This window comes from Geothrix terrae (assembly GCF_022808775.1).
GTDB lineage: Bacteria > Acidobacteriota > Holophagae > Holophagales > Holophagaceae > Geothrix > Geothrix terrae.
In genome coordinates, this window is sequence record NZ_JAKZLA010000007.1 from 39,751 (window position 1) to 150,401 (window position 110,651).

At 69.4% G+C, this 110,651-nt stretch carries 105 protein-coding genes (1 of these 105 running past the window's edge); 60 read left to right on the plus strand and 45 right to left on the minus strand.

Annotation, left to right across the window (positions count from 1 at the left end):
• The first annotated feature begins 227 nt into the window (after positions 1–227).
• From MLE42_RS13020 to MLE42_RS13035, 4 genes are all read left to right on the plus strand, one after another.
• Positions 228–929: a DUF2461 domain-containing protein gene (locus MLE42_RS13020; RefSeq protein ID WP_243288316.1), complete on the plus strand. Its 702-nt coding sequence runs from the start codon at positions 228–230 to the stop codon at positions 927–929.
• A gap of 127 nt (positions 930–1,056) precedes the next feature.
• Positions 1,057–2,007, plus strand: a complete 951-nt coding sequence (locus MLE42_RS13025; RefSeq protein WP_243288317.1) for a metallophosphoesterase family protein — start codon at positions 1,057–1,059, stop codon at positions 2,005–2,007.
• On the plus strand, positions 2,004–2,483 hold the full coding sequence (locus MLE42_RS13030; RefSeq protein ID WP_243288318.1) for a QcrA and Rieske domain-containing protein: 480 nt from the start codon (positions 2,004–2,006) through the stop codon (positions 2,481–2,483). Before MLE42_RS13025 ends, MLE42_RS13030 begins: the two co-directional genes overlap by 4 nt.
• Positions 2,484–2,545: 62 nt before the next feature.
• On the plus strand, positions 2,546–3,601 hold the full coding sequence (locus tag MLE42_RS13035; RefSeq protein ID WP_243288319.1) for an RNA polymerase sigma factor: 1,056 nt from the start codon (positions 2,546–2,548) through the stop codon (positions 3,599–3,601).
• On the opposite strand, the gene MLE42_RS13040 is transcribed toward MLE42_RS13035, so the two are convergent.
• The 13 genes from MLE42_RS13040 to MLE42_RS13100 all read right to left on the minus strand — a co-directional run bounded on the left by MLE42_RS13040 (position 3,583) and on the right by MLE42_RS13100 (position 13,109).
• Complete coding sequence (locus MLE42_RS13040) at positions 3,583–4,629, minus strand: prephenate dehydrogenase/arogenate dehydrogenase family protein (RefSeq protein ID WP_243288320.1); 1,047 nt, start codon at positions 4,627–4,629, stop codon at positions 3,583–3,585. The genes MLE42_RS13035 and MLE42_RS13040 overlap by 19 nt on opposite strands.
• A gap of 27 nt (positions 4,630–4,656) precedes the next feature.
• The gene (locus MLE42_RS13045) at positions 4,657–4,887 is read right to left on the minus strand and encodes a thioredoxin family protein (protein WP_275975919.1); all 231 of its coding nucleotides are present in this window, start codon (positions 4,885–4,887) and stop codon (positions 4,657–4,659) included.
• A gap of 144 nt (positions 4,888–5,031) precedes the next feature.
• Positions 5,032–6,105, minus strand: a complete 1,074-nt coding sequence (locus MLE42_RS13050; protein WP_243288321.1) for a permease — start codon at positions 6,103–6,105, stop codon at positions 5,032–5,034.
• 7 nt (positions 6,106–6,112) lie between these two features.
• Positions 6,113–6,976, minus strand: coding sequence for an arsenite methyltransferase (gene arsM, locus MLE42_RS13055; protein ID WP_243288322.1), 864 nt, complete (start codon positions 6,974–6,976; stop codon positions 6,113–6,115).
• Between the two features lie 67 nt (positions 6,977–7,043).
• A complete protein-coding gene (locus MLE42_RS13060) occupies positions 7,044–7,379 on the minus strand; it encodes an ArsR/SmtB family transcription factor (protein ID WP_243288323.1) in 336 nt (111 codons plus the stop codon).
• Positions 7,380–7,450: 71 nt separating this feature from the next.
• Complete coding sequence (locus MLE42_RS13065) at positions 7,451–7,870, minus strand: arsenate reductase ArsC (protein WP_243288324.1); 420 nt, start codon at positions 7,868–7,870, stop codon at positions 7,451–7,453.
• A 10-nt stretch (positions 7,871–7,880) separates the two neighbouring features.
• Entirely contained in the window at positions 7,881–8,363 is a 483-nt protein-coding gene (locus MLE42_RS13070) for an arsinothricin resistance N-acetyltransferase ArsN1 family B (protein WP_243288325.1), read from the minus strand.
• A complete protein-coding gene (locus MLE42_RS13075) occupies positions 8,360–8,773 on the minus strand; it encodes a rhodanese-like domain-containing protein (protein WP_243288326.1) in 414 nt (137 codons plus the stop codon). Before MLE42_RS13075 ends, MLE42_RS13070 begins: the two co-directional genes overlap by 4 nt.
• Before the next feature lie 3 nt (positions 8,774–8,776).
• On the minus strand, positions 8,777–9,883 hold the full coding sequence (arsB, locus tag MLE42_RS13080; protein WP_243288327.1) for an ACR3 family arsenite efflux transporter: 1,107 nt from the start codon (positions 9,881–9,883) through the stop codon (positions 8,777–8,779).
• Complete coding sequence (arsA, locus tag MLE42_RS13085; protein ID WP_243288328.1) at positions 9,880–11,628, minus strand: arsenical pump-driving ATPase; 1,749 nt, start codon at positions 11,626–11,628, stop codon at positions 9,880–9,882. Before arsA ends, arsB begins: the two co-directional genes overlap by 4 nt.
• 10 nt (positions 11,629–11,638) lie before the next feature.
• Positions 11,639–12,268, minus strand: a complete 630-nt coding sequence (gene arsD / locus MLE42_RS13090) for an arsenite efflux transporter metallochaperone ArsD (RefSeq protein ID WP_243288329.1) — start codon at positions 12,266–12,268, stop codon at positions 11,639–11,641.
• A 116-nt stretch (positions 12,269–12,384) separates the two neighbouring features.
• The gene (locus tag MLE42_RS13095) at positions 12,385–12,723 is read right to left on the minus strand and encodes a carboxymuconolactone decarboxylase family protein (RefSeq protein ID WP_243288330.1); all 339 of its coding nucleotides are present in this window, start codon (positions 12,721–12,723) and stop codon (positions 12,385–12,387) included.
• Positions 12,720–13,109 (minus strand): ArsR/SmtB family transcription factor, encoded by a 390-nt coding sequence (locus MLE42_RS13100; RefSeq protein WP_243288331.1) that lies wholly within the window; start codon positions 13,107–13,109, stop codon positions 12,720–12,722. The genes MLE42_RS13095 and MLE42_RS13100 overlap by 4 nt, the downstream gene beginning before the upstream one ends.
• Before the next feature lie 103 nt (positions 13,110–13,212).
• On the opposite strand from MLE42_RS13100, the gene MLE42_RS13105 reads away from it, so the two are divergent.
• Positions 13,213–14,703 (plus strand): M20/M25/M40 family metallo-hydrolase, encoded by a 1,491-nt coding sequence (locus MLE42_RS13105; protein ID WP_243288332.1) that lies wholly within the window; start codon positions 13,213–13,215, stop codon positions 14,701–14,703.
• Between the two features lie 27 nt (positions 14,704–14,730).
• Here the strand turns inward: MLE42_RS13105 and MLE42_RS13110 are convergent, their stop codons facing one another.
• Genes MLE42_RS13110 through MLE42_RS13120 form a run of 3 tightly spaced genes read right to left on the minus strand, consistent with a single transcriptional unit; the run spans position 14,731 to position 18,245 of the window.
• On the minus strand, positions 14,731–16,752 hold the full coding sequence (locus MLE42_RS13110; protein WP_243288333.1) for a cation:proton antiporter domain-containing protein: 2,022 nt from the start codon (positions 16,750–16,752) through the stop codon (positions 14,731–14,733).
• Positions 16,753–16,756: 4 nt separating this feature from the next.
• Positions 16,757–17,800: a potassium channel family protein gene (locus tag MLE42_RS13115; RefSeq protein ID WP_243288334.1), complete on the minus strand. Its 1,044-nt coding sequence runs from the start codon at positions 17,798–17,800 to the stop codon at positions 16,757–16,759.
• Between the two features lies 1 nt (position 17,801).
• Entirely contained in the window at positions 17,802–18,245 is a 444-nt protein-coding gene (locus MLE42_RS13120) for a PaaI family thioesterase (RefSeq protein ID WP_243288335.1), read from the minus strand.
• Between the two features lie 98 nt (positions 18,246–18,343).
• Between MLE42_RS13120 and MLE42_RS13125 the strand changes: the two genes are divergently transcribed.
• Together MLE42_RS13125 and MLE42_RS13130 are read left to right on the plus strand one after the other, a co-directional pair.
• The gene (locus MLE42_RS13125) at positions 18,344–19,342 is read left to right on the plus strand and encodes a PstS family phosphate ABC transporter substrate-binding protein (RefSeq protein WP_243288336.1); all 999 of its coding nucleotides are present in this window, start codon (positions 18,344–18,346) and stop codon (positions 19,340–19,342) included.
• Positions 19,343–19,349: 7 nt separating this feature from the next.
• Entirely contained in the window at positions 19,350–19,877 is a 528-nt protein-coding gene (locus MLE42_RS13130; RefSeq protein ID WP_243288337.1) for a TraB/TrbI/VirB10 family type IV secretion system protein, read from the plus strand.
• Between the two features lie 3 nt (positions 19,878–19,880).
• Here MLE42_RS13130 and MLE42_RS13135 read toward each other — a convergent pair whose 3' ends face one another.
• Together MLE42_RS13135 and ppk1 are read right to left on the minus strand one after the other, a co-directional pair.
• Positions 19,881–20,915 carry an Mrp/NBP35 family ATP-binding protein gene (locus MLE42_RS13135; RefSeq protein ID WP_243288338.1) on the minus strand — a complete coding sequence of 345 codons (1,035 nt, stop codon included), beginning with the start codon at positions 20,913–20,915 and terminating at the stop codon, positions 19,881–19,883.
• A gap of 300 nt (positions 20,916–21,215) precedes the next feature.
• Positions 21,216–23,348 carry a polyphosphate kinase 1 gene (gene ppk1 / locus MLE42_RS13140; protein WP_243288339.1) on the minus strand — a complete coding sequence of 711 codons (2,133 nt, stop codon included), beginning with the start codon at positions 23,346–23,348 and terminating at the stop codon, positions 21,216–21,218.
• Positions 23,349–23,529: 181 nt separating this feature from the next.
• On the opposite strand from ppk1, the gene MLE42_RS13145 reads away from it, so the two are divergent.
• The 6 genes from MLE42_RS13145 (at position 23,530) to rpsR (ending at position 26,967) form a co-directional block, all read left to right on the plus strand.
• Positions 23,530–24,177 (plus strand): 50S ribosomal protein L25, encoded by a 648-nt coding sequence (locus MLE42_RS13145; RefSeq protein WP_243288340.1) that lies wholly within the window; start codon positions 23,530–23,532, stop codon positions 24,175–24,177.
• A 91-nt stretch (positions 24,178–24,268) separates the two neighbouring features.
• Complete coding sequence (locus MLE42_RS13150) at positions 24,269–24,862, plus strand: TetR/AcrR family transcriptional regulator (protein ID WP_243288341.1); 594 nt, start codon at positions 24,269–24,271, stop codon at positions 24,860–24,862.
• Positions 24,863–24,886: 24 nt separating this feature from the next.
• Positions 24,887–25,525: a DUF6448 family protein gene (locus tag MLE42_RS13155; RefSeq protein WP_243288342.1), complete on the plus strand. Its 639-nt coding sequence runs from the start codon at positions 24,887–24,889 to the stop codon at positions 25,523–25,525.
• An 85-nt stretch (positions 25,526–25,610) separates the two neighbouring features.
• Positions 25,611–26,189, plus strand: coding sequence for an aminoacyl-tRNA hydrolase (gene pth, locus MLE42_RS13160; protein ID WP_243288343.1), 579 nt, complete (start codon positions 25,611–25,613; stop codon positions 26,187–26,189).
• 125 nt (positions 26,190–26,314) lie between these two features.
• On the plus strand, positions 26,315–26,704 hold the full coding sequence (gene rpsF, locus MLE42_RS13165; protein ID WP_243288344.1) for a 30S ribosomal protein S6: 390 nt from the start codon (positions 26,315–26,317) through the stop codon (positions 26,702–26,704).
• Positions 26,701–26,967, plus strand: coding sequence for a 30S ribosomal protein S18 (gene rpsR, locus MLE42_RS13170; RefSeq protein WP_243288345.1), 267 nt, complete (start codon positions 26,701–26,703; stop codon positions 26,965–26,967). The genes rpsF and rpsR overlap by 4 nt, the downstream gene beginning before the upstream one ends.
• 310 nt (positions 26,968–27,277) lie before the next feature.
• On the opposite strand, the gene MLE42_RS13175 is transcribed toward rpsR, so the two are convergent.
• From MLE42_RS13175 to dcuS, 5 genes are all read right to left on the minus strand, one after another.
• Positions 27,278–28,843, minus strand: a complete 1,566-nt coding sequence (locus MLE42_RS13175; protein WP_243288346.1) for an LTA synthase family protein — start codon at positions 28,841–28,843, stop codon at positions 27,278–27,280.
• A 613-nt stretch (positions 28,844–29,456) separates the two neighbouring features.
• Complete coding sequence (locus tag MLE42_RS13180; protein WP_243288347.1) at positions 29,457–30,572, minus strand: hypothetical protein; 1,116 nt, start codon at positions 30,570–30,572, stop codon at positions 29,457–29,459.
• A 248-nt stretch (positions 30,573–30,820) separates the two neighbouring features.
• On the minus strand, positions 30,821–32,131 hold the full coding sequence (dctA, locus tag MLE42_RS13185; RefSeq protein ID WP_243288348.1) for a C4-dicarboxylate transporter DctA: 1,311 nt from the start codon (positions 32,129–32,131) through the stop codon (positions 30,821–30,823).
• Between the two features lie 406 nt (positions 32,132–32,537).
• Positions 32,538–33,254 (minus strand): response regulator, encoded by a 717-nt coding sequence (locus MLE42_RS13190; protein WP_243288349.1) that lies wholly within the window; start codon positions 33,252–33,254, stop codon positions 32,538–32,540.
• Positions 33,251–34,852 (minus strand): DcuS/MalK family sensor histidine kinase, encoded by a 1,602-nt coding sequence (dcuS, locus tag MLE42_RS13195; RefSeq protein WP_243288350.1) that lies wholly within the window; start codon positions 34,850–34,852, stop codon positions 33,251–33,253. The genes MLE42_RS13190 and dcuS overlap by 4 nt, the downstream gene beginning before the upstream one ends.
• Positions 34,853–34,932: 80 nt before the next feature.
• Between dcuS and MLE42_RS13200 the strand changes: the two genes are divergently transcribed.
• Complete coding sequence (locus tag MLE42_RS13200) at positions 34,933–35,433, plus strand: DUF6677 family protein (protein WP_243288351.1); 501 nt, start codon at positions 34,933–34,935, stop codon at positions 35,431–35,433.
• A gap of 73 nt (positions 35,434–35,506) precedes the next feature.
• A complete protein-coding gene (locus MLE42_RS13205) occupies positions 35,507–35,683 on the plus strand; it encodes a hypothetical protein (protein ID WP_243288352.1) in 177 nt (58 codons plus the stop codon).
• Positions 35,684–35,714: 31 nt separating this feature from the next.
• On the opposite strand, the gene prfB is transcribed toward MLE42_RS13205, so the two are convergent.
• Entirely contained in the window at positions 35,715–36,821 is a 1,107-nt protein-coding gene (gene prfB, locus MLE42_RS13210; protein ID WP_243288353.1) for a peptide chain release factor 2, read from the minus strand.
• Positions 36,822–36,906: 85 nt separating this feature from the next.
• On the opposite strand from prfB, the gene MLE42_RS13215 reads away from it, so the two are divergent.
• The 11 genes from MLE42_RS13215 to MLE42_RS13265 all read left to right on the plus strand — a co-directional run bounded on the left by MLE42_RS13215 (position 36,907) and on the right by MLE42_RS13265 (position 45,301).
• Positions 36,907–37,908: an alpha/beta hydrolase gene (locus MLE42_RS13215; protein WP_243288354.1), complete on the plus strand. Its 1,002-nt coding sequence runs from the start codon at positions 36,907–36,909 to the stop codon at positions 37,906–37,908.
• Positions 37,905–38,837: an outer membrane protein assembly factor BamD gene (locus MLE42_RS13220; protein WP_243288355.1), complete on the plus strand. Its 933-nt coding sequence runs from the start codon at positions 37,905–37,907 to the stop codon at positions 38,835–38,837. Before MLE42_RS13215 ends, MLE42_RS13220 begins: the two co-directional genes overlap by 4 nt.
• Positions 38,838–38,962: 125 nt before the next feature.
• The gene (locus MLE42_RS13225) at positions 38,963–39,952 is read left to right on the plus strand and encodes an aldo/keto reductase (protein ID WP_243288356.1); all 990 of its coding nucleotides are present in this window, start codon (positions 38,963–38,965) and stop codon (positions 39,950–39,952) included.
• Positions 39,949–40,506 carry a thiamine phosphate synthase gene (locus MLE42_RS13230; protein ID WP_243288357.1) on the plus strand — a complete coding sequence of 186 codons (558 nt, stop codon included), beginning with the start codon at positions 39,949–39,951 and terminating at the stop codon, positions 40,504–40,506. Before MLE42_RS13225 ends, MLE42_RS13230 begins: the two co-directional genes overlap by 4 nt.
• Before the next feature lie 44 nt (positions 40,507–40,550).
• Positions 40,551–40,814 carry a hypothetical protein gene (locus MLE42_RS13235; RefSeq protein WP_243288358.1) on the plus strand — a complete coding sequence of 88 codons (264 nt, stop codon included), beginning with the start codon at positions 40,551–40,553 and terminating at the stop codon, positions 40,812–40,814.
• Positions 40,815–40,816: 2 nt separating this feature from the next.
• Entirely contained in the window at positions 40,817–41,932 is a 1,116-nt protein-coding gene (gene rlmN / locus MLE42_RS13240) for a dual-specificity RNA methyltransferase RlmN (protein WP_243288359.1), read from the plus strand.
• Positions 41,933–41,958: 26 nt separating this feature from the next.
• On the plus strand, positions 41,959–42,561 hold the full coding sequence (locus tag MLE42_RS13245; RefSeq protein WP_243288360.1) for an exopolysaccharide biosynthesis protein: 603 nt from the start codon (positions 41,959–41,961) through the stop codon (positions 42,559–42,561).
• The gene (gene trmD, locus MLE42_RS13250) at positions 42,561–43,346 is read left to right on the plus strand and encodes a tRNA (guanosine(37)-N1)-methyltransferase TrmD (protein ID WP_243288361.1); all 786 of its coding nucleotides are present in this window, start codon (positions 42,561–42,563) and stop codon (positions 43,344–43,346) included. Before MLE42_RS13245 ends, trmD begins: the two co-directional genes overlap by 1 nt.
• A gap of 145 nt (positions 43,347–43,491) precedes the next feature.
• Positions 43,492–44,046 (plus strand): outer membrane protein, encoded by a 555-nt coding sequence (locus tag MLE42_RS13255; RefSeq protein WP_243288362.1) that lies wholly within the window; start codon positions 43,492–43,494, stop codon positions 44,044–44,046.
• 153 nt (positions 44,047–44,199) lie between these two features.
• Complete coding sequence (gene rplS, locus MLE42_RS13260; RefSeq protein WP_243288363.1) at positions 44,200–44,559, plus strand: 50S ribosomal protein L19; 360 nt, start codon at positions 44,200–44,202, stop codon at positions 44,557–44,559.
• Between the two features lie 205 nt (positions 44,560–44,764).
• Complete coding sequence (locus tag MLE42_RS13265; RefSeq protein ID WP_243288364.1) at positions 44,765–45,301, plus strand: outer membrane protein; 537 nt, start codon at positions 44,765–44,767, stop codon at positions 45,299–45,301.
• Between the two features lie 120 nt (positions 45,302–45,421).
• Here MLE42_RS13265 and MLE42_RS13270 read toward each other — a convergent pair whose 3' ends face one another.
• Positions 45,422–46,891, minus strand: a complete 1,470-nt coding sequence (locus MLE42_RS13270) for a menaquinone biosynthesis decarboxylase (RefSeq protein WP_243288365.1) — start codon at positions 46,889–46,891, stop codon at positions 45,422–45,424.
• Positions 46,892–47,121: 230 nt separating this feature from the next.
• Here MLE42_RS13270 and rplU point away from each other — a divergent pair, with 230 nt between their 5' ends.
• The 8 genes from rplU to MLE42_RS13310 all read left to right on the plus strand — a co-directional run bounded on the left by rplU (position 47,122) and on the right by MLE42_RS13310 (position 54,286).
• On the plus strand, positions 47,122–47,433 hold the full coding sequence (gene rplU / locus MLE42_RS13275; RefSeq protein WP_243288366.1) for a 50S ribosomal protein L21: 312 nt from the start codon (positions 47,122–47,124) through the stop codon (positions 47,431–47,433).
• Positions 47,434–47,552: 119 nt separating this feature from the next.
• Positions 47,553–47,813: a 50S ribosomal protein L27 gene (rpmA, locus tag MLE42_RS13280; RefSeq protein WP_026852683.1), complete on the plus strand. Its 261-nt coding sequence runs from the start codon at positions 47,553–47,555 to the stop codon at positions 47,811–47,813.
• Between the two features lie 109 nt (positions 47,814–47,922).
• Positions 47,923–48,945 (plus strand): GTPase ObgE, encoded by a 1,023-nt coding sequence (gene obgE, locus MLE42_RS13285; RefSeq protein WP_243288367.1) that lies wholly within the window; start codon positions 47,923–47,925, stop codon positions 48,943–48,945.
• A complete protein-coding gene (gene nadD, locus MLE42_RS13290; RefSeq protein ID WP_243288368.1) occupies positions 48,942–49,559 on the plus strand; it encodes a nicotinate (nicotinamide) nucleotide adenylyltransferase in 618 nt (205 codons plus the stop codon). Before obgE ends, nadD begins: the two co-directional genes overlap by 4 nt.
• Before the next feature lie 18 nt (positions 49,560–49,577).
• Entirely contained in the window at positions 49,578–49,952 is a 375-nt protein-coding gene (gene rsfS, locus MLE42_RS13295; protein ID WP_243288369.1) for a ribosome silencing factor, read from the plus strand.
• Positions 49,953–49,964: 12 nt separating this feature from the next.
• Complete coding sequence (locus MLE42_RS13300) at positions 49,965–51,218, plus strand: Glu/Leu/Phe/Val family dehydrogenase (protein ID WP_243288370.1); 1,254 nt, start codon at positions 49,965–49,967, stop codon at positions 51,216–51,218.
• Positions 51,219–51,279: 61 nt separating this feature from the next.
• Positions 51,280–52,680, plus strand: a complete 1,401-nt coding sequence (locus MLE42_RS13305; RefSeq protein WP_243288371.1) for an OmpP1/FadL family transporter — start codon at positions 51,280–51,282, stop codon at positions 52,678–52,680.
• Between the two features lies 1 nt (position 52,681).
• Positions 52,682–54,286: a serine/threonine-protein kinase gene (locus MLE42_RS13310; protein WP_243288372.1), complete on the plus strand. Its 1,605-nt coding sequence runs from the start codon at positions 52,682–52,684 to the stop codon at positions 54,284–54,286.
• On the opposite strand, the gene MLE42_RS13315 is transcribed toward MLE42_RS13310, so the two are convergent.
• The 11 genes from MLE42_RS13315 to MLE42_RS13365 form a co-directional block, all read right to left on the minus strand.
• Positions 54,252–55,994, minus strand: coding sequence for an ArnT family glycosyltransferase (locus tag MLE42_RS13315; RefSeq protein ID WP_243288373.1), 1,743 nt, complete (start codon positions 55,992–55,994; stop codon positions 54,252–54,254). The two genes, MLE42_RS13310 and MLE42_RS13315, sit on opposite strands and share 35 nt — an antisense overlap.
• A 75-nt stretch (positions 55,995–56,069) precedes the next feature.
• Complete coding sequence (locus MLE42_RS13320) at positions 56,070–57,221, minus strand: DUF4382 domain-containing protein (protein ID WP_243288374.1); 1,152 nt, start codon at positions 57,219–57,221, stop codon at positions 56,070–56,072.
• Between the two features lie 141 nt (positions 57,222–57,362).
• Positions 57,363–58,190, minus strand: coding sequence for an NADH-quinone oxidoreductase subunit NuoB (gene nuoB / locus MLE42_RS13325; RefSeq protein ID WP_243288375.1), 828 nt, complete (start codon positions 58,188–58,190; stop codon positions 57,363–57,365).
• Positions 58,187–59,701 carry a hydrogenase large subunit gene (locus MLE42_RS13330; RefSeq protein ID WP_243288376.1) on the minus strand — a complete coding sequence of 505 codons (1,515 nt, stop codon included), beginning with the start codon at positions 59,699–59,701 and terminating at the stop codon, positions 58,187–58,189. Before MLE42_RS13330 ends, nuoB begins: the two co-directional genes overlap by 4 nt.
• Entirely contained in the window at positions 59,698–61,155 is a 1,458-nt protein-coding gene (locus MLE42_RS13335; RefSeq protein ID WP_243288377.1) for a proton-conducting transporter transmembrane domain-containing protein, read from the minus strand. Before MLE42_RS13335 ends, MLE42_RS13330 begins: the two co-directional genes overlap by 4 nt.
• Positions 61,156–61,158: 3 nt before the next feature.
• Positions 61,159–61,794: a hypothetical protein gene (locus MLE42_RS13340; RefSeq protein WP_243288378.1), complete on the minus strand. Its 636-nt coding sequence runs from the start codon at positions 61,792–61,794 to the stop codon at positions 61,159–61,161.
• Between the two features lie 2 nt (positions 61,795–61,796).
• The gene (locus MLE42_RS13345; RefSeq protein ID WP_420843099.1) at positions 61,797–62,699 is read right to left on the minus strand and encodes a respiratory chain complex I subunit 1 family protein; all 903 of its coding nucleotides are present in this window, start codon (positions 62,697–62,699) and stop codon (positions 61,797–61,799) included.
• Between the two features lie 49 nt (positions 62,700–62,748).
• Positions 62,749–64,722, minus strand: coding sequence for a proton-conducting transporter transmembrane domain-containing protein (locus MLE42_RS13350; protein WP_243288380.1), 1,974 nt, complete (start codon positions 64,720–64,722; stop codon positions 62,749–62,751).
• On the minus strand, positions 64,719–66,680 hold the full coding sequence (locus tag MLE42_RS13355) for a proton-conducting transporter transmembrane domain-containing protein (RefSeq protein ID WP_275975920.1): 1,962 nt from the start codon (positions 66,678–66,680) through the stop codon (positions 64,719–64,721). The genes MLE42_RS13350 and MLE42_RS13355 overlap by 4 nt, the downstream gene beginning before the upstream one ends.
• A gap of 223 nt (positions 66,681–66,903) precedes the next feature.
• Positions 66,904–68,073: a DUF4382 domain-containing protein gene (locus MLE42_RS13360; RefSeq protein WP_243288381.1), complete on the minus strand. Its 1,170-nt coding sequence runs from the start codon at positions 68,071–68,073 to the stop codon at positions 66,904–66,906.
• 134 nt (positions 68,074–68,207) lie between these two features.
• Positions 68,208–70,697: a hypothetical protein gene (locus tag MLE42_RS13365; protein ID WP_243288382.1), complete on the minus strand. Its 2,490-nt coding sequence runs from the start codon at positions 70,695–70,697 to the stop codon at positions 68,208–68,210.
• A 97-nt stretch (positions 70,698–70,794) separates the two neighbouring features.
• On the opposite strand from MLE42_RS13365, the gene MLE42_RS13370 reads away from it, so the two are divergent.
• Both MLE42_RS13370 and MLE42_RS13375 read left to right on the plus strand, forming a co-directional pair.
• The gene (locus MLE42_RS13370) at positions 70,795–71,982 is read left to right on the plus strand and encodes a type II secretion system F family protein (protein WP_243288383.1); all 1,188 of its coding nucleotides are present in this window, start codon (positions 70,795–70,797) and stop codon (positions 71,980–71,982) included.
• A 19-nt stretch (positions 71,983–72,001) separates the two neighbouring features.
• Entirely contained in the window at positions 72,002–73,657 is a 1,656-nt protein-coding gene (locus MLE42_RS13375) for a tetratricopeptide repeat protein (protein WP_243288384.1), read from the plus strand.
• 18 nt (positions 73,658–73,675) lie between these two features.
• Here MLE42_RS13375 and MLE42_RS13380 read toward each other — a convergent pair whose 3' ends face one another.
• The 3 genes from MLE42_RS13380 to MLE42_RS13390 are packed head-to-tail and all read right to left on the minus strand — an operon-like array spanning position 73,676 to position 76,028.
• Positions 73,676–74,818 (minus strand): murein hydrolase activator EnvC family protein, encoded by a 1,143-nt coding sequence (locus tag MLE42_RS13380; protein WP_243288385.1) that lies wholly within the window; start codon positions 74,816–74,818, stop codon positions 73,676–73,678.
• Positions 74,819–74,822: 4 nt separating this feature from the next.
• Entirely contained in the window at positions 74,823–75,563 is a 741-nt protein-coding gene (locus tag MLE42_RS13385) for a hypothetical protein (RefSeq protein WP_243288386.1), read from the minus strand.
• A gap of 45 nt (positions 75,564–75,608) precedes the next feature.
• A complete protein-coding gene (locus MLE42_RS13390) occupies positions 75,609–76,028 on the minus strand; it encodes an arginine repressor (RefSeq protein ID WP_243288387.1) in 420 nt (139 codons plus the stop codon).
• A 148-nt stretch (positions 76,029–76,176) separates the two neighbouring features.
• Here MLE42_RS13390 and MLE42_RS13395 point away from each other — a divergent pair, with 148 nt between their 5' ends.
• The 8 genes from MLE42_RS13395 to argC all read left to right on the plus strand — a co-directional run bounded on the left by MLE42_RS13395 (position 76,177) and on the right by argC (position 85,162).
• Positions 76,177–77,319: an aspartate aminotransferase family protein gene (locus MLE42_RS13395; protein ID WP_243288388.1), complete on the plus strand. Its 1,143-nt coding sequence runs from the start codon at positions 76,177–76,179 to the stop codon at positions 77,317–77,319.
• A gap of 14 nt (positions 77,320–77,333) precedes the next feature.
• Positions 77,334–78,323 (plus strand): N-acetylornithine carbamoyltransferase, encoded by a 990-nt coding sequence (locus MLE42_RS13400; protein ID WP_243288389.1) that lies wholly within the window; start codon positions 77,334–77,336, stop codon positions 78,321–78,323.
• Between the two features lie 114 nt (positions 78,324–78,437).
• Positions 78,438–79,373 (plus strand): acetylglutamate kinase, encoded by a 936-nt coding sequence (argB, locus tag MLE42_RS13405; protein WP_243288390.1) that lies wholly within the window; start codon positions 78,438–78,440, stop codon positions 79,371–79,373.
• Positions 79,370–80,437 (plus strand): M20/M25/M40 family metallo-hydrolase, encoded by a 1,068-nt coding sequence (locus tag MLE42_RS13410; RefSeq protein ID WP_243288391.1) that lies wholly within the window; start codon positions 79,370–79,372, stop codon positions 80,435–80,437. The genes argB and MLE42_RS13410 overlap by 4 nt, the downstream gene beginning before the upstream one ends.
• Positions 80,427–81,785, plus strand: a complete 1,359-nt coding sequence (argH, locus tag MLE42_RS13415; protein ID WP_243288392.1) for an argininosuccinate lyase — start codon at positions 80,427–80,429, stop codon at positions 81,783–81,785. The genes MLE42_RS13410 and argH overlap by 11 nt, the downstream gene beginning before the upstream one ends.
• A gap of 43 nt (positions 81,786–81,828) precedes the next feature.
• Positions 81,829–83,016 carry an argininosuccinate synthase gene (gene argG, locus MLE42_RS13420; RefSeq protein WP_243288393.1) on the plus strand — a complete coding sequence of 396 codons (1,188 nt, stop codon included), beginning with the start codon at positions 81,829–81,831 and terminating at the stop codon, positions 83,014–83,016.
• A gap of 98 nt (positions 83,017–83,114) precedes the next feature.
• Positions 83,115–84,167 (plus strand): hypothetical protein, encoded by a 1,053-nt coding sequence (locus MLE42_RS13425; RefSeq protein WP_243288394.1) that lies wholly within the window; start codon positions 83,115–83,117, stop codon positions 84,165–84,167.
• Positions 84,164–85,162 (plus strand): N-acetyl-gamma-glutamyl-phosphate reductase, encoded by a 999-nt coding sequence (gene argC, locus MLE42_RS13430; protein ID WP_243288395.1) that lies wholly within the window; start codon positions 84,164–84,166, stop codon positions 85,160–85,162. The genes MLE42_RS13425 and argC overlap by 4 nt, the downstream gene beginning before the upstream one ends.
• Positions 85,163–85,195: 33 nt before the next feature.
• Here argC and MLE42_RS13435 read toward each other — a convergent pair whose 3' ends face one another.
• Positions 85,196–86,065 (minus strand): LysR family transcriptional regulator, encoded by an 870-nt coding sequence (locus MLE42_RS13435; protein ID WP_243288396.1) that lies wholly within the window; start codon positions 86,063–86,065, stop codon positions 85,196–85,198.
• Between the two features lie 96 nt (positions 86,066–86,161).
• On the opposite strand from MLE42_RS13435, the gene MLE42_RS13440 reads away from it, so the two are divergent.
• From MLE42_RS13440 to MLE42_RS13450, 3 genes are all read left to right on the plus strand, one after another.
• Positions 86,162–87,187: a zinc-dependent alcohol dehydrogenase family protein gene (locus tag MLE42_RS13440; RefSeq protein ID WP_243288397.1), complete on the plus strand. Its 1,026-nt coding sequence runs from the start codon at positions 86,162–86,164 to the stop codon at positions 87,185–87,187.
• A gap of 107 nt (positions 87,188–87,294) precedes the next feature.
• Positions 87,295–88,671 (plus strand): M20/M25/M40 family metallo-hydrolase, encoded by a 1,377-nt coding sequence (locus tag MLE42_RS13445; protein WP_243288398.1) that lies wholly within the window; start codon positions 87,295–87,297, stop codon positions 88,669–88,671.
• A gap of 217 nt (positions 88,672–88,888) precedes the next feature.
• Entirely contained in the window at positions 88,889–90,235 is a 1,347-nt protein-coding gene (locus MLE42_RS13450; RefSeq protein WP_243288399.1) for a Fic family protein, read from the plus strand.
• Between the two features lie 42 nt (positions 90,236–90,277).
• Here the strand turns inward: MLE42_RS13450 and MLE42_RS13455 are convergent, their stop codons facing one another.
• Positions 90,278–91,066, minus strand: a complete 789-nt coding sequence (locus MLE42_RS13455; protein ID WP_243288400.1) for an SDR family oxidoreductase — start codon at positions 91,064–91,066, stop codon at positions 90,278–90,280.
• Between the two features lie 14 nt (positions 91,067–91,080).
• A complete protein-coding gene (locus tag MLE42_RS13460; RefSeq protein WP_243288401.1) occupies positions 91,081–91,680 on the minus strand; it encodes a hypothetical protein in 600 nt (199 codons plus the stop codon).
• Between the two features lie 72 nt (positions 91,681–91,752).
• Between MLE42_RS13460 and MLE42_RS13465 the strand changes: the two genes are divergently transcribed.
• The 6 genes from MLE42_RS13465 (at position 91,753) to MLE42_RS13490 (ending at position 98,227) form a co-directional block, all read left to right on the plus strand.
• A complete protein-coding gene (locus tag MLE42_RS13465) occupies positions 91,753–92,496 on the plus strand; it encodes an ABC transporter ATP-binding protein (protein ID WP_243288402.1) in 744 nt (247 codons plus the stop codon).
• Positions 92,493–94,088, plus strand: a complete 1,596-nt coding sequence (locus MLE42_RS13470) for a hypothetical protein (RefSeq protein ID WP_243288403.1) — start codon at positions 92,493–92,495, stop codon at positions 94,086–94,088. The genes MLE42_RS13465 and MLE42_RS13470 overlap by 4 nt, the downstream gene beginning before the upstream one ends.
• Positions 94,085–94,912, plus strand: a complete 828-nt coding sequence (locus MLE42_RS13475) for a hypothetical protein (protein WP_243288404.1) — start codon at positions 94,085–94,087, stop codon at positions 94,910–94,912. Before MLE42_RS13470 ends, MLE42_RS13475 begins: the two co-directional genes overlap by 4 nt.
• Positions 94,913–95,228: 316 nt before the next feature.
• A complete protein-coding gene (locus tag MLE42_RS13480; RefSeq protein WP_243288405.1) occupies positions 95,229–96,539 on the plus strand; it encodes a serine/threonine-protein kinase in 1,311 nt (436 codons plus the stop codon).
• Positions 96,540–96,869: 330 nt separating this feature from the next.
• Entirely contained in the window at positions 96,870–97,430 is a 561-nt protein-coding gene (locus tag MLE42_RS13485) for a Pycsar system effector family protein (RefSeq protein WP_243288406.1), read from the plus strand.
• Complete coding sequence (locus MLE42_RS13490) at positions 97,427–98,227, plus strand: hypothetical protein (protein ID WP_243288407.1); 801 nt, start codon at positions 97,427–97,429, stop codon at positions 98,225–98,227. The genes MLE42_RS13485 and MLE42_RS13490 overlap by 4 nt, the downstream gene beginning before the upstream one ends.
• 221 nt (positions 98,228–98,448) lie before the next feature.
• Here MLE42_RS13490 and lpdA read toward each other — a convergent pair whose 3' ends face one another.
• Both lpdA and MLE42_RS13500 read right to left on the minus strand, forming a co-directional pair.
• Positions 98,449–99,852, minus strand: coding sequence for a dihydrolipoyl dehydrogenase (gene lpdA / locus MLE42_RS13495; protein ID WP_243288408.1), 1,404 nt, complete (start codon positions 99,850–99,852; stop codon positions 98,449–98,451).
• Positions 99,853–99,921: 69 nt separating this feature from the next.
• Positions 99,922–101,085 carry a fatty acid desaturase gene (locus MLE42_RS13500; RefSeq protein WP_243288409.1) on the minus strand — a complete coding sequence of 388 codons (1,164 nt, stop codon included), beginning with the start codon at positions 101,083–101,085 and terminating at the stop codon, positions 99,922–99,924.
• An 89-nt stretch (positions 101,086–101,174) separates the two neighbouring features.
• Between MLE42_RS13500 and MLE42_RS13505 the strand changes: the two genes are divergently transcribed.
• The 7 genes from MLE42_RS13505 to MLE42_RS13535 all read left to right on the plus strand — a co-directional run bounded on the left by MLE42_RS13505 (position 101,175) and on the right by MLE42_RS13535 (position 109,633).
• Complete coding sequence (locus MLE42_RS13505; RefSeq protein WP_243288410.1) at positions 101,175–102,479, plus strand: dicarboxylate/amino acid:cation symporter; 1,305 nt, start codon at positions 101,175–101,177, stop codon at positions 102,477–102,479.
• 108 nt (positions 102,480–102,587) lie between these two features.
• Positions 102,588–104,183: a phosphoglycerate dehydrogenase gene (gene serA / locus MLE42_RS13510; protein ID WP_243288411.1), complete on the plus strand. Its 1,596-nt coding sequence runs from the start codon at positions 102,588–102,590 to the stop codon at positions 104,181–104,183.
• Positions 104,184–104,239: 56 nt separating this feature from the next.
• The gene (locus MLE42_RS13515) at positions 104,240–104,887 is read left to right on the plus strand and encodes an HAD family hydrolase (RefSeq protein ID WP_243288412.1); all 648 of its coding nucleotides are present in this window, start codon (positions 104,240–104,242) and stop codon (positions 104,885–104,887) included.
• 109 nt (positions 104,888–104,996) lie between these two features.
• Entirely contained in the window at positions 104,997–105,497 is a 501-nt protein-coding gene (gene moaC / locus MLE42_RS13520) for a cyclic pyranopterin monophosphate synthase MoaC (protein ID WP_243288413.1), read from the plus strand.
• Between the two features lie 160 nt (positions 105,498–105,657).
• Entirely contained in the window at positions 105,658–106,737 is a 1,080-nt protein-coding gene (locus tag MLE42_RS13525) for a LysM peptidoglycan-binding domain-containing M23 family metallopeptidase (protein ID WP_243288414.1), read from the plus strand.
• Positions 106,738–106,865: 128 nt separating this feature from the next.
• Positions 106,866–108,797, plus strand: coding sequence for a hypothetical protein (locus MLE42_RS13530; RefSeq protein WP_243288415.1), 1,932 nt, complete (start codon positions 106,866–106,868; stop codon positions 108,795–108,797).
• A 20-nt stretch (positions 108,798–108,817) separates the two neighbouring features.
• Positions 108,818–109,633, plus strand: a complete 816-nt coding sequence (locus MLE42_RS13535) for a purine-nucleoside phosphorylase (RefSeq protein ID WP_243288416.1) — start codon at positions 108,818–108,820, stop codon at positions 109,631–109,633.
• A 118-nt stretch (positions 109,634–109,751) separates the two neighbouring features.
• Here MLE42_RS13535 and acs read toward each other — a convergent pair whose 3' ends face one another.
• On the minus strand, positions 109,752–110,651 hold the final stretch of the coding sequence (acs, locus tag MLE42_RS13540; RefSeq protein WP_243288417.1) for an acetate--CoA ligase. The gene runs 1,047 nt beyond the window's last position; 900 of the gene's 1,947 nt are visible here — the last part of the coding sequence; its start codon lies off the right edge, out of view; the stop codon is at positions 109,752–109,754.

Sequence of the window (110,651 nt, forward strand, 5' to 3'; positions counted from 1 at the left end):
ACCGACCGCCGGGTGACTACGCAGGCTGCGGGGCAGCCTGCGTAGTCACCCGGCGAGGAGGTTATGCCACCGACGCAGAAGGCCGCCGAAAGGTGGCCTTCGTCATTCAAGCAAGCCCATGCGCGCGGGCGCCTCGGCGCCTCTCAATGCGTGCTCGCGGTTGGGCCCCCGGATCGGGGGTCCACCTGGTTTTGGGCGTAACCTGATGGCACTCCCCCGGAGGCGACGTGGCTGCGAAGACGACTTCCTCTGGACTGGAGAACCCGCTGGGTCCCGGCCTCTTCCGCTTCCTGAAAGAGCTGAAGGCCCACAACGAGCGCGCGTGGTTCCTAGAGCACAAGGCGCGGTACGAGACCGAGGCCCGCGAGCCCATGCTGCGGCTCATCGCCGCCTTCAGCGGCCCCCTGGCCTCCCTCAGCCGCCACTTCATCGCCGACCCGCGGCCCTCGGGTGGCTCCATGTTCCGGATCTACCGCGACACGCGGTTCGCCAAGGACAAGACCCCCTACAAGACCCACGTCGCGGCCCACTTCCCCCACCGGGCCATGCTGGCCGGCGGCGTTCACGGGCCTGGATTCTACCTCCACCTGGAGCCCGGCGGCAGCTTCGCGGGCGGCGGCCTCTGGCACCCGGATCCCGATTCGCTGATCAAGGTCCGCCAGGCCATCGCCGCCAAGCCCGCCGCCTGGAAGGCCCTCCGGAAGTCCGGGCTGGAGATCGAAGGCGATGCGCTCAAGCGGGTTCCCCAGGGCTTCGATCCCGCCCACCCCTGCGCAGAGGACCTCAAGCTCAAGGACTTCTACACCTCCGTCGGCTTCACGAACGCTGAGGTGCTAGCGTCCGATTTCGTCGACCAAGTGGCCGCCGCCTGCCGGCAGGCCTCGCCCCTCGTCGCCTTCCTGTGCAAGGCCCTGGACCTGCCCTGGTAGCTGGAAGGACGGTTCGGCCCAGCTTCAGTTCACCTCCCCCGACATCCAGATGCCGGAAGCCGGCGTATCCCTTTGTGTCCCCCCATCGGGCGGACGGATCACCGGGCCGGGCCCGGGAGGGGGGTGCATGGCTTCGCAGATGGATCGGCTCACGTTCCTGAAGGTCATGGGCATCGGGGGCGCCGTGTTCGCCACGGGACTGCCGGGCTTCGCGGAGGCGCTCGGCCCCGCGGGCGGCAAGGCCGGTGCAGCGGCTTCGGACTTCTACTGGGTGCAGCTCTCGGACACGCACTGGGGCTTCGAGGGGCCCAAGGTCAACCCGGATGCGACCGGCACCCTGGGCAAGGCCATCGACGCGGTGAATGCCCTCGACCCCCAGCCGGATTTCGTCATCTTCACGGGCGACCTCACCCACGACACCGACGACCCGCTGCTCCGCCGCAAGCGGATGGCGGAGTTCAAGCAGCAGGCCGGCCGGCTGCGGGTCCGGCAGATCCGCTACCTGCCGGGCGAGCATGACGCGGCGGAGGACCGCGGCGAAGCCTACCGGGAGGCCTTCGGCATCTCGCACTACGCCTTCACGCACCGGGGCGTGAACTTCCTCGCCCTGGACAACGTGTCCCAGGTGGGCTCCATCCTTGGCGCCGAGCAGCTGAAGTGGCTGGCGGGCGAGCTGAGCCATACGCCCAAGGACGAGCCCCTCGTGATCTTCGCGCACCGGCCCCTCTTCGACCTTTATCCCGACTGGGACTGGACCACCCTGGACGGCCAGAAGGCCCTGGACCTGCTGCAGGACCACCGCTTCGTGACGGTGTTCTACGGCCACATCCACCAGGAGCACCACCACCGCACGGGCCACATCCAGCACCACGCGGCCACTTCCCTCATCTTCCCCCTGCCGGCCCCCGGCTCCGCTCCCAAGCGGGCACCGGTGCCCTGGGATCCGGCCCACCCCTACCGGGGCCTCGGTTTCCGGCAGATCCACACCCAGCCTCAGCTGAAGACCGGCGAGGGACTCCAGGTGCTGGCCGAGAAGCCCCTGGCCGACTCGCTGAAGGGCGCGGGGGCGCCGGCATGAGGACGGAGCCCCTCGACGGCCCGCCCCAGGTCTCGGTCCACCCGCGACGCACCTTCTGCGCCACCCTCGGCCTCCTGCTGGCGGGCGCGGCCCTCCCGGGTGGAGCACAGCCCCCCGCTCCGCCGGAGCTGCCGCCCGATCCCCACCCGCTGAAGCTCACCGAGGCCACGCGGGCGGACCTGATGCCCGGCAAGGTGCTGGACTACCGGCGGCTCGGAGCCTTCTTCCTCATGGCGGACGAGCGCGGGATCTACGCCCTGTCCGGCATCTGCACGCACCTGGGCTGCATCGTCCATTCGGAAGGCGCTGCCGGCTTCGCCTGCCCCTGCCACGGCAGCGAGTACGACGGCCATGGCGAGGTCACGCATGGGCCGGCCAAGCGCCACCTGCGGCACCTGGACGTCAAGGAGACCGACCCCCAGGGGCTGCTGCTGGTGGACACCGCCAGCACCGTGCCCCCTGAGACCCGCCTTTGACCCGGATTCCGGGCCCACCGGGACTGGCCCGGGGGCCCGTGAGGGAAGAGGATGAAGCCACGATGACCGTCCCGGTCCCCCCTTCCCCCGCCAGCCCCCTCGGAGAGGAGGACGCGATCCTCGTCCAGCAGGTCCGGGAAGGGCGGGAGGAGGCCCTCCAGCAGCTGCACCGGCGCTATGCGCCCCTGGTGTTCCACCTGGCCTGCCGCTCGCTGGACCGCGCCGCGGCCGAGGAGGTCGTGCAGGACACCTTCCTGGCGGTGTGGCGGAAGGCCGGTGAGTTCGACCCGGCCAGAGGATCCTTCCGCACGTGGCTCCTGGGCATCAGCCGGCACCGGATGCTGGACGAGCTGCGCTCCCGGTCCCGGCGACCCCAGTCCTCCGGCGATCCCCTGCTCGAGCAGGTGGCCTTGTCGGCGGAGGATCCCCTGCCCGATGAGGCCCTGTGGCGGGAGTACCAGAAGGACGCCGTGGCGGAGGCCTTGTCGGCCCTGCCGGAGCCCCAACGGAAAGCCCTGCGCCTGGCCTACTTCGCCGACCTCACCCACGAGGAGGTGGCCCGGGCGCTCCAGGTCCCCCTGGGCACGGCGAAGACGCGGATCCGCAGCGGCCTGCGGCTCCTGGAGCGGCATCTGGGCGGCCTGGTGGCCATCCTGGTCGCAGGGATGGCCGCCACGGGGACCTGGCTCTACGACCGGCACACCAGGCGGGATGCCCTGGGGCAGGAGGCCATCCACCTGCTGGCGGACAGCCAGACGAAGGCCCTGCGCCTGGTGCCGCCCGGGGCGGCCGCCGGGGAGGCCGGCCTCCACGCCGCCTACCGCAGCGCCCCGGGCGCCCGTCTCGCCGTACTGACCCTGTCCCACTTCCCGCCGGCCCCCGACGGAGAGCGCCTTGTGCTGTGGGTGCGGACCGCCTCCGGCTGGCGGCACTTGGACCTCCAGGGCCCCGACCGCGAGGGGAAGGGTCTGCAGATCCTGGAGGCTCCTTGGCTGGCGGAGGCCTGGCCCCTGGAACTCCGCATCACCCGCGAAGCCCGGCCCGGAGACCGACCCGCGGGCACCCTGGTGGTGGCCTGGGAGGGCGCGACTGAGGGCGGTCAGCCCTTGGCACCCTGAGCGGAGCGCGAAGCCCGCAGCACCGCGCGGAAGACGTCCTCGACACCCTGGCTGTCCAGGCCTGCTTCCTGGGCCCAGGCGCGGCGGGCCTGGAGCTGCGAGGCTTCCCGGTCGGGGTCGTGCACGGGGAGGCCCAACTCAGCCTTGGCGCGGCCAGCGCGGAGCACCAGCTCCGTGCGGCGGGCCAGGAGGGCCACCAGCTCCTGGTCCAGGGCGTCGATGTGGTCGCGCGTTTCCTGCAGGATCGGGGACCGCTCCCCGAGGCTGGGGATGGCCAGCTGCTGCTCGTCCGCGCCTTCGGCCACGGCTTCCGCCAGGGTCTGGTGGATGGCGGAGAGGGCCTCCAGCAGGCCTTCCCGGGCCCCGGCGGCGAAGGGGTTCTGGTTCTGGAGGGCGGCGAAGAGGTGGCCGGCGTCCTCGCGCACGGACTCCAGCGTGCGGGCGATGGCGTGGAAGGAGGGCGGCGTGAAGGGCAGCTCGGCCCCGGCGCCCACGGCCAGCAGGCCCTTGGCGATGAAGAAGGTGAGGGCGTGGGTGGTGGCCATGACCCGGTCGTGGTCCTCGGGGCTCTGGCGCAGCACCTCGCAGCCCAGGCTCTCGAACAGGGCCTGCACCCGGTCGGCGGTGGCGGGATGGTGGGCCGAGGGGCAAAGCACCACGCGCAGGGGCCGCTCCGCCCGGGCCAGGCTCACGGGCCCGAAAAGGGGATGGGTTCCGGCGTGGGGGATGGCGTCCCCCAGCTGGGCGTCCATCAGGGCGCAGGGGCCCGACTTCACGCTGCCCACATCGAAGACCAGCTGGTCCGGCCGGAGGTGGGGCCGCAGGCTCGCCAGGGCCGCGGCCTGGGCGGCCACGGGCACCGCCAGCACCAGGCCCTCCGCGTCCACCAGGTCCTGGAGGCCGGCGGCCCGGCGCTCGGCGGGGACCTCCGCGGCGGGATCCCAGGCCCGGTAGCCATGGCCGGCCTCGCGGAGGAGCTCGCCCAGCGCGCGCCCGAAGCGGCCGTAACCCAGGATGCCGATGCGCATGAACGCCCCTCGCGGTGTGGGGAAATCCTACCGCAGCAGGTCGCGGATGGCCGCCACCGTGGGCACGTGGCCCTGGCTCTTCACCGCGCCATCCACCACCAGGCCCGGGGTGGACATCACCCCCCGGGCCACGATGTCCGGATACTCCGTGACCTTCACCAGTGTGAAGTCCACCCCCAGCTCCTTCGCGGCTTCCTCGGCCCGCTCCGCCAGCAGCTTGCACTTGGCGCAGCCGCTGCCCAGGATCTCGATCTTCATGGCATCACCTCATGATTAACAGGCATGAAAATCACACGCAGAGAACGCGGAGGGATAGGAGGTACGGAGAGAAGGGAAGGCCAGACCTTCTCCGCGCACCTCTGCTTTCTCCGCGTTCTCTGCGTGAGTGGTTTCCCTTGCAAGTCATAGCAGCGTATTGAACAGGAAGCCCACCAGCACGATGCCCGCGGTCACCACGCCCAGGAACACCGCCAGCAGCCGGGGCTTGAGCACCTTGCGGAGGATGACGGTCTCCGGCAGCGACAGGCCCGTCACCGCCATCATGAAGGCCAGGGCCGTGCCCAGGGCCGCGCCCTTGGCCAGCAGCACCTGCACGATGGGGATGATGCCTGCGGCGTTCGAGTACAGGGGCACGCCGATGAGGACCGCCAGGGGTACGCTCCACCAGGCGGACTTGCCCATGACGCGGGCCATCAGCTCGGCGGGCACATAGCCGTGGAGGAACGCGCCGACGGCGATGCCCATGAGGACATAGAGCCACACCTTCCCCACGATGTCCTTCGTCGCCTGGAGCGCCAGGTCCAGGCGCGCCGGGAAGCCCAGGGTGGCGTCGGAGGCCTTGGAGGCTTCAAAGGGGATCTCCAGGATCCAGGGTTCCAGGTGGCGCTCCATGCGGAGCTTCCCGAGGATCCAGCCCGCCACGAAGGCCACCGCCACGCCCGTCACGGTGTAGAGGAGGGCGATGCGCCAGCCGAAGAGGCCGAAGAGGAGGAACAGCGCCACCTCGTTCACCATGGGCGCCGACACCAGGAAGCTGAAGGTGGCGCCCAGGGGCACGCCCACCCGCACGAAGCCGATGAAGAGCGGCACCGCCGAGCAGGAACAGAAGGGCGTGGCGATGCCCAGCAGCGAGGCCAGCAGGTTGCTCCAGGCGCCGGTGCGCTTGGCCAGCAGGTCGCGGGTGCGCTCGGGGCTGATGAACGTCTGCACGAAGCTGACGCCCAGCACCACGGCCCCGAGGAGCATCAGCACCTTGGGCGCGTCATAGGCGAAGAAGGCCACGGCCTCGCCCAGGCGGCTGCCCGGGGCCAGGCCCAGGACCCGGAAGGCCAGCCAGTCGCCGGCCGGGTGCAGCACGACGTAGAGGCCGATCCAGGCCGGGAGGGCGGCCAGCAGCCACCCTCCCGATTTCCAGAAACCGCCGCCCGGAGCTGACGTCGGCGCGGCACAAGCACAGCTTTTCGAAGCATCCGTCATGACACCCTCACCCGCAGCAGCCAGGGGCGCAGCAGGCCCGATCCACCGCCTTAGCCGCCTTGGTGGCTTCCACCTGGACGCTGAGCACCGAGCTGGCCAGGTGCTCCAGTTCCTCCGGACTCATGCCCGGGTAGCGCTGCTTCGCCAGCGCCATCAGCTCCGGCGAGAGTTCCGCCAGGCCGAAGCGCCGCTCGGAAGCCACGGTCACGCCCCCGAAGCCCGCGGCGCGGATGGCGGCCAGGTAGTCGTCCTTGAGCATGGCGCCGGACACGCAGGCGGCGTAGATGTCCATGTCCTGGAGCAGGGCCTCGGGCAGGGGCCGGGCCAGCACCAGATCGGAGACGTGGAGGCGGCCACCGGCCTTCAGCACACGGTAGGCCTCGCGGAAGACTTTGGCCTTGTCCGGGGCGAGGTTCACCACGCAGTTGGAGAGGATCACGTCCACGCTGGCGTCGTCCACAGGCAGGGCCTCGATGTCGCCCTGGCGGAACTCGACATTCCCGTAGCCATGCTTCCGGGCCAGGGACGTGGCGCGCTCGATCATCTCCGGCGTCATGTCCACGCCGATGACGCGGCCTTCGGGGCCCACGCGCTGGGCGGCGAGGAAGGCGTCGAAGCCCGCGCCGGAGCCCAGGTCCAGCACGGTCTCGCCGGGCTTCAGCGCGGCCAGGGCCACGGGGTTGCCGCAGCCCAGGCCCAGGTTGGCGCCCTCGGGCACGGCGGCCAGGTCCTTCGGGTCGTAGCCCACATCCAGGCTGGCGTCACCGGGAGCGCAGCCGCAGGAGGCGGCAGGCCCACAGCAGCTCTGGTTCTTGCTGACGAAGCCGGCGTAGCGGTCGCGGACGGCGGATTTGAGGGTTTCGGGTTCCATGGTGGGGCCTTTCAGATGGAGGTTTCCCGGGACACCGGAGGCATCCACGTCCCAGGACGATGGAAGGTCAGTCCCTGTCGCAGCAGGGCGAGGTTGGCGGCGGTTCCGCCGCGCCACCGGCGCAGCAGTCCTGCCAGATGTAGTCGGTGAGGGCGTGCAGCACGCCGAAGTCGGCGCGGTAGCGGAGCGTGGTGCCTTCCCGGGCCACCTGCACCAGGCCGGCGTCGGCGAGGGTGGCCAGATGATGGCTGAGGGTGGAAGCCGGGATGTCCAGGCGCGACTGCAGCTCTCCGGCGGGCGTCCCCGCCTCGGGGCCCTGCACCACGCGGCGCAGGATGGCCAGGCGGACCGGATGCCCGAGGGCCTTCAGTCGCTCTGCCGCCTGTTCCACACGCCCGGTCATGGTCTCCTCCTGTCTTAATTCTATGTTTGTCGAAATAGCGTGCAAGGTCTAATTTCGATTTTTTTCGAAATTCAGGAAACCCAGCCCCGCTCCCGGCCGAGGGCCTCCAGGCGGCGGGCGATCTCGTCGCGGGCGGCGCGGAAGCGGGCGCGGAGGTCCTCGGGGGCGAGGGCCGGGTCATCGCTGGCCGGGTCGGGGATGGGCCAGTGCAGGCGTTCGGCCCGGCCCAGGAAGGCGGGGCAGACTTCCTCGGCGCAGAGGGTGATGACCAGGTCCACAGAGGCCGGGTCGATGTCCGACACGGGCTTCGAGGTGTGCGTCGAGGCATCGATGCCCCGCTCCGCCAGGGCCTCGAGGGCGTAGGGGTTCACGCGGCTGGGCCGGCTGCCGGCGCTCTGGATGCGGAAGCCCGGGAACATCCGGCGGGCCAGGCCCTCGCCCAGCTGGGACCGGGCGCTGTTGGCCACGCAGAGGAAGAGGATCGAGGTCATGGTCATCCCTTCAGAGCAGCAGTTCCCAGAAGCCCACATCCACCCAGGCGCCGAACTTCCAGCCGGCCTCGGTCATGTGGCCCACCTTCCGGAAGCTGAGTTTTTCGTGCAGCCGCACGCTGGCCTCATTGGGCAGGCTCAGGCAGCCCAGGGCGGAATGGAAGCCCCGCTTCCGGAGCTCGTCCAGCAGCGCCTGGTAGAGCGCGGCGCCCTGCCCCTTCCCGTGGTGGCCCTGGGCCAGGTAGATGGTGGTCTCCACCGCGAAGCGGTAGGCATGCCGGGTGCGCCAGGTGGAGCCGTAGGCGTAGCCCCGCACGACGCCGTCCTCCTCCCACACGAGCCAGGGATAGGTTGCCGTCACCTTGGCGATGCGGGCGCCCATCTCCGCCGCCGAGACGGGCTGCTCCTCGAACGTGATGATGGTGTCCCGGATGTAGGGGTTGTAGATCTCGGCCAGGGCCGGGGCGTCGGTGGGCAGGACGGGGCGGATCATCGGTGGCCTTTCCGGGGGCGCAGGACGCAGGGACAGGGCCCGTAGAGGAGGGCCGCGGCGTCCGTCGCCACGGGCAGGCCCTCCTGGTCCCAGAGGAGCATGCCGCCGTTGAGGCAGGCCACCTGGGTGAAGCCGTGGTCGAGCAGCAGGTGGGCGGCTTCCTTGGTGTAGACACCGGCGCTGTCGGCCAGGAGGAGGGGACGGTCCGTGGGCAGCTCGGCGAGCAAGCCAGAGAGCTCCTCGTGGGGGATGCGGATCGTCTCGGGCACCTGGAAGGCCTTCATCTCCGCCAGCTCATCGAGACGGAGGTCCACCAGGACCGCGCCCTCGTTCAGCACCGCCAGCGCGTCCTTCGGCGCCAGGAAGCGCAGCCCCTGGATCACCATGCCCCGGCCGTCGAAGATGGCCATGGTTCACCTCCTGTGGGAATCCGCCGAGGGTTCGGTGGCCGGGCCACCGGCGGCTGCGACCTCCTCCGCGCTGGCGGCGTACCACTTCCGCCGCAGCCAGAGGGCCACGTTGACCAGGCCGATGAGCACGGGAACCTCCACGAGCGGCCCGATGACGGCCGCGAAGGCCGCCCCGTGGGCGATGCCGAAGGTGCCGACAGCCACGGCGATGGCCAGCTCGAAGTCATTGGAGGCGGCCGTGAAGGAGAGGGTGGCCGTGTGGCCATAGGGGGCGCCCAGCCGGTGGCTGATCCAGAACGAGACGAAGAACATGATGAGGAAGTAGAGCAGCAGGGGCAGGGCCACCCGCGCGACGTCGAAGGGGACCCGGACGATGCTGTCGCCCTTCAGGCTGAACATCACCACGATGGTGAACAGCAGCGACACCAGGGTGATGGGGCTGATCGCCGGCACGAAGCGATGGTCGTACCATTCGTGGCCCTTCATCCGGACCAGGACCAGGCGGGTGAGGAGACCCGCGACGAAGGGAATGCCCAGGTAGATGAGGACCGTCTTGGCGATCTCGCCCATGGTGATGTGGATGGCCACCCCGTGCAGGCCCAGCCAACCCGGGGCCACCGTGAGGAAGAACCACGCATAGACCGAGTAGAGCAGCATCTGGAAGACGGCGTTGAAGGCCACGAGCCCCGCGCAGTACTCGCGGTTCCCGCAGGCCAGGTCGTTCCAGACGATGACCATGGCGATGCACCGCGCGAGGCCCACGAGGATGAGGCCCGCCATGTACTCGGGCTTGTCGCGGAGGAAGAGCACCGCCAGGAGGAACATGACCACCGGCCCCGCCACCCAGTTCTGGATGAGGGAGAAGGTCAGGACCTTCCGGTTCAGGAACACCTTCCCCATCTCCTCGAAGTGCACCTTCGCCAGCACGGGGTACATCATCAGGATGAGCCCCGCGGCGATGGGCAGGCTGGTGGTGCCCACGTTGAGGCTGTTGACCGCCCGGTTGAAGCCCGGGACGGCGTAGCCCAGGAGGATGCCCAGTCCCATGGCCAGGAAGATCCACAGGGTCAGGTAGCGGTCCAGGAAGGCGAGGCGCTTGGGCGCGGTCATGGGTGGACTCCAGGGGAAAGGGCGGGATCTGCCGCGAGGCAGGCGAGGGGCTCGAGCACGACGGAGGGCGTGTGGCGGAGGAGCTCGTCCAGGAAGCGGGCCTCCTGTCCCTGGCGCGCCTTCAGGATTGGATCCGTGACCGCCAGGGGCGTAAGGCTCTGGTTCACCACCCAGGCGAAGGGATGGATCCCCGCGCGGGCGAGGTCCCGCTCCAACTGCATGGCCTCGTGGATGGGCGTGGCCTCCGGAAGGGTGACGAGCAGGATGCGCGTGAAGGCCGCATCGCGAAGCCGCGGCAGGAGCTGCCTCACCGCTTCCGGCACATCGCTGGCCTGGCGGAGCACCTCCCGGTGGTAGGCCTCCGCCGCGTCCAGCAGGAGCAGGGTGTGCCCCGTGGGGGCCGTGTCGATGATGACGAAGCCCTCCCGGCCCTGGGCCACCGTCTCCGCGAAGGCCCGGAAGACGGCGATCTCCTCCGTGCAGGGCGAGCGCAGATCCTCCTCCAGGAGCGCGCGCCCCGGGGCGTCCAGGTCCGGCTCCGCCGCAGCCAGGACCTCGGCCCGGTACTGGTCTGTCACCCGCCCGGGATCGATGCGGGTCACCCGCAGCGCGGGCGGCCGCACGCCGACAGCCGCCTCCACATGGGCCGCCGGGTCCGTGGTGGTGAGCGTGACCGGGAAGCCCGCGCCGGCCAGCCGCAGGGCCAGGCGGGCCGCCAGGGTGGTCTTCCCCACGCCGCCCTTGCCCATGGTCATCACGACGCCCTTCCCCTGGGCCGCCAGACGGTCCGCCAGGGCTTCCAGCGTGTCGAACCGCGACGGGTCCACCGCTTCCCCGGCCGCTTCGATTCGCGGCGAGCCGGCGTCGCCGCCCATGCTCCGCAGGGCCTCCAGGCCGACGAGGCCGTAGGGCAGCAGGGGGACGGTGGTGCGGGGCAACCCCCGGAGCCCCTCGGGCAGGTGGCCCAGGGCCTGGGCTTCCCGGGCCTGAAGCTCCGCGGCGACGGGGTCCGAGGAACCCATCGCCCGGAAGAGGCCATTGAGGATCAGGTGGACCTGCCGGAGGCCCAGGTGGGCCAGCTCGATCCGGGTGCGCTCCGCTTCCCGCAAGGAGGCCTCGTCGGGCCGGGCCACCAGCACGAGGGTGGTGCGGCCGGTGTCCCGGAGGGCGGCCTGGGCGGCCGCATAGAGTTCCCGCTGGGCCGAGAGCCCCAACAGCGGCCCCAGGCACGAGTTCCCTCCGACATTGGTCTCGATGAACGTGGACCAGGCCGCGGGAAGTTCCAGCAGGCGCAGGGTATGGCCGGTGGGAGCCGTGTCGAAGAGGATGTGGTCGAAGGCGGCCGTCCGGGCCGGATCGCCCAGCAGGCGGGAGAACACATCGAAGGCCGCGATCTCCGTGGTGCAGGCCCCCGAGAGCTGTTCCTCCATGCTGGCGACGACCGCCTCGGGGAGCAGGCCCCGAACGGGCGCGATGATGCCCTCCCGGTAGGCGCGGGCCGTCTCCTCCGGATCGATGTTCAGGGCCCGGAGGCCCGGCACCCCCGGGACCGGCAGCGGCTCGCCGGAAAGCGCCGTGCCCAGCACCTCGTCCAGGTTGGAGGCCGGGTCCGTGCTGACGAGCAGCACCCGCTTCCCCACGTCGGCGAGCGCGATGGCCGTGCTGCAGGCCGCGGAGGTCTTGCCGACGCCCCCCTTTCCTGTGAAGAACAGGAGCGGCGTGGGATGGGGAACCAGGAGAGCCATGAGATGCGCTTCAGCGGCAGGAGCTGGGGGTCTGGCCGGTGCCCGCACCGCCTTCCATCGAGGCAGCCGGGAGCTCGGACCCGAGGTCCGGGGCCTCGATCCGGCTGCGGGAGGGCTGGGCCAGGTAGCGCTCCGCCAGGCCCAGGACGGACTTGGCGGGAACCTGCTTGACGCTCTGGGCCGTCTGGACGGCCCGGAGCATGTCCTCCCGCGACACGCCGAGGCGCCGGGCCTTGTCGTAATGGAATTTGAAGCAGTTCTCGCAGTTCGACGCGACGGCGGCACCGATGGCGACGAGCTCCTGGACCGCCTCCGTGAAGAGGGATGGTTCCGGAGCTCCCAGTCCCACCCATGCGGCGAGTTCCTCCCTCGCTGGGTAGCGTCCGCGGCTCCGGACCTGGCCCTCCACCTTGATCAGCGGCAGGGCCTTCTCTCCTTCACCCTGGAGCGCCGCCTTGACCTCGGGATCCTGGGCGAACGCGAGGGGCTGCTGCGCGAGGTTGTACCGCTCCACGGCCACGTCTTGCGTCTTCACCCAATCCAGATCCGCGGAGAAGCGCACGAGCTTGGGATCCACGGAGGGACCGCAGACGCCGGTGGCGCAGCACATGGGGGGATCGAACACCTGGACGCGGATCACGGGACCTCCTCTGGCGCTGAGTTCACCTGTTTCGATTCCGGCCTCCGGCCCGCCCCATCGCGGGCCGGGAAGGCCGCGATCGGGGAGGACAAGCGATCCGGAGACATGAGGGCTCCCTAGCCGCAGTCGCAGTCGTCGCCGCAGTCGCCCTTCTGGCCGCCCGCCTCCTCGCAGGCACAGGCACCGCCGCAGCAGCCGCCAGCGCTCTCGCCCACCAGCGTCGTCTGGGCCAGGGCCATGATCTGGGAATGGGGGTCCCCCTTCACGCGGAGGGCCATGTTCACGGCCTCGATCATGTCCTCCTTGGAGACACCCAGCTCCTCCAGGCGGCTCTGGTGGGCGCGGAAGGCCCGCTCGGCGTTGGAGCCGATGGCGGCGCCCAGGGCGATGAGGTTGAGGGTGGTCTCGCTGAGGCCGGATTCGGTCGAGGTCTCAGTCTGGGCCTGGGTGGTCATGCATGCTCCTTGAGGGTGCGTGAAGGGGGACAGTCGGCGGGATCGCAGACATCGCAGCGGAGGGCGCGGGCCTGGGCCCGGTCGCGGGAGAGCTCGGCCTCGGCGCCGGCCATGAGGGGCCACAGGGCCTCCAGCAGGGGGCGGGTGGCGGCCTCGTCGGAGAGGGCCACGTGGACCCAGCGGCCCACCTTCCACTCGCGCACCAGGCCCGTGCGGCGCAGGCCGGTCAGGTGCTCGGAGACGGTGGAGGGGGCCAGGCCCAGCACCTCGGCCACCTCGCAGACGCAGAGCTCGCCTGCGTGCAGGAGCGCGAGGATGCGCAGGCGCACGGGATGGGCCAGGACTTTGAGGGTGTCCACGAGGGGGCGGAGGGGGTCGGAGGTCATTTCGCAATTTCCCGAAACATCGTCATCATACCGGCCGAAAGGAGCATTGCCATACCTCGTTTTTTGATGTTTGATGAAACCAGCCTTCCCCACAGGAGTTCCCATGCTGCGGATTCCCTCTGCCCTGGCAGGGCTGGCCCTGGCCGCCCTCCTCCAGGCCCAGACGCCCTTCCCCCCGGCTGCCCCCGCGCCCTCGCCGGTGCCCATCCTGAAGGAATACCCGGACACTCCGGCCGGGAGGCTGCTACGCGAGATCAAGGACCACGCGGAGGTGGTGGCGCGGGTGGAATACCTGTCGGACGTCATCGGCCCCCGGCTCACGGGCTCGGACAGGCTGCGACAGGCCCAGGCCTGGGCCGGGGCCGAGATGGCGCGGCTGGGGGCCGCGAACATCCATGAGGAGGCCTACGACTTTGGTCTGGCCTGGACCCGCGGCACGGACGGCGCCCGGCTGCTCACTCACAACGGCATCCGGTTCCGGGTGGACCAGCAGGCCTGGACCCCGGCCACCCGGGGCGCGATCCAGGGCGAGCTGCTGCTGGTGGACGCCCGGAACCTGGCGGAGTTGCTGGCCTTCAAGGGGCAGCTCAAGGGGAAGATCCTCCTGCGCACCAACCCCGACGACAAGCGGCCCCCGCTGGCGCGCCGAGGGGCGGACTTCGCGGCCTACCAGGCCGAGCAGGCGGCCATGACCCAGTTCCTCCAGGAGGAGGGCGCCCTGGCGGCCCTGACCATGTCCGGCCGGAAGAACGGCCTGGGTTTCGCCTCCGGCGGCGCGGGCCGCGATCCGCAGAAGGCGGGCCTCCCCGCGGCCTACGTGCCCCAGGAGCCTTACAAGATGCTGCTGCGCCTGCTGGCCCGGAAGGAGCCCGTGAAGCTGGAGCTGACCCTCGGCGGCGCCTTCTCCAAGGCCCCCGTCCAGGCCTTCAATGTGGTGGGCGAGCTCCGGGGCAGTGAGCGGCCCGACGAGGTGGTCCTCCTCGGCGCGCACCTGGACAGCTGGGACCTGGGCACCGGCGCGACCGACAACGCCACAGGCAGCGCCATCGTCCTGGAGGCCCTGCGCGCGCTCCAGGCCACGGGCCTGAAGCCCAAGCGGACGATCCGGTTCGTGCTCTTCAGCGGTGAGGAGCAGGGGCTGCTGGGCTCCCGGGCCTACGTGGAGGCCCACCGGGCCGAGCTGGACGCCATCCAGGCCGTGCTGATCCACGACATGGGCACGGGCATGGTGAAGGGCTTCACCCTCCAGGGCCGCGAGGCCTGCCGCGGCCCCATGGCCCAGGCCATCGCGCCCTTGAACGACCTGGGCGTGAAGGACCTCTCGCTTCGCGTCATGGGCAGCACGGACCACGCGCCCTTCGACCGGGCCGGCGTGCCCGCCTTCGCCGCCATCCAGGAGCCCGCGGACTACTTCCTGGGCACCCATCACAGCCAGATGGATTACCCCGACCACCTGGTGCCGGACCAGCTCGTGCAGGGCGCCCAGGCCATGGCCGTCACCGCCTGGGAGCTGGCGGAGATGCCCGGCCGCCTGCCCCACGGGGTGAACCTCCGGCCCCCCACCGGGGCCGTGAACCCCTCGGCCCCCCGCTGAGTGGCCCGCTAACTGGCCCCGCGCTGGCTAGCTCCGCCCCGGCTCGCGTCCCAGCAGCGCCTCGGCCTGATCCAGGGCCGAGGCCGGGCCGCTGAGGGCCAGCAGGTCGCCCGCCTGGAGGCGCGCCTCGGGCCGGGGCTCCAGCAGGTGTCCCTCCCGCAGCAGGGCCACCAGGGCCGCCCCTGAACCGCCCGGCAGATCCAGGTCTCCCAGGCTGCGGCCCAGCGAGGGGCAGCGGGGCCCGATGCGGAGGGTGCGCCAGCCCCCGGCCGGAGCCGCGGAGGCCGCGCTTGGATCGCCCCAGGGATCCCGGGCATCCGTGCCCATCCAGTCGGCGCCGGCGTCCAGGTCCCTCTGGAGGCCCCTGGCCCGCCGCCAGAGCAGCAGCGGGATCGCCAGGGCCGCGGCCGCGCCCAGCGCGCCCAGGGAGGCGAGGGGGATGAGGGCCGAGACCGCCGCCAGCACAGGCAGGCCCGTGAGCAGCAGCACGCCAAGGCGCAGGCCCGTGCGGAAGGCGCGGCGCATGTCGGGGCGGCTGCCCAGGCCGCCGGGACCCGGGAGGTCCAGCAGGCGCTCGGCCAGGGTCCGGGTGCGGCGCACCATGCGGCTCACCAGGAGGCCCACCACGACCACCGCCGCCAGCAGGACCGCGCCCTGGGCCAGGGTGTGCCCCAGCGCGCCCCGCCCTTCGAGCCAGGTGGCGCCCAGCCGCATCACCCGCGGGGCGAGGACCCCCACCAGGCCGATGAGCACCGCATCCAGCAGCAGGCGCAGGAAGGTCCGCCGCACCGCGACCCCCGGGGCCTTGCGAAGCGCCGGGGCCCGCAGGGCGGCGGCCCAGGACTGGTAGAGGCCCAGGTAGGTCTTCAGGGCCACGGGCAGGTGCCGCTCCACGAACCGGGCCGCGGGCTCCCCTCCGCTGAGGAGCGCCGGCGTGGCCAGGGCCGTGGCCACGCCGATGGCCGCCAGCAGGGCGTAGCGGGAAGGGTCCACCACGCCCAGGCCGATGCCCGCGCTGAGGAGGATGAACCCGAACTCCCCCACCTGCCCCAGGGCGAGGCCCGCGCGCACGCCAAGGGCCAGGGGCAGGCCCGCGAGCGTGGCCCCCACAGTGACGGAAAGGGCGTTCACCACGATGACCAGGGCGGTGAAGAGCAGCACCAGCGGCCAGTCGCGCGCCACCACCGCCGGTTCCATCAGCATGCCCACCGCCACGAAGAACATGGCCGCGAAGAGGTCCCGCAGGGGGTGGACCAGGTGCTCCACCTTGCGGCCCCGGCCGGATTCGCAGACCAGCATGCCCGCCACGAAGGCGCCCATGGCCACGGAGAAACCCGCCCAGGCCGCCAGCTGGGCCAGGCCGAAGCAGAGGGCCGCGGCCACCACCAGCAGCACCTCGTCCCGGGCATGGTCCGCCACCCAGCGCACGGCGCGGGGCACCACCAGGCGGCCCATGCCGATGAGCACGGCCAGGAAGGCAGCCAGCTTGAGCAGGGTGCCCGCGATGGCCCTGGCGCTGGGTCCGCCCAGGGAGGCCGCCGCCGTGAGCGCCGCCAGGAGCAGCACGGCGTGGAGGTCCTCCACCAGCAGGACGCCCAGGATCGTCTCCTTCAGCGGGCCCCGGATGCCCCGCTCGTCGAAGAGCTTGGCCAGGATCATGGTGGAGGCGATGGCGAGGCTGGCGCCGAAGAAGGCGCTCTCCAGGGGCGGCCACCCCAGCAGCCGCGCCGCGAGGAAGCCCACCACCAGCTGGGTCCCCACCTGCAGCGTGCCCGTGAGCAGCGCCTGCGGCCCGGCCTGCAGCAGCTTCGACAGGCTGAACTCCAGGCCGATGGTGAACATCAGGAGGATGACGCCCAGCTCGCCCATGAGGCGCACGTTGTCCAGGTCCGCCACCAGCGGCACGGGCACATGGGGGCCGACGATCATGCCCGCCAGGAGGTAGCCCAGGACCGCCGGCTGCTTCAGCTTCTGGAAGAGCACCGAAGTCAGCGCGGCGACGCCCAGCACCATGGCCAGGTCCAGCAGGAGGCGCGCGTGCCCCTCCACGGCCTCAGCCCTTGGCCAGCCGCGTGAGGGTCTCCAGCGCGTCCGGCGGCCCCATCACCAGTAGCTCGTCGCCCTTCTGGAAGCGCTCCTCCCCGGAGGGATTGAACCGCAGGCCGGAACCGGGATGCACGAGGCCCACCAGCAGCGAGCCGGTGGCGTGGCGCAGCCGGGCCTCCCGCAGGGTCTGGCCCACCAGGGGCGAGCCGGTGGCGATGGCGATGCGCTCCAGCCCAAGCTCCAGCTGCTCCTGCTGCAGCACGATGTCGAAGAAGTTCATCATCTCGGGCTTGAGCAGCAGGCCGGCCATGCGGCGCCCGCCGATCTCGTAGGGGCTCACGATGTGGTCCGCGCCGGCGGCCTTCAGCTGACGCTCGGTGCCCAGCTTGGCGCTCCGGGCCACCACGGGGATGTCCGGACGCATCTGCTTGACGGTGAGGGTCACCAGCACGTTGTCGGCGTCGGTGGTGAGGGCCGTGATGAGGCCGCGGGCCCGCCGGACGCCCGCGCGCTCCAGCACCATCTCCTCCATGGCGTTGCCGTAGAGGATCATCTCACCGGCGAAGCGCGGGCTGCGGCCCTTGGTCTCGTCCTGCTCGATGATGACGAAGGGGATGCCCGCCTTCTTCAGCTCCCAGGCGGCCTGGAAGCCCATCTTCCCGAAGCCGCAGACAATGATGTGGTCCTTGAGGTCGTCCAGACGCTTCTGCATGCGGCGCTCCATGATGTAGCCCTTGAGGTCCCCCTCCAGGAGCAGGGCGGTCAGGTTCGATACGGCATAGGAAGCCGTCCCCAGGCCGATGACGAGGTAGAAGATGGTGAAGAGCTTGGTCTGGGCGTTCACGTCGCCCAGCTCCCGGAAGCCCACGGTGAACAGGGTGGTGACGGCCATGTAGAGGCTGTCGAGGGCGTTGAGGTGCGCCAGCTGGTGGTAGCCGAGCCCCCCGCACACGATGACCGCCACCAGCAGGGCCAGGGTGTACTGCAGGCGCCTCAGAGGGACGGCCTGGCGCCCGTTCCGCTTCTCGGGAAATGGCGTCCCGCCCCTCACGTCATCCTCCGAGACCGGCCTTGATGGCGAAGTTGGCGGTGCTGTGCGCCACCAGGTCCGGGCCGCAGGTGAGCCGGCACGCGAGGATGCCGCTGCGGCCGGAGATCCGCACCACCTGGGCTTCCGCACGAACCTCGCCCCGGGCGGGCTCCAGGTAGCGGATGTGCAGGTCCGAGGTGGCGAAGGGCATGGCCCCGTCGAAGGCGGTGCTGAGGGCGAGGGCGCTGACCATGTCGGCGATGGTGGCGAGGACGCCGCCGTTCACCGTGCCGCGGCTGCCGTTGATGACGGCCTTGGTGGGTGCCAGCACCATGACGGCCTGGCCGGGGGTGACGGACTCGATGGTGAGCCCCCAGCCGCTGATGAGCGGCCAGGGGTGGAACCGCGTGCGCAATCGCTCCAGGAGATCCGGCGCCAGGGTCTCGGGTATGTGCGGCTTGACCATGGTCCAGGATAGCTCCATTCGCCGGGGTCACGGCAAAGGAGCCCGGGCTTCACGACCGCGTCACACCGCCATGGGGCAATGGTTCCGGAGGAACTCCCATGACCTTTCGCGCGATCGTTCCCATCGCCCTGCTCGCCGTCGGCCTGGCCTGCCAGCCGCCCCGAGCGGTCCCCGTATCCGCGCCTCCCCCGCCCCCCGCGGCCCGGGAAGTGGCCCTGCCCGCCTACGCCGCGGAGCGGCCGGTATCGGGGGAGCTGAAGAGCGTGGGCTCGGATTCCATGGAACCGTTGATGGTGCTCTGGGGCGAGGACTTCAAGAAGGTCCACCCCCGGGTCGCCACGCAGTTCATCTGCAAGGGCTCCGCCACGGCTCCGAAGGCCCTCCTGGAGGGCAGCGCCATCATGGGCCAGATGAGCCGCGAGATGACCGACGCGGAACTGGCGGCCTTCCAGGCCAAGTACGGCTACGCGCCCACGCGCATCCCCGTCGCCGTGGACGCCCTGGTGGTCTACGTCAACGCCAACAACCCCATCAAGCAGCTCCGCATGGAGGAGATCGACGCCATCTTCTCCACCACCCGCAGGAGCGGCGCGAAGCGCGACATCCTGCGCTGGGGCGACCTGGGCCTCGGCGGCGACTGGAAGCAGCGGGACATCCAGGCCTACGGACGGGACGAGAACTCCGGCACCCGCGCCTTCTTCCGGGAGCACGTCATGAAGAAGGGCGACTTCAAGCCCGGCGTGAAGGCCTTCATGGACCAGTTCGCCGTGGTGGAGGCGCCGGCGGTGGATGGCGGCGGCATCAGCTATGGGCCCCTGCAGTACGCCAACCGCATGGTGAAGGGCGTGCCCGTGGCCTCCTTCGGCAGCGACACCTTCGTGGAACCGGCCCTGGAGACCATCCAGAGGGCCACCTACCCCCTGACCCGCTTCCTCTACATCTACGTGAACAAGGCCCCGGGCCGGGCGCTGGACCCCACGGTGAAGGAATTCCTCCACTTCGTGCTGTCCCGGGAGGGCCAGGCGGCGGTGGCCAGCTTCGGGGCCGTGCCCATCCCCGGGGACCTGGCGGCCATGGGCGTGGGCAAGCTCAACTGAGGTCGCCATGCCGCCACTGAGGCCACTGCTGATGCCGCTGCCGCTCGCCGCCCTGCTCGGGGCCGGGCCGGAGCCCCTGCCCGCGCCGCCGCCCCACCGTATCGTCCTGCAGCTGCCGGTGACGCCCGCGGCAAGAGGAGCTGCGGACCTGCGGCTCCAGGAGAACGGCTCGACGTACCCGGTGCCGGCGGGGCTCGAAGTGCCCCTTCGGATCGAAGGCGACCTCACGGCGCCTCCGACGGATCCCGGCCGCACCCTGATCCACTTCAGCCTGGAAGCGCCGGTCTATGACGCGCGCCGCCGCGCCCTGCTGCTGCCGGCCGGCACCCGACTGGTCGGGTTGGTCCACCTGCTGCGCGGCGAGTACCGGTTCGTGGCCTTCCAGTCCCTGACCCTCCCGGATGGCCGCAGCCTGGGGGCTCCGGAAGAAGGGTTCCGCCTGGGTCCAGGAACCCAGCTCGACATCCATGACGGCGGCCGGGCCATGCTTACCGTGGCCCGGCCGCTCCGGGTCGAGGCGTTCGGGAAACCTTAGGACCTAGAGCTTCAGCACGCCCTTGAGGGTCTCCGCCATGTCCTGGAAGACCTTGGTCTGGACACTGTGGGGGTGCTCCGCCACGAAGGGCTTGCCGCTGTCCCCGCCCTCGCGGATGGCCAGGTCGATGGGGACCTCGCCCAGGAAGGGCAGCTCCATGCGGATGGCCGCGGCCTTCACGCCGCCGTGGCCGAAGATCTGGGTCTCCTTCCCGCAGCCGGGGCAGATGAAGCTGCTCATGTTCTCGATGATGCCGAGCACCGGCACCTTCACCGTGCCGAACATGCCGATGGCCTTCTTGGCATCGAGGAAGGCCACGTCCTGGGGCGTGCTGACGATGACCGCGCCGTCCACCTGGGCATTCTGGATGAGGGTGAGCTGCACGTCGCCGGTGCCGGGCGGCAGGTCGATGAGCAGCACGTCGAGGTCGCCCCAGGCCACGTCCTTCAGGAACTGCTGGAGGGCCTTGTTGAGCATGGCGCCGCGCCAGATGACCGGCCGGTCCTCCTCGATGAGCAGGCCCATGGACATGACCTTGATGCCGAACTTCTCGAGGGGCAGGATCTGGCCATCGGGCGTGCCCAGGGGCGAGTCCTTGAGGCCCAGCATCATGGGGATGGAGGGGCCGTAGATGTCGGAATCCAGCAGGCCCACCTTCAGGCCCAATTGGGACAGCGCGATGGCGAGGTTGGCGGTGACGGTGCTCTTGCCCACGCCGCCCTTGCCGGAGCCCACCACCACGCAGCGCTTGATGCCGGGGATGAGGTTCTTGAACTCCACCTGGGCCGTCTTCTCCCAGCCGATCTCGATATCCGCCGCCGTGACGCCGGGCTGGTTGAGGATCAACTCCTCCAGCGCCTGCTTGATGACCGCCACGCGGTCCCGGTAGGCGTCCATGAGCTGGAGCAGCACCGTCACCTTGCCCTCGGTGACGTCGATGCCCTTCACCGCCTTCAGGTTCGTGAGAGTGGCGTTGGTTCCGGGAACGACATAGGCATTCAGGGCTTCGAACAGGGCGGCGCGGCTGATCTTCGTCATGCGTGTCTCCAGCCCATTAGTCTGACACGGGGAATGAATGGCGGCACGCGATGGTCCCGCGCGGCTCCCAGCCCCGTGCGGAGTTCCAGCCGGGGCGAGGCTCCACCTCCGCGAGCCCAAAGGGCGAGTGGGAGCCAGGCCCTGCGTGGCGTCAGGTGGAGGCGCGCAGCGCAACCCTAGGTCCCCGCAACGCGTGCGTTGCGAGGGGGGCCCCTGGAGGGCTGCCAGCCGAGGCAAGGTCCCCTTGCCTTGGCGCGGGGGTCCCGGGGTGTTCGCGAAGCGAGGAACCCCGGGAGAGCATCAAATATCCGGATCCAGCGGCCCCAGCTTCTGGGTCAAAGCTCCCACCCCGCTGGCCAGGAGGGTGTGCTCGTAGATGCGGAGCTGGCTGCGGAGGGGCGGGTCCTGGGGATCCAGGCCCCGGCGCAGCACATCGCCCTCGGGACCGAGGACCCGGCCCTTCAGGGTGTCATGCAGCTGGAGCTCCACCATCTCCATCACCTGGGCGGCCAGCACCGGGTCCACCAGGGGGAAGGCCAGCTCCACGCGGCGATCCAGGTTGCGGGGCATGAGGTCGGCGCTGGCGAGCAGCGTCTCGGGCTGTCCGTCATTGGCGAAGTGGTAGATCCGGGCGTGCTCCAGGAAGCGGTCGAGGATGGACAGCGCGCGGATGTTCTCCGACAGCCCCGGAACGCCGGGCCGCAGGCAGCAGGTGCCCCGCACGATGAGGTCCACCTTCACCCCCTCGCGGCTGGCCTCGTAGAGCAGCTGGATGAGCTGCGGGTCCACCAGGGCGTTCATCTTGAGCACCATCCGCGCCGGGCGCTTCTTCCGCGCATGGCCGATCTCCCGCTGGATGCGCTCCTTGAGCGCCTTCTTCAGGTGCTGGGGCGCCAGGAGGATCTGGTTGAACTTCGGGGGGCGGGTGTAGCCCGTGAGCATGTTGAAGAGGTTGGAGAGGTCCTCGCCGAACTCCGGCCGGGCGGTGAAGAGGCCCAGGTCCGAGTAGAGGCGGCTGGTCCGCTCGTTGTAGTTGCCCGTGCCCAGGTGGCAGTAGCGCTGGATGCCGGCGGCTTCCTGGCGCACCACGAGGCAGGCCTTGCAGTGGATCTTGTGGTTGGGCAGGCCGTAGACCACGTGGACGCCGGTCTTCTCCAGGCGCCGGGCCCAGGCGATGTTGGCGGCCTCGTCGAAGCGGGCCCGCAGCTCCACGATGGCGGCCACCTGCTTGCCCCGCTCCGCGGCGCGCTCCAGGGCCGCGGCCACGGGGCTGTTGGCCGTCACCCGGTAGAGCGTCATCTTGATGGCGAGAACCTTGGGATCCTCGGCGGCCTCCCGCACGAAGCGCACCACGCTGTCGTCGAAGCTCTGGTAGGGATGGTGGAGGAGGATGTCGTTCTTGGCGATGGCATCGAAGACGCTGCCCGCCTGGTCCAGCTGGGGCACGGGCAAGGGCGGCAGCGGCGAGTCCTTGAGGTGGGGCAGGTCCAGCTGGACGTAGAGCTGCATGAGGTCCGAGAAGGCCGTGAGGCCCGAGCTCGGGTAGAGGTCTTCGGGGCTCAGCTCCATCTCCTCGATGAGCAGGTCCAGCACCTTGGCCGACAGGCCGTGCTCGTACTGGAGGCGCACCACGGCGCCCCGGCGCCGGTCGCGCAGGCTCTCCTCCACGGTCTTGAGCAGGTCCTCGGAGGGATCCTCCTCCACCGGCTGGTCCGAGTCGCGGGTGACGCGGATGGCGTGGCAGCACTTCACCGCATAGCCCAGGAAGAGGCGGGACAGGTGATGGCGGACCACGTCCTCGAGCATGACGAAGGCGTGGGCGTCCGGCCCCGAGGGCACGCGGAGGAAGCGGGAGGCGAGGCCCGTGGGCACGTGGATGAAGGACAGCTCCGAGGCCGGCAGGTCCCCGTCCAGCAGGTCCTCGTCCGGCACCAGCTCCACCACCAGCACCAGGGCCCGGTTGCCCAGGCGCGGGAAGGGGTGGCCCGTGTCCACGGCCAGGGGCGTGATCAAGGGCAGGATGCTGCGCTCGAAGTAATCGAGGACGAAGGCCTCCTGGGCCCCATCGAGCTCCCTCGGATCGAGGATGCGGATGCCCGCGGCCTCCAGCTGGGGCTCGAGGATGGCGTGGAACAGCTCGTGCTGCCGGGCGGAGTAGGCGTGGATCCGCCCCGCCACACGCTCCAGCAGCTGGCGGGGCGTGAGGCCGTCCGGGCCGGGCTGGGTGATCCCCGCGTCGATCTGGCGCCAGATGCCCGCCACCCGCACCATGAAGAACTCGTCCCAGTTGTTCGATACGATGCCGAGGAACTTCACCCGCTCCAGCAGCGGCACCGAGGGGTCCTCCGCTTCCTCCATGACCCGGGCGTTGAAGTCCAGCCAGCTCAGCTCGCGGTTGAGCAGCTCCTCGGGACGGGGGATGGGGTGGAACATGGAAGCAGGATAATCCCGGCCCGTGGCGGTCGTGCGCCGGGGCGCGGTGAATATCCCCTTTGGTTTCGGGGCTTTTTCGGGCAGAATCGGGGATTCGGCCCTCCATGGGGAGGCGCCGAGCGGTCCGCCCGGACCCACCCCAACGAGAGGGCGGCATCCAGCCGCCAGGTAGGAGGAAGACATGTCCCAGGAAGTCCTGGTCGTCCCCAAGCGCGAGACCTTCGGCAAGGCCGCCATCCGTGACCTCAAGAAGAACGGCATGATCCCGGCCGTGGTCTATGGCCTGAACGAGGCGCCCATCGCCATCGCCATCAGCCCCAAGGCCGTGGCCCGCGTGCTGGCCAGCGACGCCGGCATGAACTCCGTGATGTTCCTCCAGCGCGAGGGCACGGACATCAAGCGCCACGTCATCATCAAGGACCTGCAGCGCGACCCCATCACCGGCCGTCTCCGCCACGTCGATTTCATGCGCGTGGACATGACCCACAAGGTGCGCGTGAAGGTGCCCGTGCGCCTCATCGGAACCTCCATCGGCGTGAAGAGCATGGGCGGCATCCTCGACTTCGCCCACCGTGAGATCGAGCTCGAGTGCCTGCCCAGCATCATCCCCGCCCACATCGACGTGGACGTGACCAACCTGGCCGTGGGTGACAGCATCCGCTTCGAACAGATCGCCCTCATGCCCAACGTGGCCTTCGTGGGCGACGCCCACCAGACGGTGTGCTCCGTCCGCGGCAAGGCCGCCGAGGAGGAGGAAGCCGCCGCTCCCGCGGCCGCCGCCGCCGAACCTGAAGTGGCCAAGAAGGGCAAGAAGGAAGAGAAGAAGTAACTTCTGGCCATCAGTTTTCAGAAAACGGGCGCCCTGCGGTGCCCGTTTTTTTTGGGATTGACAAAAGTAAGTACTTACTTACAATCAAGTCATGGCCCGACCTGCCCTGGAGCTCACCCCGAAGCGCGCGGAGATCGCGGACGCGGCGCTGCGTGTCATCGAGACCCGAGGCATCGCGGCCTTGACGACCAGCGCCCTGGCCGCGGAGCTGGGCGTCAGCAGCGGCGCCCCCTTCCGCCACTTCGCGAATCGCGATGAGATTCTCGAGGCCGTGGTCCTGCGGGTGGAGGAACTGATTCTCGGCACCTTCCCCCCGGAAACGGATCCGCCCCTGGAGCGCATCCAGTCCCTCATCCGGGCCCGCGCGAAGGTGGTGGGCGGCCACCGGGGCATCGGGCGGCTGATGTTCTCCGAGCAGTTCGCCCTGGCGCTGCCGGAGACCGCCGCCGTCCGCCTGCGGACCGTGGTCGCCCGGACCCGGGCCTTCCTCCTGCAGGCCCTCGACGAGGGCCGCAGGGAGGGCACCGTCCGCACCGATCTCTCGCCGGAGGCCCTGCTGACCGTGACCTTCGGGATGCTCATGCACCTCGTCTACGCCCAGGCCGCCGGCCAGGGCCGCCTCCAGGATGCCGGCGAGACCTGCGCCATCCTGCTCACCCTGCTCCGACCCGTCTCCGCGCCCTGAGCGCAGCACCTCACAGGAGTCCCCATGCGCAAGTTCCCCCTCCCAGCCCTGCTCGCAACCATCCTGATGGGGCTCTCGACCCTGCCCCTGGCCGCCCACTGCGACGCCCTCGACGGTCCCGTGGTGACCGCCGCGCGTCAGGCCCTCGCCAAGGGCGACGTCAACCCGGTGCTGGCCTGGGTGAAGGGCGAGGACGAGGCCCAGATCCGCGCCGCCTTCGCCCGCACCCTCAAGGTCGGCGCCCTGGGCCCCGAAGCGAAGGAGCTGGCCGAAACCTACTTCTTCGAGACCCTGGTGCGCGTCCACCGGGCCGGCGAAGGCGCGCCCTACACGGGCCTCAAGCCCGCGGGCCTGGACCTGGGCCCCGCCATCCCCGCCGCGGACAAGGCCATGGCCTCCGGCGACCTGAAGCCCGTGTTCGAGCTCATGCACGGCGTCCTCAAGCCGGGCCTCGAGGCCCGCTTCAAGGAGGCCCGCGCCACCCGGAGCCAGGCCACCTCCGATCCCGCTTCCGGCCGCAAGGCCGTGGCCGCCTATGTGGATTTCCTCCACTACGTGGACGGTGTCTACCAGGCCGCCGCTGGTGGCGGCGCCCACGCCGAAGGTGCCGAAGCAGAAGCCCATGCCGCCCCCGCCAAGCCCGAGCCACACCACCAGCATTGAAGGCTCTTCACTCCGGGAGCGGGCGCCAGACGGCGCCCGCTGCCTTTCCCGAGAGCTGACAGCCGACAGCTGATAGCTTCAACCCATGTGGACCCTCGTTCCCCTCGGCAACCCCGGCCCCGAGTACCAGGACACTCGGCACAACCTCGGCCGTCTCATGCTCCAGCGCTGGATGGCGGACCGGAAGCTGGCGCCGTCCCCAACCAGGCGTTTCCCCTCGGGCACGCTCTATCCGCTGACGGAGGGCCTCCAGGCCCTGGTGCCCGCCACCTACATGAACCTCTCCGGGGAGGCCTGCCTCCAGGCTGAAGCCGCGGGGATCTACCCCCGCAACCTGGTGCTCCTCTACGACGACAAGGACCTGCCCCTGGGCACGGGCCGCTTCCGGCTCGACGGCTCCAGCGGCGGCCACAACGGCCTCCGCTCCGTGTTCGAGTGCCTGGGCACCACGGACATCGCCCGCCTCCGCCTGGGCATCGGCCCCTTCCAGCGCCCCCTGGTGGACTACGTGCTGGAACGCTGGACCGATCCCGAGTGGGAGGTCATCGACCGGCTGGACGCCCCCTTCGCCCGGTTCCTGGAGTCGCTGGGCCAGGCCGGGGATCTGGCGGGCCTGGCCAACCAGGTGAATCCGGCGGCGTTCTGGACCCCGGCCGAGGCTTGAGCCGCACGACTTTCCATTGAATTTCCTGGCCTTCCACGCGAAACTATCCGTTCGCGCCTCCGCTGGAGGCGTCTTCCTTGCTCCCCGGAACCCAGAGGGGGGCTTCACATCCACAAGGAGGACAGATGCGTCATTACGAGACCATCTTCATCGCCTCCCCCACGCTGACGGACGAGCAGAGCGATGAGCTCGTCAAGCAGTTCGAGGGGATCATTGCCGAGCAGGGTGGCGAGCTGCTCAAGACCGACAAGTGGGGCCGCAAGAAGCTGGCCTACGAAGTCCAGAAGTTCAGCGAGGGCTACTACACGCTGTTCGAGATGAACGCGGGCCCCGACCTCATCGCCGAGCTGGAGCGCCGCTTCCGCAACCACGATTCGGTCATCAAGTACCTGAGCGTCCGCATGGACGAGGCCGAGAAGGCCGCGGGCCGCGCCAAGCAGCGCATCGAGCGCGAGGCCAAGCGCAAGGCCCAGGCCGGCATCAAGGAACGTTCCGCTGAAGAGGTGATGGGATGAAGCGCCGCGCCGATGCCAAGAAGGGCAAGCCCAAGAAGAAGAAGGCCTTTGGGGGACGACGCGCCAAGTTCTGCAAGTTCTGCGTCGAGAAGAGCACCCTCATCGACTACAAGGACGTGAAGACCCTCCAGGCCTTCACCCCCGAGCGCGGCAAGGTGCTGCCCCGCCGCACCAGCGGCGTGTGCGCCGTCCACCAGCGCGCCCTCGTGGAAGCCATCAAGCGCGCTCGCAACATCGCGCTGCTCCCCTTCGCCACGGACTAGTCCTGGCGCTGGCGGACTTTCAACGAAGAGGGGGCCGAGCGGCCCCCTCTTCGTTTCCGCACGAAAGCCTCCCCCGGAGCCTCCTCCGCGACCCGCATCGTCCCTCGCATCGCGCTGCTGCCGTTCGCCTCGGATTAGGCGCTGTCAGGCCGAGCCTGCTCGGACGTTACGGCGCCAATTCCCGTACTTCCGCAGGAAGTTCGGGGCCAGTCCTGATCGTAGTAATCGACAAAGCGGGGGTGGGCGCCCCCGCTTTGTCGGATCCGGCTTCCATGCCAGCGGCGACTCGGATGTCAGCCGCCTCGCCAGTTCAAGGGAGGTCCGGCACCCCCGGCTGGGGCATGAACACACGTTTATCCTTGTCGATGATCAGGTAGGAAATGGGCTTGCCGAACAATCCCATGGGCGAGCCGTAGAAGGCCCGGTGCCTGGAGGCGTCTTCGGGGCTGGGCACCGACCAGAGCGTCGCCATCCCGGGCATCCGCTGGCCCAGGAGATTCCGGATGGATTCACTTATCAGAGCGTGCGACGCATGGTCCTGCCAGCCTGGATCGATGCCCTGGAGCCTGCCTGCCAGGTCAGGGCTGGAAAGCACGATCACGGGGACAGTCCACTCGGAAATGCCGCATTCCCCGGGCAGATTCCCGTGGGGAGCCTTGGCCTGGAAATTTTGCCCATGGTCGCTGGTATAGAACACCAGGGTACCCTCCGGAAGCCGCCCGGCCACGCCCTGTAGGAACGCCAGCGAGGCCCGGGAGATCGCGATGGAATAGGGGTTCGGGGCCCCGGCCAGCTCAGGCGGAAGGCTATGCGCATAGGGGAAGTGGGTCCCGACCTTGTTGATGAGGGTGAACGTCCGCTCCGCCTTCCCCAGCTGGCCGATCAGCGCGGGGATGGCATTGAGATCCCGTTCCGTTCGCACACCCAACGCCCCGGACGGCAGGACTTCGTCGATGAAGGACTTCTCGAGGTCATCGAAGTAGTCCTGGATGGCCAGGTCGTTCAACACACCCTGGCAATCGATGTAGGCAGTTCGGAAACCAGCCTCCTTCGCCATCTGGAAAAGGCTGGGGAAGTGGCGAAGGGATGTTCCCGGATCTTTCGGATCAGCGCCCCGCCTGAGCATCAGGTTCGACGCGGCGCTGGAATTGGCGAAGCTGTACCCCAGACCGAGATTGCGGAGGTTCGGCAGGTGGGCCCGATCGACCAGGTCCCGGAACGCGCCCCCTTCCACCGATTCGTCGATGACGAGAACGAGGTGCCGCACCATGGGGTCAATGGGAACGTGCTGGAACGCCGCCGCAGCTTTCCCGTCCTGTACCCATCGGCGGGCCGCGGCGTCCACGGCCAGAGTTCCGGCGTGCAGCCCCGCCTGGAACTGCATGGGAAACCCATTCAAAGCCGTGTCTCCACCGATGGCCAGGATCGCCACGTACATGACGACCGCGGTCAGGCTGGCGGTGATCATGGGGATGCTGTTCCTGGCCCGCAGGGCGACGCGGATCCAGATAAGCAGGACCAGCACCCCCAGGATCTGCAGCACCACGATGAGGATGGGTGCCGTGAATTGGGATAGCGCATCTCCCGTGTTCCCGACCGATTCCAAGAGGGTCTTCCCGTCGACCAGGGTCAGGGGCCGCCCCCTGATCCTGAAGAAGGAGGTGCCGACCAGAAAATTGAGAGAGAAGAAAAGCCCCCCCAGGATCGCCCACCGGCGACGGGCGAGCCCGCAACCCACCAGCGCCAAGACTGCGGCCAGGATTTCCACCAGGTAGATCACCTGTTTCAGCGGGTGCCCCAAGGTGGCCATCCGGTGGGGGATCTGGGGATTCATCCACAGCGATAGCGCCACCAGCAGCGCGCACGCGACCAGCACCTGCGCTCGTCGGGTCAACTTGAGAGGTCTGGGCAGGATCGATTCCGTGACCACTGGAGGCTCCGGATCAGGTCACTGTGAACACCTGACGCCCCAAGGACAAGTATTGCGGATGGGGGGAATCAAGAAGCCTATATTGATCTGCCTTTGGGACTTTAGTCAGAGAATTCGAAGCGGACGCTCTGGGAGGGTCAGACGAACCGGGCTGGGACTCAGCGGAGACAAGGTGGTTCCATTTCAAGAGCCCCGGACGAGGCCAGGCGCTGGCAGATATTCAACGAAGGGAGCCATCCGGTCTCCTTTGGAGCCTACCCGTCCCTTCGGAACCGGTCGCCTTCTGCCGCCCTCCAACTCGCCTCCATCTGACGGGCGCCCCTCCGGGTGCGCCCTCCCACTCGCTCCGCTCGTGGAGACGGAGCCTCCATGGAAGCCATCAAGCGCGCACTCCGGACGGCGGAGCCCCGCTCCGAAGGCTCCCCCGGAGCCTCCTCCGCGACCCGCATCGTCCCTCGCATCGCGCTGCCGCCGTTCGCCACGGATTAGGTTCGTTTTTGATCCTGCGAAAAAGCGGGGGCCTCGGCCCCCGCTTTTTCGCATGGCATAAGACAACTACTCAGTCCGTCACCGCGAACACCACGCGGTCGTTGCGCAGGCGCTCGGGGTCCAGGATGCGGATGGTGGCGTTCTTCCGGTCGTCAGCGAGGATCACGGTGTAGTCCTTGTCCTTCTGGAGGGAGCCGGGCACCACGTTCACCTTGCTGATCTTGGCGAGGCCCACGTCCGAGGCCTGGATCTGGACCTGGGGATTCGGATCATCCAGCGGGAGATCCTTCACGAAGCGGGAAGCCACGGCCTTGGGGCCCATGCGGTCCTTGGCGAAGACGGGCACCACGATGACGCCTTCGTTCTCCAGCTGTTTGCGCTGGCCGACCAGGTAGTGCATCGAGTTGAGCTTGACCTTCTGAGCCTGGCTCAGGGTGGTCAGCTCACTCACCTGGGCCGTCAGGGTGGTCTTCTCGGAATGGAGGGCGTCCACCTCCTCTTGCACCTTGGAGCGCTCGGTCTTCAGGTCCTGTACCTGGGTGGAGAGATCATCTCGATCCTTCTGCAGGGCCGCCCGCTGGTTGTGCAGGTACTCGGTGGGGCCGATCTCGGCCTTGCCTTGCGTGACAGCGGTGAAGTAGGCGCCGCCGGCGTACTGCTGGTAGACCTGCCAGCCAGGCTGGAGCTCTTCCAGGATGTTCGCCCGGGCGGCGAGGGCCTTGGCCTTCTCCTCCGAGAGGCCCTTGCCCTTCAGGAAGCGCACGGCCATGGCGAAGTGGTTGTCCTTCTCGGTGGCGATCTGGGGCTTGGGCAGCTGGGACTGGAGCTTGGCGACCTTGGTGTGGAGCTCGCCGATCTGCTTGTCGCGATCGAGGATCTCCTGCAGGAGGGCCGCGGTGCCGTTGTTCTTCTCGGCCTTGATGCGCGCCTCCAGGAGGGCCCGCTGGTCCTCCGTCAGCTGGATGCCCGCGGCGTTGGGCTGCAACCCCGCCTTGGCCATGGCTTCAGCCTGGGCCTTGGTGGCGCCCTGGGCCTGTCCTTCAGCCTGCTGGGCCTCCGCCACCTTGCTGGCGAAATCCTTGGATTCCGTGGACTCGGACTGCGACTTCTGATTGCACCCGACCGCGAGGGCGAGCGGGAGGACCGCGAGGGCGGCCCCGAGGGCGAAGGGTTTCAGGAATGTCATGCACACCTCCTCAGGGAGCGGGGAACGTTGGACCTGAAGGGTGGTGCCGCCTCCGGATTCACGCAAGTTAATGTAGATACACCATTTGTTCTACCACCAACCCATCCCTGCGGAGGTGCGCCCCACTTAAAGGCCGTGATCTCTTCACTCAAGGAGGGGTCCATCGAAGCCGCGGCCGCGAAGATTTCTGCGCCGGCACAAAAAAAGCGGGAGCCGGAGCCCCCGCTTCTCCTTCAGGTGTGGAGGCCCTACTCCATCTCGTTGGCCAGGACCGGCACCTCGACCACGGGCGCGGGCGCTTCCGCCTTGCCGCCCAGAGTGGCGTGGAAGGTGTCCCAGTCCAGCTCCTTCTCCCAGCTGGCCATCACGACAGCGGCGATGCAGTTGCCGATGTGGTTGGTGATGGCACGGGCCTCGGACATGAACTTGTCGATGCCGAGGATCAGCGCCATGCCGGCCACGGGGATGCTGGGCACCACGGCCAGGGTGGCGGCCAGGGTGATGAAGCCCGAGCCGGTGACGCCCGCAGCGCCCTTGCTGGTGATCATCGCCACCACGAGGATGCCCAGCTGCTGGCCGAGGGTGAGCTCGATGCCCAGGGCCTGGGCGATGAAGAGGGAGGCCAGCGTCATGTAGATGTTCGTTCCGTCCAGATTGAACGAGTAGCCCGTGGGGATCACCAGGCCGACGATGGACTTGGAGAGGCCCAGCTTCTCCATCTTCTCCATGAGGGGGATCAGGGCGGATTCGGACGAGCTGGTGGCCATGACCAGCAGGAGCTCGCTCTTGATGTAGCCCACCACCTTGAAGATGTTGAAGCCCGCCAGCCGGGCGATGATGCCCAGCACCACGAAGATGAACACGGCGCAGGTGGCGTAGAAGAGGAAGATGAGCTGGGCCATGGGGATCAGCGACTTCAGGCCGAACTTCCCGATGGTGTAGGCGATGGCGGCGCCGGCGCCCAGGGGGGCGAGGTAGAGGATCTGCTTCATGACGCCGAAGAACATCTTGCTGAGGTTGTCCAGCATGGAGACGACCGGGTCCTTGACCTTGTCAGGCAGGGCCGCGAGGGAGAAGCCCATGAGCACCGAGATCAGCAGCACCTGGAGGATGTCGCCCTCCGTGAAGGCGCTGAACAGGGTCTTGGGGATCATCTTCAGCAGGTGGTCCGCGATCGTCAGGTGCTGGGCCTGGGTGACGTAGTTGGCCACGAGCTTGGGATCGAGCTTCGACGGGTCGGCGTGGAAGCCGCGGCCGGGTCCGAACACGTTGGCCATGACGAGGCCGATCACCAGCGCCAGGGTGCTGACGATCTCGAAGTAGAGGATGGCCTTCCCGCCCACGCGGCCGGCCTTCTTGATGCTGCCGGAGCCCGCGATGCCCAGCACCACGCTGCAGAGGATCACCGGCGGGATGAGCATCTTGATGAGGTTGATGAAGCCGTCGGCCAGGGGCTGCATCTTCACGGCGACGCCGGGGTAGAAGTGCCCCAGCATCGCCCCGAGGACGATCATGACGGCGACCCAGTTGTACAGTTTTGATGCGGCACGCTTGAACATGCGGATGGTCCTTTCAGAGATCCAGACATGGGTGACAGGCGGCCCCGATGGGGCCGGATGGGAACGTGGTGGGAAAGATGCCGGAGGTCTGAGCGGAAACCCGGGAAGGGTCCAGGGTGCCGGACAGGCGCACTGCTCACACGACCTGCGGGTAGGTTTCCTGATTCTCGGTCAGCCTCCCCGGAACGCGCCGTTCTGGAAGTTGATTCCCCGATTTGGAACTTTTGAAAGTGCCCCCCCCCAAAGTATCGAAGCGAGGTCCGGCTTCGCCGGCCGAGCGCGGGGGTCCGGGGGGAGGCTCCGGCTCCACGTGCCCGGCGTGTGGGAGCGGCGCGTCAGACGGAGGCGCGCGGCGCGCCCATAGATCCCTGCCACGCCTGCGTGGCGGGGGACCCCCCGGAGCGCATCAGAGGAATTTCTGGACCTCGCGCAGGTACCCCTTCTGGAACTGGAAGCGGTGGACCGGCCGCCCCCCGGTGCCGTACCCGGGTTCCATCCGGAGCACCTTCAGCGTGCTGAGGAACTCGAAGTACTTCCGCACGGAGACCCTGGAGATGCCCACCTGGTGGCCGATCTCCTCGGCGGTGAACCATGGGGACGGCCCCTGCCAGGCCGCGACCGCCTTCACCACCCTCTCCAAGGTGTTCCGGTCCAGGCCCTTGGGGAGCCCTTCCGCCTTCCGGCCTTCCATGGCCCGCCCGGCCAGGCGCTTGTCGAGCTCGGTCTGATCGAGGACCTGGCCGCCCCGGATCAGGCGGCGGGTCTCACCGTAGCGATCCAAGGCCTGCTTGAGCCGCTCGAACTCGAAGGGCTTGATGAGGTAGTCCACCGCGCCCAGCTTCAGGGCCCGATCGATGGTCGCCGCATCCCTCGCGGCCGTCACGAAGATGACGTCCACATCCAGGGCCTGCCGGCGGATCTCCCCCATGAGCTCGATGCCGCTCTGTCCGGGCATGAAGATGTCCATGAGCAGCAGGTCCACGGTGTGGCGCCGCAGCAGGTCCAGGGCCTCGGCGGCGCTGCCGGCGGACGCCACGGTCTCGAAACCCGGCACGCGGCTCAGATACATCCGGTTGAGCTCGGCCACCATGGGATCGTCTTCGACCAGCAGCACCCGGATCATGGTTCCTCCCGGAGGAACAGGGTAAACGTGGCCGTGAAGAGGGCGCCGCCTTCTTCGCGATTCTGCGCGACCAAGCGCCCACCCCGGGCCTCGATGGCCCGGGCGGCCTGCCAGAGGCCGAAGCCGCGGTTCTCCCCCTTGGTGGAGAACCCCAGGTTGAAGGCTTCGGCCAGGATGTCCTCGGGCATCCCCGGGCCGCTGTCTGCGACGGATAGGTGCAGCAGGGTGCCTTCAGGCCGGAGGGACACCTGGATCTCGCGGCGCGGGCCGTCGCCGATGGCCTCGACGGCATTCTCCAGCAGGTTGCCGAGCACGGTGACGAGGTCGTGGGAGGCCGCGTCGTCGGGACAGGGGGGCAGCGAGGCGTCCTGGTCCAGCTCCATGTGGATGTTCTGCTCCCGGGCCGAGGCGAAGCGGGCCAGCAGGAAACCCGCGATGACGGGGTCCTTGATCCGCTGGACCACGAAGCCCACCTCGTCGTCCAGCCGGCCCACCACGCCGGCGATGTAGCTCTTGAGGCGCCCGTACTCCTCCAGCCGGACCAGCCCCAGGATCACGTGGAGCTTGTTCATGAACTCGTGGGCCTGGGCCCGGAGGGCGTTGGCGTACAGGCGGACGCCCGTGAGCTGCTCCGCCAGCCGGTTCATCTCGGTGATGTCGCGGAAGGTGGCGAGCGCCCCGGTGATGCGGCCGTCCACCAGCACGGGCACCCGGTTCGTGAGGATCTTCAGGCCCAGGATGTCGCCCTCCTGGTCGTACTCCGCCTGGCCGGTCTCCATCACCGTGCCCAGCCTGGAGCTGGGGAGGACCTCCTCCACCGGATGACCCACCAGCTCGCCATGGCTTCCCGCCAGCGCGAACAGGCGCAGGGCCTCCTCGTTGACGATGGTGACCACCAGATCCCGGTTCACGCCGATGATGCCCTCCCGCACCGAGTGCAGCATGGCGTTGCGCTGCTGGAGCATGGTGGCGATCTCCTGCGGTTCCATGCCCAGGAGGATCTTCTTGATGCGGCCGCCCAGGTACATGGCCCCCAGGATCCCCGCGGCGAACCCGATGACGCCCCCGATGACGATGCGCTTGCGCACGCTCACGATCGTGCGATCCACCCCCGACTGGAGGATGCCCACCGCCACCGCCCCCACCTGCCGGTCCCCCTTCCACACGGGCGTGAAGGCGCGCAGCGAGAGGCCGAGGGTGCCCTTGGCGATGGAGAGGTAGGACCGCCCGCGGTACACCTCCGCATCGTCGCCGCCGGCGAAGCGGGCGCCGAGGAGGGACACGTTGGGGTGCGAGAGCCGCATCCCGCGCATGTCCATGACCACGACGTAGTCCACGCCGGATTCGATCCGCATCCGCTCCGCGAGGTCCTGGACGTCGGCCTGGGAGCGGCTCCCCGCCAGGGCGTCCCGCACCACCTCCGCCTCAGCGGTGATCCGCGACAGCAGGACCACCTTCTGCCCCAGGACGTCCCGGGTCTGGCGGGCCATCCGCCAGTCCACCATGGCCCCCGTGACGGTCAGGGCCAGGGCCAGGATCAGCGAGACCAGGATGGTGATCCGGGTCCGGAGCTGGAGGAACGGGCGCATCCGCGGCATGGTAGGGACCATCGTAGGGCGGAAGGACGAGGAAAGGCGAGGCCGGCGGAGGCCCGCCCGTTCTGGGGTAACCTAGGGGCATGACCGACGACAAGTCCGTTCCACGGCTCCCCATGCCCCTCCGCCGCCAGAAGGCCGTCCAGGCCGCATGGAAGCCGCTGCTGTTCCAGTGGCTGGTGCCGGGGGCGGGCTACTGGATGATCGGCGAGAAGGGCCGGGCCAAGGTGTTCTTTGGTGTCTGGGTCCTCTTCTGCCTCCTTGGCGCCCTGCAGATGCAGCACGGCGCGGTGGCGGGAGTGAAGGGCGGCGTCTTCGTGCCCCAGGCCGGGGCCTGGCTGCCCACCCTGGGCGCCTTCGCCACCGCGGGCATCGGACCGGTGTACGGCGTGTTCGCCTGGGCCTTCGGCGGCGCGGGCACTGAGCCCGTGCGCACACTCACCCAGGAGTACGGGGCCACTTACGTGATGGTCGCCGGCCTCCTCAACTGGCTCTGCTGCTTCGACCTCTGGGACCGCATCACCGGGCGCTGGGTCTTCCGCCTGCCCAAGGACGAGCAGGAGAAGATCGCCAAGGGCGAGTAGCCATCACGCCCTCCGGGCCGCCGCTGGGCGCGCCTTCGGCTGCGCACGCGGCTCTGGCTGCCCGCGATCGGACGTGCCACTGGCACGTCCTCCCACTCACGGGGCCTGCCGCCCCATTCGCGGAGCGGGGCCCCCGGTCGCCGGCCTCCTCAACCGGCTCTGCTGCTTCGACCTCTGGGACCGCATCACCGGGCGCTGGATCTTCCGCCTGCCCAAGGACGAGCAGGAGAAGATCGCCAAGGGCGAGTAGCTATCGGCTGTCGGTGATCGGTGATCGGTGATCAGCCCTCGGTCTTGAGCGACTTCGCCAGGAGCTGGGCGCGGATGAAGGCGTCGATGTCGCCGTCGAGGACCTTCTGGGTCTGGCTGGTCTCCTCGCCGGTGCGGTGGTCCTTCACCATCTGATAGGGCTGGAGGACGTAGCTGCGGATCTGGCTGCCCCAGGCCACGTCGGCCTTGTCGCCGCTGGCGGCGGCCACCTTCTCCTGGAACTTGCGCTGCTCCAGCTCGTAGAGCCGGGCCTGGAGCACCTTCATGGCCGTCGCGCGGTTCTTGATCTGGCTGCGTTCGTTCTGGCAGCTCACCACGATGCCCGTGGGCAGGTGGGTGAAGCGCACGGCCGATTCGGTGCGGTTCACGTGCTGGCCGCCGGCGCCGCTGGCGCGGAAGACATCGATCTTGAGGTCCTTCTCGGGGATCTCGACGTTGATGGTGTCGTCCAGCTCGGGGCTCACGTACACGGCTGCGAAGCTGGTGTGGCGCCGCTTGGCGGCATCGAAGGGGCTGATGCGCACGAGCCGATGGACGCCCGCCTCGGCCCGCAGGTAGCCGTAGGAGAAGGGCGCGTCGACGATGAAGGTGGCGCCCTTGATGCCGGCCTCCTCCCCATCCTGGTAGTCGATCATCTCCGTGGCCCAGCCCTTGGATTCGCAGAAGCGCAGGTACATGCGCAGCAGCATGGCGGCCCAGTCCTGGCTCTCGGTGCCGCCGGCGCCGGGCGCGATGGCGACGATGGCGTGATTGTTGTCCAGGTCGCCGCTGAGCATCATCCGCAGCTCGGCATCCTCCACCGCCTTGCGGAGCCCCGTCTCCACGGCCTCGGCCTCGACCAGCATCTCAGCATCCTCGCGGGCCAGCTCCAAGCCCGTCTCCAGGTCCTCGAGCCCACCGGACAGGCGCTTGGCCAGGGCGATGTCGTCGCTGATGGAGCCCCGCTTCTGGAGCAGGGGCTTGGCGGCCTCGGGATCGTCCCAGAAGCCCGGGGCGGTGGTCCGCTCCTCGATCTGTTCCAGTTCCAGGGCCTTGCGCTCGGGATCCAGGTGGGCGACCAGCTGCCGGACCCGGGGCTCCAGTTCGTTCTTGGCCCGCACCAGGGTCTCGAAATCCATCGTCCGCGTCTCCAGCCCGGCCTTCCGGGGAACCTTTAAGTTTAAGCGAATCGGGGATCGGCCGTCCCCACGGTATTCTGATCGGATGCATGATCCCACCCCCGTGCTGCCCGCCGACCTGGAGCCCACCGCCCGTGGGGTCCTGTCGGGCCATGGGGGCGTGACCCTCGCCTACGCGCGGTGGGAGCACCCGGAGCCCAAGGGGCGGGTGGTCATCTCCCACGGCTACGGCGAGCACGGCGAGCGCTACCGCCACACGGCCCGCTGGCTGCACGGGCTGGGCTGGTCCGTGTCCGCCATGGACCACAGCGGCTTCGGGCGCTCCGGAGGCCTCCGGGGCGATGCGGATGGGATCCGCGTCTTCGTGGACGACTTCGCCCTCTTCCTGCGCCAGGAACGCCGCCACGACGCGGAGCGCACCGGCGCCGCGCCCCGGGTAGTGGACGGCGTGCCCATGCCGCCCCTGCCCGTCTGCCCCCAGGTGGTGCTGGGCCACAGCTTCGGGGGGCTGGTCGCCCTGCTCACCCTGCTCTGGCATGCGGATACCCTGGATGGATTGATCCTGTCGAGCCCCAGCGTGGCCGTGCGGTCCAACTCGAAGGCCCTGGTCGTGCTCTCCCGCCTCCTCAACTGGCTCATGCCCCACCGGCCCATCCAGCTCCACGGCGACAAGAGCCGGGTCTGCTCGGATCCCGTCCTCGTGCAGCGCTACCAGACCGACCCCCTCTGCCACCGCTGGGCCACCGCCGCCTTCGGCGCCGCCCTGGACGAGGGCCGGGCCGAGCTCCTGCCCCTGGGCCAGGAACTGGATCGCCCCATGCTCCTGCTGGAATCCGGCGAGGACACGGTGGTGGATCCGGACGCCTCCGAGGCGCTCTGGTCCGCCGTGAAGCCGGGCCTGCTGGAGCGGCACCGCCTGCCCGGTTTCTACCATGAGGTCTTCCACGACCGCCGGCGCGCGGAGGCCCAGGCCCTGGCCGAGCCCTGGCTGGACCACCTGTACCAGGCCTGGAATCCCTCCCAACGCTCCCGGAACCCTTCGCTCCGTCCCGCCATGTCTGAAATGCTGTCCCCGGAGTCCGCATGAAGCGCATCCTCACCGCCCTGTCCGTCAGCCTCCTCCTCGCGGGGCTGGGATTGGGCTGCCGCAAGCCGAAGACCGCCAGCCAGGCGACCCTCAGCTCCACCGTCCTGATGGCCGAGGCGGACAAGCAGATGAAGCAGGGCAAGTTCAACGAGGCCCGGACGACCCTCCGCCAGCTGGAGCAGTACCTTCCGGGCTCTCCCGAATTCCCCAAGGCCAAGCTCATGCTGGGCGACAGTTTCTTCTTCCAGTCGAACCCCAGCTTTCCCGAAGCAGAAGTGGAGTACACCAGCTTCCTGAACTACTTCCCCCGCCACGAACTCCGGGACTACGCCCTGTACCACCGGGCCCTGTGCCACTTCTCGTCCATCGAGAGCGCCGAGCGCGACCAGACCGAGACCCGCAAGGCGCTCGACGGGTTCCAGCAGCTGCTGACGGAATCCCCGGGCAGCCCCTATGCCCCCGAAGCCAGGTCCAAGGTGGTCCAGTGCTGGCGGCGCATCGCCGAGCACGAGCTGATCGTGGGCATCTTCTACGTGAACGTCTACTACTACCCCGGGGCCGAGCGGCGCCTGAAGGCCCTGCTGGAGACCTATCCCGACTACGTGGACCGCGAGCGGGCCTACTTCTACCTCGGCGAGGCCCTGCGCCAGCGGCTGCTGCTTCCCGAGGAGCTGAACCAGTTCGAGAAGGACTACGCCAAGAAGCTCCAGAAGGAAGATCTGAAGGAACTCACCCGGGAGCAGGGCATGCAGTACCAGAAGGACTTCACCACCTTCACCACCGAGCGCATCAAGGGTTTCCGCGACGAGGCCAGGAGCTACTACCAGAAGCTGGTGGAGAGCTACCCCGGCTCCGAGTGGGCCCGCCGCGCGGCGGACCGGCTGGTGACCATGGGCACCGATGGCGTGAAGGAAGATCTGGATAGTTGATGTCGTCCGGGGGTTCCGCGCTTCGCTTCGCTGCGCGCACACCCCCGGACCAAGCCTCGACCCTTCGGGAAGTCCTCAGGTGAGCGAACACCTCCTGGGCTCTCCACCACCCATCCGGAGGCGCCATGGACCTGAGCAGCCTCGGCCTCGGCACCTACCTCGGGGAGGCCACCTCCGCCGTCGATGAGGGCTATGTCGCCGCGGCCCGCACCTTCTTCACGGCCGGGGGCACCGTCTTCGACACAGCCGCCAACTACCGGGCCGGCCGCTCGGAGCGGGCCCTGGGCTCCGCCTTCGCCGGTCTGCCCCGAGAGGCGTTCTTCGTCTCCACCAAGGCCGGCTACCTGCCCATGGGGGATGGGCTCACGGAAGAAAGCCCGCGGGACTGGTTCCGGCGCACGCTGGAGGCCCCGGGCATCCTGTCCGCCGAAGATGTGGTGGACGGTTGCCACGCCATGACCCCCCGCTACCTGGCCCACCAGCTGGAGGTGAGCCGGGCCGCTTTGGGCGTGGAGGCCGTGGATCTCTTCCACCTGCACAATCCCGAGCAGCAGCTCCCGCATCTTGGGCCGGAGGCCTTCTACGCCGTCGTCCAGAAGGCCTTTGAAGCCTGCGAGGGCTTCGTGGCCTCCGGAGCGATCCGCGCCTACGGCGTGGCCACCTGGAACGGCTTCCGGGTGCCGCCGGGGCGACCCGACCACCTCAGCCTGGGGCGCCTGCTGGCCGCCGCGGAGGCCGCCGGAGGGCGGGGCCACCACTTCCGCTGGATCCAGCTTCCCCTCAACCTCGCCCTGCCCGAAGCCTTCCTCGCCCCCACCCAGCCATTCCGGGGCGAACGCCTGACGCCGCTCCAGGCCGCCCGCGCCGCCGGCCTGTCCGTGCAGACCTCCGCCTCGATCATGCAGGCCCGCATCCTCTCCCAACTTCCCGCGGACCTGGTGGAAGCGCTGGGAGGGGCGACCCCTGCCCAGGCGGCGCTTCAGTTCACCCGTTCCTGCCCGGGCGTCACGGTGGCCCTCTGCGGCATGGGCCGCGCGGACCACGCCACCGAGAACGCCGCCGTGCTGGCCCTGCCGAAGGTGGCCCCGGCCGTGCTGGAGGGCCTCTTCGGATGATCCTCCTCGCCATCACGCCGGGCCTCGGCTTCGACCGCCCCCGCTGGGCGGCCGTGCTGCGCTCGGGCGTGGACGGCTTCCTGATCCGCGAGAAGCAGCTGGAGGCGCGCGCGCTCCTGGAGGCCGCAACCTGGTGCCAGGACACCGCCCCGGAGGTGGCGCTCTGGGTGGCTGGCCGCCTGGACGTGGCCTTTGCCGCGGGCTGCGGCCTGCACGCCCCGGAAGCCCATCCGGAGGTGGAGCCGGGCCTGGTGCCGCTGTCCCGCCCCCTGCACGACGAAGACCAGTGGGCCGCCCGCAGCCGAGTGGACCAGCTGCTCATCTCGCCGATCTTCGCCAGCCCCGGCAAGGGCGCGCCCTGGGGGCCGGAACGGCTACGCCGCTTCCTCGACGGCCTGCCGGCGGAGGGCCCGCGTCTTCTGGCCCTGGGCGGAGTCGAACCCGCGAAGGCGGCCCTGCTCAGGCATCCGCGCCTGGCGGGAGCGGCGGCCATCCGGCCCTTCTGGGACGGGGATCCGCGCCGTGCTGTCGCGGCCTTCCGCGAGTCCTCCTAGCCGGTGGATCTGGAACCGGCTGGTATTCTGAAAGCGGAGGCTCCATGGATCTGCCCGAGAACCTGCATCACCTGGTCAGCGAACTGGGCGATTCGCTGGTGAAGGCCTTGGCCGAAGACGACCACTGCCGCGACCTCACCTTCCAGATCCAGGCCCAGGGCTACGGACTCATGCTCATCCTGGAGGCGGCGCCCATCCGGCTCCGCGGGGAGGGTCCCAGCGAAGGGCTGCCCCAGGAGGGCCCCGAGCAGCCCTTCTCCGAGGACGACAAGCGCCTGATGAAGTCCTTCAAGATCCGGATGGACTGACGATGCCCCCGCTGTGGGATCTGCCGGCCCCTGAAGCCGGCCACGCCGCGCGTCCCAATGCCGCGGGCCAGGATGCCGCGGGCCTGAAGGCGCTGGTGTCCGCCCTGGGCGAGCCGGCCTGGCGTGGCGGCCAGGTCTTCGAGGGCCTCTACCGGCAGCGCTGGACCCGCTGGGAGCAGTTCTCCAGCCTGTCCAAGGCGCTGCGGACACGCCTGGAGGCCGAGGTGGATCTGGCCTGGCCCGCCATCGTCCAGAGCCAGGCGTCGGAGGACGGATCCACCAAGCACGCCTTCGAGCTCACGGACGGGAAGCAAGTCGAGGGTGTATGGATGCCCTACGACGACCGGGTGACACTCTGCCTCTCCAGCCAGGTGGGCTGCGCCATGGGCTGCACCTTCTGCGCCACGGGGCAGATGGGCATTGTGCGCAACCTCACGGCCGCGGAGATCGTGGGCCAGGTGGTGGCCATGCTGAACCACCACGGCCACCCCGAAGGCCGGCCCGTGAACCTGGTGTTCATGGGCATGGGCGAGCCCCTGCACAACCTCGACCACCTCATGGCGGCCTTCGCCATCCTCACGGATCCCAAGGGCCTGGCCATCCCGCCCCGGCGCATCACCGTGTCCACCTCCGGCCTGGTGAGCGGCATCGAGCGCCTGGGCGCCTTCCCGAGGCGGCCGCGCCTGGCCCTGAGCCTCAACGCCACCACGGACGCCCACCGCTCGGCCATCATGCCCGTGAACCGGGTCTGGAACCTGGAGGCGCTGGCAGCGGCCCTGGCGGCCTTCCCCCTGCAATCCGGCGAGCGCGTCACCCTCGAATACGTCCTGCTGAAGGGTGTCACCGACAGTCTGGAGGACGGGCGGCGCCTCGCCGCCTTCGCCCGCCGCTTTCCCGCCAAGGTGAACCTGATCCCCTTCAACCCCCACGAGGGCAGCGGCTTCGAGCCCCCGGACGAATCCCGCGTCGGCGCCCTCTGCCGCCTGCTGTCGGAGGTGGGCCTGCCCGTGAGCGTCCGCCGCAGCCGCGGCCAGGACGTGGCGGGCGCCTGCGGTCAGCTGGTGCGGGAAGGCCAAGCCCGGAAACCGAAAGACTCAGGCCTGAAGACCGGGGACTGAAGGCCTTTTTCCGTCATCCTGGAGGGGTGCTGTCCACCCCGAAGCCCTTCTTCGAGACCCTCCACGCCCTGCTGGACGCGGAAGGCGAGGTCACGCTCGGGGAGCTGCTGGACGCCGCGGGCGAGCAGACCTACGGCCTGCTGACCCTGCTGCTGTCCCTCCCGAGCCTGGTGCCGGGCCTGAACCTCGGGCTGGCCCCGGTGGGCGGCATCGGGCTCATCGCCCTGGGCACCCAGCTGGCCTGGGGCACGCCCCATCCCTGGATGCCCCGGCGGGTGCAGACCCAGCCCATCCACAAAGGCCGCATCAAGAACGCCCTGGCGAAACTCGAGACCCAGCTCGACCGCCTGCGCTGGCCCAGCGCCCGGCGGCGGCCCATCAACCACCGCTGGGTGGGCGCCTGCATCGCCTGGACGGGTTTCCTGCTGGCCATCCCCGTCCCCCTCCCCTTCGGCAACCAGCTCCCCGCCGCGATCCTCTGCCTCCTGGGCGCCTCCCTCCTGGAGGAGCGCCCCCTCTGGGCCTGGATCGGCGCCGCCGCCGCCCTCGCCAACACCCTGTACTTCGCCTTCAGCTTCGACCTCATCGCCCGCACTTTCATGAAGGCCTTCCACGCGATGATGAAGTGATGCGCATCGACGCCCTCACCCTCTTCCCGGAGTTCTTCGAGGCCGCCCGCCTCGGCGTCACGGGGCGCGCCTTCCGGGAGCTGGGGCACACCCTCCTCACCCACAGCTACCGCCCCTTCGCGGGCAATCCCTTCGGCCACGTGGACGACGCCCCCTTCGGCGGCGGGCCGGGCATGGTGCTGCGCCCCGAGGTGCTGCGCGACACCCTGGCTTCCGTGCCCCGGGCGGCGTCGAGCCGCGTCATCCATTTCAGCCCCGCCGCGCCGCCCCTCAGCCACGCCAAGGTGCTGGAGCTGGCCCGCCTGGATCAGCTGATCCTCGTCTGCACGCGCTACGAGGGGCTGGACCAGCGGGCGGTGGAGCGGTACGTGGACGAGGAGCTCAGCGTGGGCGAAGCCGTGCTCAGCGGCGGTGAGCTGCCGGCCCTCTTCCTCGTCGACGCGGTCTGCCGCTGGCTGCCGGGCGTGCTGGGCAATGAGGCCAGTGCCGAGGAGGACAGCTTCGCCACCGGCCTGCTGGACCACCCCCACTACACGCGCCCCGCCACCTTCGACGGCCTGGAGGTGCCGGCGGTGCTCCAGGGCGGCGACCACGGCGCCATCCGGCTCTGGCGCCTGCGGGAGGCCATGGCCCGGACCAGGCGCCTGCGGCCGGACCTCTGGACCGCCTACCTGCGGGACCGCCTGCCCGCCCTGGACCGGCCCGCCCAGTGGTGCGCCTGGCAGGTGGAGCACCCACAGGACTGGGACCGGGTCAAACCCAAGGGATGGAAGGGCTGGACGTAGATCCAGGTCGATTTCCTTGGATCCGGACTAGACCTCCGGATACAAGATGCGTAGGTACCATTAGCCCCATCGGGCGGCCGGGGCCTCGGAGGCCCCCAGACCTGTCCGATGGACCTCGGCCCCGCATGGGCCTCAAGGAGATTTCATGACGATCCGCGCACTCATCCTGGCCGCCGCCGCGCTGGTGGCCCCCGCCCTCTCCGCCCAGGAAGGCCCCCGCTTCGGGCTCCAGGCGGGCCTCAACCTCCCCCAGAGCGACCTCAAGGACGCGGTGGACAGCAAGGTCGGCCTCAACATCGGCGCCCAGGTCACCTTCAACCCCACCGGCGGCCACATGATCCGCCCCCGCCTGGACTACACCTGGTTCCCCGAATACTCGGAGAGCGCCTTCGGCGCTTCGGCGAGCATGAAGATCTCCAACTTCGCCCTCGGCGCCGACTACCTCTACTTCGTGGACGGCAAGCCCCAGGGCTTCTACGTTACGGGCGGCCTCTCCGTTGTGCGCTGGAAGATGGAAGTGAGCGCCTCCTACCTGGGTTCCAGCGCCTCGGCGAGCGAGGACACCACCAAGCTGGGTCTGGCCGCCGGCGTCGGCTACCAGTTCAACAAGACCGTGGGCGCCGAGGTCCGCTACCTGAAGAGCAGGGCCTGGGATGCGGACATGGACATCATCCAGGTGGGCGCCACCTTCCGCTTCTAGCCAGCCAAGCTGGGAAAGGGGCCTTCCGCGGCTTCCCGTGAAAGGCCCCTTTCCTTTCCTGCCTTTTCCGATACACTGATGGACTCCCCGACTCCGGGGACATCGAGCCATGTCCGCCGATTCCGGCCCGGGACCGCTGGCCCAGGAGCCCACATGAGCCACATCATCGACCAGCTCGAAGCGAGCCTGCTTCGTTCCGATCTGCCCCGCATCCAGCCCGGCGACACCGTCAAGGTGCACGTGAAGGTGAAGGAAGGCGAGAAGGAGCGCATCCAGCTCTTCCAGGGCATCGTCATTGGCATCAAGGGCGGCGGCATGCGCACCTCCTTCACCGTCCGCAAGATCGCGAGCGGCGTGGGCGTGGAGCGCATCTTCCCCCTGAACAGCCCCACCATCGACAAGCTGGAAGTCGTGCGTCACGGCAAGGTCCGCCGCGCCAAGCTCTACTTCCTGCGCGAGAAGCTCGGCAAGGCCGGCCGCCTCAAGGAGCGCCGCTCCGAGAACGGCGAGTAGGTTCGACCGCTTCCCCGAAAAGGCGCCCGCGAGGGCGCCTTTTCATTGGAAATAACCGGAATCGGATTCACCTCAACTCAAGCTAGATCTTTATTTCTAGTTCCATCTTTTCCCGCCCGAATGAAGGGTGACCTCCCCATTTTTTGTGGGAATATGGCCCCGGCGCCGGTCGGCCCGCCCTGGGCCCGCGCCTTCCGGAGGAACCATGAAGATCCTGTCCCCGCTGACCCTGGCCATCCTGGCCGCCGCCGCCCTGTCCCTCCAGGCTGAAGCACCCCGATACGGCGTGCAGGGTCTCGTGAACATCCCCCTGGGCGACCTGAAGGACTACGTGGACAGCAAGCCGGGCCCGGGCATCGGCGTACATGGCACCTTCGATCTGGGCGATGGCCACATGCTGCGCCCCCGCCTCGACTACTCGGTCTATCCAGAGTCCAGCTTCGGCAGCCTCAAGCAGGACGCCAACAACCTCAGCCTGGGTGGCGACTACCTCTACTTCATCGCCGGCAAGCCCGAGGGCCTCTACCTGACGGCGGGCCTGTCCGCCATGCGGTGGTCCTTCGAGGTGAAGGATCCCGTCCTCGGCGACACCACGAGCCACACCACCAAGCTCGGCCTGGCCGCCGGCGCCGGCTACCAGTGGAACGCCACGGTGGGCACTGAGGCCCGCTTCATCCACTCGCGCATCACCAGCCAGTTCCAGGCCGATGCCCTCCAGGCGGGCGTCACGATCCGGTTCTGATGCTCTCCGGGGGTCCCCCCAGCCACGCATGCGTGGCCGGGGTCTAAGGTCGCGCTGCGCGCACACCCCCGGGGCCCCCGCGCAAAGCCCGGCACAGCCGGGCTTTGCTTTGTACTCTGATTAGAGGCCGTATTCCTTCCAGCGAGCCTCCAGCCGGGCCAGGATCTCCTCCGGGAAGACCAGATCCCGCGGCCACTCGCGAGGGAAGCCGTCCCAGGGGCGGTTCTTGCGGGTGGCGTCGATGCCCACCTTGCTGCCGAAGGCGAAGCGGTCGGCGCTGTGGTCCAGCACATCCAGGGGCCCTTCGGTGAAGAGCATGTCGCGCTTGGGGTCCACGTTGCTGGTGAGGCGGAAGAGCACCTCGTTCAGGTCGTGGGGGTCGATGTCCTCGTCCACCACCACGATGCCCTTGGTGAACATGATCTGGCCCGTGCCCCAGATGGCGTTCATCACCTTCTGCGGGTGGCCCGGATACTCCTTCTTCATGGAGAGGATCACCAGGTTGTGGAAGGCCCCGGCGGCGGGCAGATGCATGTCCCGGATCTCGGGCAGCACCATTCTCAGCAAAGGCAGGAAGATCCGCTCCGTGGCCAGGCCCAGGTAGGCGTCCTCCTGGGGCGGCCGGCCCACGATGGTGGCGGGGAACACGGGGTTCTTCCGCATGGTGATGGCTTCCACGTGCAGCACGGGGTAGTCGTCCGCCAGGGAGTAGTAGCCCGTGTGATCGCCGAAGGGGCCCTCCCGCCGCAACTCGCCGGGGTTCACGTAGCCCTCGATGACGAGCTCGCTGTCGGCCGGCACCTCCAGGTCGTTCGTCACGCAGGGCACCATCTCGATGCCCTCGCCCCGCAGGAAGCCCGCGAACATCACCTCGCTGAGGAAGGGCGGCAGGGGGGCCGTGGCGGCGTAGGTCAGCGCCGGGTCGCCGCCGAAGCTCACAGCCACGGGCATGCGCTCGTCCCGGCCATAGCCGTGCCGGTTCCGGGCGCCGTCGTGGTGGAGCTGGGTGTGGAAGCCCAGCGTGCGGTCGTCGTAGACCTGGAGCCGGTAGAGGCCCGTGTTGCGGTGGCCCGTCTGCTTGTTGCGGGTGTGGCTCATGCCGAGCGTGATGAAGGGTCCGCCGTCCTCGGGCCAGGTGGTGAGCACCGGCAGGTCCGAGAGCCTCACCTGGTCGCCCCTCAGCACCACCTCCTGGCAGAGGCCCTTGCGCACGGTCTTGGGCATCCAGTTGGAGACCTCCGCCAGCACGGGCAGCTTGGCCAGCTTCTCGAAAAAGCCCGTGCCCGGCTTGGGCATGGCCTCCTGCACCAGCTTCTCAATGCGATCGGCGATGGCATCCAGGCCCCGGGGCTCCCGGTCCACGCCCAGGGCCATCTCCATGCGCTTCAGGCTGCCGAAGGCGTTCATGGCCACGGGCATGGCCTTGCCCCTGGGCCGGTCGAAGACCAGGGCCCTGCCGCCGCCGGGCTGCTTGGACACCCGGTCGGCGATGGCACCCATCTCCAGGAAGGGATCCACCTCGACGGCCACGCGGGCCAGCTCGCCGACGGCCTCAAGCTGCTTCAGGAAGGTCTGGAAATCACGGCCCATGGGATGCTCCGGATCCCGATCATCCCATCCCCGGGGCGGGGCCGGAAACCAATGCGCCTTGGCCACAGGCCTACGGGCTCCCAAGTCGCGGGCCCACGGCCCGTGGTTTCAGGAATTTCCCTTGAGGGGGCAGGGATTTTCCCGCATACTGATGGGCCTTGCCCTGGCCGTGGGCTCCCAAGTGCGTCCGATGGACCGCCGCCCCCGCGCCCCAACCGAATGAGGTTTCCATGTTCGCAATCATCAAGACCGGCGGGAAGCAGTACCGCGTCGCCGAGGGCGATATCCTCCGCGTGGAGCTGCTGGAGAAGGATCCCAAGCAGGCCGTGACCTTCGAGGATGTGCTCCTCATCGACAAGGACGGCGACCTGAAGGTGGGCCAGCCCACCGTGAAGGGCGCCAAGGTCGAGGCCGAGGTCATCACCCACGACCGTGCCAAGAAGGTGATCATCTTCAAGAAGAAGCGCACCACCACCTATCAGCGCACCCAGGGCCACCGTCAGGGGTACACCGAGGTCCGCATCAAGGCCATCAAGGGATGATGCTCTCCGGGGGTCCCGCGCTGCGCGCACACCCCCGGACCCCCGATGCACGCACGGGCCAAGCCCGCACTCGCATCCTTCCCTCCATCCACGAATCCTGATTCTGAAGAGGTATTCCCATGGCTCACAAAAAAGGCGTCGGTTCCAGCCGCAATGGTCGTGATTCCCATTCCCAGCGCCTGGGCGTGAAGGAGTTCGGTGGCGAGGTCGTCACCGGCGGCTCCATCCTGGTCCGCCAGCGCGGCACCAAGTTCAAGGCCGGCATCAATGTCGGCATGGGCAAGGACCACACCCTCTTTGCCAAGATCGACGGCAAGGTGCGCTTCCAGGACAAGGGCCAGTCCGGCCGCTTCATCCACATCGATCCCATCGAGGGTTGATGTTGTCCGGGGGTTCCGCGCTGCGCGCACACCCCCGGGCCCCCGTTCACAGGCCGGGCGGAGCCCGGCCTGTGAACATTCAACCCCCTTCTTGAAATGACCCTCCACCATGTTCCTTGACCAAGTCCAGCTCCGCGTCGCTGCTGGCCACGGCGGTTCCGGCGCCATGAGCTTCCGCCGCGAGAAGTTCGCCCCCGAGGGCGGGCCCGATGGCGGTGACGGCGGCAAGGGAGGCTCCATCTTCCTCCGGGCCAACCGGGCCCTGAACACCCTCAACCCCTACCGCCACAAGCGCGACTTCGCCGCCGACCGGGGGCGCCAGGGCGAAGGCTGCCTGCGCCACGGCAAGGACGGCCTCGACATCACCCTGGACGTGCCCCTCGGCACCGTGGTGAAGGACGGTGACACCGGCGAGGTGCTGGCGGAGCTGCTGGTCCACGGCCAGGATGTCTGTGTGGCCCGCGGCGGCCGCGGCGGCCTGGGCAACACGAACTTCAAGAGCTCCACCAACCGCACGCCCCGCCACCACCAGCCCGGCGAGGAGGGCGAGGAGCGCACCCTCGACCTGGAGCTGAAGCTCATCGCGGACGTGGGCCTGGTGGGCTTCCCCAACGCCGGCAAGAGCACCCTCGTGAGCCGCCTCAGCGCGGCCCGGCCCAAGATCGCCGACTACCCCTTCACCACCCTGGAGCCCCAGCTCGGCGTGGTGAGCCTGGACCGCTTCGGCGGCGACCTGCTCGACAGCTGGGTCATCGCCGACATCCCGGGCCTCATCGAGGGCGCGGCGGGCGGCGCGGGCCTCGGCATCCAGTTCCTCCGCCACGTGGAGCGCACCCGCATGCTGCTCCACCTGGTGGATCTCTCCGATCCCGTCACGGAGCCCGTGGAGGCCGTGCGCGTCATCGAAGGCGAGGTGGAGGCCTTCAGCCCCGTGCTGGCCGCCAAGCCCCGCTGGCTGGTGGGCACCAAGCTCGACGCCCTGCAGGACGAAGAGCGCCGCGACGCCTTCGAGGCCCTCTGCGCCGACCGCGGCCAGAAGCCCATCTTCATTTCGGGCGTCACGGGCGAGGGGCTGCGCGAGCTGGCCTTCGCAGTGGATGCGGCCCTCAAGGACAAGGACGCGGCCCAATGAAGCGCGTGGGCCTGCTCGGTGGGGCGTTCAATCCCCCCCATGAAGGTCATCTGAAGCTGGCGCGGCTGGCCCTGGACCACTTGGACCTGGATGAACTGCGCTTCGTGCCCACGGCCATCAGTCCCCACAAGCCCGACCCCGGCGGTCCCGCGCCCGGAACCCGCCTGCACCTGCTGGACGAGGCGCTCCGCGCCTTCGACGCGCGCTGCGGCGTCGAGACAGCGGAACTCGAGCGGGGTGGCGCCAGCTACACCGTGGACACCCTGGAGGCGCTGACCGCCCGGGAGCCCGGCACGGCCTGGATCCTCGTCATGGGCAGCGACCAGCTGGCGGGCTTCGCCACCTGGCGGCGCCCGGAGCGGATCCTCCAGCTGGCCTCCCTGGCCGTGGCCCTGCGCCCCGGCGCCCCCGCGAATGCTCCGGCCTTCCCCGGGTTGCGCCCGGCGTCCATCTGGTCCGGCGGAACCGGTGAGCTGGTCTGGCTCCCGTCCACGGACACGGACCTCGCCTCCACGGAACTCCGCCACCGTCTGGCGGCGGATCCTGCCCACGATCCGGGCGGCATCCCACCCCAAGTTCTCGCTGCCATCCGCGCGGAAAACCTGTATCGTTAGCCCTGTTTCGGAGCCCGCATGACCCTTGATTCCCGGCTCGCGACCGTCGTCGAAGCCGCCCGGTCCAAGAAAGCCTTCCGCATCCGCCTCCTGGACGTGAGGGACATCGCCAGCTTCACCGACACCTTCGCCTTCATGAGCGGGGGCAGCGACCGACAGAACCGCGCCATCGCCGAGGCGGTGGAGGATGCCCTCAAGCTCACCGGAGAGCGCCCCATCTCCCGAGAAGGCGAGGCCAACGGCAACTGGGTGCTGCTGGACTACGGGAACCTGGTCGTCCACGTCATGGACGAGGAGACCCGCCGCCACTACAACATCGAGGGGTTCTGGAGCGCCGGCCGCGATCTGGAACTGCCGGCCGAGACCCATCCCGCCCAAGAAGCCCGTCCGTAGGAGATGCCCTCCATGCTGACCAACCAGACCAACGCCTTCGAGGCCATGCAGGCCCGTCTTCGCGTCGCTTCCCAGCTCTACGGCCTGGATGACGCGCTGTTCAAGGTCTTCATGGCTCCCAGCCGGTCGATGATCGTGAGCCTCCCCGTGCTCATGGACAGCGGGCATTGGGAAGTCTTCACGGGCTACCGCGTCCAGCACAACATCGCCCGCGGCCCCGCCAAGGGCGGCATCCGGTACGACCTGAACGTCACCCTCGACGAGGTGAAGGCCCTCGCCGCCTGGATGACCTGGAAGTGCGCCGTGGTGGACGTGCCCTTCGGCGGTGGCAAGGGCGGCATCGTGTGCGACCCCTCCCGCCTGAGCCTGGGCGAGAAGGAGCGCCTCACCCGCCGCTACATCGCCGAGATCATGGACATCCTCGGCCCCGACCGTGACGTGCCCGCGCCCGACATGGGCACGGACGCGCAGACCATGGCCTGGGTGCTCGATACCTACTCCATGCACGTGCGCCGCACCGAGAACGCCATCGTCACAGGCAAGCCGCTGGGTCTGGGCGGCAGCCTGGGCCGCAACGAGGCCACGGGGCGGGGCATCCTCATCACCGCCCGCGAGGCCATGCAGCGCCTGGGCAAGCCCCTGGCCGGCGCCACGGTGGCCGTGCAGGGCTTCGGCAACGTGGGCAGCCAGGCCGCCCGCCTGCTGCACGAGGCCGGCGCCCGCGTCGTGGCCATCAGCGACATCCAGGGCGCCGTGAGGAACGACCGCGGCCTGGACATCCACGCCCTGCTCAAGCATGTGGCCGAGGCCCGCACCGTCGTGGGCTTCCGGGGCGCCGAGCCCATGGACCCCAACGCCCTCCTCGCCCACCCCGTGGACATCCTGGTGCCCGCCGCCTCGGAGAACCAGATCACCGAGACCAACGCCGCCCAGGTCCGGGCCAAGGTCATCGTGGAGGGCGCCAACGGCCCCACCACCCCCGAGGCCGATCCCATCCTGCTGGAGCACGGCGTGCTGGTGGTGCCCGACATCCTGGCCAACGTGGGCGGCGTGACCGTCAGCTACTTCGAGTGGGTGCAGAACCGCCAGGGCTTCTACTGGCGGGAACGCGAGGTGAACGAGCGCCTCGTGGACTACATGACCCACGCATTCCAGGCCACCTTCGCCACCACCGACAAGTACAAGACCAACCCCCGCATCGGCGCCTACATCCTGGCCCTGGACCGCGTGGCTCAGGCCATGAAGTACCGCGGATTCTACGCCTGAGGCCGAATCCAGGGCCCGCGCTAGGATGGAGGCTCTTTCCGCCGGCAGGAACCTCCCGCTCATGTTGAAGCCGCTTCCCAGGTCCCTCGCGACCCTGGCCTTCGCCGGGATGCTCCAGGCGCAGTCGCCCATCGGCACCCTCATTTCCGAGCAGTCCCGCACCAACTTCGCTGTGCAGGGGGCGGGCGCCCGGGCCATGGGGCTCGGCGGCGCCTTCATCGCCGTGGCCGACGACGCCACGGCGGTTTCCTTCAACCCCGCGGGCCTGGCCCAGCTCCTCCAGCCGGAAGTGAGCTTCGTCGCCCGGGGGGCTCAGCACAACGTGGGCTACCAGGATTTCGAGACGACGAGCCAGGGACGGGTGCTGGCCGCCAGCGACGCGGTCACCACCAGCACCCGGTGGGATCCCCTCTTCGCGTCCGCCACCGCGCCCCTCCGCCTCGGCGGGCGGAACCTGGTGCTCCAGCTCTCCATCCAGCGGGCCTTCACCCAGAACGAAGACAGCGACCGCGCCATGACCGAGGTCCCCACCACCGGTGATCCGGCGACGGGAGGGCACCTCGACCAGAGCATCAACCAGTCCGGCCAGATCGATCTGTATTCGCTGGCGGTGGCCTACGAGGTCTCCCAGCGCATCCTCCTGGGCGTGGCCTACAACCGGTGGCGGGGACGCTGGGACCTCGACTCGTCGAGCGCTTGGACCTCCTCCCTGGGCACCACTCAGGTGGCCTACCGGCAAGTCAACGCCCTCGATGGGGAGAACTTCAACCTCGGCCTCATCTGGCGCTGGCCCACCTGGAGCCTGGGGATCGTCCATCGCACGGGTTTCCACGCCGACTACACCTTCGCCACCCACCTGGCCACCAGCTTGGCTCTGGGCAACCGCCAGTACGGCCCGATCACCACCGGCCTGCACTGGCCCTCCAGCACGGGAATCGGGTTCGCCTACCGCCCCGCCTCCCATTGGCTCCTCACCTCCGACCTCACGCACACCCTCTGGTCCACCACCCGCTACATGTCCGATTCGCGGTATCTCAACGGCCAGAGCTTCTTCGACTTCGACAAGGGCAGCCGGACCCCCGACGCCACCACGGCCCACCTGGGCGTCGAATACCTCATCCTCACCGAAGCGGACGCGGTCATTCCCCTGCGGGCGGGCTTGAGCCGCGAACCCCAGCCGGTGGTGGACGGCGTGACGGGGGAGCAGCGCGTGATGTACCGGGTGTCGGTGGGCAGCGGTTTCAAGCGCGGGAACGCCGGCCTCGACCTGGCCTACCGCTACGGCTGGTCCCACCGCCGGGCCTCCCAGTTCCTCGAGATCGACCAGATCCTCAGCCACACCCCCCCGACATCCGTGGGCACCGAGCGCATCCGGGAACACCGGCTGGATCTTTCGTTCATCTACAAGTTCGACCGGAGGCCCCTGGAGCGCGCCCTGCACTACCTGTTCGTGGGGGACTGAGATGCGCGGCGCCTGGCTCCTTCCGGCCGCCCTCACCCTGTCGGCCCAAACCCAGCCCACCTTCTACGCGGCCTGGCAGGACGGGCTCGACGCGGAGCACGCGGCCCGCTGGCAGGAGGCCGCGGCGGCCTACCGCCGGGCGCTGGAGCTCCGGCCTGCGCCCGCGGCCCGGGCGTTCACCTACGGCAACAACCTGATCCGGGACTACTACCCCCGCACCCGCCTGGCCCGGTGCCTGGTGGAGCTGGGTGATCTGGACGGCGCCGAAGGCGTCCTCAGCGCGGCCCAGGGCGAGCCTTCCGCCGCGCGGGAAGCCCTGGCCACGCGGATCGCCAGCCTGCGAACCGCGCGGATCGCAGCATCCGTCCCGGCCAAGCCGGAGCAGGTCTCCACCTCGGCCCCGCCGGCCGATCCCGCGCGACCCCAGGTGGCGCCGCCGCCCTCAGCCGCCGCGTCCGAACAGACCTCTGCCCAGACTCAGGCACAGGCTCAAGCCGCCTCCGGATCGCCTTCCCCCGGGGCCATCCCCATCTCCCCCGCTCCGGACCGGCGCCTCCCGGCGACGGAACCGCCTTCCCCGCCACAGCCCCAGACCCAGATCGCCCCCTCCCTTCCCGCGCCCTCGGAACCTCCTCCGCTCCCCCGCTGGCTGCCCTGGGCGGCCGGTCTGGGCTTGGTGGCCCTGGCCGCGGCCCTCTTCGGCCGCCGCCGAAGGAGGCCTTTGTTCTCGCAGGCGCAGCCGGCCGATTCCAGGGGCCTCGAATATGCCCCGCCGTCGGCCGTCGGCCCCTATCGGGTGGGACCTCTCCTCGGGCGCGGCGGTTTCTCGAGCACGTACCTCGCCTGGCACCAGGAGACCGGCCAGGAGGTGGCCCTCAAGCTGCCCCATCCCCATCGCCTGGATGATTCCGAATTCCAGCTGCGCTTCCGGCGGGAGGCCCAATTGGGAGCGCAGCTGGACCATCCGAACCTGGTGCGGATCCTCGATCCGGGGCCGCCGGAGGGTGTCCCGTACCTGGCCATGGAATACATTCCCGGGCCCACCCTGGACCAGCGACTGAAGGAGGGGGGCCCCCTGCCCATCGAGGAGGCGCGCGCCATCGCCTTGGACGTGGCCCGGGCCATGGCCTACGCCCACGGTCGGGGCGTGGTCCACCGCGACCTCAAGCCCGGCAACATCCTGCTCACCGGCGCGGGGGCCCGGGTCATGGACCTGGGCATCGCCCGGGTGATGGACGCCGCCACCGTCACCACGACCTACGCCTTCCTCGGCACGCCCCTCTACGCAGCGCCGGAGGCCCAGCTCAAGACCCACGTAGGCCCCGCCGCGGACCGCTACAGCCTCGGCGTGATCCTCTTCCACATGCTGGCGGGGGCTCCGCCCTTCCAGGGGGAGACGCCCTTTGAAATCCTGGACCGGCATCGCACGGCCCAGCCTCCCGACCTCCGGTCCCTCCGCCCCGAGGTGCCCCCGGTCCTGGCCCGGCTGGTGGCCCGTCTCCTGGACAAGGAGCCGGATCAGCGACCCGACGACGAGGAGGTGGTGAACCTCCTGATGGGGCGGATCCCGCTCATGGCCCGGCCAGAAGGCGCGCCGCGGGATTGAGCACCACCACCGGCGCCCGCCGCCGATGGGAGGGCTTGAGCGTCGAGGCTTCCGTTGGCAGGGTGCTGCCGGCCGGGATCTGATCGGCCACCGACGCCCACCAGGCCGGTTCCACCAGGGCCACCACTGGAACCGGCGCGGCCAGAGCGGCCTGCAGGCCGGCGGGCGTGTCGAGCTCCGGCAGATCATGGCGCAGGCGGAGGCTGGCGAACCCCAGCTGGGTTTCCGTCAGCTGGCTCTCCACCACCCGCGCCCCGTTCCGCTCCAGGCGGAGGGCCGCCGCATAGGGGGCGGCGAGGGGACGCCAGATCTCCCGATCCCACTGGGGCACCGCGATCGCCAGGAAGAGGGCCAGGAAGACCGCCCATTGGGTCATGCCCCAGTCCAGGGCCCCCCGGAAGTCGCGCCGCCACAGCCGGCCCAGAGATACGATGCTGAGGGCCAGGGATCCGGCGGACAGGCCCAGCGCCAGGGGCCAGGGCAAATGGGCCCGGGCCATGGCGATCCAGGGGAAGCCCACCGCCAGGATGCCGACCAGGAAGAAGCTGAGCCCCAGGACGGCCATCAGCGTCCGGTCGATGCGGCGACGCGCCCGGGGCACCCGCATGTCCAGCCACAGGGCCGCGTGCAGGAAGGTGATCGGGAAGACCGGGAGGATGTACTCCATGCGCTTCTCGGCCGACAGGGAGAGCAGCAGCAGGTTCAGGGCAAAGGCCAGGGGCAGGAAGTAGCTCCGCGGGGACAGGTGGTGCCGCCGCCGGCGCGGGAAGGCCGAAGCCATCGCCGCGGCCCAGATGGCGAGCCAGGGCAGCAGGTTGCCGGGACTGCGCTGGAGGTAGAAGGCAAAGGGCTCCACGTGCTCGCCAAGGCGCCCAGTGCGCGGCACCAGGCTCGGGTCCGCCATGAAACGGCCGAGGGTATTCCTCAGGAAGACCTCCATGAGGAATTCCTTCCCGCCCCGGAGGGCGAGGGGGATCACCCATCCCAGGGCCAGCAGCACCGCCACCGCCATGCCCCAGCTCGGCCGGAGGAAGGCCTTCGCCAGCTCGCGATCCTGCTGGATGAGGACCGTGATTCCCAGGGGCAGCAGGATCAGCACCGGGCCCACCAGCCCCTTTGCCAGGAAGGCCAGGCCCAGGCTGGTCCAGAACCAGGGGATCCAGCGCCCGCGATAGTAGGGCTCCACCAGGGCGAGGAAGGCCAAACCCAGGCTGAAGCTGACGGCGGCGGTCAGGGTCATGTCCACCACGGCCATGTGCCCGACCTGGAAGAAGAGCACGCTGGTGCCCACCATGAACCCGGCCCAGCCCCCGGCCCGGGCCGAGCTCAGGCGCCATCCCAGAAAGCTGGTCCACACCACGGTGGCGAGGGCGAGGAGGGCCGAAGGCAGCCGGAGGGCCCAGGGCTCGAAGCTGCCCGTGGCCCGGCAGACCAGGGCTCCCAGGACATAGAAGAGGGGCGGCTTCTCCAGGTAGGGATGGCCGTTCAGGGTGGGTACGACCCAGTCGCCGGTGGTGGCCATCTCCCGCACGATGCCGGCCACGTAGGGCTCGAAGTAGTCCCACAGCTCGTGGTTCCGCAGACCCAGCCCATAGAGGGCCAGGGCCGCCAGGGCCGTCCAGAGCAGGGTCTGCCATCCCAGGATGCGCCGCCCGCTGACCTTCAGCGTCTCGGAGGTATGGGCCTTGAAGGGGGTGACGGGGCGCATGGGCCCCTCAGGTTACCTCACCCTCGAGGACGGCGGCGGCCCGTCCCCGGACCGCCGCCTTCGGACCGGCCAGCCTCACAACCCCAGGTTCACCGTCAACGTCAGGCCCGCCGTCACGGTGGCAGGCTGGACCGTGGAGGTGCTCACGGTGGTGGTGCCGTCGGCGTTGAGGGTGGTCCGCACGGCCTGCACGCTGTAGGCCCCGGCCGGCACCGTCGCGAAGCCGTAGGTCTCCGTGGAGGTGCCCACGACGGCCATGCCGCTGTCCACGATGAAGGCGAAGCTGCCCGAGCCTGTGGTCAGGGTCTGGAGGAGGTTCACCGCGTCGCTCTGGCTGCTGGTGGCCACGGGCGTCAGGCCGCCGGACACGCCGCCGGTGGCCGCGTCCGCGGTGAAGGCCGCGCTGTAGGTGAAGACGGGCGTGGTCGCGCTGAGGGCATAACCGTCGCTGGCCTTGGCGTCATAGGCCTTCGGCGTGGTGGTCCCCAGCACGGGCTGGCTCACCACGTAGTAGGTGGCGCCCACGGGCAGGAGGTCCAGGGTGTAGGCGCCGGTGGCGTCCGTGGTGGTGCTGCGGGCGATCCGGGCGTTCCCCGCGGTGTCCAGGGTTTCGGCGTAGACCACGGCGCCGGCCAGACCCGTCGAAGTCGCGGCATCCGTCAGCTTCCCGGAGATGGAGCCCGTCACGATCTTGTCGTAAGCCCAGACCGTGGGCCGGAGGAGGTACTGGTTCGACGCCCCGGCCTGCACCACCTGGATGGAGTGGGCCGCATCGAAGTCGATCCACACGTCCTTGGTGGTGCCGGCCGCCACGTCAAAGCTCACGATCAGCTTGACGCCCGTCTGGAGGCCCGAGGGCACGGTGAGGGGCTGGACGCTGCCATCCGCCAGCTTCACGGTGTTGCCCGATCCGAGGATCAGCCGCATCTGCTGGTAGTGGCCCGCGGGCAGCGTCGTCCCCGAAGCCAGCATCTCGCTCACGCCGCCGGTGAGGCTCAGCAGGTTGTAGGTCTTGTCCGGGTTGCCAAGGGTGATCCAGCCGCCATTGCCGCTGATCTCCACGGACTGGATGTGGACGTTCACCTCCTGGTAGCCCGTGATGGGGCCGTCCACCAGGTGGACGTTCATGGTGCCCGTGCTGGAGCCCGACGAGCCCCCGCAGGCCATCAGGAACGCCAATCCCAGGGTTGCCAAAACAACGATGGTTAATCCACGCCAACGGCTCATGGTTGCCTCCTCGGGAGTTATTGAGTCCCGAAACCATTCTTTGGTTGAAGGGCGGAAAGACACCATCACGGCCAACCGGCAAGAATATGAGTGTTTATACAAAATCATAAACAACGATAAAAATCGGAAGCCGTCGAGTGCCTATTTTTGTGACGTTTCACCCCCATCCAAAGGCGTAGCTCCATCTCGACTCTTGGTTCCGATCCGCCCCAGCAGGCGCAGCAGGCCATCCAGGATCGTCAGGGGGTGCGGCGGGCAGCCGGGGATGAAGAGGTCCACGGGCACCACGCTCGCGGCGCCGCCGAGCTGCTCCTCCTGCTGGTAGTAGGGCCCACCGGCGATGGCGCAGGCCCCCACGGCGATGACGAGCTTGGGCCCTGGGATGGCGTCGTAGGTCTTGCGCACGGCCAGCGCCATGTTCTTCGTCACCGGCCCGCAGAGGAGCAGGCCATCGGCGTGGCGCGGCGAGGCCACGTATTGGATGCCGAAGCGTCCCAGGTCCCAGGCCAGGGTGCCCAGCACGTTCACGTCCACCTCGCAGCCGTTGCAACCTCCGGCGCTCACCACCCGGAGCTTGAGCGACCGACCGAAGAGCCGCTTCATCTCCCCGTCCAGGGCCGCCGCCAGCCGGTATTCCTCCGTGGAATCCCACACCAGGTCCTCCCGGCGCCGGGTGGCAAGGCGGTGCTCCTGCGTGTACTCGATGGCGCCCTCGGGACAAGCCTCGACGCAGTCGGGGCAGAAGAGGCAGCGGCCGAGATCGAGGCGCGGCCCCGTGGGTCCGAGCGTGATGGCCTCGGTGGGGCAGGCCTCCGCACAGGCCCGGCAGCCCCCGGAGTAGTTCTCGGAGCAGCGCTCCGGGTGGATCCGTGGCCGCCCCCGGAACCGCTCGGGCAGCGCGGGCAGCTCCTTCGGATAGGGCAAGGTGCGGTACCCCTGGCGCCAGCGGGAGAACAGGATGTGGATCATAGGTCGTGCCCGCAGTAGGAGAGGTTGAAGCTCTTGTTGCACAGGGGGAAGTCGGAGACCTGCTCGCCCCGCAGGGCCAGGGCCAACCCGAACCAGTTGTGGAAGGAGGGATCCACGATCTTGTAGCGGGCGAAGCGGCCCTGCGCGTCGGTCCAGGCCAGGTGTAGCACCTCGCCGCGCCAGCCTTCCGTGAGCGAGACGCACAGGTGCTCCGGGGCCCGCGGCGGCAGGGGCCGGGGCCTGGGATCGGCTTCGCTTTCAGCCAGCGAGGCCAGGGCCGTGGAGAGGAAACCCGCGCTCTCGCCCAGTTCCAGCCAGCGCACCCAGGCCCGGGAGTGCACATTGCCGCTCTCGGCCTGGGCCACGGGGATGGGCCGGCTCCCGTAGGGCCCGAACGGATGGTCGTGGCGCACATCGCGGCCCAGACCGCAGGCCCGCGCCGCCACGCCCACCAGCCCGATCTCGCGGGCCTGGCCGGGATCCACGCGGCCCGCCGCCTCGAAGCGGATCATCACGGAGGCGGCGCCCCAGAGCAGCTCCACCGCGTCCTTCGTGTCCGCCCAGGCCCGCTCCAGGCGCGGTCGCATGGCGGCGGCCCGGGCCGGCTCCAGATCCTGCCGCAGACCCCCGGGGCGCAGCCAGTCCCGGCCCAGGCGGCTGCCGCAGCCCTCGGCGCTCAGGTTCAGCCAGTCGCCCCGGATGCGCCCGCAGAAGGAGGCCGTGGGGAGGAAGCCCACATCGCCGGACAGGGCGCCCAGATCGCCCACATGGTTGGCGGCGCGCTCCAGCTCCAGGGCCACGCCGCGCACCAGGTCCTCACGGGACGTCGTTTCCACACCCGCCAGGCCCTCCAGCAGGCGGCAGTAGGCCCAGGCGTGGGCGATGCTGCTGTCCCCCGACGCGGTCTCCGCCTGCTTGAGGCTGAGGGGATGGGGCCCGCCGAGCAGGGCCCTCTCCAGCCCGCGGTGCTGGTAGCCCAGGGCGATCTCCAGGTGGAAGACCCGCTCGCCGTGGCACTGGAAGCGGAAGTGGCCAGGCTCGATGACGCCCGCGTGGACCGGCCCCACGGCCACCTCATGGACTTCCTCGCCCTCCACCCGGTAGAAGTCGGCCACGCCGGGAACGGGAGCCCCGCCGTGCTTCCAGGGATCCGGCGCGCCGGTCCAGGGGAGGTGGAAGCGCACGGGCTTCAGCCAGGGATGGCCCTCGGGGATGATGCCGGTCTGCTCGGCGAGCTCCCGCTCGAAGAGGTGGGCCTGGGGACAGTCCGGCGTGAGGGCGGGATAGCAGGGCGCGTCCAGCTTCGTGCGGAGGACGCGGAGCGCCTGCCCCGCATCGTCGGCCAGCACCGCATAGAGGTGGAGGTCGAAGTCGGCGCACAGGCAGGCGAGGCGGTCCCCTTCCTGCACGCGCCGCAGGATGGCTTCGCGGAACTCGCGGATGGGCAGCTCGGGCACCTCCCGCAGGGGCAGGCGCTGGCCGTTGCGGAGGCTGGGCAGATCGGCGTTCATGGCCGGACCTCCAGGCGGGCGGAGAGGGCGCCCTCGGCGGTGGTGCTGGCCTGGTCGAGCATGGCCTGGAGGGGCCGGGGCATCCAGATCCCCAGGACCAGCGCCAAGGCCAGCGCCGCGATGAGGGGCGCCGTGGTGGCCGGCGCATCCTTGTAGGGCGTGCGGACCCGCTGGGCGCTGGGCGTGCCGAAGACCACCTTCACCACCGTCTCGCTCATGGCCAGGAAGATGCCGCCCAGCAGGACGAGGAAGGCCGCGCCGCTGGCGAGGTGGCCGGTTCCCAGGGCGCCCGACGCGATGCTGAACTCGCTGAGGAAGGGCGCGAAGGGCGGCATGCCCGTGATGGCCAGGAAGCCCAGGAGGAAGAGCCAGCCGGACACCGGCGTGCGGCGGAGGGCGCCGGTGACGAAGGGCAGCTGCTTGCTGGCGTAGCTGCGGTGGATGTTGCCCGCCGACAGGAAGAGCACGCTCTTCACCAGGGCGTTGGCCGCCAGGTGGAACAGGGCGAACTTCGCCGCCAGGCCCCCGATGCCGATGCCGAAGACGAGGATGCCCATGTGCTCCACGCTGGAGTAGGCCAGCAAGCGCTTGATGTCCGTCTGCCGGATCATGAAGACCAGGGCCCAGGCCATGGAGAGCATGCCGAAGGCCACCAGCAGCTCCCGGGCGAAGGCCCCCTCCCCCGCCGCGGCCACCACGCCGTAGATCCGAAGCAACGCGAGGAACGCGCAGCTGGTGACGCCGCCCGCCAGGAGGGCGCCCACCAGGCCCGGCGTCTCGCCGTAGGCATCGGGCTTCCAGGTGTGCAGCGGTGCGAGACCCATCTTGGTGCCGTAGCCCACCAGGGTCAGCACGAAGCCCGCCCGCAGCCAGGGCCGCGACAGGAGCGAGGCGTTCTCCATGAGCCGCGTGTAGCGCAGGGGCTCCTCCAGTCCGCCCATGTGCGCCGCGTAGGCGATGAACAGGGTGCCCAGCAGCGCCAGGGCGATGCCCACGGAGCCGATGACCAGGTACTTCCAGGTGGCCTCCAGCGAGCGGCGGTTGTGGTTGAAGTAGATGAGGGGCGCGGTGACCAGGGTGGTGGTCTCCATGGCCACCCAGGCGATGCCGGGGTGGCGGGCCTGCGCCAGCAGCGAGGCCAGGCCCAGGAAGCCCAGGAGGCAGGTGGAGAGCACGCGGTGGTCGCGTTCGGGCCGCAGGGCCAGGTAGGCCGGGGCGTAGAAGGCGCAGATGCAGAACAGCACGCTGATGACGAGCAGCACCCAGCCGCCCAGGGCGTCGAGGCCGAACCAGGCATTGATTGGCAGGGTGCGCCACCCGCCGAGCGCCGCGAGCAGCAGCCCCAGGTGGAGGACGCCCACGGCCGGCAGGATCCAGGCGCGGAGGGTGGGGGACGACACGGCGAAGGCCAGGGCGGCGGCCAGGAGGGGGACGAGGATGAGCAGCCAGGCCATGGGTCAGTCCTTCAGCTCGGCCAGGTGCCGGGTATCGGTGGAATCGAAGGCCACGCGGATGTGGTTGATGACGATGCCCATCACGAAGATGCCGACGAAGAGGTCCAGCAGGATCCCCGCCTCCACCAGGGCCGGCATGTCCTCCACCAGCAGCAGGCCGAAGAGGTAGATGCCGTTCTCCAGCACCAGGTAGCCCACCACCTGGGTGAGGGCCTTCCGGCGGGACACCAGCAGCAGGAAGCCTGTGAACAGCGTGGCCAGCGAGGCCGGCACCATCAGCACGTACTCCGTGCCCGGCTTGAGCGGCAGGTTGTGGGCCAGGAGCAGGCTGAGGCCCGTGCCCAGGGCGCAGAGCATCAGCGACACGGTGTAACCGATGTAGGGATCCACCTCGCGCTGGATGTGGACCTGCTTCAAGGCGCGGCGGAAGAGGAAGGGGATGAGCCAGCCCTTCACCGTGACCGCCGCGACGGCCAGCAGGACGATGTGGAAGTGGCGGCCCAGGCCCATGGCCAGCGGCATCAGGCCCAGCAGCACGCCCTGGAGGACGGCGAACTGGATGGCCTTGCTGACGCGGCTGGTGGCCACGAGGCTGAAGTTGGACAGCATGGTGAGGGCGATGAGCAGGTCGGGCAGCATGGCTACACCAGCATCAGGAGGAAGGCGAAGGCCGTGGCCAGCACCCCGGCCACGAGGAACTGCGGGACCTTGGTCATGCGGAACCGCGCCATGGAGCTCTCCACCAGGCCCACCCCCACCGCGAGGCCGGCCAGGGCCGCATAGAACGCCAGCCAGTTCTGCCAGGCCTGCGGCGCGCGGGGCAGGGCCGGCGTCAGGATGAGCGCGCCCAGCACCAGGAGCTTGAGGCTGGCCCCGTAGAGCACCAGGGCGAAGGGGCGGCCCGAGTGGTCGAGCACCATCACCTCGTGGATCATGGTGAGCTCCAGGTGCGTGTTGGGGTCGTCCACGGGGATGCGCGAGTTCTCCACCAGGTAGACGATCACCCAGCCCGCCAGGATGAGGATCAGGGGCCCCGTGAACCGCGCCGTGAGGCTGCCGGGGAAGGCCAGCATGGTCCCCAGCGATAGGCTGGCGTTGGCCTTGGCCAGGGCCGCGAAGCCCAGGAAGAGCGCGGGCTCCGCCAGGGCCGAGAAGGTCGCCTCCCGGGCCGCGCCCATGCCCTCGAAGCTGGAGCCCGTATCCAGGGCGGAGAGGATCGTGAGGAAGCGGGCCAGCCCGAAGAGGTAGGCGAAGAGGATGACATCGCCCTGGAAGGAGACCGGCGCCGGGGTATGGCCGAAGGGCACCAGGCAGGAGGCCACCAGGACCGCGGCCACGCCACCCACGGGACCGGCGAGGAACACCCAGGTGGTGGTGCGGCTGAAGACGGCCCGCTTGCGGGCGAGCTTGGCCAGGTCGTAGTAGAGCTGAAGCACCGGTGGCCCCTTCCGGCCGGCCATCAGGGCCTTGGTCTTGGCGATCAGGCCGGGGAGCAGGGGCGGCAGCAGGAGCACCGTGAGCCCGTGCAGCAGGAACTGGAGCATCGCCGGGAGCATGGTTGGGGGCGTTGTCGGGAGCAGGGATCGAACCATGTCAGGCCACCATCCAGACCAGGAGCGCGAGCAGGGTGAGCAGGACGTAGAGCAGGTAGACGGGGAGCGCCCCGCCCTGGGCCACGCGGAGGAGGCCGGCGCCGCGCACGGCAAGCTGGAGCGCGGGCGAGGCCGCCCGGTCCAGGGCCGGATCCGGCACATGGCTTTCATACCGCGCCGGATGGGGGAACCAGCCCGCCACGCGGGGGAGGTGCGCCACGGGCCGCAGGGCCCAGCGGAGGCCCCGGACCAGGCCGTCCGCGAAGGAGGAGGCGGTGTACTGCATCCGCGCGTCTGCCGCTGCGTAGCCGCAGTCCCAGGTGGGCAGATCCCTCCCCTGCGGCACCAGGCGGAGCCAGCGCCCGAGCAGGAGGGCCAGCAGCGCCAGGATCACCGCGGCCCAGGTCAGCATGCGCAGGGGGGCCAGCGCCATGAGCGTCTCGCCGCCAGCCAATGTTCCTCCACCCAGGGCTCCGCCACTCAACACGCCGACCACCCGCTCCAGGGCCGGCGCGAAGAGGGCGGGCACCACCCCGATGGCCAGGCAGGCCAGGGCCAGCAGGCCCATGGGCAGGAGCATGGTGCGCGGCGATTCCGGCGCCTGTTCCGCCGCCTGGGTCCGCGGCAGCCCCAGAAAGGCCGCCCCGAAGGCCTTGGCGAAGCAGGCCAGGGCCAGGGCCCCGATGAGGGCGAGGGAGACGAGGATCACCAGCGGCCAGGCCTGACGCCCCAGCCCGAGCTCGAGGCCCAGGCCCCGGAAGGCGCCCAGGTAGATCAGCCACTCGCTTACGAAGCCGTTGAGGGGCGGCAGGCCGCAGATGGCCCAGGAGCCCGCCAGGAACGCGCCGGAGGTCCAGGGCATCGTCCGCCCCAGGCCGCCCAGGCGCTCCAGGTCGCGGGTGCCCGTGGCGTGCAGCACGGAGCCCGCCGACAGGAACAGCAGGCCCTTGAACAGGCTGTGGTTCACCACATGGAGCAGGGCCCCGGCGAAGCCCAGGACCTGCATCACCGGGTGACCCGTCGCCTTGCCGAGGGTGCCGAGCCCCAGCCCCAGCAGGATGATCCCGATGTTCTCGATGGAGTGGTAGGCCAGCAGGCGCTTCAGGTCGTGCTGGCCCAGGGCGAAGGCCACGCCGAGGATGCCGGACAGGGCGCCCAGCGCCACCAGCGTCCCGCCCCACCAGGACGGCGGGTCCGGCACCCAGGAGAGAAAGCGGACGATCCCCAGGATGCCCATCTTCAGCATCACGCCCGACATCAGCGCGGAGACGTGGCTGGGGGCGGCGGCGTGGGCCGGCGGCAGCCAGAAGTGCAGCGGCAGGACGCCTGCCTTGAAGCCGAAGCCCAGCAGGAACAGCGCGAAGAGGGCCGTGCCCCCGGGGGTGGCCGCGAGGCCCGCGGGCAGGGCGCCGAACCCCCAGTGGCCCTGGACCTTGGCCAGCAGCGCGAAGGCCGCGAAGAGGAACAGCGTGCCCGTGTGCGTAGCCGCCAGGTAGATCCAGCCCGCCCGCCGGGTCTCGGCTTCCCGGTCCTCGGCCATCACCAGCAGGAAGGCCGCGATGGCCATGCCCTCCCAGGCCAGCAGGAAGGTCAGGGCGTGGGACGCCATCACCAGCATCAGCAGCGAGGCCGTCAGGAGCCCGAAGACCAGACACAGGATCGGCGTGTGGCCCCGGTGGCCCTCCCAGTAGCCCACGCCGTAGAGCCCTCCGCAGAACGAGAGCAGCAGCACCGGAATGGAGAAGAAGGCCGCGAGCGGATCCAGCACCAGAAGCCCCGGAGCGCCCAGCGCCGCGGTGCGGAGCAGGAGGGTCCCGCCGGCCCCACCCGCGAGCACGCGCAGGGCGGCCGTCAGGCCCAAGAGAGCCGCCAGGCCCAGCAGACCCGCGGCCACCTCCCCGCCCCGCCGCCGCAGGAACAGCCCCGGCACGCCGGAGACCGCCGCAGCCAGCAGGGCGAGGAGGTAGAGGCTCATCCCAGAAGCCTCCCCCTCAGCAGCATCCAGAGGAAAGCCCCCAGGAGGGTCAGCAGCACATAGAGGATGTAGATCGGGAGGTGGCCCTGCTGGAAGCGCCGGAACCGGAGCAGGCGCTCCGCCACCCGGACCACCCGCGGCTCCAGGAGCACCTCGCCCACCGGCTCCCGGAAGGCCTGGCGGAAGGAGGACCCGCCCGGGAACAGCCCCCGGAGGCGCGGCCGCCGCGCCCGCAGGCCCGGCTGGACCGGAGCCCAGGCATCCGCGAAGGAACTGCCGGTGTACTGAGCCCGGGCCACGGCCGCGGCATAGCCGCAGTCCCACGTGGGGAGGTCCGCCGCCGGCGCCTCGGCTGATCGGCGGAGCCAGGCAAGGCCCGCTCCGACGAGGGCCAGAAGCCCCAGCTCCACCCCGGCCAGCAGGTGGAAGTCCACGCGGAGGCCCGCGGCCAGCAGGGCCGGCGTCCCGGGCGCCACCACGGCGATCACCCGGTCCAGCAGGGGCAGCAGCAGGAAGGCCCCCAGGCCCACCGCCAGGCAGAGCCCCGCCAGGACGGCCATGGGCAGCAGCATGGAGCCGGCGGGGTCATGGGCGTGATCCGCGAGCTCGCTCCGGGGCGAGCCCAGGAAGAGGGTGCCGAAGAATCGGGCGAAGGCCACCGCCGCCAGGCCCCCCGCCAGGGCCAGGGCCACCAGGCCCAGGGCCGCGGACCAGGGATAGCCCCGGCCCAGGGAGGCGAAGAGGCCCCGGTAGAGGAACCACTCGCTGAGGAAGGCGTTGAAGGGCGGCAGGGCCGCCACCGCCAGCACCGCCGGGAAGACGGCCAGGGCCGTGCGGGGCATCCGCCGCGCCAGGCCGCCCAGCGCCTCCATGTCCCGGGTGCCCGTGGCGTGCAGCAGGGCCCCGGCGCCGTAGAAGAGGAGGCTCTTGAAGAGGGCGTGGTTCCAGACGTGGAAGATCGCCCCGCCGAAGCCCAGGGCCATGAGCCAGGGATCGTGCGTGGCCCGGCCCGTCCAGCCCAGCCCCACGCCCATGGCGATGACCCCCAGGTTCTCGATGCTGGAGTAGGCCAGCAGCCGCTTGTAGTCCCGCTGGGCCAGCGCGTTCCCCACGCCGTAGAGGGCGGTGAGGGCGCCCAGGGCCAGGAGGGCCCCGCCCACGCCCCGGGGGATGCCCGGCAGCAGGCTCGACACCCGGAGGATGCCGTAGACGCCGGCCTTGAGCATCACCGCCGAGAGGATGGCCGAGACGTGGCTGGGGGCGCTGGCGTGGGCGGAGGGCAGCCAGAAATGGAGGGGCAGGAGGCCGGCCTTGAAGCCGAACCCCATCACAGCCAACAGCAGGATGCCACCCTCCAGCCAGGGCGAGGTGGCGGCGGGGAGCACCCTCCACAGGAGCCCGCCGGACCGCCGCGCCAGCAGGATCACCATGGCGGTCAGGAGCAGGGTGCCCGTGTGGGTGCAGGCCAGGTAGATCCAGCTGGCGCGCCGGACTTCCGGCTTCTCGTGCTCCGAGCCCACCAGGAAGAAGGCGGACACGGCCATCAGCTCCCAGGCCACCAGGAACACCAGGCCGTGGCGGGCCAGGAAGAGCAGCGTCATGGCCGCCACCAGCAGGCCGTAGAAGAAGCGCAGGGAGCGCCCCGAGCCCCAGGCCAGCTGCACCGGCCAGTAGCGTTGCCCGTAGATCAGCCCGAGTCCGCCCACCAGGTGGAGGGGCAGCAGGAACGCCGCGGACAGGGCATCCAGCTCCAGGCGGGCCGGGAGGCCCCAGACCCGGAAGTCCAGACCCGAGGCCGTCCCCCCGAGCAGGAGGTGGAGCGCCGCGCCCAGGGCCAGGATGCTGCCCAGGAGGCCGAGGCCCGTGGCCAGGCGCTCCGGCGCGCGCGGGGAGGCCGATACCAGGGCCCCCGCGAACCAGCACCCGGAGGACGCGAGGACCAAGGCCACATCCAGCATCTGCACGCTCCGGGTTCAGGAAACGAGCCCGGCGGCTCAGGTTTTGGCAGGCGCCACCCGGGAAGGGGGCTCGTCATCAGATGGGCCGGGGTCGGTTGGGCCCATGCTACTCCCAACCGAGGCGTGTCTTCAAAACCGATGCGGACGAGAGGTCCGGCCCCACGGACAGGACAAGGCCCGGAGACCCCGTGTCCGGGGCCTCCGGGCCTTGATGTGGGCGACCTCAGAGCCCCAGGTTCACCGTCGTCGTCGTGCTCGCGGTCACCGTGGCCGGCTGCACGGTCGAGGTGGTCGTGGTGGTGGTGCCGTCCAGGTTCAAGGTGCTCCGCACGGCCTGGACACTGTAGGTCCCGACCGGAACGGTGGTGAAGTCGTAGGTCTCCGTGGAGGTGCCCACGACGGCCATCGTCGTGCGCACGATGAAGCTGAAGGTGCCCGAGGACGTCACCAGCGACTGGAGCAGGTTCACCTGGTCGCTCTGGCTGCTGGTGGCCAGCGGCGTGAGGCCGCCGGACACGGTGCCCGTGGAGGCGTTCGCGGTGAAGGCCGCGCTGTAGGTGAACACCGGCGTCGAGGTTGTCAGGGCGAAGGCCTCGCTGGCCTTGGCGTCATAGGCCTTCGGGGTCGTGGTCCCCACCAGCGGGTGGCTCACCACGTAGTAGGTCGTGCCCACCGGCAGCAGGTCCAGGGTGTAGGCGCCATTGGCGTCCGTCACGGTGCTGCGCGTGATCCGGGCGTTCCCGGAGCCATCCAGGGTTTCGGCATAGACCGTCACGCCGGGCAGGCCCGTCGAGGTGGCGGCGTCCGTCAAGGTGCCCTGGATGGAGCCTGTGGCGATCTTGTCGAAGGCCCAGATGGTGGGACGCAGGATGTACTGGCCGGACATCCCGGCCTGCACCACCTGGATGGAGTGGGCGGCGTCGAAGTCGATCCAGACATCCTTCGTGGTGCCGGCCGCCACATCGAAGTTCACGATCAGCTTGATGCCGCTCTGCATGCCCGAAGGCACCTTCAGGGGCTGGACGGACCCATCGGCCAGCTTGACGGTGTTGCCGGAGCCGAGCACCAGCCGCATCTGGCCGTAGTGCCCCGCGGGCAGGGTGGCGCCGGTGGCCAGTGTCTCCTCCACGCCGCCCACGAGGCCCAGCAGGTTGATGGTCTTGTTGGGCGTGCCCAGGGTGATCCAGGTGCCGTTGCTGTTGATCTCCACGGCCTGGATGTTCACGTTGATCTCCTGGTAGCCGGAGATGGGCCCGTCCACCAGATGCACGTTCATGCTTCCGCTGGCGACATTGCCGCCGCTGCCGGAGCCAGAGCCAGAGCCGCTGCACGCCAGCAGGAACGCGAGGCCCAGACCGGCCAGCGTCAGGAAGGTTGCGCGCCATTTCAGCATGTTCACCTCCGATCTCATGCCCCGGATAAGGACATCAGGACAGCCATCATGGTCCCGGAGGCGCCTGTCCGCAATTTAAAAAATTAGTTTTAAACTCAATCAAATAAAGATATAGACCTTTTGGTCTAACTTTCTTAGAACACCCTGAGCAGGGCCACGTACCCGTTCACGGTGCGGACACCCGCGATGTCGCTCTGCACGCCCACGCCCAGGTCCACGCGGACGGCGGTGAAGAGCCAGAAGCCCGGCAGGTCTCCTGTGATGCCGACGCCGCCCATGCCGTAGGTCTTCTGGTCATCGAGGCTGCGGGCCCGTGCGTACTCGAGGCTGAGGGACAGGCGCAGGTTCGGCCCCGTGGGGATGGCGAGGGCCGTCTTGGCATAGGAGAGCCGGTCCGCCGTGATGGCGTTGGCCCGGATGCCGGCGATGCGCACCACGCCGCCCAGGCCGCCCACATCCAGCGCCTTGAAGCGGTCGAAAGCGCGGCCCGAGGCCCACCCGGCCTCGCCGTGGAACCAGAGCCCGGGCGACACCTCGCGATCCAGGCCCAGGCTGCCGCCCCAGCGGCGGAAATCGCCTCCGTCGGGAACCTCCTGGAGATCCGCGGCCAGGCCATAGGTCCCGTCGGGACGGCGGCCCCAGCCGTGGTAGGCCCGCACCTGGAAGCCCCGGAAGAGCCAGGAGCCCTGGAGGGTGCCGATGCGGGTCAGGCCCGAGGGCGGCAGCTGGTAGCCCGGCGTGCGGTACTTGCTGTCCCCCTCGCTGAAGTCGTCGTACTCGAAGTCGCCACGGCCCTCCAGGCGGAAGCCCAGGCCCAGGTCCCGCCCCAGTTCCAGGCCCATCTTCCCGAAGCGGCGTCCCACGCCGTCCTGGTCCGAGAGCCTCCCGTTCACCACGGGACGCTCCGTGCCCTTGAGCAGCAGGGCGGTGGCGTCGGCGCCCACGTCGAAGCTGCCCAGGCCCCGGGGGATGGCCAGGCTGGCGGTGTTGAAGAGGATGGCCGTGAGGGCGTTGAGCTGCACGCCCTTCCCGAAGGCGTTGTAGTCGAAGTAGAGGAGGCCGCCCAGGGGCGCCACCGGCGGTGTGAGGCCCGGGTCCGCCAGCACCACCGCAGCCAGGGCGCGGCCGCTGCTCTTGGCCTTCTCCTCGATCTTCCGGGTGCCGTCGCCCTGCTTGGTGAAGTAGCGGGCCCCCTCCGGCGTCACCTTGAGCATCGTGGCCCCGGAGGCCCGGGCCGCGGTGCGCGCCGCCTCGAACCCCTCGCCGTTCACCTGGAAGTCCCGGTAGGCGAAGCGGCGCTGCACCTGCACCACGCCATCGGCGCTCACCCAGCGCTCGAAGGTCTGCACGGAGACGGGCCGCCACAGGCCGGGCGCCGCCTCGCCGTAGGTGAGGATCTCCCGCTCGCTCTTCACGGTGCCCGGCAGGTCCGCCCGCTCCCGACGCTCCACCAGGATCCGCCCCGTGGCCTCCTCCACCTCCAGGTCCCCGGAATACAGCAGGGGATCCGCGTCCACCGGCTCGAAGCGCAGCCGCCGCCGTCCCGGGCCGGCTGGGCCGCCGTCCCGGTAGCGGTAGCGCTCGGTCATGCCCAGGGCCACGGGCAGGGACATGGACTGGCGGCTTTCGATGAGGGGCAGCTGCACCTCGCCGTCGAGCTTGGCGGTGACGCCGTTGAAGCGGACGGCCTTCTGAAGCAGCTCCGGCCACTCGCCGGCCTGCTCGAAGTAGCCGAAGCTGAAGCCCAGGTCCCCGCCCCGCCCCGAGGGCGCCTGGAGATGCAGGTCCAGCTCCGCCTTGGCCTGCACCGTGCGGACCGCTGCCCGGGCCCGGAGCTGAGCCGCCCGCACCTTGGCCAGCAGGGCGCCCACATCGTAGGCCTCGGCGGCGCTCACCGCCACCTCCGTGCGGTCCTTGGGCAGGGGCACCGCCGACCAGGCGCCGCCGGCGAAGGTCCAGCGCCGCATGGCCCCGGCCCGGTTCCGGAGGGTGAGGTCCCCCAGGCCGCCCTCCACGTCCGTGAAGCCCGCGGGCAGCGCCTCCGCCAGCCGGGCCCCGGGGCCGCCGGCGGGCACCACCACCCGCCCCCCGTCGCCCATGAGGACGGACACCAGGGCCCCCGGGTCCAAGGGCAGCCAGAGGGTCCAGGGGCGGCCCGGGAAGCTGTCCTGGGCCCGGGTGAGCTGCGCCCGCCACTTCACCGGATCGAGGTTCAGGTCCGCGGGCACCAGGGCGCCGCCGTCCACAGCCCCCCAGGCGGTCTCGTCCAGGAGGGGCGCGGCCTCGGGATCGAAGGCCACGTAGAGGCGCTGGGCCGGCGACTGGGCCTTCAGGGCCTGGGCCGCCGCCAGCAGGAGGGGGAGCCGCCCCTCGCCGGAGGGCAGGCGCAGCCGCACGGCGGAGGCCTCCTTCAGGCCCGCCACCAGGGCGGTCCAGCCCTGCCGGGCCGCCTCCACCTGGGTCGCGTCCCGGTTGTCCCGGGGCACCAGGAGCGTCCCGTCCACGGCGCGCAGGTCCAGGACCGCCGGCTCCGCCACGCCCGTTCGCAGGGGCGCGGAGAGCGGCGCCTGGGCTGCCAGGGTGAAGGTCAGGACGGGCAGCGCAAGGAGCGGGCGAAGCGGCACGAGGCCTCCGGAGGATCCCCTGAGGCTATCCGGTCGGGGGCGGTGCCTCCAGACTCCGGGCTTCCTTTCCCGCTATCCTCAAAGCTCCCAGGTGCCCATGCGATTCACGGTCCGGCTCACGCATTCCAATGGCGACGTCCTCGTGCGGGACTTCGAGGCGGAGAGTGTCGAGGCGCTGCGGGCGCGCGTGCTGGCCGAAGGCGGCTTCCCCCTCGAGATCACCCGCACGGACACCGCCTTCCGCAGCCGCACCCAGCTCAAGACCGAATCCCTGGTGCTCTTCAACCAGGAGCTGCTGGCCCTGCTGAAGGCCGGCATCCCCCTGCTGCAGTCGCTGGAGCTGCTGGTGGGCCACGGCAAGGATCCCCAGCTGCGCCGCGCCCTGGCCCACGTGGTGGAGCTGGTGCGGGAGGGCATGTCCTTCTCCGACGCCCTGGAGCAGGCCGGGGCCTTCCCGCCGGTCTACCGCAGCAACGTGGTGGCGGGCGAGCGCAGCGGCACCCTGCCGGAGGTGCTGGCCCGCTGGCTGTCCTTCCAGAAGTTCGCGCAGAGCAGCCGCCGGCGCATCATCGAGGCCCTCTTCTATCCCGCCTTCCTGGTGCTGGTGCTCATCCTGGCCCTGGGCGTGATCTTCAACGTGGTGCTGCCCCGCTTCGCGGAGTTCTACGCCGGCGGCGACATCGAGATGCCCCTCGTCACCCGGATCCTGCTGGGGATGGGCAAGGTGGTCAGCTCCACCCTCTGGCTCCAGGGCATCGTCCTCGCGGGCCTCGCGGTGCTCATCCGCTGGATGGCGGCCTCGGAGGCCGGGCGCAAGCTGGCGGAGCGGATGCTGCTGATGCTGCCCAAGGTCGGCACCCTCTACCGCATGTACCACTCCAGCGTGTTCTCGCGCACCCTGGGCGTGCTGCTCTCCGGCGGCCTGCCGGTGGTGCAGGCCCTGGAGGTCGTGCAGCGCACCAGCCCCAGCGAGCGCCTGAAGGGGGGCCTGGCCGTGGTCACCGAGAAGGTGCGGGCCGGCAGCAGCCTGCACCTGGCCCTGGAGCAGGCGAAGATCCTCGATCCCCTGGCCGTCGAGATGGTGCGCGTGGGCGAGCAGAGCAGCGCCCTGCCCGAGATGCTCGATCACGTGGCCGACTTCTTCGACCAGGAAGTGGAGAAGGCCACCACCGCCGTCACCAGCCTCATCGGACCCGTGCTCATCCTCTTCATGGGCGTCGTCGTCCTCGCCCTCCTCCTCGCCATCTACGTGCCGCTGTTCAACGCCAGCAACGTGGTGCGGTAGGCCTTGTCCCGGGGGCCACATGGCCTTTCTCGCCGCCCTGTGTCTCCTGGCCCTTCCCCTGGCGGGCATGCATCCCGATGCCGGGGGCCAGACCCCGGCCAGCGCGGGGCCCCTCCAGCCCTCATCGAACGAGGCCCTCCAGAAAGCGGCCTCCCAGGGGGATGCCGCGGCCGCGCACGCGCTCGGCGAGCGGTACGCCGAAGGGCGCATGGGATTGCCCAAGGACGAGACGAAGGCCGCCGCCCTGTACCAGCAGGCTGCGGCCAAGGGCTTCGCCGATGCCCAGGCCGACCTGGGCTGGTTCTACATGAAGGGACTGGGCGGGCTTCCGGTGGATGAGGCCAAGGCGTTCACCTGCTTCCAGCAGGCCGCGAAGCAAGGTCACCGCTACGCCACCCACATGCTCGGCTGGATGTACGAGCTGGGTCGTGGAATCGAGCAGGACGACCGGTTGGCCGCCGAATGGCATGAGAAGGCCTCCAAGCTGGGGGACATGGACTCCCTGGCCTCTCTCGGCTGGCTCACCCAATCGGGCCGGGGGGTTCCGAAGAACGAGGCGGCGGCCGCCCAGATGTACGCGGTGGCCGCCCGCAATGGGAACGCGATGGCGATGACCAACCTCGGGTGGTTCTTCGTCGAGGGGATGGGCGGTCTCCAGAAGGACTACGGCACGGCCCGGCGGCTGTTCGAGTCCGCCTCCTCGCTCGGCTGGGCCCGGGCAGACGGCAACCTTGGCTACCTCTACCAGAATGGCCTCGGGGTCCCGAAGAACATGGCCACCGCCCTGCGGTGGTTCAAGCTCTCTGCCGACGCCGGCGACCACCTGTCCCAGGAGCATCTGGGCCAGGTTTACGAGGGCTTCCATGGGGTGGAGCGGGACCTCGGTCTGGCTTTCCATTACCACTCGCTCGGGGCCGCCCAGGGATGGGACGCGTCCATCAACGGGCTCGTCCGCGTCCTGGTCACCGGCTACCGGCCCACCTCGCAAGAGGCCGACAGCGTGGCCGGATGGATGGAGAGGGACCTCGCGGCCGGGCGGGGTCGGCTCCGTCTGCCCCTGGCGCTGCTGCTGATCCGCCGTGGGGACCCGCCTGCCGATCCGGCACGGATCCGGGCCCTGGTCGCCGAGGAGCAGGGATCCCAGTCCCCGAGCCCCCTGCTTCCCATGACCCTTCGCCTTCTGAGCGGCGGCGCGCTGGGAAAGCAGTACATCGCAGTGGGATCCGACCTCCTGTCGAAGGCTGCTGAACAGGGTGGGCCAGGGGCGAAGCTCGAGTGGGCCAAGACCCTGGTCCACGGTTCCTCTGCCGAGCGGGCGCAGGCCCTCCATATCCTTGAGGCCCTGGAGGACCAGCATCACCCAGAGGGCACGTTTGAGCTGGGCCTCCTGTACCAGAACGGCGAAGTGGTCCCCCGATCCCCCTCGAAAGCCCTGCACCTCTTCACGGCCGCCGCGAACCTGGGGTGGGCCCCGGCGATGTTCCATCTCGGCCTGATCCACCACCAGGGGATCGGGGTCAAGAAGGACCTGGAACAGGCGAAGGTCTGGTACCAGAAGGCGGAAGCAGCCGGATACCCCCTGGCCAGGGGTCGGGTCCGCCCCGACGGATCCCTGGCCCCCCTCGAGGATCTGACCCGTCCCCCCGCAGGCGCCCGCACGGCGAGCCCGAGATAGGACTGCAATCCCGACCCGCTATCGGTACCTCTGCTTCAGCCACTTCTGCGGATCCTGGGGCTGGGCCTGATGGCGGATCTCGAAGCCGAGGCGGGGGCCGTCCACGGTGTCGCCCACGGCGCCCACCCGCTCGCCGGCCTTGAGCAACTGGTCCTTGGCCACCTGCAGGCCCTGGAGGTGCGTGTAGAGGGTGAACCAGCCGCCGCCGTGCTCGAGAATGACCATGGGGCCGTAGCTCTGGTAGTAGTCCGCGTAGACCACCTTACCGTCGGCCACCGCGGCCACGGGGGCGCCGCTGGACGCCGCGATGAGCAGGCCGCTCTGCATGGTCTTGGTGTGGAATCGGGGATGCAGGTGCTCGCCGAAGCCCTGGGCCAGGGTGCCATCCACGGGCTGGGGCAGGCTGCCATGCAGGGAGGCGAAGGCCACGGCGGATTCGAAGACCTCGGCCCTGGGCTTGGCGAGCAGGCCCGCCAGCAGGCGCTCCAACTGGATGGCCTCCTCCGCCAGCTCCGCCTGGACCTGCCGCTGGGCCGTCTCGTCCTTCTGCAGGCCGTCGAGAAAGCTGTTGAGCTTGTCCTCCTGCAGGCGCAGCGCGGCCTGGAGCTGGGCGGCCTCCTGCTCCTCCCGGGCCAGCCGGGCCAGCACCTCCTTGAGGGACTTCTCCTTGGCGGCGAGGTCGCCCTGGAGGCGGTGGATCTGGTCCAGGCGCTTCCGCTCCTGCAGCCGCGCCCAGGCCAGGAGGCGGCCCCGCTCCAGCCAGGCGTCGGGATCCTTGAAGGTGGTGTAGACGCCCAGGTCGCCCAGGGGCCCCAGCGCCTGCATCCAGCGCACCTGCTTGCGGAGGTCGCCCTGGAGCTTCAGCACCTCGCCCTGGATGCGGGCCTGCTCGCGGCCGATGATCTGGACCTCGCTCTGGGCCTGGTCCCGGCGCAACCGCGCGCCATCCACCTGGGCCTTGGCCCGGTCCCGCTGGAGCGCGATGCCCTGCATCTCCACCAGCACGCCCTTGCGCCGCTTCTTCAGGGCCTCCAGCTGCTGGTCCACCTGGCCCAGGCGCCCCTGGATGGCCGCCAGCTTCTGGCGCAGCTCCGCCGGATTCTGGGTCCCCTGGGCCGCCAGCACCGGCGGCAGGAGCAGCAGTCCGACGGCGGGGCGCATCCGCTTACTTCCGCCCCCCGGCCGGCAGCAGCATGGCCAGCGCGCCCAGCACCAGCGGGCCGCCGATGGACAGGGGCAGCGCCAGCGGCGAGAAGGGATCCGAGGGGAGCTGGGCCATGGGCAGCAGCCGCACGAAGACCTCCAGCACCTTCACCTGGCCTGCGCTCCAGCCCAGGTCCTGGCCGAAGTCCAGGAAGAAGCTCAGGCGCGGGCCCAGCTCGCGGAGCAGCAGCGTGAGCAACAGGGCCAGGCCGGCGCTGGACTTCAGGAGCCGCGACAGGAGCACCGCCCACAGCAGCATCTGGAGGCCCAGCAGGAGGCCATGGAGGTCCGCCCGCAGCAGCTCCGGCGGCCAGGCCTGGCCGATGAGGCGCCAGCTCAGCGCCCACACGGGGAGGAGCGCCACCTGGGAGAGGAACAGCCCGTGGGCGAAGCCCAGGCCTGTGCCGGCGAAGAAACCCTTGAGCCGCTCGCCGCGGGAGGCCGCGGCGGTCCACTGGCTCACGGGACCGAAGGCGCCCAGCAGCAGCACCAGGGACACCAGCCAGTACATGACGCCCTGCAGGCCGCCCAGCGAGTAATCCTTGAGCGATTCGGCCCCCAGGGGAACCGCCGTGCCGAAGACCACCACCTGTGACCCGTCCGGCCCCTGCTGCCCGCGGATCGCCATGAACACCAGCCCCGCGAGGAACAGGCAGACCAGCGTCCAGCCGATGCGCAGCTTCGAACTCCCGAAACGATCCATGGGGACTCCCAGACGGTCAGGAGGTCAGTCTAGCGGCTGAAGCCCCTACCGCGCCGCCACCACCCGAGCGAGGTGCGCCTTCACATCGGCCAGGCGCTCGGGCAGCACGGCGACGAACACGGTGTCGTCCCCGGCCAACGTGCCCATCTGGCCGGGCAGCGGATCGGCGTCGAGGCTGAGGCCCAGCGCCTGGGCGAACCCGGGCGCGGTGCGCAGCACCAGCAGGTTGGGCGGCACCTCGGTGAGGGTGATGTCCGGCAGGACCTGGGCAGCGGCCTCCACGCGGCGGTAGCGGCCCTGGACCTTCTGCACCCCCAGCCGCTTGAGGCGCCGGGACAGGGTGGACTGGGTGAGCTCGTGGCCCTCGGCGGACAGCCGCTCCAGCAGATCCGTCTGGTCCGCGATGGGGTGGGCCTCCAGCAGCTGGAGGATGAGCTGATCCAAATCCATGCATGGATGTTGCATGAAATTGCATGAATTAGCAAGCCATTCACGGGACTTTCTCACAAAAGTCGTGAAATAGTTCTTGCTTCGCGGAATTCAATCTGTGCATATTATGCAATCGATTGCATGGTTATGCATACCCATGCACGCATATGCACAGGATTTCCGTATGCCCACCACGCCCGCCGTTCCCGCCCTGCTCCCCACCTATGCCCCCTATCCCTTCCCGCTGGTGAAGGGCGAGGGCGACCGGGTCTTCGACGACCAGGGCCAGGCCTGGTGGGACTTCTACGGCGGCCATTGCGTGTGCGCCACGGGCCACAGCCACCCCAAGGTGGTGAAGGCCGTGGCCGACCAGGCCGCCTCGCTGCTCTTCTACTCCGCCGCCGCGGCCCTGCCCGTGCGGGACGCCGCCGCCGCGACGATCACGGCCTTCTCGGGCATGGATTCGGTCTTCTTCTGCAACAGCGGCGCCGAGGCCAACGAGAACGCGCTCAAGGTTGCCCTGCTGCTCACGGGCCGGAAGATGCTCGGCGCCTTCGAGGGCGGCTGGCACGGCCGGACCACCCTGGCCCTCTCCGTGACGGACGATCCCAAGATCACCCGGCCCTTCGCGGACAGCCTCACGCCCTGCCTGCGCCTGCCCTTCGGGGACCTGGCGGCCCTCGACGCGGCGGACTTCTCGGACATGGCCGGCGTCATCCTCGAGCCCATCCAGAGCATGGCCGGCATCAAGACCGCCTCCCGCGAATGGTTCCAGGCCCTGCGGGCCAAGTGCGACGCCAGCGGCACCCTGCTCATCTTCGACGAGATCCAGACCGGCATGGGGCGCATGGGCACGCCCTTCGCCGCGCAGTTCTATGGCGTGCGGCCCGACCTCATCACCTCCGCCAAGGGCCTGGCCTCCGGCGTGCCCATGGCAGCGCTCCTCATGACCGCCGCCGTGGCCTCGAAGCTCAAGGGCGGCGACCTGGGCAGCACCTTCGGCGGCGGGCCCCTGGCCTGCGCGGCCCTTCTGGCCACGGTGGACATCATCGAATCGGAGGGGCTGATGACACAGGCTTCCGAAGCCGCGGCGCGGCTCCGGAAGGAATTGAAGGGATCGGTCGTCGAGGCCATCCAGGGCGAGGGCCTCCTCCTGGGCCTCCGCACGCCCCACGCCGCGGCTCTCAAGAAGCACCTTCTGGCGCAGAACATCCTCCTGGGCGGCTCCGGCGATCCCCAGGTGCTGCGCCTCATGCCGCCCCTCAACGTCAGCGACGCGGCCCTCACCGCCCTCGTCGCCGCCATCCACGCCTTCGCCAAGCCCTGACTCCGGGAGCCGACATGAAGCACTTCACCCGCATCGCCGACCTGGGCCCCGAGGGCGTCCAGCAGATCCTCGCCAAGGCCGCCGCCTGGAAGAAGGAACGGCCCGGCGCCATCTTCGCGGACCGCATCCTGGGCATGGTCTTCTTCAACCCCAGCCTGCGCACCCGGGCCAGCTTCGAGGCGGCCATGCTGCGGCACGGCGGCCACGCCATCGTGCTCGAAGTGGGCGCCGGCACCTGGAAGCTGGAGGACCGGGACGGCGCGGTGATGGACCAGGACCGCGCCGAGCACGTGCGCGAGGGCGTGCCCGTGCTGGGCCGCTACGTGGACGCGCTGGCCGTGCGGACCTTCTCCCACGGCGATGGCGACGCCATCGACGAGCTGGATCCCGTCATCAACGCCTTCCGGCGCTTCTCCACCGTGCCCGTGCTGAGCATGGAGAGCGCCCGGGAGCACCCCCACCAGGGCCTGGCCGACCTGCTCACCATCCAGGAGGCCCATGGCACCACCAAGGTGCCCGTGACCCTCACCTGGGCGCCCCACATGAAGCCCCTGCCCAAGGCCGTGCCCAACTCCTTCCTGCTGACGGCCGCGGCCTGCGGCGCGGAGATCCGCGTGGCCCACCCCAAGGGCTACGAGCTGGCGCCGGAAGTCCGGGCCGAGGCCGAGAAGTACGCCGCGGCCACCGGCGGGAAAGTCGTCTACACCACGGACCAGGACGCCGCCCTGGAGGGCAGCGCCGCCGTCTACGCCAAGGCCTGGGGTCCCTCCACGACGTCGGGCCTGGAGGCCGCGCCCATGGCCGACCTGGGCGCCTGGATGCCCACCGCCGCCCACATGCAGAAGGCCGCCAAAGAGGCCATCTTCACCCACTGCCTGCCCGTGCGCCGGAACCTGGAAGTCCACGACAGCGTCCTGGACGGCCCCTGGAGCCGCGTCGTGGACGAAGCCGAGAACCGCTTCCACGTGCAGCGGGCCACCATCGACCACCTGCTGAACGGATAACTGCATTCATCACGAAGACCACTAAGACCACGAAACAAGCCATCAACTCAGCACGTCACCCTTCGTGGTCTTCCCGTCTCCGTGGTTTTCATTTTGTTCTATATCGAGGTTCCCATGCCGCTCTCCCCCAATCCCTACGCCGCCCTCAAGGAAGCCTCCCGGTACGTCCGCCTGTTCCGCGGCAAGACCTTCGTGGTGAAGGTGGGCGGCGAAGTCATCGCCGAGCCCAAGATCCGCAAGGCCTTCTGCGAGCAGATCGCCCTGCTCTGGTCCTTCTCCATCCGGGTGGTGGTGGTGCATGGCGGCGGGGCCGAGCTGGACGCCGTCTGCGAGGCCATGGACATCCCCGTGCAGAAGGTGGCGGGACGGCGCGTGACGAGCCCCGAGGTGCTGGACGCCGCCAAGATGGTCTTCGCGGGCCAAGTGCACATGGACCTGCTGGCGGAGCTGCAGGCCGCCGGCGTGCCCGCCGTGGGCCTCACGGGCCTGGACGCCGGGCTGCTGAAGGCCACCAGGCGGCCTCCCGTGCCCGTGGTGCCCGACGGCGCCACCGAGCCTCAGCTGGTGGACTACGGCCTGGTGGGCGACATCGACACCGTGGATCCCCACGTGCTGAGCCACCTGCTCGAAGGGGGCTTTGTGCCGGTGGTGGCACCACTTTCCGGGGGGGAGGACGGCGCCATCTACAACACCAACGCCGATACCATCGCCGCCAGCCTGGCCGAGGCCCTGCACGCCGAAAAGCTGTTCTTCCTGCTGTCGGTGCCCGGCCTGCTGAAGGATGTCAGCAAGTCGTCCTCGCTCATCCCCCACGCCACCGTCGGGGAGCTCGCCTCCCTCGAGGCCAAGGGCAGCATCAGCGGCGGCATGCGGCCCAAGCTCGCCGCCGTGAAGTCCGCCCTCCAGGGCGGCGTCTCCAGCGTCCACCTGGTGAGCGGCATCGCCCCGGATGCCTTGCTGGCAGAGATCTTCACCAACGAGGGCAGCGGGACGATGATCGTCCCCGACGCCACCCCTGTCCCCGCGTCCATGTCAGGGACCAAGCCATGAGCCCAGCCGAGCTGCTCACGCTCCTGGTCGGCACGCCCAGCGTGTCCGGCGAAGAGGGCCCCCTCGCCGACCTGGTGCAGAACCTCCTGGCCACCCAGGGCTTCCAGGTCCAGCGCCAGGGGAACAACCTCTGGTTCAGCTTCGGAAAGCCGGGCGGCGCCCGGCTGCTGCTCAACTCCCACCTCGACACCGTGCCGCCCAGCGCCGGCTGGGAGGGTGATCCCTTCACGCCCGTCTGGCACGGCTCGCGGCTCCAGGGCCTGGGGGCCAACGACGCCAAGGGCTGCGTGACGGCCATCCTGCTCGCGGCCTTCGACCTCGCGGCACAGCCCCTCGACGGGGAAGTCGTCGTGGCCCTCACCGCCGAGGAGGAGACCGGCGGCCAGGGTATCGCCACCATCCTCGACCAGCTGGGCCCCCTGGATGGCGCCGTGGTGGGCGAGCCCACGGGCCTGCGGGTCTGCGCCGCCCAGCGGGGCATGCTCCTGCTGAAGTGCACGGCCCGGGGCCAGAGCGGCCACGTGGCCAACGCCCAGATGCTGGGCGCCGAGAACGCCATCCACAAGGCCGCCCGGGACATCGCCAAGGTCGCGGCCATGGAGTTCCCGGCCCACCCGCTACTGGGCAGCCAGAAGGCCCAAGTCACGCAGATCACCGGCGGCCTGCGCCGCAACCAGGTGCCCGACGCCTGCGAGTTCTTCATCGACCTCCGCACGGGCCCGGACCAGGACCACGACGCCCTGTGCGCCGATTTCCAGCGGCAGCTGGAGAGCGAGGTCGCCATCCACTCCAAGCGCTACCTCCCCAAGGGCACCGATCCGGGGCACGCCATCGTCCGCGCAGCCCTCCAGGCCGCGAAGAAGGCGGGACCGGTCGGATCGGGCACCACCTCGGACTGGGCCTTCCTGGGCGGCATCCCGGCGGTGAAGGCCGGCCCCGGCGACACCTTCCGCAGCCACAGCCCCAACGAGTACCTGACCATCCAGGAACTCGAGGCGGGGGCGGACTTCTATGCCAAGCTCGTTCCCGCGTTCTTCAAGATGCAGGTGCCGCATGAGGCCTGAAGCCACCACCCTCTGGGCGAAGGACATCCCCCTCGATGCGGCCATCCACCGCTTCACCGTGGGCGAGGACCCCGAGACGGACCTGGCCCTCCTGGCCTGGGACGCTCTGGGCAGCGCCGCCCACGCCCGGATGCTGGCCGCCACGGGCCTCATCCCCGAGGCGGACGCCGTCCCGCTGGTCCGCGGCCTGCGGCGCATCGCCAACCTCGCCAAGCAGGGGGCCTTCCCCATCCCGCCCCACATGGAGGATGGCCACACCGCCATCGAGGCGGACCTCACCCGGCAGCTGGGCCCCGCGGGCGGGCGCATCCACCTGGCCCGCTCCCGCAACGACCAGGTGATCCTGGCCCTGCGGCTCTACCTGCGGGACAAGCTGGTGCGCTTGGGCCTCCGCGTGGCCGACCTGGCCGGGGGCTTCCTGGCCTTCGCCAAGGCCCACCAGGACACGCCCCTGCCGGGCTACACCCACCTGCGGCGGGCCATGCCCAGCACCTTCGGCCTCTGGGCCACGGCCTTCGCCGAGGGCCTGCTGGAGGAGCTGGAGGCCCTGCAGGGGGTCTACGGCCGCCTGGACCGCTGCCCGCTGGGCTCGGCGGCCGGCTTCGGCGTGCCCCTGCCCATCGACCGGGCGCTCACGGCGAAGCTGCTGGGCTTCTCGAAGGTCCAGCGCAGCCCCATCGATGTGCAGAACAGCCGGGGCCGCCACGAGACCGCCGTGCTCCAGTGGGCCGCCTCCGTGGGCGGCGTGCTGGAGAAGTTCCTCTGGGACGTCTCCCTCTACAGCACCGAAGAGTTCGGCTTCCTCAAGCTGCCGGACGCCTTCACCACCGGCTCGAGCATCATGCCCCAGAAGAAGAACCCGGATGTGGTGGAGCTCGCGCGCGGCCGCTGCCGGGAGCTGCGCGGCGCCGCGGGCCTGGTGGAGCAGCTCGCCTCCGGCCTGCCCTCCAGCTACCACCGGGACTTCCAGCTGCTGAAGCAGCCGCTGATCACCGCCCTCCGGCACGCCGAGGACCTCTTCACCGTGCTTGGCCCGCTCCTGCCCGCCCTCCAGGTGAAGGCCGACGCCGCCGCCGCGGCCTCCAGCGACGAGCTCTACGCCGCCCACCAGGCCTACGTCCTCGTGCAGGGCGGCCTGCCCTTCCGCGAGGCCTACCGCAAGGTGGCCCAGCAGATCCAGGAGGGCACCTTCGCCCCGGATCGCACGGCCCTCACCGCCACCCACCTGGGCGGCGCCGGCAACCTGGCCCTGGACGCCCTCGAAGCCGACCTCGCCGCCGCCCGCGGCTGGATCGAGGCGAAGCAGCGGGCCCACGCCGACGCGGAGGCTGCGCTGTGGGCGAACTGAACGGATTCACCACGAAGGCCACCCAGACCACGAAGGATTCCCTATGAGCCAGCTCGCCGTTCTCGCCTTCTCAGGGGGTCTCGACACCTCCTTCTGCGTGCTCTACCTCAAGGAGCAGGGCTATGACGTGGCCACGGTCACGGTGAACACGGGCGGCTTCTCGCCGGAGGAGCTGGCCCGCATCGAGGCCGCCTCGCCCCGCTTGGGCGCCGTGAGCCACACCACGGTGGACGCCCGGACCGGGCTCTTCGACGGCTACCTGCGCTACCTGGTCTACGGCAACGTGCTGCGGGGGCAGATGTACCCCCTGTCCGTGTCCGCGGAGCGGGTCTGCCAGGCCAAGGCCGTGGCGGAGCTGGCCAAGGACATGGGGGCCGCCGCTATCGCCCACGGCTCCACGGGCGCCGGCAACGACCAGGTGCGCTTCGACGTGGCCTTCCGCGCCCTGGCGCCCGAGCTGGGCCTGCTGACCCCCATCCGGGACCTGGCTCTCTCCCGGGCCGAGGAGATGGCCTACTGCGCCGACCGGGGCGTGATCTTCCCCCCGAAGACGAAGGACTACTCCATCAACGAGGGCATGTGGGGCACCAGCGTGGGCGGCCGGGAGACCCTCGATCCCTGGACCACCCTGCCCGAGGCCGCCTTTCCCGGCGGCGTCATCGGCAGCCTGCCGCCCAAGTCGCTGGTCATCGGCTTCGAGGCGGGCGTCCCCGTCTCCCTGGACGGGAACAGCATGGACCCCGTCACCCTCATCGCCCAGCTCAACGCCGTGGGCCGGCCCTATGGCATCGGCCGGGGCGTGCACCTGGGTGACACCATCCTGGGCATCAAGGGCCGCGTGGGCTTCGAGGCCCCGGCCGCGCACCTGCTCATCGGCGCCCACCGGGAGCTGGAGAAACTGGTGCTCAGCGGCAAGCAGCTCTTCTGGAAGGAGAGCCTGGGCAACCTCTACGGCTCGCTCCTCCACGAGGGCCACTTCTTCGACCCGCTGGCCCGGGACCTGGAGGCCTTCCTCGCGTCCAGCCAGGACCGTGTGAGCGGCGAGGTGCGCCTCACCCTGCACCCCCGGGCCTTCGTGGTGGAGGGCGTCCAGTCGCCCTACTCCCTGATGGACCCCCGCATCGCCACCTACGGTGAGGCCAACAAGCTCTGGACCGGGGAAGAGGCCGCCGGCTTCGCCAAGCTCTTCGGAGTACAGCAAGTTCTGACACTGAAAGCGAAAAGCAACTGATCCACCACGAAGACAGGAAGACCGCGAAGAGAAGGCTGAAGAGCAATCTGTTTTCGTGGTCTTCCCGTCTTCGTGGTTCATCGATTTTTGAGGTCCCCATGCGCATCCACGTCGACAAGCTCGCCTCGGTCACCCGCAATCTGCGGCTGGGCCGGACCCTCACCCTCGGGCCGGAGATCCTGCTGGAGGAGGGCTCGGTCATCGCCTGCCGCATCCGGGGCGAGAAGACCACGTACAACCAGCTGGAGGACCCCTACGGGCGCATGAGCACCCTGCACGACGGGGACATCCTCGTGGGCGCCCTGGGCCACCGCAACGCCTTGCAGGGCTACGAGGGCATCATGCCCGAGTCCCTGAAGCCCGGCGACACGGTGAACCTGCTGAACATGGGCGGCGTGCTCGGCAAGTGCCTCTCGCACAACCCGGACGTGGGCAAGCCCTTCGAGCTGGAAGTGCTGGGCCAGGTGCTGGTGTTCCCCGAGTTCCAGTCCCGGGCCGGCCAGCCGGCGCACATCCGCATGGGCGCCCTGAAGGGCACGGGCCTCTCCGCCCGCTGCCCGGTGGTGTACGTGGCGGGAACCTGCATGAACGCGGGCAAGACCGCCGCAGCCTGCGCCAGCATCCGCGTGCTCAGCCGGGCGGGCTACCGCGTGGGCGCCTGCAAGCTCACGGGCGTCTCCCTCATGCGCGACGCCCTGGCCATGCGGGATTACGGGGCGGAGGTCGCCCTGGACTTCACGGACGCCGGCAGCGTGTGCACGGACGCGGGCTCCGCCGCCGCCATGTCGCGCATCATCTTCTCCGAGCTGGCCACGCATGGCGTGGACGTCATCGTGGCCGAAACCGGCGATGGCATCATGGGCGAGTACGGCGTCCAGGCCATCCTGTCGGATCCGGACCTGAAGGCCCTGGGCGGCGCCTTCCTCCTCTGCGCCAACGACCCCGTGGGCGCGGCGGGCGGCGTCCATTACCTGAAGTCCGCCTTCGGCATCCAGACGGACCTGGTGGCCGGCCCGGCCACGGACAACCGCGTGGGCGAGCGCTTCATCGCCACCCTGGGCCTTCCCGCCCGCAACGCCCGCGCCGACGCCGAAGCCCTCGGCAAGTTCGTGCTGGGGCTCGTCGAGCCCAAGATCGGGGCCAAGGCATGAGCAAGGTCGATGTCCTCATCCTCGGCGCCTCGGGCTACGGCGGAGGGGAGCTGCTGCGCTGGCTCTCGAACCATCCGGCGGTGGCCTCCCTTCGGGGCACGGCCCGCAGCCACGCGGGCAAGCCCTTCCACGCCCAGCATCCGAACCTGCGGGGGCTGGTGGAGGGCGCTTTCGAGGCCACGCCCGATTGGGCGGCCCTGGCCCAGAGCCCGAACCCGGTCCTCTTCTCGGCCCTGCCCCATGGCGAGCTGGAGAAGCTCTGGCCCGAGATCGAGGCGGCGGGGAAAGGTCACGGTCTCCTGGAGCGCCTCATCGTCATCGACCTCTCCACGGACTTCCGGCTGGATCCCGCCTGGGTCTACGGCCTGGTGGACTGGAAGCCCGAGCGCATGAAAGGCGCCCGGCGCATCGCCAACCCCGGCTGCTTCGCCACGGCCCTGCAGCTGGCCCTGCTGCCCCTCGCCGGGTGGAAGCCCGCCTTCGTGGCCGTCACCGCCGCCACGGGATCGAGCGGATCCGGCGCCGCGCCGTCGGACACCACCCACCATCCGACGCGGGCCACGGACTTCCGCGCCTACAAGATGCTCTCCCACCAGCACGAAGCCGAGGTGCTGCGCACCCTGGCCGCGGAAGGCTGGGAGGCGCCCCTCAGCTTCGTGCCGCAGAGCGCGCCCATGGTGCGGGGGATCTTCGCCACGGCCCAGTTCCCGCTGCCCGCGGGGATGGATGCCGCCGCGCTCAAGGCCCACTTCGAAGCCTTCTACAAGGGCCGCTTCTTCGTCCGGATCGTGGACGGATCGCCCCGCGTGGCCGCGACCACGGGCAGCGCGTTTGCGGATATCGCCGTGGCGGCCAGGGGTGGCCACGGCGCCGTGATGGTCGCCCTGGACAACCTGGGCAAGGGCATGGCCGCCCAGGCCGTGCAGAACCTCAACCTGGCCCTGGGGCTGCCGGAGTGGACGGGACTGAAGGTGGCCGGAGGCTATCCGGGGTAAAGCGGGTTCCCCCTGCAAGAGACGGGACCGGCGCTAATCCGAGAGCGAGGCGCGCACCCCCGCCACGATCGCGTCCACGACCTTGGCCATCCCCTGCAGGTACGGGGAGCGCTGGACCGTGACCGTGAGCACGAGATCGAGCCCTTTGACCTCCACTTCGACGATACCCGCGGGTCGAGTCCGCGCGAGCAGGCGGCGAGGCATCAGGCTCCATCCGACCCCCTCTTTCACCAATGCGAGCTGGAGCCGCGCATCCTGCACCTCCGCCGCGAGGTCCAGGCGGCCGCCATGGCGCGCCACTTCAACGGCGAGGCGTCGACGCGCGTCGCAGGGTTCCGGGCTCAGGATCCACGCCTGGCGACCGAGGTCATCGGAAAGCCCCCTTCCCTTGGCAACGGACCGTGAAGAGGCGATGACCGCCAGCCGCTCGTGGCCGAGGGGGCCCGGGCCATCCGCCGCGGCCTCCCCTGACAACAGGATCGCGGCATCCAGCCACCCCCGCCGAAATCGCTCCGCGAGATCGTCGCTCCATCCGGTCGTCAGCAGGATCGACACCCGCGGGAAGCGCCTCCGGAGGTCCTTGACGATCCGGGCGAGGCCATCGTCGGCCAGGCCGTTCGCGACCCCCAGCCGGAGACGGCCCTCGGGCTCGGAGCGCCCCATCCGGTTCTTCATTCCGGCATACGCCGCAAGGATCTCGCGGCAACAGGCCAGCGCCTCGACCCCGGCGGGGGTGAGCCCGGACGGTTTCAGGCGGCGATCGAGCAATGCCACGCCGAGTTCCTGTTCCAGGCGCTGGATCTGCCGGGTGACGGCGGGTTGGGTCAGCGGCAGCCGTTCCGCCACCTTCTGGATCGATCCCTCCTCGGCCAGGAGGACGAACGTGCGCATCTCATCGAGCATCATTCCATCCATGCATGATTATTTTAAATATAATGAATTTGAACAATACACAAGCCAATGCCATCTTCGCCATGGAAGTCACATAAGGAGAAGCAGATGAAAGCGATCGTGCTCCACGGCGAACCGGGCGATGCCCGATTGCAACTGGTCGACCGGCCGATCCCTGAACCGAAGCGGCACGAAGTCATCGTGCGGGTCAGGGCCAGCGCGCTGAACTACCGCGATCTGGAGATCGTGCGCGGCACGTACCACACCTCGTTCCCGCTTCCGCTGGTCCCCCTTTCCGACGGCGTGGGGGAAGTCGTGTCCGTGGGAGAGGGCGTGACGCGCGTCAAGGCCGGAGATCGCGTGTGCAGCGCCTTCTGGCAGCGCTGGGTCGCTGGGAGCTTCGACATGGCGGAACCCTCGTACCAGCTTGGCGGTCCCATCGACGGAATGCTGGCGGAATACGCGAAGCTGGACGAGCAGGCGGTCGTGCTCGCGCCGGGGCATCTGAGCGACGCGGAGGCAGCCACGCTGCCGTGCGCCGCCGTCACCGCCTGGCACGCCCTGATCACCGAGGGCGCCCTGAAGCCCGGGGAGACGGTTCTGGCGCTGGGGACCGGAGGTGTCTCGCTCTTCGCACTCCAGTTCGCGAGGAGCGCCGGCGCCCGGGTCATCGTGACGTCAAGCAGCGACGAGAAGATCGAGCGCGCCAAGGTGCTGGGAGCCTTCGCCGGCGTCAACTACCGGCGCCACGAGGACTGGGCCGGGGAGGTGCTTCGGCTGACGGACGGGCGGGGTGTGGATCACGTCCTGGAGGTCGGCGGACCGGGAAGCTTCGCCCAGTCCCTGCGGGCCGTGCGGCTGGGCGGGCAGATCAACGTCATCGGCTATCTCGGCGGGACGGAAGGCACCATCAACCCGCTGGACATCTTCCGGCGGCAGGCCCGGGTGCGGGGCATCCCGGTGGGATCCCGGGCCTCCTTCGAGGCCATGGTCCGCGCCATGGAAGCGCAGGAGCTCCGGCCCGTCATCGATCGGATCTTCCCGTGGACAGAGGCCGCCAACGCCTTCCGGCACCTCGAAAGCGGGGCTCACTTCGGAAAGGTCGTCCTGCGGCACGACGCCCTGTCTTCCTGAAGGGCGGGGTCCCCGGGCCCGGGCCATCGACCATGATCGACCTCTGCGTCCATTTATGGACATCCCTGGGCCTTGTGGGATGATGATTGACCCTTTCCGGAGCGTCTATGAATCCGTCCCTTCTCACCCGTGAAGCCCTGGGGCAGTTCGCCAGCGCGAGCCGTGCGGCCTTCGAAGCGGAGCTGAAGACCCTGGTGGAGATCCCCTCCATCAGCGCCGATCCGGCCCGCCAGGGCGACGTGCGGCGCGTGGCCGAGGCGGCGCGGGCGCTCTTCGAGCGGCACGGGGGCAAGGCCGAGATCCTGGAGACCAGCGGCAACCCGCTCATCCACGGCTGGTTCGGCGAGGATCCGAGCTGCTCGACCATCACCGTCTACAACCACATGGACGTGCAGCCCGCCAATGAGCCCGAGTGGACGGCGGAGCCCTTCACCTTCGTGGTGGATGGCGACACCTATCGCGGCCGCGGCAGCACGGACGACAAGGGCCCGGCGGTGACGGCCTTCTTCGGCGCCCTGGCGGCCCGGAAGGCGGGCGTGCCCCTCAACATCCACTTCCTCTGGGAGACCGAGGAGGAGATCGGCTCCCCCAGCTTCGAGGGCGGCCTGAACCGCCACAAGGACCGCTTGAAGACCGACGCCATCGTGGTGAGCGACACGGTCTGGATCACCCGCGGCAAGCCCAGCACGCCCGCCGGGCTGCGCGGCCTCAAGGGCTTCCGGCTCACGCTGGAGACCGCGGACCACGACCTGCACAGCGGCGTGGTGGGCGGCGCGGCCCGCAACCCCCTGGCCGAGCTCATCAAGGTGGTCGCCGCCATGATGGACGGCGAGACCGGCAAGGTGAAGATCCCCGGCTTCTACGACGAGGTGGTGAAGCCCTCCAAGCAGGAGCTGGAGGAGTGGGCCCATGCGGGCTTCAGCGTGGAGACCTTCAAGAAGGACCACATGATCACCGGCATGCGCACCGAGGATCCCATCAAGGTCATGAAGCGCGTGTGGGGCCGGCCCACCATGGAGGTCCACGGCGTCGTGGGCGGCTACACGGGCCCCGGCATCAAGAGCGCCGTGCCCCCCCGGGCCGAGGTGAAGCTCTCCTGCCGCCTGGTGCCGGACATGGACGAGCACACCACCATCGAGCGCATCCGCGCCTTCGTGAACGAGCACTTCCCCGACGTGCAGTTCCACGAGGAGCACGGCCTGGCCCCCTTCAAGGGCCACGTCACCGGCCCCTACGCCGAGGCCATCAAGGACGCCTACCGCTTCGCCTTCGACGCGCCCTGCTCCTTCACCCGCGAAGGCGGCAGCATCGGCGCCGTGAAGACCATGGAGGACATCCTGGGCTGCGAAGTGTTCTTCCTGGGCCTCAGCCTCCCCAGCCACGGCTACCACGCCCCCAACGAGAACTACGACTGGGAGCAGGCCAGCGGTGGCATCGCGGCCTTCGCCCACTACTTCGAGACGGTGAGCTCGTTCAAGAACTGAGGGCCGTTCCTTGCGAAAATCGCCGGCCGATGGCCGGCGATTTTCGTTGGAAAGTGCGCTGCATCGGCTCCCCGGCCGATGGTCAGTTCCTGGGTGTTCGCTCGATCTGTCAATTTACTACTAATTCATTCCAATTTTAGTTTTTCATGGACGCCCATCTCGTCCCGCCCTAACCTACTAGCGAATTCCTAATTGAATTGCCAATTAGTAGGTGTTCATGAAACTCCCCCACCCGCCTCCAGAGATATCCAGCCTTCTTTCAACCATTGAGGCTGGGGACATCCAGAAGATCCTCGAACTCCAGCCGGGCCCCCTGGTCAAGGAGGCCTACCTCCACTGGGACGAATTGAGGCATCGGGCCCCCCCGGAGGGCCTGGATCACGAGCGGTGGTGGCTGGGCGTCAAGTGGGCTCGGCAAACCTTCCTGAAGCCCCTTCCCCTGTTGGACAAGAAGGGGCGGCCCTTCTCCTTCGGCACCCCCGAGCCTGTCCAGATCGATCTGCACCACATCGACCAGGATGCGGCCGGCGAGATCAAGTCCGCCACCGAGGCCACCACGCCCGCCACTCGGGACAGGTACCTCCTCAAATCGGTCATCGAGGAGGCCATCACCTCGAGCCAGCTGGAGGGGGCTTCGACGACCCGGAGGGTGGCCGCGGAGATGCTCCGGTCCGGAAGGGCCCCGAAGGATCGAAGCGAGCAGATGATCTTCAACAACTTCCTGGCCATGCGCGCCATCCAGGGTTTCAGGAACGAGCCCATGACCCCGGCACGGCTGCTTGAGATCCACCGCAGGGTGTCCGAGCACACCCTGGACGATCCCCGGGACGTGGGAAGGCTGCGCCAGTCCAACGACATCCACGTGGTGGACAACGATGACGGCACCATCCTCCACCAGCCGCCGGACCATCGTGAGCTGCCGGAGCGGCTGGAGCGGCTCTGTGCCTTCGCCAATGCCGGAGAAGACCAGCGCCCCTTCGTGCATCCGGTCCTTCGGGCCATCCTGCTGCACTTCATGGTCGGATATGACCACCCCTTCGCGGATGGGAACGGGCGGACGGCCCGGGCGCTCTTCTACTGGTCCATGCTCCGGAGCGGGTACTGGCTGGCCGAGTTCATCTCCATCTCGCACATCCTCCGCAAGGCGCCGGCCCAGTACGGGCGAGCCTACCTCTTCACCGAAACCGACGGCGGGGACACCACCTACTTCCTCATCCACCAGCTGACCACCATGCGGAAGGCCATCCAGAGCCTCCACGACTACCTCGCCCGGAAAGCGAAGGAACAAAGAAGCATGGAGCGCCTGCTGGCGGAGTCCCCCGCCCTGCGTGTCCGACTCAACCACCGCCAGAAGACCCTTCTCACCCATGCCTTGAAGCATCCCGCCGCGGGCTACCGCATCGAGGAGCATCAGAAGACACATGGCATCGTCTACCAGACCGCCCGGACCGACCTGCTCCAGCTGGCGGAGCTCGGGCTCCTCGAGAAGATCAAGGAAGGGCGCGCGTTCCTCTTCGTCGCCCCGAACGACTTGGCGGCGCGGATGGCCCGCCTCGAACCCTAGGACCGATCCTGGAACGCGCGGCGCGGCGGCCTGTGGCTCGCCCTAGAACGTGCCCTGCACCAGCCCCCCGTCCACCAGCAGGCTCTGGCCGGTGAGGTAGCTTGCGGGGATTCCGCAGAGGAAGGCGATGACGGCGCCGATCTCGCCGGGGTCGCCGAGGCGGGCGGCGGGGATGGCGGCGGCGGTGCGGGCGTAGTACTCGTCGGTGGTGATGCCTTCGGCGGCGGAGCGCACCTCGGCCAGGTGGGCCTGGCGGTCGGTCATCACGTGGCCGGGCAGCACGGCGTTCACCGTGATCCCATCCGCGGCGGTCTCCAGGGCCAGGGTGCGGGTGAGGCCCGAGAGGCCGGCCCGGAGCGTCGAGCTGATGGTGAGCAGGGGCGTGGGCTGCTTGGCCACCAGGCTGGTGATGTGGACGATGCGCCCCCACTGGGCCGCCCGCATGCCGGGCAGCGCGAGCCGCGAGAGGCGCACCACGTTCATGAGCGTGGAGTCCACCCCGGCGGCCCAATCGTCGTCGGAAAGCCCCGAGAATCCGGCGGCCTTGGGCCCGCCCGTGTTGGTCACGAGGATCTGCACGGGGCCCAGGGCCACGGCCGTGGCCTGGTGCCAGCGGGCCAGGTCCTCCGCCTTCGCCACGTCCGCGGCCAGGGCCAGGGCGGGCACGCCCAGGGCCTCCAGTTCGGCCTTCACCGCCGCCAGGGCCTCGCCGCCCCGGCCGCACACCGACACCGCGCAGCCCTCCGCCGCCAGGGCCAGGGCCGTGGCCCGGCCCAGCCCCTTGCTGCCGGCCGCCACCATGGCCACCTTGCCGCGAATGCCGAGATCCATGGGTTCCTCCTGGGCTACCGGGATGAAGGTGGGGGCGTGGGTTCGGGGGGCGTGAGTTCGGGGGACGTGGGTTCGGGGGACCGGCCCGCGGTGGGGGCCGGGTCGACGCGGCGGGGCGCGGCGGGCGGCGGGCAGCCCTGGGCCTGGCCCAGCCCCTTGAGGTAGGCCCGCCGGGTCAGGCCCGCGGCCACGGCCTCGGCCACCAGCCGGGAGTGGCGCTCGGCGCCGCTCAGCTTCCGCACCCAGCCCCGGAAGGGGATGAGGCCCTCGGTGGTGTGGCGCACGGCGCCCACGGCCGCCCCGCTGGCCTCGGCCCGCCCGCGTTCGCCCAGGGTCGGATCCGCCGTCGGAGGGGCGTCCAGGTCCGGCGGCAGGGCCGCGTCCAGCTGCCGCACCTCCGCCACCAGGCCGGCGCAGGTGGGGTCCGCCGGCGGTCCGTAGGGGGCCTTCTGGGCCGCCAGCAGGATGGGCGGGATCTTGGCGCGCACCAGGTTGAGGTCGCCCAGGGGCGCGGTGGCGGCGTCGGACAGGCCGGATGTCTTGGGCCTGGCGCAGGCCGCCAGGACCAGCAGGGCGACGACCGGGAGGAGGGCGGGCTTCATGGCGCCCAGCATACCGGCTCACCGGCCCTGATGGCCCCTGACGGCCCCTGATGGCTCTCAGCGCGCCACTGCTACCCTCGGAGGATGCCCGCTCTGGAACTGGCCTCCCTCACCAAGCGCTTCGGCGACAAGACGGCCGTCGAAGACCTCAGCCTCGCCCTGGAACCCGGCACCTTCCTGGGCCTGCTGGGCCGCAATGGCGCCGGGAAGAGCACCACGCTGAAGATGGTGACGGGCCTGCTGAAGCCCACCTCCGGCCGCATCCGCGTGCTGGGCCTGGACCTCCAAGCCGATCCCCTGGCGGTGAAGCGCCAGATCGGCGCCATGCCCGAGGACATGGCCCTGCTGGACATGCTCACAGGGCCCCAGTACCTGCGCTTCGTGGGCCGCATGTACGGCATGCCGGACGCGCTCATCGACGGCCGCCGGGAGGAGCTGTTCGACACCCTGGACCTGGCACCCGGCCCCAAGACCCTCATCGCGGACTACAGCTTCGGCATGAAGAAGAAGGTGGCCCTCTGCGCGGCCCTGATCCACGGGCCCCAGGTCGTGTTCCTGGACGAGCCCTTCGAGGGCATCGACCCCGTCACCAGCCGCACCATCAAGGACATCCTCCAGAGCCTGCAGCAGCGCGGCGTGACGCTGGTGCTCACCAGCCACATCCTCGAGGTGGTGGAGAAGCTCTGCCCCCTCATCGCCATCCTGGACGAAGGCCGGCTCAAGGGCTTCGGGCCCCTGGACGAGCTGCGCCGCGGCGGCGAGAGCCTGGAGCAGCTCTTCGTCGGGCTCGTGGGCGGCGCGCAGAAGGGGGCGCTCTCGTGGTTGTGAGCCCCTTCCGCGCCCTGCTGGCGGCCCATGGGCAGGCCACCTGGAACCGCTCCGCCCGGGAGCTGGGCCGCCAGGGCGCCTGGGTCCTGGCCCTGGTGGTGGGGATCTTCGCCGCCTTCGCCGCCCTGGGCCTGATCCTGGGCGGCGGAGCGCTCGGCTGGCTGCTGGGCAGCCGCCTCGGACGGCCGATCGTGGCCGCCCTCCTGGGCGCCCTGCTCGCCTTCTTCAGCTTCGGGGGCGGCCTCATCGGCGGCGTGCTGGGCGGGGCCCGGGAGCTGGCCTGGGAGGCCTACCGGGGCTTCCCCCTGCGGCTGCGGACCCTCTACCTGGCCGAGCTGATGGCGGGCCTGGCGGACATGCTGCCGCTGACGATGGCCCTGGCTCTGACGGGGCTGCTGCTGGGCCTCGGCGCGGCCGCGCCCCGGACCCTGCTGCTGGTGCCCCTCGTCCTCCTGGAGACGCTGCTGATGCTGCTGGCCCTCCAGGTGCTGATCGGCGGCCTGGCCTCGGCCCTGGTGAAGCGCCTCCGCGTGGCCCTCACGGCGCTGGCCATCCTGGCCTGGCTGGGCTCCACGCTGATGTCCCCCGGCCTGTCGGCGCGCGGCCCGGCCTCCACGGCCCGGCCCCTCCAGGCCGCCCAGGTCGAGAGGGTCCAGGCCCTGGGCCGGGGGGCCGCCCGGGTGCTGGAAGCCCTACCCACCCACGCCGCCGCCCGGAGCCTGGCCGAGGCGCAGGCGGGTCATTGGGGCGCGGCCCTGGCCCTGCACCTCTACCCGCTGGCCCTGCTGGCCCTGGTGATGGTGCTGGGCGCCCGGATCATGGCGCGGGAGACCAGCGGCACCGCCGTGGCCCCGCAGACCCGCGGCCCCGACCGCCTCTGGAGCTTCCGCCACCCGGCGGAGGGCCTGGGGCGGCTCCACTTCCAGACCCTCATGCGCAGCCACCTGGGCCGCTTCGCCTTCCTCATGCCCCTCATGACCGTGGTGCTGCTGAAGGGCCCCTTCGCCCAGTTCAAGCCGAACCCGCTCTGGACCGTGCCCGCGGCCTTCGCCTACCTGTCCCTGGTGGCGAACAACTTCGTGTTCAACCAGTTCGGGCTGGACCGGCACGGCGTGAAGGGCCTGCTGCTCCTGCCCGTGGGCTCGGAGGACCTGCTCAAGGGGAAGCTGCTGGGCCTGGCCGCCCACCAGGGGCTCCAGGCCCTGACGCTGGCGCTCCTGCTGCTGGCCCTGGACCACGCGGGCCCGGCCCCGCTCCTGGGCGGCATGCTGCTCATGGGCTGCATCTTCCTGGCCCAGACCGCCGTGGGGCAGTGGACGTCCACCTGGGCGCCGCGGCCCATGGCCATGGACAGCCTCAAGAACAACAACATGCCCTTCGCCCTGGGCCTGCTGAGCATGGGGACCTCGGCCTTCTGGGCCGGCCTCTTCGGCGGCGCCTACGCGCTGCTGGCCTGGGCCTCGCCGCGGCTGCTGGTGCCGGGCATGGCGCTGCTCTTCGGGCTGGTGCTCACGGCGCACCTGCTGCTGCTGCCCGCCGCGGCCGCGGCCCTGGACCGGCGCCGGGAGAAGCTGGTGGAGGCCCTGGGATGAGCCCCGAGGCGCTGCGGCTGGCGGCCGAGCTGGGCGGGGCCGTGCTCTCGGTCCCCGGCGCTGCCGGTGCTTCCGGGGGCGGCAGCCTGGTGCTCGTGGAGCGCATCCAGGGCCACGGCCTGTCCCAGGTGCTGGTGCTGGGCCGCACGGCGGAGGACCTGCGGGAGCCGCTGGACGCTGCAACCACCGTCCAGGCCCGGGGCCTGGCGGTGAACGTGCTGGGCCTCGTGCCCGCGCCCGGCTGCGACCTGGCCTCCGCCCTGGACCTGCACCGCCGCCGCCTGGGCGCCCTGGTCTGCGCGCTGGACGCGGGCCTGCCCTGGCTGGACGGGAAGCCCATGCTGGTCCGGCGCCTGCCGGGCCGCCTCGCCCGCGCCCTGCCCGTGGCCCTGGAGAAGGCCCCCATGGGCCCCCTGGAGAAGGCCGAGCTAAAGGGCTTCCTGGCGGACTGGGACAAGGCGGATCGCAAGCGGATCTTCCGCCGGCCCGAGTGGCGGGAAGCCCCCGATCACGGACAGCATGGCGGCTTCGAGGCGGACCTCTGGCCCGGCGTGCCCCTGCCCGAGGGCGCCGAGCTGCGGGTGCCGCCCCTGGTGCTGCCGGAGGGCACGGCGCTCACGAACGCCCTGCGCACGGCCCTGCGCGCGGCCACGGGCCAGCCCATCCCCTTCCTGCCCCTGCCCGGAGACCCCGCGCCCCTCCACGCCCTGCGCGCGCTCACCCCTGAAGCCACCGCCTTCCGCGGGCCCGCCCGAGCCTGGGAGCTGGCTTTCGAAGGCCTCTCCCGCCTGCCCGCGCCCCCGCACTTCTGCGCGCGCTGCTGAACGCGAAGGACGCGAAGACGCTCCTGAAGGGGTCGGAGATGGGCGCAGAAAAGGCGTCCATAAGCGGAGGTTGGCGGAGGAGCCGAGGAAAGCGGAGGAAAAGAAAGCGCACCGAGTGCTTCTGTGCCTTCCGGGTTCCAGCTTTCCCGGCTGAGGCACACCGAGTCAGCACGAAACGCTTTTTGACTGGGTCCGAGGGGAGGCCTGGAGGGCAGAGCCCTGGCGTTCCCCGCGATGTCCGGTGGAGGCAGCGGCCCGGCCTTCACTCTAGAATCCAGGGAAGCGTTCCCCTCGCAGCCCCGTTCCCGGAAGCCCCATGCCCGACCACATCGGCAAGTTCGAGATCCTCCGCACCCTGGGCCAGGGGGCCATGGGTGAGGTGTTCCTGGCGCGGGACACGACGCTGGGGCGCGAGGTGGCCCTCAAGACCATCCGGCCCCAGGCGGACGCCGAGGCCCTGGGCGATCTGAAGGCCCGCTTCGCGCGGGAGGCCCAGTCCGCCGCCGGGCTGCACCACCCCAACGTGGTGACCATCTACGAGTTCGGCGAGGCGGACGGGCTGCTCTACTTCGCCATGGAGGTGGTGGAGGGCCCCAGCCTGGAGAGCCTCCTGCGCCGCCAGGCCCTGGCGCCCCGGGCCTTCCTGGAGGCCATGGCCCAGGTCTGCGACGGCCTCCAGGCCGCCCACCAGAAGGGCATCGTCCACCGGGACATCAAGCCCGCCAACATCATGATCGCCCGCGAAGGCGAGCGGCCCGTGGCCAAGATCCTGGATTTCGGCGTGGCGAAATCGCTGGGCCAGGAGGCCACCCAGACGGGCATGGTGGTGGGCACCCTGGCCTACATGGCCCCCGAGTACCTGAGCCGGGGCCAGGCCACGCCCTCCGCCGACCTCTTCGCCGTGGGCGTCATCCTCTACGAGGGCCTGGCGGGGCACCGCCCCTTCCAGGGCGACACCAACGGCTCGCTCATCTACTGCATCCTCAACGAGCCCACCCCCGACCTGGACCTCGAGTCCCTCGACGGCCTGAACCCCGCCCTGCGGGACCTGGTGACCCGGGCCCTGGCCAAGGATCCCCTGGAACGCTTCGGCTCCGCCAAGGAGCTGGGCGAGGCCCTGCGCGCCGCCCTGGATCCTGCCTGGCGGCCTCAGGACCAGCCGACCGTGGCCCTGCCTCACCCCGCCAAGGTCGCGCCCCGGCGTCGCTGGGCCTGGGCCCTGGGACTGGCGGGCCTGCTGGCCGCGGGCGGCGGGGCCTGGTGGGCCCTGCGCCCGGCCCCGCCGAGGAACGCCGCCCTGGACGACGCCGCCCTCAAGGGGGCCGAGGCCCTGGTGGACAGCGACCCCCTCAGCGCCCTGCGCATCATCCGCGACGTGCTGGCCCAGGCCCCGCCCGGCCAGCGCGTGGACCCCGACGCCCTGGCTCTCCTGCTGGTGGTCCAGTACCGCGCCAAGGACCTGGAAGGCTTCCTCGCCACCCTCAAGGACGCCGAGGCCCGGGGCGTCCCCGCCGCCGACCTCCTCCAGAACCGCCGCTACAAAGCCATGCTCACCCAGGACCGCAAGGCCGGGCGCCTGCCGGCGGAGCTGAGGGCGAGGCTGCTGAAGGGGGAGTACGGGGCGTGAACCTGGGCTCGGTCCGACCTACCGTTCGGGGCTTGATTTCACCCGTTCGGGGGATTTTCTTGAAGATACAGGATCAGTATGTCTTCATAAGTTGGAACAAGGTTCTTTCAGTGCACCGAGCGTACAGGTCGTCTCTATTTGGACTTCTTAAGCGGACCGCTCACACCGTTCATTCTAACACCCACTCACTAGTTACAGTTTTATGGTTTTGGAATATATAATTTCCATGTGCTCTTAATCTTGACATCCAGATTCTGATTACACGATTTTGATATGGCCATTCAACCACAACAACGCAAGTAATAGATCAAACTACGGAGCAATGAGATTATGGGAAAAAATGATTTTTTAAACCTATCTATACAAGACAATCAAAACGCAATTCGTGGTATTGACAGTAAAATTAACACCATGATCGCTCTTCAAATTGCTCCGATTCCAATGCTTCTTGGGGCATATAAATTTTCATCCACCATAACAAAATATATTGGACCTATTTTATTTATAATTATTGTTGTAATATTTATTTTAACATGGCTGTTTGCTATACTATCATCAACATGGTGCCTATTCGCGCGTCACGGGCAGAAAATCAATATTGAAATGCCTGAACCTTCACCCAAAAGTACTTATTTTTTAAACCCAACCACATACATACAACAAAGCAAAAACAAAAAATCATACAGCCTTGAGCGATTCATTAAAGATCTACCAGACGATGATTCAAAAATTGAACATGAACTAGCATTCGAATTGCTCAAAATTTCTATAATTCGCGATTTCAAGATGCAATATCACAGAATAGCATCTATATTGAGTCTTGTATGGTTAATTATTGGTTTTTTAGGTTTTGTAATGTACGCCATCATCATTGCTTGGATTAAACCATGAAAAAACGAATGCCTCAGAAAGAACTTGACACCCTTAAGCGGTTTATTGAAGAAAAAATATCTGAAGCGGAAGACATTTGGCAACAGGTGGTGCCAGATATTATGGAACTAGCAGAAGATGGTTCTTTAAGAAAGTTCGCAAAAGCCATTACTCAGATTCCTGGATACGAAGAAATCGAAGAGGATATCAACGTAGTTGACGACTTTGTCATTCTTATGGCCGATATGCGAAACTCAACGAAGCATCTCACAACAGCTTGTTCCGACGCAACGCAAGGTGCAACCGGACTAAAACGGCTATTTATAGAAACATCCATTTTGCTGCCAGCGATGGCAAAAACCATATCCTTCGGAAAGGGTAAAACATTAGAATATCTTGGAGATGGTGTTCTCGCGGCATATAGAGTTAAAAAGGGCACTGAAAGCAGCGTTATATATGATGCGCACCACTCAGCAGAAAAAATTGTTGAGTGTGTCGTCGATATAATTAATCCACTTATTAAACACTATTACAATTTACCGCCCCTTTCAGTTGGAATTGGTATAGCTAGAAGTCAAGGCATCGTTCGTATGGTAGGAATTGAAAATTTTCTTGTTCCAAAAGTTTTTGGCAAATCCGTATTCTATGCCAGCAAACTCTGTGGAGGGGAAAACGAAATATACCTTGATGAAATGGCACATGGAATGTGGCCAAAAGTAAAGCCGGGTGAAAAGGCTGTAGTTAGTTTTAAAAAAATCCCTATTATAAAAAATGGCGAAAAATCATGTGATGGATATAAAATTCAATATAACGAATAGCATCATACGGTTAATAAATTTATTTAAGTAATCAGCTACTGCTATATTGCTGCTAGCATCGAATTTCTCAAATCTCTCGATTTCTTTTTACTCAATATTCGGCTAATGGGAAGCCCAGTCAGCCTCTTTCATTACTTCCATTGCCTCCCAATATGCCAAAAACCGCCCATTCGGGCGGTTTTTGGCATCTCTCCGCGCCCTAACCGGGCGCGATTCCCAACCTACATATTCAACGCCCGCCCGTACACCGCCCTGGCCGCCTCGGGGAAGACCTCGTTCAGGCTGGGGTGGGGATACATGGTGTTGATGAGCTCGTCCACGGTGAACTCGCCGCCCATGAGGGCCACGCTGGAGGCCACGAGCTCGGTGGCCTTGGGGCCGAGGATGTGGATGCCGAGGATCTCGCCGTACTGCTTGTCGGCCACGATCTTGATGAAGCCGTGGGGCTCGCCCACGATGTTGGCCTTGGCCATGGGCGCGAAGGGGAAGGTGCCCACCTGCACGTCGTAGCCCTTGGCCCGGGCGGCCTTCTCGTTGAGGCCGATGGTGCCCACCTCGGGATCGCAGTAGGTGCAGGCGGGGAAGCGGTCGTAGCGCACGGGGTGGGGATGCACGTCCTTGCCCAGGCTTTGCGCCGCGTGCTCGGCGGCCACGATGCCCTCGTCGCTGGCCACATGCGCCAGCCAGGGGGTGCGCACGATGTCGCCGATGGCGTAGAGGCCGGGCTCGCCGGTCTGCATGAACTTGTCGATGAGGACGCAGCCGCGGTCCACCTGGGCCTTGGTGGCCTCCAGGCCGATGCCCTCCACCATGGGCGCGCGGCCCACGGCCACCAGCAGGTGGCTGCCCACCACCTCGCCGGGGGTCTCGCCTTCGAGGAAGCACGCCACGCCGTCGTCCCGCTTCTCGATGCGGGTGATCTTGGTCTTGGTGCGCACGTCCATCTTGTAGGTCTTCTTGAAGATCTTGGCCAGCTCCAGGCCGATCTCCTCGTCCTCCAGGGGCAGGATGGTGTCCATGAACTCCACCAGGGTCACCTTGGAGCCCAGGCGGCTGAACACGGAGGCGAACTCCACGCCGATGGCGCCGGCGCCCAGGATCACCAGGTGGCTCGGCAACTCGGTGAGGTCCAGGATGTGGTCGCTGTTGAGCACGCGAATGCCATCCGTCTCCAGGCCGGGGATGGGCTTGGGGGCCGAGCCCGTGGCCAGGATGATGCGCTTGGCCTCGTGCACTTCGCCGGCCACGTCCACGCGCCCGCCGCCCAGCAGCTTGCCGAAGCCCTTCAGCACGGTCACCTTGTTCTTCTTCATGAGGAACTCGATGCCCTTGGCGTTCTTCAGGACGATGCGGCCCTTGCGCTTGACGATGGTGGCGAGGTTGGCCTTCAGGCTCTTGGCGTCCACGCCGTCAATGCCGTAGTCGTCGGCCACCTGCATCTGCTCGAAGCGGTGGGCGCTCTCCAGCCAGGTCTTGGCGGGGATGCAGCCGCGGTGGAGGCAGGTGCCCCCCAGGCCCGCATCCTTCTCCACCAGGGCCGTGTTGAGGCCCAGCTGGGCGCCGCGGATGGCGGCGATGTAGCCGCCGGGGCCGGAGCCGATGACGATGAGGTCGAAGGAAGCCATGCTGCGCTCCAAAGAACGGGGTTCCGTGGCGGAACCCCATGATCCCATATTGCCCGGGCCGGGTCGGCCCTAGGCGTACACCAGCGCAGACCGCACTTCCAGGCGGGCGGCCTTCCACTCGGCCCAGGCGCTGCGGAGCTCGGCGCGGTGCAGGGCCAGGGCGGCCTTCCACTCGGCCTTGGCCTCGCGCCAGGCCTCGGCTTTGGCTTGGCCCTTCGCTAGGCCCTTGGCCCGCCACTCGGCCTGCTTCGCCTGCCAGGCTTCGTGCCGGTCATGCAGGGCGGCCAGGGCCGTGTCCAGCTTCAGGCGGGCGGCCTCCAGGCGGTCCCGCATGGGGTGGGCGCTGCCGGGGCTGGCCAGGGCCAGGCGCTCGCGCAGGCGCTTCTCCTCCATGTGGAGGCGGGCCCGGGTCATGGCCGCGGCGGGCACCCGCCGGAACTGGCCCACGAGGCCCATCCAGCCCAGGACGTTCAGCAGCCACTTGGTGGTGTCCCACTGGTACCAGAGGGCGCCGTTGCGGTAGTCCCACTGCCAGAGGTGGTGGAAGTTGTGGTAGCCCTCGCCGTAGGTGAGGGGCGCCAGGATCCAGTTGTCGCGGGCCGTGTTCGCGTCCGTGTAGGGGCGGCTGCCGAACATGTGGGCGGCGCTGTTGATGAAGAAGGTGGTGTGGTGCGTCACCACGATGCGCAGCACCACGCCGAAGACCAGGTGGCCCAGAACGTTGCCCGTGGCCAGGCCGATCACGAGGGGGATGCAGGCCACCACCGCCCCGATGAGGAAGTGGTGCCGGTGCTGCCAGCGCACGAGGGGATCCTTCTCCAGGTCGGCCACGCCGGCCAGGGCCAGGCCCTTGGCCTCCATGACCCAGGTCCAGTGGGCGTACCAGAAGCCCTTGCCGATCTGGTAGGGATCCTGCTCGGTGTCCACGTGCTGGTGGTGCACCCGGTGGTCGCTGGACCACTTGAGGACCGAGTTCTCGAAGGCCGCGGCGCCGAAGCAGAGGAAGAGGAAGCGCACGGGCCAGGAGGCCTTGTAGGCCCGGTGGCTGAAGAGCCGGTGGTAGCCGCCGCTGATGGCGGTGCCCACGGCGAAGATCATGGCGAGGAAGACCAGCCCTTCGCTCCACCGCAGGCCGGAGGTGGCCAGCCGCCAGGGCACCAGCGCCACGGCCAGGGCCAGGGTGCCCGTGAGGAAGAGCGTGTTGAGCAGGTTCCAACGCTTGGATGGGTTCATTCCATAGACTCCAAAAGGAAGCTCAATTCTACCGGAGGACTGTCACAGGAACCCCATGCCAAACTGGGCGATTCCCTCGTGAGGTTTCTGTGACGCCGAAGCGCCCCTGGTACCGCTCCAGCACCTTCTGGATCTTCATGGGCCTGATCCTGGGCGTGCTCCTGGGCGGCTCCCTGCCCCAGGACCAGTACCCCTGGGCCTACGACACCTTCCGGTTCCTCTCCAAGGCCTTCATCAGCCTCATCAAGGGCCTCATCGTCCCGCTGCTGGTCTCCACCATCATCGTGGGCATCGCCCAGACCGGCGACATCCGGGCCGTGGGCCGCATGGGCGCCAAGGCCCTCATCTATTTCGAGGTGATCACCACCCTGGCCCTGTTCATCGGCCTCTTTGTGGCCAACTGGCTGAAGCCCGGGGCCCACCTGCCCATGGACATGGGCGCCCACGCGGCGGTGGCCACCGCCAAGGCGAAAACGGGCTGGGAGATCGCCCTCCACATGTTCCCGTCGAACCTCATCCAGCACGCGGCGGACGCGGACATCCTGCCGGTGGTGATCTTCGCGACGATCTTCGGCATCGCCCTCACGAAGGTGGGCGAGCGCGGACAGCCCGTGCTGGCCTTCTTCGATGGCGTGGCCCAGACCATGTTCAAGTACACGGACTTCGTCATGACCCTCACGCCCCTGGGCGTCTTCGGCGCCATGGCCTACAACGTGAGCCACATGGCCGCGGGGCACGCGGTGAACGGCGCGGTCATCAAGGGCTGGCCCGCCGTCTTCCACCTGCTCAAGCAGTACAGCCTCCTGGTGGGCAGCCTCTACCTGGCCCTGACCCTGCTGTTCGTCCTGGTGTTCGTGCCCGTGGCCTGGCTGGCGGGCATCCGCGTCCTGGGCTTCGTGAAGGCCATCAAGGATCCGGCCCTGACGGCCTTCAGCACCGCCAGCAGCGAGGCCGCGCTGCCCAAGCTGCTGGAAGAGGTGGTGCGCTTCGGCGTGCCGCGCCAGGTGGCCAGCTTCGTCATCCCCACGGGCTACAGCTTCAACCTGGACGGCTCCACCCTCTACCTGGTGCTGGCCAGCCTCACCATCGCCCAAGCCGCGGGCATCCACATGAGCCTGGGCCAGCAGTTGCTGATGGTGTTCACCTTCATGCTCACCAGCAAGGGCGTGGCGGGCGTGCCCCGGGCGACGCTGGTGATCATCGCCGCCACCTGCGGCAGCTTCGGCCTGCCGGGCGAAGCGGGCATCGCCATGCTGCTGGCCGTGGACGAGATCATGGACATGGCCCGCACCACGGTGAACGTCATCGGCAACGGACTGGCCAGCGTGGTGGTGGCCCGGTGGGAGGGCGTGTTCGGGACGGACCCGGAGCTGCTGCCGGACCAGGAGGTCTGATCAGTCCCTACCGGGAGTAGGCGGCGGAATCCTTGTCTTGAAAGCCTTTCGCCGGTACCCTGGTGGATTCCCACTGCGGCGCAGCATCAGGATCCGACCGGGGGCCCCATGAAGATCATCGTGACCGACGAGGTGACCGGCGAAGGCCTAGCCCTGCTCCAGCGGGACCCGCGGGTCACCCTCGACGTGAAGCTGGGGCTGTCCCGGGAGGCGCTGCACGCCTGCATCGGCGGGTACGACGCCATCATCACCCGCAGCGGCACCACGGTGGACAAGGCCCTGCTGGACGCCGCCACGAACCTGAAGATCGTGGCCCGGGCCGGCGTGGGCATCGACAACGTGGACGTGGACTACGCCAGCTCCAAGGGCGTCATCGTGGTGAACGCGCCCTTCGGCAACACCAACAGCGCCGCGGAGCACACCCTGGCCCTGCTGCTGTCCGCCTGCCGCCACGTGCCGGCCGCGGACGCCAGCCTCAAGGCCGGGGAGTGGAAGCGGGCGAAGTTCACGGGCGTGGAGCTGAAGGGCAAGACCGCCGGCGTCATCGGCCTCGGCAAGGTGGGCGGCCGTGTGGCCACGCGGCTCAAGGCCTTCGAGTGCGAGGTGCTGGGCTGCGATCCCTACATCAGCGCCAAGCGGGCCCAGGACCTGGGTGTGCGCCTGGTGGACCTGGACGAGCTGTGCCGCACCTGCGACATCCTCACGGTGCACACGCCCCTGAACGACGAGACCCGCGGCATGATCGGCCCCGACCAGCTGGCCCTGATGAAGGAGGGCGTCATCCTGCTCAACGTGGCCCGGGGCGGCATCCTGGACGAGCCCGCGCTTCTGGCGGCCCTCGATGCCGGCAAAGTGGCCCTGGCCGCCGTGGACGTCTGGTCCGAGGAGCCCCCCAAGTCCGAGCTGCTCAAGCGCCTCATCGGCCACGAGCGGGTGGTGGTCACCCCCCACCTGGGCGCCAACACCCAGGAGGCCCAGGTGAATGTGGCCATCGACGTGTCCCGCGAGATCCTCAGCTACCTGGACCGGGTCCCCCTGGAGAACGCCGTGAACCTGCCCCGCTTCGATCCGGCGGTCATGGACCAGATGCGGCCCTACTTCAAGCTCATGGCCGTGCTCAGCGAGTTCGGCCTCCAGCTGGTGAAGGGCAGCCTGGACCGCGTCACCTTCGGCTTCTCCGGCGCCATCGCCCACCACGACTGCTCGCCCCTCACCGTGAGCGGCCTGGCCGCCCTGCTGGGCCGGGCCACGGACCAACCCGTGAACATGGTCAACGCCAACCTGGTGGCCGAGCGCATGGGCCTGGTGGTGGAAGAGCGCAAGTCCACCGAAGGCGGCGCCTTCTCCAACCTGGTCACCCTCACGCTGGAGGGCAGCGGGAAGACCCGCGTGCTGTCCGGCACCCTCTTCGAAGGCACCCCCCGCATCGTCCGCCTGCGGGACTACGCCATGGACTTCATGCCCGAGGAGCACATGCTGCTGCTGAGCTACCAGGACCGCCCGGGCATGATCGGCAGGATCGGCACGGTGCTGGGCCAGCACGACGTCAACATCGCCTTCATGAACCTGGGCCGCCGCGAGAAGAAGGGCGAGGCCATGGTGGTGCTCTCGGTGGATTCGCCCGTGCCGCCCGCCGTGATCGCCCAGCTCCAGCAGGCCACGGAGGCCACCTTCATCCGGGCGCTGCACCTGCCTTCGGCCTGATCCGGAGGGCGGAGCCCCACCGCGCGGTCTGCCATCATGGAGGCCGGGAGGCCTCTTTGAAACTCATCGCCTGGGACTTCGACGGCACGCTGGTGGACAGCCGCCCCCTCATCGAGGCGGGCATGGCCCACGCCCTGGACGCTCTGGGCCAACCGCGCTCGGTCATGGACGAGTGGCTCAAGTACGTGGGCCTGCCGGTGGAGGCGGGCATCCGGAACACCTTCGGCCCCCTGGGCCTGGACTACGACACGGTGCTCAAGGCCTACCGCAGCTTCGGCCATGCGGAGCACGAGCACCTGATGCAGCCCTTCGAGGGCATCCCCGAGCTGCTCGAGGAGCTGCGGGGGCGCGGCCAGCGCATGGCGGTGGCCACCTCCAAGCGCCGGGTCCCCCTGCTGCGCCAGATGGCCCGGTGGGGCTGGGAGGCCTACTTCGACCCCATCATCACCCCCGATGAGGTCACCCACGGCAAGCCCCACCCCGAGAGCCTGGAGAAGATGCAGGCCCTGACCGGCCTGGCCCCGGAGGAGATCCTCATGGTGGGCGACACCCCCTTCGACCTGGACATGGCCCGGGATGCCGGGGTGCCCAGCCTGGCCGTGGGCCACGGCTTCTACTCCCAGGAGGCCCTGGCCGCCTGCGGCCCCCTGGCCTACGCGCCGGACACGGCCGCGCTCCGGGACATTCTCCTGGCCTATCTATGATCCGGGGGGGACCGCCTGCTCGCCTCGCTCGCGATGTCCCCCCCGGAGCCCCCCGCCTCGATCTCAGGCTAAGCCTGAGATCGAGGCCATCCCCAACCCAGGAGCCGACATGGCCGAGCTGACACACCTCGATCCCGAAGGCCGCCCCAAGATGGTGGACGTCTCCGCGAAGGCCGTGACGCGGCGCCTCGCCGTGGCCGCGGGCTACCTGGAGCTGGACGCCCCCGCCGCCGAGGCGCTGTCGAAGGGCGGCGGCCCCAAGGGCGATCCCTGGTCCGTGGCGCGGATCGGCGCCGTGGGCGGCGTGAAGCGCGCCTCGGACCTGATCCCCCTGGCCCACCCCCTGGCCATCGAGGCCGTGGACGTCGTCCACCACTGGGACCCCGCCACCCGGCGGGCCTGGCTCCGGGTGGCCGTGAGCTGCGAGGGGCGCACGGGCATCGAGATGGAGGCCCTGGCCGGCGTGACCGTGGGCCTGCTGGTGCTCTACGACATGCTCAAGGCCGTGAGCCACGGCATGGCCCTCGGGCCGGCCCGCCTCCTCCGCAAAGAGGGGGGGCGGCGGGGCACCGTGACCCTGCCCTGGGAAGGGTGCCCCTGGGCGCCCTGAGCCCGCCACGCCAGTTGGAAAACATTTGCATATGCAAGGTTCCAGGACCCCGGTAGGATTGGGGACTGGACTGTTCCTTATTCCATCGTCGACCGGGGTCACGACCCCCCCAAGGAGGCCTAGCGAAGCAGGCTTTTCCGTTCCAGCCGGGAGTTCATTCATGCGTCTTGCCGTCTTGACCCTCGTTCTCGCGTCCCTCAGCCTCGGCCTCCAGGCCGCCCCGAAGCGGACCTCCAAGAAGACCTCCTCCAGGCCCGCCGATGATGGTGCCGTCCACATCGTGCGCAAAGGCGAGACCGCTGCCGCGATCGCCCGCGCCCATGGCATGAGCCTGGCCGACCTGACCGCCCTGAACCCCGGACGGAAGCTGTCCAAGCTGTCCCTGGGCATGAAGCTGAAGGTGCGCGCCTCCAAGGCTGAGACCCGGGCCGAGACCCGGGCTGCGGCGCCGGAGGCGGAAGAATCGGCCGTCCAGCCTCTCCCGGCGACCCCCCGGCCCGCCCTCGCCGCCCTGCCCGCGCCCGCCGTCGTGCCCCCGGCGCCCATGCCCCACCTGGAGCGCCTGCTGCCCTACCAGGTCCGCGCCGTGGCTCCCGAAGCCCGGACCGGCGGGACCTCGGGCCACCTCGAGGCGCACCTGCCTCCGGACAACCCCTCCCAGCTCCTGGCCCGCATGCAGCCGGTCATGCCGCCGGTCAGCGAGGCCGAACTGAACGCCCTGCTGCCCACCTTCACGCCGGCCGACCCGGGCCACCTCGACCTGCTCTGGCCCGTGGAGACCCGGACCATCAGCTCCGCCTGGGGCCCCCGGATGCGCACCAAGACCGTGCGGGTGAAGAACCAGCGCAAGAAGCGGATCCGCTACAAGGGCCGGCACCGCGGCATCGACCTCAACGCCCCCGCCGGCACGGCCGTGTTCGCGGCCCTGGACGGACAGGTGGTGATGGCCGGGAAGCACAAGCAGTACGGCAACTTCGTGGTGGTGGATCACGGGAACGGCGTGGCCACCCTCTACGCCCACCACCAGCTGAACCTGGTCCATGAGGGCGACATCGTCCGCCGGGGCCAGAAGATCGCCGAGGTGGGCCGCACGGGCAACGCCACGGGTCCGCACCTCCACTTCGAGCTCAAGATCGATGGGGTTCAGCAGAATCCCCTGCCGGTCCTCAACGACGAAGAAGAGGTCTCCGCCGAACTCGCCGCCCAGAACGCCCTGCTGGGGGCCGGCGCCAAGCGCTGAGCGCCACCAGGTACTCTGAACCTCCGCGCCACCCGCGGCACTGGAAGGAAGCGCCCCACCGTGTCCCGGCGCGGGACCGGCCGCGGACGCCATGCTAGACTTGATCCTTTCGCCGTTCTGAGGTGGTCATGCCGTTGTACCGAGCTACCCTTCGGGCCCTGGGGGCCGTCGTGCTTCTGGCCTCGGCGCTGGCCTGCGGGGGGAAGAAGGGCGGGGATAGTGCCGCCGCCACCACCATCACCGTCTCGGGCACCGTCACCTACACTCGCGTGCCCCTCGCCACGGACGCCAATGGCGTGCCCACGGGACTGGTGGACAGCACCGTGGCGACGAACCTCAAGTCGATGCCCGCCCGGTACGCCAAGATCCGGGTCTATCAGCGCAACGACCAGCTCAACCCCGACGGGGTGACCAAGTCCACCTCCTGGATCCAGGTCTCCTCCAAGGACGATTCGACCTACACCGACGCCAACGGGGCCTACAGCGTGACGGTGGCCAAGGACAAGCCCCTGATGGTCGAGCTCCTGAGCACCTTCGACGGGGGGGGGACCCCGGTGAACCTGATCGGCGATCCGGCCGGGATCAACAGCACCATCCCCCAGGCCACCCGCTACCGCTACGCGATGCGCAAGGCCGTGGACGGCACCGCCCCCTCGGGAGATCCGACACCGTCGGCCCTCCCCGCCGGAAACAGCGTCGTCAACTTCACGGTCGGGCTCTCGGATGCCTGGTGGCTGGTCGATCCGACCCTGTTTTCCGGCTACCTCATGTCTCCCGAAGGGGTCAACCCCGTCCTTGAGACCAGCCTGCCCGGCAGGACCACGGGCACCGGCAGCCGCGTCCTCGCCATCGGCGACACCATCGCCAGCTTCCGGAACGCCTTCGGGACCGCCACCCCTGGCACCGTCCTCGACCTCCACTATGCTCCGGGCGTGTCGGAACCCCGCGGCTCCTTCGTGGAATTCGACCAGTCTGTCTATCCCCTGTCCTACGACTACCTTCGCCAGTCTTTCCATTATTTCGGATCCATCCAGGGTGGCCCGACCAACGACGATGCCTGGGACGAAGGCGTCATCCTGCCCCTGATCGCCCGTGGCGCCCTCTATGCCAGCGGATCCGGCCGGACCTTCTCCATCCCCCGGGCCCCCCTGTTCCCCGTCGGCGCGGCCCTCGCGGACCTGAGCCCGGACATGGCCCGCATCGAAGGCCTGGCCGAGGCCATGGCCGCCGATGTCCTGAAGTCCCCCTACCTGGCGGACACCCAGGGCACCGGCCTGGCCGCCCCCGTCGTCGACATCCGGGATCTGAGCGGGCTGACCTCCGCCCAGCTCACGCCCTACGCCGCCCCCGCCCTCCGCGCCATGGCCTGGGAGATCATCCTCAAGGCGAACAGCCTCGCCAGCCCGGGGACCTCCACCGATTGGGCCAAGATCGACCCCATGGCCACGGCCAGGCTCTTCCTGTCCCCCAGCAGGACGAACTCCGACGGCCTCCGGGATTCGGAACCGCTCAACATCTACTCCCAGGTCGCCCGCCTCAAGGAGCTCAAGACCGCGGCCGAGCCGGTCGATCTCGCGGCAATCTTCACGGATTCGACCTTGAGCGCCCTCACGACGCCCTTCGGCGTGCCCTGGCCGCGGCCCACCACCGGGGCCCTGGCATCCTTCGTGGAGAATTGGGGCACGGATCCCAACGCCCTCACCACCCCGCTGGCCCCCTTCACCCTCAGCATGGCCAAGGCCGTCCAGGTCCGGGGCAGCTATCCGAACCAGTCCGAAGGCGAAGTGTTCTACAGCGGCTTCAACGTCAGCGCCGACCGGCGCTACGTGGTCGGCGTGAGCATCTCCCCGGCCCTGGCGCCCGGGAGCGAGGTGGATCTGGACCTGCCCTTCATCGACCGGAGCTTCGCCTTCACCGGCGCCGGCGGCACCACGGGCGTCGTCACCCTCATCGCCTACCGGACCCCTCCGGCCTACCATCCGGTGCGGGTGCGGCTGAAGAGCCCGAGTGCCATCCAACCCGACGTGATCGTGACCGTGAGCTTCACGCCCAGCCTCTAGTCCTCCGCCCAGGAGACGCCATGACCGCCTCTTCCGCCCTCCAGGCCCTGCAGGCCCGGGCGCCCTTCGTCCCGGATCTCGCCATCGTCCTGGGTTCGGGCCTGGGCGCCCTGGCGGAAAGCCCCGAGGCGAAGGCCGGCGTGGCCGTCCCCTTCACGGACCTTCCGGGCTTCCCGGCCCCCACCGTGGCCGGCCACGGCGGCAAGCTGGTCTTCTGCGAGTTCGAAGGCCGGAAGATCGTCCTGCAGGCGGGGCGCTTCCACTTCTACGAGGGCCATCCCATGCCGCTCGTCGTCACGCCCATGCGCCTCTACGGGCGCCTCGGCGTGAAGGCCGTGCTGCTGACGAACGCGGCCGGGGCCCTCAACCCGGCCTTCGGCGTGGGGGAGCTGATGGCCCTCACGGACCACATCAACCTCTTCGGCACCAACCCCCTCATCGGCCCCAACGTGGAGCCCGGCCCGCGCTTCCCTGACATGACGGCGGTCTACGACTCGGCCTTCCGGACCCATCTCAGGGCCTGCGCCACGGGCCTGGGCCAGACCTTGCGCGAGGGCGTGTACCTGGGCCTGACGGGCCCCAGCTACGAAACGCCCGCCGAAATCCGGGCCTTCCGGGTGATGGGCGCCGACGCCGTGGGCATGAGCACTGTGCCCGAGGCCATCGTGGCCCGGCACGAGGGCATGCGCGTGGCCGGAATCTCCTGCCTCTGCAACATGGCCGCCGGCCTCCTGCCCCAGCCCCTCACCCACCAGGAAGTGCTGGAGGCCGGAGCCGCCGCCGCTGGCCGCTTCGAGGCGCTGGTGCGCGCCTTCGTGCGGGACCTGCCGTTGTAGAGGCCTGAACACCCGTCTCCCTGTTGTGGGAAAGAAGAAGCCCGGCTCTGCCGGGCTTCTTCGCGGGGGCCCGGGGGTGTGCGCGCAGCGAAGCGGAGCGCGGAACCCCCGGACGGTATCAGGCGTTGCTCTTCTGGTGCTCCTCCACGAGCCGGCTGACCACGTCCGGTTCCGCCAGGGTGGAGATGTCGCCCATGCCGTCGTATTCGCTGGAGGCGATCTTGCGGAGGATGCGCCGCATGATCTTGCCGCTGCGGGTCTTGGGCAGGCCCGAGGCGATGTGGATGACGTCGGGCGCGGCGAAGGCGCCGATGACCTGCCGCACCTGCTCCTTGAGGGCGCCGACGAGCTGCTGGTTGTCGGCGAACCCGCTGTTGAGCAGCACGTAGCAGTAGATGCCCTGCCCCTTGATGGGATGCGGGTAGCCCACCACCGCGGCTTCCGCCACGGCCTCGTGGGCCACGAGCGCGCTCTCCACCTCGGCGGTGCCGAGGCGGTGGCCGCTCACGTTGATCACGTCGTCGATGCGGCCGGTGATCCAGTAGTAGCCGTCCTCATCGCGCCGGGCGCCGTCCCCGGTGAAGTAGTAGCCCGGGTACTGGGTGAAGTAGGTCTCGCGGAACCGCTTGTGGTCGCCGTGGACCGTCCGGGCCTGGCCTGGCCAGGGGGCGCCCAGGCAGAGGGCCCCCTCCACGCCGTTGCCCTCGATGGGCACGCCCGTGGAGGGATCCACGATGACGGGCTTCACGCCGAAGAAAGGCAGGGTCGCCGAGCCGGGCTTGGTGGGGGTCACGCCCGGAAGGGGGGTGATGAGGATGCCGCCGGTCTCGGTCTGCCACCAGGTGTCCACCACCGTGCAGCGGCCTTCACCCACCACATCGTGGTACCAGCGCCAGACCTCGGGGTTGATGGGCTCGCCCACGGTGCCGAGGATGCGCAGCGACTTGCGGCTGTACTTGTGGATCCAGCTGTCGCCCGCCTGGGCCAGGGCGCGCAGGGCCGTGGGGGCCGTGTAGAG

What these genes read in the sequence shown, in the direction of transcription:
- MLE42_RS13025 (WP_243288317.1), top strand. Translation starts at nt 1,057, where the DNA reads ATGGCTTCGCAGATGGATCGGCTCACGTTCCTGAAGGTCATGGGCATC.
- MLE42_RS13030 (WP_243288318.1), top strand. Translation starts at nt 2,004, where the DNA reads ATGAGGACGGAGCCCCTCGACGGCCCGCCCCAGGTCTCGGTCCACCCG.
- MLE42_RS13035 (WP_243288319.1), top strand. Translation starts at nt 2,546, where the DNA reads ATGACCGTCCCGGTCCCCCCTTCCCCCGCCAGCCCCCTCGGAGAGGAG.
- MLE42_RS13040 (WP_243288320.1), bottom strand. Translation starts at nt 4,629, where the DNA reads ATGCGCATCGGCATCCTGGGTTACGGCCGCTTCGGGCGCGCGCTGGGC.
- MLE42_RS13045 (WP_275975919.1), bottom strand. Translation starts at nt 4,887, where the DNA reads ATGAAGATCGAGATCCTGGGCAGCGGCTGCGCCAAGTGCAAGCTGCTG.
- MLE42_RS13050 (WP_243288321.1), bottom strand. Translation starts at nt 6,105, where the DNA reads ATGACGGATGCTTCGAAAAGCTGTGCTTGTGCCGCGCCGACGTCAGCT.
- arsM (WP_243288322.1), bottom strand. Translation starts at nt 6,976, where the DNA reads ATGGAACCCGAAACCCTCAAATCCGCCGTCCGCGACCGCTACGCCGGC.
- MLE42_RS13060 (WP_243288323.1), bottom strand. Translation starts at nt 7,379, where the DNA reads ATGACCGGGCGTGTGGAACAGGCGGCAGAGCGACTGAAGGCCCTCGGG.
- MLE42_RS13065 (WP_243288324.1), bottom strand. Translation starts at nt 7,870, where the DNA reads ATGACCTCGATCCTCTTCCTCTGCGTGGCCAACAGCGCCCGGTCCCAG.
- MLE42_RS13070 (WP_243288325.1), bottom strand. Translation starts at nt 8,363, where the DNA reads ATGATCCGCCCCGTCCTGCCCACCGACGCCCCGGCCCTGGCCGAGATC.
- MLE42_RS13075 (WP_243288326.1), bottom strand. Translation starts at nt 8,773, where the DNA reads ATGGCCATCTTCGACGGCCGGGGCATGGTGATCCAGGGGCTGCGCTTC.
- arsB (WP_243288327.1), bottom strand. Translation starts at nt 9,883, where the DNA reads ATGACCGCGCCCAAGCGCCTCGCCTTCCTGGACCGCTACCTGACCCTG.
- arsA (WP_243288328.1), bottom strand. Translation starts at nt 11,628, where the DNA reads ATGGCTCTCCTGGTTCCCCATCCCACGCCGCTCCTGTTCTTCACAGGA.
- MLE42_RS13095 (WP_243288330.1), bottom strand. Translation starts at nt 12,723, where the DNA reads ATGACCACCCAGGCCCAGACTGAGACCTCGACCGAATCCGGCCTCAGC.
- MLE42_RS13100 (WP_243288331.1), bottom strand. Translation starts at nt 13,109, where the DNA reads ATGACCTCCGACCCCCTCCGCCCCCTCGTGGACACCCTCAAAGTCCTG.
- MLE42_RS13105 (WP_243288332.1), top strand. Translation starts at nt 13,213, where the DNA reads ATGCTGCGGATTCCCTCTGCCCTGGCAGGGCTGGCCCTGGCCGCCCTC.
- MLE42_RS13120 (WP_243288335.1), bottom strand. Translation starts at nt 18,245, where the DNA reads ATGGTCAAGCCGCACATACCCGAGACCCTGGCGCCGGATCTCCTGGAG.
- MLE42_RS13125 (WP_243288336.1), top strand. Translation starts at nt 18,344, where the DNA reads ATGACCTTTCGCGCGATCGTTCCCATCGCCCTGCTCGCCGTCGGCCTG.
- MLE42_RS13130 (WP_243288337.1), top strand. Translation starts at nt 19,350, where the DNA reads ATGCCGCCACTGAGGCCACTGCTGATGCCGCTGCCGCTCGCCGCCCTG.
- MLE42_RS13135 (WP_243288338.1), bottom strand. Translation starts at nt 20,915, where the DNA reads ATGACGAAGATCAGCCGCGCCGCCCTGTTCGAAGCCCTGAATGCCTAT.
- ppk1 (WP_243288339.1), bottom strand. Translation starts at nt 23,348, where the DNA reads ATGTTCCACCCCATCCCCCGTCCCGAGGAGCTGCTCAACCGCGAGCTG.
- MLE42_RS13145 (WP_243288340.1), top strand. Translation starts at nt 23,530, where the DNA reads ATGTCCCAGGAAGTCCTGGTCGTCCCCAAGCGCGAGACCTTCGGCAAG.
- MLE42_RS13150 (WP_243288341.1), top strand. Translation starts at nt 24,269, where the DNA reads ATGGCCCGACCTGCCCTGGAGCTCACCCCGAAGCGCGCGGAGATCGCG.
- MLE42_RS13155 (WP_243288342.1), top strand. Translation starts at nt 24,887, where the DNA reads ATGCGCAAGTTCCCCCTCCCAGCCCTGCTCGCAACCATCCTGATGGGG.
- pth (WP_243288343.1), top strand. Translation starts at nt 25,611, where the DNA reads ATGTGGACCCTCGTTCCCCTCGGCAACCCCGGCCCCGAGTACCAGGAC.
- rpsF (WP_243288344.1), top strand. Translation starts at nt 26,315, where the DNA reads ATGCGTCATTACGAGACCATCTTCATCGCCTCCCCCACGCTGACGGAC.
- rpsR (WP_243288345.1), top strand. Translation starts at nt 26,701, where the DNA reads ATGAAGCGCCGCGCCGATGCCAAGAAGGGCAAGCCCAAGAAGAAGAAG.
- MLE42_RS13180 (WP_243288347.1), bottom strand. Translation starts at nt 30,572, where the DNA reads ATGACATTCCTGAAACCCTTCGCCCTCGGGGCCGCCCTCGCGGTCCTC.
- dctA (WP_243288348.1), bottom strand. Translation starts at nt 32,131, where the DNA reads ATGTTCAAGCGTGCCGCATCAAAACTGTACAACTGGGTCGCCGTCATG.
- MLE42_RS13190 (WP_243288349.1), bottom strand. Translation starts at nt 33,254, where the DNA reads ATGATCCGGGTGCTGCTGGTCGAAGACGATCCCATGGTGGCCGAGCTC.
- dcuS (WP_243288350.1), bottom strand. Translation starts at nt 34,852, where the DNA reads ATGCCGCGGATGCGCCCGTTCCTCCAGCTCCGGACCCGGATCACCATC.
- MLE42_RS13200 (WP_243288351.1), top strand. Translation starts at nt 34,933, where the DNA reads ATGACCGACGACAAGTCCGTTCCACGGCTCCCCATGCCCCTCCGCCGC.
- prfB (WP_243288353.1), bottom strand. Translation starts at nt 36,821, where the DNA reads ATGGATTTCGAGACCCTGGTGCGGGCCAAGAACGAACTGGAGCCCCGG.
- MLE42_RS13215 (WP_243288354.1), top strand. Translation starts at nt 36,907, where the DNA reads ATGCATGATCCCACCCCCGTGCTGCCCGCCGACCTGGAGCCCACCGCC.
- MLE42_RS13220 (WP_243288355.1), top strand. Translation starts at nt 37,905, where the DNA reads ATGAAGCGCATCCTCACCGCCCTGTCCGTCAGCCTCCTCCTCGCGGGG.
- MLE42_RS13225 (WP_243288356.1), top strand. Translation starts at nt 38,963, where the DNA reads ATGGACCTGAGCAGCCTCGGCCTCGGCACCTACCTCGGGGAGGCCACC.
- MLE42_RS13230 (WP_243288357.1), top strand. Translation starts at nt 39,949, where the DNA reads ATGATCCTCCTCGCCATCACGCCGGGCCTCGGCTTCGACCGCCCCCGC.
- MLE42_RS13235 (WP_243288358.1), top strand. Translation starts at nt 40,551, where the DNA reads ATGGATCTGCCCGAGAACCTGCATCACCTGGTCAGCGAACTGGGCGAT.
- rlmN (WP_243288359.1), top strand. Translation starts at nt 40,817, where the DNA reads ATGCCCCCGCTGTGGGATCTGCCGGCCCCTGAAGCCGGCCACGCCGCG.
- trmD (WP_243288361.1), top strand. Translation starts at nt 42,561, where the DNA reads ATGCGCATCGACGCCCTCACCCTCTTCCCGGAGTTCTTCGAGGCCGCC.
- MLE42_RS13255 (WP_243288362.1), top strand. Translation starts at nt 43,492, where the DNA reads ATGACGATCCGCGCACTCATCCTGGCCGCCGCCGCGCTGGTGGCCCCC.
- rplS (WP_243288363.1), top strand. Translation starts at nt 44,200, where the DNA reads ATGAGCCACATCATCGACCAGCTCGAAGCGAGCCTGCTTCGTTCCGAT.
- MLE42_RS13265 (WP_243288364.1), top strand. Translation starts at nt 44,765, where the DNA reads ATGAAGATCCTGTCCCCGCTGACCCTGGCCATCCTGGCCGCCGCCGCC.
- MLE42_RS13270 (WP_243288365.1), bottom strand. Translation starts at nt 46,891, where the DNA reads ATGGGCCGTGATTTCCAGACCTTCCTGAAGCAGCTTGAGGCCGTCGGC.
- rplU (WP_243288366.1), top strand. Translation starts at nt 47,122, where the DNA reads ATGTTCGCAATCATCAAGACCGGCGGGAAGCAGTACCGCGTCGCCGAG.
- rpmA (WP_026852683.1), top strand. Translation starts at nt 47,553, where the DNA reads ATGGCTCACAAAAAAGGCGTCGGTTCCAGCCGCAATGGTCGTGATTCC.
- obgE (WP_243288367.1), top strand. Translation starts at nt 47,923, where the DNA reads ATGTTCCTTGACCAAGTCCAGCTCCGCGTCGCTGCTGGCCACGGCGGT.
- nadD (WP_243288368.1), top strand. Translation starts at nt 48,942, where the DNA reads ATGAAGCGCGTGGGCCTGCTCGGTGGGGCGTTCAATCCCCCCCATGAA.
- rsfS (WP_243288369.1), top strand. Translation starts at nt 49,578, where the DNA reads ATGACCCTTGATTCCCGGCTCGCGACCGTCGTCGAAGCCGCCCGGTCC.
- MLE42_RS13300 (WP_243288370.1), top strand. Translation starts at nt 49,965, where the DNA reads ATGCTGACCAACCAGACCAACGCCTTCGAGGCCATGCAGGCCCGTCTT.
- MLE42_RS13305 (WP_243288371.1), top strand. Translation starts at nt 51,280, where the DNA reads ATGTTGAAGCCGCTTCCCAGGTCCCTCGCGACCCTGGCCTTCGCCGGG.
- MLE42_RS13310 (WP_243288372.1), top strand. Translation starts at nt 52,682, where the DNA reads ATGCGCGGCGCCTGGCTCCTTCCGGCCGCCCTCACCCTGTCGGCCCAA.
- MLE42_RS13315 (WP_243288373.1), bottom strand. Translation starts at nt 55,994, where the DNA reads ATGCGCCCCGTCACCCCCTTCAAGGCCCATACCTCCGAGACGCTGAAG.
- MLE42_RS13320 (WP_243288374.1), bottom strand. Translation starts at nt 57,221, where the DNA reads ATGAGCCGTTGGCGTGGATTAACCATCGTTGTTTTGGCAACCCTGGGA.
- nuoB (WP_243288375.1), bottom strand. Translation starts at nt 58,190, where the DNA reads ATGATCCACATCCTGTTCTCCCGCTGGCGCCAGGGGTACCGCACCTTG.
- MLE42_RS13330 (WP_243288376.1), bottom strand. Translation starts at nt 59,701, where the DNA reads ATGAACGCCGATCTGCCCAGCCTCCGCAACGGCCAGCGCCTGCCCCTG.
- MLE42_RS13335 (WP_243288377.1), bottom strand. Translation starts at nt 61,155, where the DNA reads ATGGCCTGGCTGCTCATCCTCGTCCCCCTCCTGGCCGCCGCCCTGGCC.
- MLE42_RS13340 (WP_243288378.1), bottom strand. Translation starts at nt 61,794, where the DNA reads ATGCTGCCCGACCTGCTCATCGCCCTCACCATGCTGTCCAACTTCAGC.
- MLE42_RS13345 (WP_420843099.1), bottom strand. Translation starts at nt 62,699, where the DNA reads ATGCTCCAGTTCCTGCTGCACGGGCTCACGGTGCTCCTGCTGCCGCCC.
- MLE42_RS13350 (WP_243288380.1), bottom strand. Translation starts at nt 64,722, where the DNA reads ATGAGCCTCTACCTCCTCGCCCTGCTGGCTGCGGCGGTCTCCGGCGTG.
- MLE42_RS13355 (WP_275975920.1), bottom strand. Translation starts at nt 66,680, where the DNA reads ATGCTGGATGTGGCCTTGGTCCTCGCGTCCTCCGGGTGCTGGTTCGCG.
- MLE42_RS13360 (WP_243288381.1), bottom strand. Translation starts at nt 68,073, where the DNA reads ATGCTGAAATGGCGCGCAACCTTCCTGACGCTGGCCGGTCTGGGCCTC.
- MLE42_RS13370 (WP_243288383.1), top strand. Translation starts at nt 70,795, where the DNA reads ATGCGATTCACGGTCCGGCTCACGCATTCCAATGGCGACGTCCTCGTG.
- MLE42_RS13375 (WP_243288384.1), top strand. Translation starts at nt 72,002, where the DNA reads ATGGCCTTTCTCGCCGCCCTGTGTCTCCTGGCCCTTCCCCTGGCGGGC.
- MLE42_RS13380 (WP_243288385.1), bottom strand. Translation starts at nt 74,818, where the DNA reads ATGCGCCCCGCCGTCGGACTGCTGCTCCTGCCGCCGGTGCTGGCGGCC.
- MLE42_RS13385 (WP_243288386.1), bottom strand. Translation starts at nt 75,563, where the DNA reads ATGGATCGTTTCGGGAGTTCGAAGCTGCGCATCGGCTGGACGCTGGTC.
- MLE42_RS13390 (WP_243288387.1), bottom strand. Translation starts at nt 76,028, where the DNA reads ATGCAACATCCATGCATGGATTTGGATCAGCTCATCCTCCAGCTGCTG.
- MLE42_RS13395 (WP_243288388.1), top strand. Translation starts at nt 76,177, where the DNA reads ATGCCCACCACGCCCGCCGTTCCCGCCCTGCTCCCCACCTATGCCCCC.
- MLE42_RS13400 (WP_243288389.1), top strand. Translation starts at nt 77,334, where the DNA reads ATGAAGCACTTCACCCGCATCGCCGACCTGGGCCCCGAGGGCGTCCAG.
- argB (WP_243288390.1), top strand. Translation starts at nt 78,438, where the DNA reads ATGCCGCTCTCCCCCAATCCCTACGCCGCCCTCAAGGAAGCCTCCCGG.
- MLE42_RS13410 (WP_243288391.1), top strand. Translation starts at nt 79,370, where the DNA reads ATGAGCCCAGCCGAGCTGCTCACGCTCCTGGTCGGCACGCCCAGCGTG.
- argH (WP_243288392.1), top strand. Translation starts at nt 80,427, where the DNA reads ATGAGGCCTGAAGCCACCACCCTCTGGGCGAAGGACATCCCCCTCGAT.
- argG (WP_243288393.1), top strand. Translation starts at nt 81,829, where the DNA reads ATGAGCCAGCTCGCCGTTCTCGCCTTCTCAGGGGGTCTCGACACCTCC.
- MLE42_RS13425 (WP_243288394.1), top strand. Translation starts at nt 83,115, where the DNA reads ATGCGCATCCACGTCGACAAGCTCGCCTCGGTCACCCGCAATCTGCGG.
- argC (WP_243288395.1), top strand. Translation starts at nt 84,164, where the DNA reads ATGAGCAAGGTCGATGTCCTCATCCTCGGCGCCTCGGGCTACGGCGGA.
- MLE42_RS13435 (WP_243288396.1), bottom strand. Translation starts at nt 86,065, where the DNA reads ATGCTCGATGAGATGCGCACGTTCGTCCTCCTGGCCGAGGAGGGATCG.
- MLE42_RS13440 (WP_243288397.1), top strand. Translation starts at nt 86,162, where the DNA reads ATGAAAGCGATCGTGCTCCACGGCGAACCGGGCGATGCCCGATTGCAA.
- MLE42_RS13445 (WP_243288398.1), top strand. Translation starts at nt 87,295, where the DNA reads ATGAATCCGTCCCTTCTCACCCGTGAAGCCCTGGGGCAGTTCGCCAGC.
- MLE42_RS13450 (WP_243288399.1), top strand. Translation starts at nt 88,889, where the DNA reads ATGAAACTCCCCCACCCGCCTCCAGAGATATCCAGCCTTCTTTCAACC.
- MLE42_RS13455 (WP_243288400.1), bottom strand. Translation starts at nt 91,066, where the DNA reads ATGGATCTCGGCATTCGCGGCAAGGTGGCCATGGTGGCGGCCGGCAGC.
- MLE42_RS13460 (WP_243288401.1), bottom strand. Translation starts at nt 91,680, where the DNA reads ATGCTGGGCGCCATGAAGCCCGCCCTCCTCCCGGTCGTCGCCCTGCTG.
- MLE42_RS13465 (WP_243288402.1), top strand. Translation starts at nt 91,753, where the DNA reads ATGCCCGCTCTGGAACTGGCCTCCCTCACCAAGCGCTTCGGCGACAAG.
- MLE42_RS13475 (WP_243288404.1), top strand. Translation starts at nt 94,085, where the DNA reads ATGAGCCCCGAGGCGCTGCGGCTGGCGGCCGAGCTGGGCGGGGCCGTG.
- MLE42_RS13480 (WP_243288405.1), top strand. Translation starts at nt 95,229, where the DNA reads ATGCCCGACCACATCGGCAAGTTCGAGATCCTCCGCACCCTGGGCCAG.
- MLE42_RS13485 (WP_243288406.1), top strand. Translation starts at nt 96,870, where the DNA reads ATGGGAAAAAATGATTTTTTAAACCTATCTATACAAGACAATCAAAAC.
- MLE42_RS13490 (WP_243288407.1), top strand. Translation starts at nt 97,427, where the DNA reads ATGAAAAAACGAATGCCTCAGAAAGAACTTGACACCCTTAAGCGGTTT.
- lpdA (WP_243288408.1), bottom strand. Translation starts at nt 99,852, where the DNA reads ATGGCTTCCTTCGACCTCATCGTCATCGGCTCCGGCCCCGGCGGCTAC.
- MLE42_RS13500 (WP_243288409.1), bottom strand. Translation starts at nt 101,085, where the DNA reads ATGAACCCATCCAAGCGTTGGAACCTGCTCAACACGCTCTTCCTCACG.
- serA (WP_243288411.1), top strand. Translation starts at nt 102,588, where the DNA reads ATGAAGATCATCGTGACCGACGAGGTGACCGGCGAAGGCCTAGCCCTG.
- moaC (WP_243288413.1), top strand. Translation starts at nt 104,997, where the DNA reads ATGGCCGAGCTGACACACCTCGATCCCGAAGGCCGCCCCAAGATGGTG.
- MLE42_RS13525 (WP_243288414.1), top strand. Translation starts at nt 105,658, where the DNA reads ATGCGTCTTGCCGTCTTGACCCTCGTTCTCGCGTCCCTCAGCCTCGGC.
- MLE42_RS13530 (WP_243288415.1), top strand. Translation starts at nt 106,866, where the DNA reads ATGCCGTTGTACCGAGCTACCCTTCGGGCCCTGGGGGCCGTCGTGCTT.
- MLE42_RS13535 (WP_243288416.1), top strand. Translation starts at nt 108,818, where the DNA reads ATGACCGCCTCTTCCGCCCTCCAGGCCCTGCAGGCCCGGGCGCCCTTC.